106 protein-coding genes and 5 tRNA genes (2 of these 111 cut by a window edge) are annotated in these 115,343 nt (G+C 34.2%); 61 read left to right on the top strand and 50 right to left on the bottom strand.

Annotation, left to right across the window (positions count from 1 at the left end; translation table 11 throughout):
* A protein-coding gene (gene folK / locus AC061E_RS07945; protein ID WP_478285745.1) for a 2-amino-4-hydroxy-6-hydroxymethyldihydropteridine diphosphokinase crosses the window boundary here: on the top strand, positions 1–725 show its 3' portion. Its footprint begins 421 nt before the window's first position; 725 of the gene's 1,146 nt are visible here — the last part of the coding sequence; its start codon lies off the left edge, out of view; it ends in the stop codon at positions 723–725.
* Here folK and AC061E_RS07940 read toward each other — a convergent pair.
* On the bottom strand, positions 706–1,236 hold the full coding sequence (locus tag AC061E_RS07940) for an RNA methyltransferase (RefSeq protein WP_158729520.1): 531 nt from the start codon (positions 1,234–1,236) through the stop codon (positions 706–708). The two genes, folK and AC061E_RS07940, sit on opposite strands and share 20 nt — an antisense overlap.
* A gap of 70 nt (positions 1,237–1,306) precedes the next feature.
* Positions 1,307–1,756 carry a DUF1573 domain-containing protein gene (locus tag AC061E_RS07935; protein ID WP_221917786.1) on the bottom strand — a complete coding sequence of 150 codons (450 nt, stop codon included), beginning with the start codon at positions 1,754–1,756 and terminating at the stop codon, positions 1,307–1,309.
* Between the two features lie 160 nt (positions 1,757–1,916).
* On the opposite strand from AC061E_RS07935, the gene mutS reads away from it, so the two are divergent.
* The 5 genes from mutS (at position 1,917) to AC061E_RS07910 (ending at position 5,707) form a co-directional block, all read left to right on the top strand.
* Positions 1,917–4,553: a DNA mismatch repair protein MutS gene (mutS, locus tag AC061E_RS07930; protein WP_478285744.1), complete on the top strand. Its 2,637-nt coding sequence runs from the start codon at positions 1,917–1,919 to the stop codon at positions 4,551–4,553.
* Between the two features lie 143 nt (positions 4,554–4,696).
* Positions 4,697–4,769, top strand: a tRNA-Gly gene (locus tag AC061E_RS07925).
* Positions 4,770–4,784: 15 nt separating this feature from the next.
* Positions 4,785–4,870: transfer RNA gene (locus tag AC061E_RS07920), tRNA-Leu, on the top strand.
* 15 nt (positions 4,871–4,885) lie between these two features.
* Positions 4,886–5,281 (top strand): GIY-YIG nuclease family protein, encoded by a 396-nt coding sequence (locus tag AC061E_RS07915; RefSeq protein ID WP_478285743.1) that lies wholly within the window; start codon positions 4,886–4,888, stop codon positions 5,279–5,281.
* Between the two features lie 75 nt (positions 5,282–5,356).
* Positions 5,357–5,707, top strand: coding sequence for a DUF1508 domain-containing protein (locus AC061E_RS07910; RefSeq protein ID WP_221917784.1), 351 nt, complete (start codon positions 5,357–5,359; stop codon positions 5,705–5,707).
* Positions 5,708–5,839: 132 nt separating this feature from the next.
* Here the strand turns inward: AC061E_RS07910 and AC061E_RS07905 are convergent, their stop codons facing one another.
* From AC061E_RS07905 to AC061E_RS07890, 4 genes are all read right to left on the bottom strand, one after another.
* Positions 5,840–6,064: a PG1828 family lipoprotein gene (locus AC061E_RS07905; RefSeq protein WP_086455137.1), complete on the bottom strand. Its 225-nt coding sequence runs from the start codon at positions 6,062–6,064 to the stop codon at positions 5,840–5,842.
* A gap of 195 nt (positions 6,065–6,259) precedes the next feature.
* On the bottom strand, positions 6,260–8,434 hold the full coding sequence (locus AC061E_RS07900) for a S46 family peptidase (RefSeq protein ID WP_478285742.1): 2,175 nt from the start codon (positions 8,432–8,434) through the stop codon (positions 6,260–6,262).
* A 77-nt stretch (positions 8,435–8,511) separates the two neighbouring features.
* Positions 8,512–8,679: a DUF8622 domain-containing protein gene (locus AC061E_RS07895; protein ID WP_478285741.1), complete on the bottom strand. Its 168-nt coding sequence runs from the start codon at positions 8,677–8,679 to the stop codon at positions 8,512–8,514.
* Between the two features lie 115 nt (positions 8,680–8,794).
* On the bottom strand, positions 8,795–9,250 hold the full coding sequence (locus AC061E_RS07890; protein WP_478285740.1) for a GNAT family N-acetyltransferase: 456 nt from the start codon (positions 9,248–9,250) through the stop codon (positions 8,795–8,797).
* Between AC061E_RS07890 and AC061E_RS07885 the strand changes: the two genes are divergently transcribed.
* From AC061E_RS07885 to AC061E_RS07870, 4 genes are all read left to right on the top strand, one after another.
* Positions 9,242–9,520, top strand: coding sequence for a hypothetical protein (locus AC061E_RS07885; protein ID WP_478285739.1), 279 nt, complete (start codon positions 9,242–9,244; stop codon positions 9,518–9,520). The genes AC061E_RS07890 and AC061E_RS07885 overlap by 9 nt on opposite strands.
* Before the next feature lie 238 nt (positions 9,521–9,758).
* A complete protein-coding gene (locus AC061E_RS07880; protein ID WP_478285738.1) occupies positions 9,759–11,762 on the top strand; it encodes a S9 family peptidase in 2,004 nt (667 codons plus the stop codon).
* 160 nt (positions 11,763–11,922) lie between these two features.
* Positions 11,923–13,017, top strand: a complete 1,095-nt coding sequence (locus tag AC061E_RS07875) for a sensor histidine kinase (protein WP_478285737.1) — start codon at positions 11,923–11,925, stop codon at positions 13,015–13,017.
* 6 nt (positions 13,018–13,023) lie between these two features.
* Positions 13,024–13,746 (top strand): LytR/AlgR family response regulator transcription factor, encoded by a 723-nt coding sequence (locus tag AC061E_RS07870; RefSeq protein WP_086453683.1) that lies wholly within the window; start codon positions 13,024–13,026, stop codon positions 13,744–13,746.
* Positions 13,747–13,801: 55 nt separating this feature from the next.
* Here AC061E_RS07870 and AC061E_RS07865 read toward each other — a convergent pair whose 3' ends face one another.
* The gene (locus tag AC061E_RS07865; protein WP_478285736.1) at positions 13,802–15,028 is read right to left on the bottom strand and encodes a 3-deoxy-D-manno-octulosonic acid transferase; all 1,227 of its coding nucleotides are present in this window, start codon (positions 15,026–15,028) and stop codon (positions 13,802–13,804) included.
* Positions 15,029–15,249: 221 nt separating this feature from the next.
* On the opposite strand from AC061E_RS07865, the gene AC061E_RS07860 reads away from it, so the two are divergent.
* From AC061E_RS07860 to AC061E_RS07850, 3 genes are all read left to right on the top strand, one after another.
* Positions 15,250–16,380 (top strand): DegT/DnrJ/EryC1/StrS family aminotransferase, encoded by a 1,131-nt coding sequence (locus AC061E_RS07860; RefSeq protein WP_478285735.1) that lies wholly within the window; start codon positions 15,250–15,252, stop codon positions 16,378–16,380.
* Positions 16,381–16,444: 64 nt separating this feature from the next.
* On the top strand, positions 16,445–17,458 hold the full coding sequence (gene galE, locus AC061E_RS07855; protein ID WP_478285734.1) for a UDP-glucose 4-epimerase GalE: 1,014 nt from the start codon (positions 16,445–16,447) through the stop codon (positions 17,456–17,458).
* Between the two features lie 120 nt (positions 17,459–17,578).
* Entirely contained in the window at positions 17,579–17,776 is a 198-nt protein-coding gene (locus AC061E_RS07850; protein ID WP_478285733.1) for a hypothetical protein, read from the top strand.
* Positions 17,777–18,126: 350 nt separating this feature from the next.
* On the opposite strand, the gene AC061E_RS07845 is transcribed toward AC061E_RS07850, so the two are convergent.
* Positions 18,127–18,378: a hypothetical protein gene (locus tag AC061E_RS07845; RefSeq protein WP_478285732.1), complete on the bottom strand. Its 252-nt coding sequence runs from the start codon at positions 18,376–18,378 to the stop codon at positions 18,127–18,129.
* Between the two features lie 456 nt (positions 18,379–18,834).
* Here AC061E_RS07845 and AC061E_RS07840 point away from each other — a divergent pair, with 456 nt between their 5' ends.
* On the top strand, positions 18,835–19,356 hold the full coding sequence (locus AC061E_RS07840; protein ID WP_478285731.1) for a hypothetical protein: 522 nt from the start codon (positions 18,835–18,837) through the stop codon (positions 19,354–19,356).
* Between the two features lie 191 nt (positions 19,357–19,547).
* Here AC061E_RS07840 and fabD read toward each other — a convergent pair whose 3' ends face one another.
* On the bottom strand, positions 19,548–20,420 hold the full coding sequence (gene fabD, locus AC061E_RS07835; RefSeq protein ID WP_478285730.1) for an ACP S-malonyltransferase: 873 nt from the start codon (positions 20,418–20,420) through the stop codon (positions 19,548–19,550).
* 167 nt (positions 20,421–20,587) lie between these two features.
* On the opposite strand from fabD, the gene AC061E_RS07830 reads away from it, so the two are divergent.
* Positions 20,588–22,231: a hypothetical protein gene (locus tag AC061E_RS07830; RefSeq protein WP_478285729.1), complete on the top strand. Its 1,644-nt coding sequence runs from the start codon at positions 20,588–20,590 to the stop codon at positions 22,229–22,231.
* Positions 22,232–22,289: 58 nt separating this feature from the next.
* Here AC061E_RS07830 and AC061E_RS07825 read toward each other — a convergent pair whose 3' ends face one another.
* Positions 22,290–22,619, bottom strand: coding sequence for a DUF6370 family protein (locus AC061E_RS07825; RefSeq protein ID WP_478285728.1), 330 nt, complete (start codon positions 22,617–22,619; stop codon positions 22,290–22,292).
* Positions 22,620–22,655: 36 nt separating this feature from the next.
* Positions 22,656–23,018, bottom strand: coding sequence for a DUF983 domain-containing protein (locus AC061E_RS07820; protein WP_086453673.1), 363 nt, complete (start codon positions 23,016–23,018; stop codon positions 22,656–22,658).
* Positions 23,019–23,109: 91 nt separating this feature from the next.
* Here AC061E_RS07820 and AC061E_RS07815 point away from each other — a divergent pair, with 91 nt between their 5' ends.
* Entirely contained in the window at positions 23,110–23,973 is an 864-nt protein-coding gene (locus tag AC061E_RS07815; protein WP_478285727.1) for an AraC family transcriptional regulator, read from the top strand.
* Positions 23,974–24,079: 106 nt separating this feature from the next.
* On the opposite strand, the gene purT is transcribed toward AC061E_RS07815, so the two are convergent.
* The 5 genes from purT to AC061E_RS07790 all read right to left on the bottom strand — a co-directional run bounded on the left by purT (position 24,080) and on the right by AC061E_RS07790 (position 30,738).
* Positions 24,080–25,240 (bottom strand): formate-dependent phosphoribosylglycinamide formyltransferase, encoded by a 1,161-nt coding sequence (purT, locus tag AC061E_RS07810; protein ID WP_478285726.1) that lies wholly within the window; start codon positions 25,238–25,240, stop codon positions 24,080–24,082.
* A 351-nt stretch (positions 25,241–25,591) separates the two neighbouring features.
* Complete coding sequence (locus tag AC061E_RS07805) at positions 25,592–27,460, bottom strand: peptidase U32 family protein (protein WP_478285725.1); 1,869 nt, start codon at positions 27,458–27,460, stop codon at positions 25,592–25,594.
* Between the two features lie 263 nt (positions 27,461–27,723).
* A complete protein-coding gene (locus tag AC061E_RS07800; RefSeq protein ID WP_478285724.1) occupies positions 27,724–28,182 on the bottom strand; it encodes a ferritin-like domain-containing protein in 459 nt (152 codons plus the stop codon).
* Between the two features lie 221 nt (positions 28,183–28,403).
* Positions 28,404–29,588 (bottom strand): pyridoxal phosphate-dependent aminotransferase, encoded by a 1,185-nt coding sequence (locus AC061E_RS07795; RefSeq protein ID WP_478285723.1) that lies wholly within the window; start codon positions 29,586–29,588, stop codon positions 28,404–28,406.
* Positions 29,589–29,640: 52 nt separating this feature from the next.
* The gene (locus AC061E_RS07790; protein ID WP_478285773.1) at positions 29,641–30,738 is read right to left on the bottom strand and encodes a fatty acid desaturase family protein; all 1,098 of its coding nucleotides are present in this window, start codon (positions 30,736–30,738) and stop codon (positions 29,641–29,643) included.
* 105 nt (positions 30,739–30,843) lie between these two features.
* On the opposite strand from AC061E_RS07790, the gene rsmG reads away from it, so the two are divergent.
* Positions 30,844–31,473 (top strand): 16S rRNA (guanine(527)-N(7))-methyltransferase RsmG, encoded by a 630-nt coding sequence (gene rsmG / locus AC061E_RS07785; protein WP_478285722.1) that lies wholly within the window; start codon positions 30,844–30,846, stop codon positions 31,471–31,473.
* A gap of 4 nt (positions 31,474–31,477) precedes the next feature.
* Positions 31,478–32,434, top strand: coding sequence for an alpha/beta hydrolase (locus AC061E_RS07780; protein ID WP_478285721.1), 957 nt, complete (start codon positions 31,478–31,480; stop codon positions 32,432–32,434).
* A 126-nt stretch (positions 32,435–32,560) separates the two neighbouring features.
* On the opposite strand, the gene pruA is transcribed toward AC061E_RS07780, so the two are convergent.
* The 3 genes from pruA to AC061E_RS07765 all read right to left on the bottom strand — a co-directional run bounded on the left by pruA (position 32,561) and on the right by AC061E_RS07765 (position 36,197).
* Entirely contained in the window at positions 32,561–34,189 is a 1,629-nt protein-coding gene (pruA, locus tag AC061E_RS07775) for an L-glutamate gamma-semialdehyde dehydrogenase (RefSeq protein ID WP_478285720.1), read from the bottom strand.
* Between the two features lie 288 nt (positions 34,190–34,477).
* The gene (gene apaG, locus AC061E_RS07770; RefSeq protein WP_478285719.1) at positions 34,478–34,864 is read right to left on the bottom strand and encodes a Co2+/Mg2+ efflux facilitator ApaG/CorD; all 387 of its coding nucleotides are present in this window, start codon (positions 34,862–34,864) and stop codon (positions 34,478–34,480) included.
* Between the two features lie 82 nt (positions 34,865–34,946).
* Positions 34,947–36,197, bottom strand: a complete 1,251-nt coding sequence (locus AC061E_RS07765) for a type IX secretion system plug protein (RefSeq protein WP_478285718.1) — start codon at positions 36,195–36,197, stop codon at positions 34,947–34,949.
* 166 nt (positions 36,198–36,363) lie between these two features.
* Between AC061E_RS07765 and AC061E_RS07760 the strand changes: the two genes are divergently transcribed.
* Positions 36,364–39,174: a M16 family metallopeptidase gene (locus AC061E_RS07760; protein WP_478285717.1), complete on the top strand. Its 2,811-nt coding sequence runs from the start codon at positions 36,364–36,366 to the stop codon at positions 39,172–39,174.
* A gap of 53 nt (positions 39,175–39,227) precedes the next feature.
* Here AC061E_RS07760 and AC061E_RS07755 read toward each other — a convergent pair whose 3' ends face one another.
* From AC061E_RS07755 to AC061E_RS07690, 14 genes are all read right to left on the bottom strand, one after another.
* Positions 39,228–42,134 carry a DEAD/DEAH box helicase gene (locus AC061E_RS07755; protein ID WP_478285716.1) on the bottom strand — a complete coding sequence of 969 codons (2,907 nt, stop codon included), beginning with the start codon at positions 42,132–42,134 and terminating at the stop codon, positions 39,228–39,230.
* Positions 42,135–42,245: 111 nt separating this feature from the next.
* Positions 42,246–43,010 carry a methyltransferase domain-containing protein gene (locus AC061E_RS07750; RefSeq protein ID WP_478285715.1) on the bottom strand — a complete coding sequence of 255 codons (765 nt, stop codon included), beginning with the start codon at positions 43,008–43,010 and terminating at the stop codon, positions 42,246–42,248.
* Between the two features lie 88 nt (positions 43,011–43,098).
* A complete protein-coding gene (locus AC061E_RS07745; protein WP_478285714.1) occupies positions 43,099–43,473 on the bottom strand; it encodes a GxxExxY protein in 375 nt (124 codons plus the stop codon).
* 87 nt (positions 43,474–43,560) lie between these two features.
* Positions 43,561–44,379, bottom strand: a complete 819-nt coding sequence (gene map, locus AC061E_RS07740) for a type I methionyl aminopeptidase (RefSeq protein WP_478285713.1) — start codon at positions 44,377–44,379, stop codon at positions 43,561–43,563.
* Between the two features lie 43 nt (positions 44,380–44,422).
* Entirely contained in the window at positions 44,423–45,811 is a 1,389-nt protein-coding gene (locus AC061E_RS07735; protein ID WP_478285712.1) for a TolC family protein, read from the bottom strand.
* Entirely contained in the window at positions 45,811–47,157 is a 1,347-nt protein-coding gene (locus AC061E_RS07730) for an HlyD family secretion protein (protein ID WP_478285711.1), read from the bottom strand. Before AC061E_RS07730 ends, AC061E_RS07735 begins: the two co-directional genes overlap by 1 nt.
* A 6-nt stretch (positions 47,158–47,163) precedes the next feature.
* Entirely contained in the window at positions 47,164–48,828 is a 1,665-nt protein-coding gene (locus tag AC061E_RS07725; RefSeq protein WP_478285710.1) for a peptidase domain-containing ABC transporter, read from the bottom strand.
* A gap of 5 nt (positions 48,829–48,833) precedes the next feature.
* Positions 48,834–49,505: a TetR/AcrR family transcriptional regulator gene (locus tag AC061E_RS07720; RefSeq protein ID WP_478285709.1), complete on the bottom strand. Its 672-nt coding sequence runs from the start codon at positions 49,503–49,505 to the stop codon at positions 48,834–48,836.
* A gap of 52 nt (positions 49,506–49,557) precedes the next feature.
* Entirely contained in the window at positions 49,558–50,190 is a 633-nt protein-coding gene (locus tag AC061E_RS07715) for a leucine-rich repeat domain-containing protein (RefSeq protein ID WP_478285708.1), read from the bottom strand.
* A 301-nt stretch (positions 50,191–50,491) separates the two neighbouring features.
* Entirely contained in the window at positions 50,492–51,271 is a 780-nt protein-coding gene (locus tag AC061E_RS07710) for a DUF2490 domain-containing protein (protein WP_478285707.1), read from the bottom strand.
* Positions 51,272–51,276: 5 nt separating this feature from the next.
* The gene (locus AC061E_RS07705; protein ID WP_478285706.1) at positions 51,277–52,044 is read right to left on the bottom strand and encodes a carbonic anhydrase; all 768 of its coding nucleotides are present in this window, start codon (positions 52,042–52,044) and stop codon (positions 51,277–51,279) included.
* A 194-nt stretch (positions 52,045–52,238) separates the two neighbouring features.
* The gene (locus AC061E_RS07700; protein WP_478285705.1) at positions 52,239–52,394 is read right to left on the bottom strand and encodes a hypothetical protein; all 156 of its coding nucleotides are present in this window, start codon (positions 52,392–52,394) and stop codon (positions 52,239–52,241) included.
* Positions 52,391–53,908, bottom strand: a complete 1,518-nt coding sequence (gpmI, locus tag AC061E_RS07695; RefSeq protein ID WP_478285704.1) for a 2,3-bisphosphoglycerate-independent phosphoglycerate mutase — start codon at positions 53,906–53,908, stop codon at positions 52,391–52,393. The genes AC061E_RS07700 and gpmI overlap by 4 nt, the downstream gene beginning before the upstream one ends.
* A gap of 140 nt (positions 53,909–54,048) precedes the next feature.
* Complete coding sequence (locus AC061E_RS07690; RefSeq protein ID WP_478285703.1) at positions 54,049–56,469, bottom strand: DUF5916 domain-containing protein; 2,421 nt, start codon at positions 56,467–56,469, stop codon at positions 54,049–54,051.
* Between the two features lie 374 nt (positions 56,470–56,843).
* Here AC061E_RS07690 and AC061E_RS07685 point away from each other — a divergent pair, with 374 nt between their 5' ends.
* The 3 genes from AC061E_RS07685 to AC061E_RS07675 all read left to right on the top strand — a co-directional run bounded on the left by AC061E_RS07685 (position 56,844) and on the right by AC061E_RS07675 (position 57,994).
* Positions 56,844–57,554, top strand: coding sequence for a murein L,D-transpeptidase catalytic domain family protein (locus AC061E_RS07685; RefSeq protein ID WP_478285702.1), 711 nt, complete (start codon positions 56,844–56,846; stop codon positions 57,552–57,554).
* Positions 57,555–57,806: 252 nt separating this feature from the next.
* A tRNA-Gly gene (locus tag AC061E_RS07680) sits at positions 57,807–57,879 on the top strand.
* Positions 57,880–57,921: 42 nt separating this feature from the next.
* Positions 57,922–57,994: transfer RNA gene (locus AC061E_RS07675), tRNA-Gly, on the top strand.
* 163 nt (positions 57,995–58,157) lie between these two features.
* Here AC061E_RS07675 and pepE read toward each other — a convergent pair.
* The gene (gene pepE, locus AC061E_RS07670) at positions 58,158–58,865 is read right to left on the bottom strand and encodes a dipeptidase PepE (protein WP_478285701.1); all 708 of its coding nucleotides are present in this window, start codon (positions 58,863–58,865) and stop codon (positions 58,158–58,160) included.
* 180 nt (positions 58,866–59,045) lie between these two features.
* Here pepE and AC061E_RS07665 point away from each other — a divergent pair, with 180 nt between their 5' ends.
* The 9 genes from AC061E_RS07665 to AC061E_RS07625 all read left to right on the top strand — a co-directional run bounded on the left by AC061E_RS07665 (position 59,046) and on the right by AC061E_RS07625 (position 66,623).
* The gene (locus AC061E_RS07665; RefSeq protein WP_478285700.1) at positions 59,046–59,768 is read left to right on the top strand and encodes a hypothetical protein; all 723 of its coding nucleotides are present in this window, start codon (positions 59,046–59,048) and stop codon (positions 59,766–59,768) included.
* Positions 59,758–60,486 (top strand): peptidase associated/transthyretin-like domain-containing protein, encoded by a 729-nt coding sequence (locus AC061E_RS07660; RefSeq protein ID WP_478285699.1) that lies wholly within the window; start codon positions 59,758–59,760, stop codon positions 60,484–60,486. Before AC061E_RS07665 ends, AC061E_RS07660 begins: the two co-directional genes overlap by 11 nt.
* Positions 60,473–61,195, top strand: coding sequence for a BamP family beta-assembly machinery protein (locus AC061E_RS07655; RefSeq protein WP_478285698.1), 723 nt, complete (start codon positions 60,473–60,475; stop codon positions 61,193–61,195). Before AC061E_RS07660 ends, AC061E_RS07655 begins: the two co-directional genes overlap by 14 nt.
* The gene (locus AC061E_RS07650; RefSeq protein ID WP_478285697.1) at positions 61,182–61,943 is read left to right on the top strand and encodes a peptidase associated/transthyretin-like domain-containing protein; all 762 of its coding nucleotides are present in this window, start codon (positions 61,182–61,184) and stop codon (positions 61,941–61,943) included. Before AC061E_RS07655 ends, AC061E_RS07650 begins: the two co-directional genes overlap by 14 nt.
* Before the next feature lie 26 nt (positions 61,944–61,969).
* Entirely contained in the window at positions 61,970–62,719 is a 750-nt protein-coding gene (gene bamP / locus AC061E_RS07645) for a BamP family beta-barrel-assembly machinery protein (RefSeq protein ID WP_478285696.1), read from the top strand.
* Positions 62,716–63,219: a DUF6702 family protein gene (locus tag AC061E_RS07640; RefSeq protein WP_478285695.1), complete on the top strand. Its 504-nt coding sequence runs from the start codon at positions 62,716–62,718 to the stop codon at positions 63,217–63,219. Before bamP ends, AC061E_RS07640 begins: the two co-directional genes overlap by 4 nt.
* A 63-nt stretch (positions 63,220–63,282) precedes the next feature.
* Positions 63,283–65,526 carry a M1 family metallopeptidase gene (locus tag AC061E_RS07635; protein WP_478285694.1) on the top strand — a complete coding sequence of 748 codons (2,244 nt, stop codon included), beginning with the start codon at positions 63,283–63,285 and terminating at the stop codon, positions 65,524–65,526.
* Between the two features lie 123 nt (positions 65,527–65,649).
* Entirely contained in the window at positions 65,650–66,051 is a 402-nt protein-coding gene (locus tag AC061E_RS07630; protein ID WP_478285693.1) for a Sec-independent protein translocase subunit TatA/TatB, read from the top strand.
* Positions 66,051–66,623 (top strand): phosphatase PAP2 family protein, encoded by a 573-nt coding sequence (locus tag AC061E_RS07625; protein WP_478285692.1) that lies wholly within the window; start codon positions 66,051–66,053, stop codon positions 66,621–66,623. The genes AC061E_RS07630 and AC061E_RS07625 overlap by 1 nt, the downstream gene beginning before the upstream one ends.
* 142 nt (positions 66,624–66,765) lie before the next feature.
* Here AC061E_RS07625 and AC061E_RS07620 read toward each other — a convergent pair whose 3' ends face one another.
* Positions 66,766–67,407 carry an O-methyltransferase gene (locus tag AC061E_RS07620; protein WP_478285691.1) on the bottom strand — a complete coding sequence of 214 codons (642 nt, stop codon included), beginning with the start codon at positions 67,405–67,407 and terminating at the stop codon, positions 66,766–66,768.
* Positions 67,408–67,487: 80 nt separating this feature from the next.
* Between AC061E_RS07620 and rlmN the strand changes: the two genes are divergently transcribed.
* On the top strand, positions 67,488–68,531 hold the full coding sequence (gene rlmN, locus AC061E_RS07615; protein WP_478285690.1) for a dual-specificity RNA methyltransferase RlmN: 1,044 nt from the start codon (positions 67,488–67,490) through the stop codon (positions 68,529–68,531).
* Between the two features lie 52 nt (positions 68,532–68,583).
* Here rlmN and AC061E_RS07610 read toward each other — a convergent pair whose 3' ends face one another.
* From AC061E_RS07610 to AC061E_RS07600, 3 genes are read right to left on the bottom strand one after another with little or no spacing between them, the layout of a single operon-like run.
* On the bottom strand, positions 68,584–69,666 hold the full coding sequence (locus AC061E_RS07610; RefSeq protein ID WP_478285689.1) for an alkaline phosphatase family protein: 1,083 nt from the start codon (positions 69,664–69,666) through the stop codon (positions 68,584–68,586).
* 11 nt (positions 69,667–69,677) lie between these two features.
* Positions 69,678–71,087, bottom strand: coding sequence for a SusD/RagB family nutrient-binding outer membrane lipoprotein (locus AC061E_RS07605; RefSeq protein WP_478285688.1), 1,410 nt, complete (start codon positions 71,085–71,087; stop codon positions 69,678–69,680).
* Positions 71,088–71,097: 10 nt separating this feature from the next.
* Positions 71,098–74,187, bottom strand: coding sequence for a SusC/RagA family TonB-linked outer membrane protein (locus AC061E_RS07600; protein ID WP_478285687.1), 3,090 nt, complete (start codon positions 74,185–74,187; stop codon positions 71,098–71,100).
* A gap of 195 nt (positions 74,188–74,382) precedes the next feature.
* Here AC061E_RS07600 and AC061E_RS07595 point away from each other — a divergent pair, with 195 nt between their 5' ends.
* From AC061E_RS07595 to dnaG, 5 genes are all read left to right on the top strand, one after another.
* Complete coding sequence (locus AC061E_RS07595; protein ID WP_478285686.1) at positions 74,383–75,360, top strand: polyprenyl synthetase family protein; 978 nt, start codon at positions 74,383–74,385, stop codon at positions 75,358–75,360.
* Between the two features lie 190 nt (positions 75,361–75,550).
* Positions 75,551–76,120 carry an RNA polymerase sigma factor gene (locus AC061E_RS07590; protein ID WP_144889339.1) on the top strand — a complete coding sequence of 190 codons (570 nt, stop codon included), beginning with the start codon at positions 75,551–75,553 and terminating at the stop codon, positions 76,118–76,120.
* Complete coding sequence (locus AC061E_RS07585) at positions 76,107–76,832, top strand: hypothetical protein (RefSeq protein ID WP_478285685.1); 726 nt, start codon at positions 76,107–76,109, stop codon at positions 76,830–76,832. Before AC061E_RS07590 ends, AC061E_RS07585 begins: the two co-directional genes overlap by 14 nt.
* 27 nt (positions 76,833–76,859) lie before the next feature.
* On the top strand, positions 76,860–78,455 hold the full coding sequence (locus AC061E_RS07580; RefSeq protein ID WP_478285684.1) for a hypothetical protein: 1,596 nt from the start codon (positions 76,860–76,862) through the stop codon (positions 78,453–78,455).
* Between the two features lie 130 nt (positions 78,456–78,585).
* Entirely contained in the window at positions 78,586–80,562 is a 1,977-nt protein-coding gene (dnaG, locus tag AC061E_RS07575; RefSeq protein WP_478285683.1) for a DNA primase, read from the top strand.
* On the opposite strand, the gene AC061E_RS07570 is transcribed toward dnaG, so the two are convergent.
* Together AC061E_RS07570 and nadE are read right to left on the bottom strand one after the other, a co-directional pair.
* Positions 80,559–81,188, bottom strand: a complete 630-nt coding sequence (locus tag AC061E_RS07570) for a response regulator transcription factor (protein WP_086453011.1) — start codon at positions 81,186–81,188, stop codon at positions 80,559–80,561. The genes dnaG and AC061E_RS07570 overlap by 4 nt on opposite strands.
* A gap of 98 nt (positions 81,189–81,286) precedes the next feature.
* Complete coding sequence (nadE, locus tag AC061E_RS07565) at positions 81,287–82,084, bottom strand: NAD(+) synthase (RefSeq protein WP_478285682.1); 798 nt, start codon at positions 82,082–82,084, stop codon at positions 81,287–81,289.
* Positions 82,085–82,181: 97 nt separating this feature from the next.
* Between nadE and gldB the strand changes: the two genes are divergently transcribed.
* Positions 82,182–83,138 carry a gliding motility lipoprotein GldB gene (gldB, locus tag AC061E_RS07560; protein WP_478285681.1) on the top strand — a complete coding sequence of 319 codons (957 nt, stop codon included), beginning with the start codon at positions 82,182–82,184 and terminating at the stop codon, positions 83,136–83,138.
* A complete protein-coding gene (gldC, locus tag AC061E_RS07555) occupies positions 83,138–83,476 on the top strand; it encodes a gliding motility protein GldC (RefSeq protein WP_086453014.1) in 339 nt (112 codons plus the stop codon). The genes gldB and gldC overlap by 1 nt, the downstream gene beginning before the upstream one ends.
* Positions 83,477–83,503: 27 nt before the next feature.
* On the opposite strand, the gene AC061E_RS07550 is transcribed toward gldC, so the two are convergent.
* Genes AC061E_RS07550 through AC061E_RS07540 form a run of 3 tightly spaced genes read right to left on the bottom strand, consistent with a single transcriptional unit; the run spans position 83,504 to position 85,589 of the window.
* A complete protein-coding gene (locus AC061E_RS07550) occupies positions 83,504–84,151 on the bottom strand; it encodes a hypothetical protein (protein WP_478285680.1) in 648 nt (215 codons plus the stop codon).
* Positions 84,152–84,164: 13 nt separating this feature from the next.
* Positions 84,165–84,785 carry a ribosome biogenesis GTP-binding protein YihA/YsxC gene (gene yihA, locus AC061E_RS07545; protein WP_478285679.1) on the bottom strand — a complete coding sequence of 207 codons (621 nt, stop codon included), beginning with the start codon at positions 84,783–84,785 and terminating at the stop codon, positions 84,165–84,167.
* Between the two features lie 30 nt (positions 84,786–84,815).
* Complete coding sequence (locus AC061E_RS07540) at positions 84,816–85,589, bottom strand: alpha/beta fold hydrolase (RefSeq protein ID WP_086453017.1); 774 nt, start codon at positions 85,587–85,589, stop codon at positions 84,816–84,818.
* Between the two features lie 372 nt (positions 85,590–85,961).
* Here AC061E_RS07540 and AC061E_RS07535 point away from each other — a divergent pair, with 372 nt between their 5' ends.
* From AC061E_RS07535 to AC061E_RS07460, 16 genes are all read left to right on the top strand, one after another.
* A complete protein-coding gene (locus tag AC061E_RS07535) occupies positions 85,962–86,435 on the top strand; it encodes a division/cell wall cluster transcriptional repressor MraZ (RefSeq protein WP_086453018.1) in 474 nt (157 codons plus the stop codon).
* Positions 86,410–87,318: a 16S rRNA (cytosine(1402)-N(4))-methyltransferase RsmH gene (gene rsmH, locus AC061E_RS07530; protein WP_176330677.1), complete on the top strand. Its 909-nt coding sequence runs from the start codon at positions 86,410–86,412 to the stop codon at positions 87,316–87,318. The genes AC061E_RS07535 and rsmH overlap by 26 nt, the downstream gene beginning before the upstream one ends.
* Positions 87,319–87,321: 3 nt before the next feature.
* Entirely contained in the window at positions 87,322–87,669 is a 348-nt protein-coding gene (locus AC061E_RS07525; protein WP_230157533.1) for an FtsL-like putative cell division protein, read from the top strand.
* Positions 87,660–89,663 carry a penicillin-binding transpeptidase domain-containing protein gene (locus tag AC061E_RS07520; protein ID WP_478285678.1) on the top strand — a complete coding sequence of 668 codons (2,004 nt, stop codon included), beginning with the start codon at positions 87,660–87,662 and terminating at the stop codon, positions 89,661–89,663. Before AC061E_RS07525 ends, AC061E_RS07520 begins: the two co-directional genes overlap by 10 nt.
* A complete protein-coding gene (locus AC061E_RS07515) occupies positions 89,660–91,123 on the top strand; it encodes a UDP-N-acetylmuramoyl-L-alanyl-D-glutamate--2,6-diaminopimelate ligase (protein ID WP_478285677.1) in 1,464 nt (487 codons plus the stop codon). The genes AC061E_RS07520 and AC061E_RS07515 overlap by 4 nt, the downstream gene beginning before the upstream one ends.
* Positions 91,124–91,197: 74 nt before the next feature.
* A complete protein-coding gene (gene mraY / locus AC061E_RS07510) occupies positions 91,198–92,427 on the top strand; it encodes a phospho-N-acetylmuramoyl-pentapeptide-transferase (protein WP_478285676.1) in 1,230 nt (409 codons plus the stop codon).
* Between the two features lies 1 nt (position 92,428).
* A complete protein-coding gene (gene murD, locus AC061E_RS07505) occupies positions 92,429–93,760 on the top strand; it encodes a UDP-N-acetylmuramoyl-L-alanine--D-glutamate ligase (protein ID WP_478285675.1) in 1,332 nt (443 codons plus the stop codon).
* A gap of 70 nt (positions 93,761–93,830) precedes the next feature.
* The gene (locus tag AC061E_RS07500) at positions 93,831–95,117 is read left to right on the top strand and encodes an FtsW/RodA/SpoVE family cell cycle protein (RefSeq protein WP_478285674.1); all 1,287 of its coding nucleotides are present in this window, start codon (positions 93,831–93,833) and stop codon (positions 95,115–95,117) included.
* A 25-nt stretch (positions 95,118–95,142) separates the two neighbouring features.
* On the top strand, positions 95,143–96,234 hold the full coding sequence (gene murG, locus AC061E_RS07495) for an undecaprenyldiphospho-muramoylpentapeptide beta-N-acetylglucosaminyltransferase (RefSeq protein ID WP_478285673.1): 1,092 nt from the start codon (positions 95,143–95,145) through the stop codon (positions 96,232–96,234).
* A gap of 42 nt (positions 96,235–96,276) precedes the next feature.
* Complete coding sequence (gene murC / locus AC061E_RS07490; protein WP_478285672.1) at positions 96,277–97,626, top strand: UDP-N-acetylmuramate--L-alanine ligase; 1,350 nt, start codon at positions 96,277–96,279, stop codon at positions 97,624–97,626.
* The gene (locus AC061E_RS07485; protein WP_478285671.1) at positions 97,613–98,335 is read left to right on the top strand and encodes a cell division protein FtsQ/DivIB; all 723 of its coding nucleotides are present in this window, start codon (positions 97,613–97,615) and stop codon (positions 98,333–98,335) included. Before murC ends, AC061E_RS07485 begins: the two co-directional genes overlap by 14 nt.
* A 6-nt stretch (positions 98,336–98,341) precedes the next feature.
* Positions 98,342–99,730: a cell division protein FtsA gene (gene ftsA / locus AC061E_RS07480; RefSeq protein ID WP_144889300.1), complete on the top strand. Its 1,389-nt coding sequence runs from the start codon at positions 98,342–98,344 to the stop codon at positions 99,728–99,730.
* 53 nt (positions 99,731–99,783) lie between these two features.
* Positions 99,784–101,721, top strand: a complete 1,938-nt coding sequence (gene ftsZ / locus AC061E_RS07475; RefSeq protein WP_478285670.1) for a cell division protein FtsZ — start codon at positions 99,784–99,786, stop codon at positions 101,719–101,721.
* 318 nt (positions 101,722–102,039) lie between these two features.
* Positions 102,040–102,489 carry a GatB/YqeY domain-containing protein gene (locus AC061E_RS07470; RefSeq protein ID WP_314838180.1) on the top strand — a complete coding sequence of 150 codons (450 nt, stop codon included), beginning with the start codon at positions 102,040–102,042 and terminating at the stop codon, positions 102,487–102,489.
* A 56-nt stretch (positions 102,490–102,545) separates the two neighbouring features.
* A tRNA-Arg gene (locus AC061E_RS07465) sits at positions 102,546–102,619 on the top strand.
* 313 nt (positions 102,620–102,932) lie between these two features.
* Positions 102,933–103,502: a zinc-dependent peptidase gene (locus AC061E_RS07460; protein ID WP_478285669.1), complete on the top strand. Its 570-nt coding sequence runs from the start codon at positions 102,933–102,935 to the stop codon at positions 103,500–103,502.
* A gap of 27 nt (positions 103,503–103,529) precedes the next feature.
* On the opposite strand, the gene rpe is transcribed toward AC061E_RS07460, so the two are convergent.
* The 6 genes from rpe to AC061E_RS07430 form a co-directional block, all read right to left on the bottom strand.
* Complete coding sequence (rpe, locus tag AC061E_RS07455; protein WP_478285668.1) at positions 103,530–104,192, bottom strand: ribulose-phosphate 3-epimerase; 663 nt, start codon at positions 104,190–104,192, stop codon at positions 103,530–103,532.
* Between the two features lie 493 nt (positions 104,193–104,685).
* Positions 104,686–105,549, bottom strand: a complete 864-nt coding sequence (locus tag AC061E_RS07450; protein ID WP_026707723.1) for a sigma-70 family RNA polymerase sigma factor — start codon at positions 105,547–105,549, stop codon at positions 104,686–104,688.
* A gap of 294 nt (positions 105,550–105,843) precedes the next feature.
* Positions 105,844–107,979 (bottom strand): polyribonucleotide nucleotidyltransferase, encoded by a 2,136-nt coding sequence (locus AC061E_RS07445; RefSeq protein ID WP_144889281.1) that lies wholly within the window; start codon positions 107,977–107,979, stop codon positions 105,844–105,846.
* A gap of 234 nt (positions 107,980–108,213) precedes the next feature.
* Positions 108,214–108,480: a 30S ribosomal protein S15 gene (gene rpsO, locus AC061E_RS07440; RefSeq protein WP_086453034.1), complete on the bottom strand. Its 267-nt coding sequence runs from the start codon at positions 108,478–108,480 to the stop codon at positions 108,214–108,216.
* A gap of 132 nt (positions 108,481–108,612) precedes the next feature.
* Positions 108,613–109,581 carry an energy transducer TonB gene (locus tag AC061E_RS07435; protein WP_478285667.1) on the bottom strand — a complete coding sequence of 323 codons (969 nt, stop codon included), beginning with the start codon at positions 109,579–109,581 and terminating at the stop codon, positions 108,613–108,615.
* Positions 109,582–109,617: 36 nt separating this feature from the next.
* Positions 109,618–110,073 (bottom strand): XrtF-associated fRMsr-like GAF protein, encoded by a 456-nt coding sequence (locus AC061E_RS07430; RefSeq protein WP_182649947.1) that lies wholly within the window; start codon positions 110,071–110,073, stop codon positions 109,618–109,620.
* A gap of 77 nt (positions 110,074–110,150) precedes the next feature.
* Here AC061E_RS07430 and xrtF point away from each other — a divergent pair, with 77 nt between their 5' ends.
* The 6 genes from xrtF (at position 110,151) to AC061E_RS07400 (ending at position 114,970) form a co-directional block, all read left to right on the top strand.
* Positions 110,151–110,699 (top strand): exosortase family protein XrtF, encoded by a 549-nt coding sequence (gene xrtF, locus AC061E_RS07425; protein ID WP_478285666.1) that lies wholly within the window; start codon positions 110,151–110,153, stop codon positions 110,697–110,699.
* Positions 110,677–111,117 carry an exosortase F system-associated membrane protein gene (locus tag AC061E_RS07420; RefSeq protein WP_158634566.1) on the top strand — a complete coding sequence of 147 codons (441 nt, stop codon included), beginning with the start codon at positions 110,677–110,679 and terminating at the stop codon, positions 111,115–111,117. Before xrtF ends, AC061E_RS07420 begins: the two co-directional genes overlap by 23 nt.
* Positions 111,118–111,176: 59 nt before the next feature.
* On the top strand, positions 111,177–111,578 hold the full coding sequence (locus AC061E_RS07415; RefSeq protein ID WP_478285665.1) for an HYC_CC_PP family protein: 402 nt from the start codon (positions 111,177–111,179) through the stop codon (positions 111,576–111,578).
* Positions 111,579–111,650: 72 nt separating this feature from the next.
* A complete protein-coding gene (locus tag AC061E_RS07410; RefSeq protein ID WP_478285664.1) occupies positions 111,651–113,663 on the top strand; it encodes a TonB-dependent receptor plug domain-containing protein in 2,013 nt (670 codons plus the stop codon).
* 17 nt (positions 113,664–113,680) lie between these two features.
* Complete coding sequence (locus AC061E_RS07405; protein WP_478285663.1) at positions 113,681–114,022, top strand: heavy-metal-associated domain-containing protein; 342 nt, start codon at positions 113,681–113,683, stop codon at positions 114,020–114,022.
* Positions 114,023–114,289: 267 nt separating this feature from the next.
* Entirely contained in the window at positions 114,290–114,970 is a 681-nt protein-coding gene (locus AC061E_RS07400; protein ID WP_478285662.1) for a DedA family protein, read from the top strand.
* A gap of 270 nt (positions 114,971–115,240) precedes the next feature.
* On the opposite strand, the gene groL is transcribed toward AC061E_RS07400, so the two are convergent.
* Positions 115,241–115,343: the 3' portion of a chaperonin GroEL gene (gene groL / locus AC061E_RS07395; RefSeq protein WP_086454307.1), read on the bottom strand. The gene runs 1,529 nt beyond the window's last position; the window shows 103 of its 1,632 coding nt (coding positions 1,530–1,632); its start codon lies beyond the right edge, outside the window — the gene reads right to left on this strand; the stop codon is at positions 115,241–115,243.

Raw genomic sequence — 115,343 nt, 5'->3', positions numbered from 1 at the left:
CGGTTTTACATAAAAATATTTCGGAGTTGCTGGAGTGTACTCCAGACACAAGCGCTTGCGTGTACGTACAAGATCTTGATGAACCGTTGCGTAACATTCCGCTAGAGCGTTATAATTACGTAGCTTTTGAAGGGAATATTGGGGCTGGAAAAACAACCTTAGCATCAAAAATAGCGGAGGATTTTAATGCTAAAACAGTTTTAGAACGATTTGCCGATAATCCTTTTTTACCCAAATTTTATAAAGATCAAAACCGTTATGCCTTTCCACTAGAGATGTCTTTCCTTGCCGATAGGTATCAACAATTATCAGATGACTTGGCTCAATTTGATTTGTTTAAAGATTTTTTAGTAGCGGATTATCATATTTTTAAATCGTTGATTTTTGCCAAGATTACCCTTGCTGAAGATGAATACCGTTTGTATCGCAACTTGTTTGATATCATTTACAAAGAAATGCCTAAGCCAGATTTATACGTTTATTTATATCAAAATTCAGAGCGCCTGCTGCAAAACATCAAGAAAAGAGGACGCAGTTATGAGCAAAAAATCCCAGCCGATTATCTAGATAAAATAAATAGTGGTTATTTAGATTACATTAAATCTCAAACAGATCTCAATGTTTTGATCATTGATGTATCTGATAGAGATTTTGTTAAAAATCAAGATGACTACTTGTTTATCTTGAGCGAAATTCAAAAGAAGATCAATACTGGAATTGTTTAAATAAATCCCAAACTACAATTCCAGCACTCACAGATATGTTTAAGGAATGCTTGGTCCCAAGTTGAGGAATTTCAATACAACCAGTACATAATGCCACTGCTTCTTGTGAGACACCATGGACTTCATTGCCAAAGACTAAAGCGTATTTTTTTTCTTTTTCAACTTCAAAATTTTGAAGAAAAACAGCATGCTCTACTTGTTCAATAGCTAGAGTAATCACATTTTCATTGTTTAATTTCTCTATAACTTCTAAGACACTATCATAATGTTCCCACGCAACAGTGTCTGTAGCGCCAAGTGCTGTTTTATGAATTTCTTTGTTAGGAGGAGTGGCTGTAATGCCGCACAAATAAATTTTTTCAATTAAAAAAGCATCTGCGGTACGAAACACAGATCCTATATTGTGCAAACTTCTAATATCATCTAACACCAATATCAGGGGTGTTTTTGTAGATTTTTTAAAGGTTTCAATTGATTTACGTTCGAGTTCACTGTTTTCTAACTTTCTCATGGTGTGGAATTATTCAAAAAAAAAGCTTCCAATTTTAAAGGAAGCTTTAGAGTATTTGTTGTAAAAAGAATTAGCTTTTTGATGTTTCAGCTGCTAAAACGTTTCCTTTGATAGTAAGTGTTTTAGTAGGAACAACTGCGTTTGATGTTAACGTAATTGTTTTTGTAAACGGCTGTCCTCCTCTTGAAGTGTCATATTTCACTCCAATAACTCCTTTTGCTCCAGGAGCAATAGGCTCTTTAGGGTAAGTAGGAACCGTACAACCACATGATCCTTGTGCATTTGTAATGATCAATGGTTTGTTTCCGTTATTTGTAAATACAAATTCTCTTCTTCCATCAGAGTTGTGAGCAACAGTACCATAATCAATGGTTTCACTTGCAAAAAGCATTCCTGCTCCATTTACTTTCGTAGTAGCAATTTTAGCTTTTACAGCTTTCAATTTTTTTGTAGTTTCTTGTGCGTTCATACCTGTTATCCCAAAGGTAACTAGCATAGCTAAAGCAATTATTTTTTTCATGTCAGTATAATGTTTAATTGTAAGTACAAATTTAAATAAAAAATTATATGTTACATCTAAAAATTATATTAAAATGAATACTTTAGTTTGAATTGCGTTCAATTTTGTTTAAAAATCTATAAATTCGCCTAAATTTTAATTACCAAATACCTCAAGAAAAGTGGCATCTAAAGATAAAGTAGTTAAGGAAACACCGTTGATGAAACAGTACAACGAAATAAAAAGAAAGTACCCAGATGCTTGCTTATTGTTTCGTGTGGGTGATTTTTATGAAACCTTTGGTGAAGATGCAGTGCGGGCTTCAAAAATCCTTGGAATTGTTTTGACCAAGCGTGGCGCAGGATCCGAAACTGAAACAGCTCTTGCTGGTTTTCCACATCATTCTTTGAATACTTATTTGCCTAAGCTTGTCAAAGCAGGTTTGCGAGTAGCAATTTGCGATCAGCTTGAGGATCCCAAAATGACCAAAACTATTGTAAAACGTGGAGTTACGGAACTTGTTACGCCAGGAGTTTCAATGAACGATGAGGTTTTGCAATCTAAAACAAACAATTTTCTTGCGGCAATTTATTTTGCCAATAAAATCATAGGAATCTCTTTTCTGGATGTTTCAACAGGAGAGTTTTTAACCGCTCAAGGCAACGCCGAATATATCGATAAGCTGCTTCAAAATTTTAGCCCCAGTGAGGTTTTGATTCCAAAAAATAAGAAAGGGGAATTTAAAGAAGCTTTTGGCGAAGACTTTCATAATTTTTATCTGGAAGATTGGGTTTTCAAGGAAGATTATGCCTTTGAAACGCTCACAAAACATTTTCAAACCGTTTCTTTAAAAGGTTTTGGTATTGAAGATTTGAACGAAGGTATCATTGCATCTGGAGCCATATTGTATTATTTGTCCGAAACGCAACATAATAAGGTGCAACACATAACTTCCATACAGCGTATTGCTGAGGATGCTTATGTATGGATGGATCGCTTTACCATTCGCAACTTAGAGCTGTACCAAAGTTACAATCCAAATGCGGTGACCTTACTTGATGTGATTGATAAAACGCTTTCGCCAATGGGTGGAAGGCTACTCAAACGATGGCTAGCTTTACCTCTAAAAGACGGTCATAAAATAAAAGGCAGGCATCAAGTGGTTTCTTATCTAAAAGAGAATCAGAGTGTTTTGAAGAACATTCAAAATCAAATCAAACAAATATCCGACTTAGAGCGGTTAATTTCTAAAATTGCTGCTGGCAAAGTGTCGCCACGCGAAGTGATTTACTTGAAAGAATCTCTGGATGCCATAATTCCCATAAAAACACTTGCTTTACAAAGTCAGCAAGAAGCAGTAAAAGTAATAGGGGATAGCTTGCATAGTTGCGATTTGCTTCGCGAAAAAATTAAATCGGTTTTAAATCAAGATGCTCCTGTGGCTATTGCCAAAGGAAATGCTATTGCGCCAGGAGTTCACGCTGAGCTAGACGAGTTGAGAGCCATTTCAACTTCAGGGAAGGAATTTTTAGAGGGCATTGAAAAACGCGAATCACAAGCAACGGGGATTTCGTCATTAAAGATCTCATTCAATAACGTTTTTGGCTACTATATTGAAGTGCGTAATATGCACAAAGACAAAGTGCCTGTAGAATGGATCAGGAAACAAACACTAGTCAATGCAGAAAGGTATATTACGGAAGAACTAAAAGAATACGAAACGAAAATCCTAGGCGCCGAGGAAAAAATTCATAAAATAGAAGTCGAATTGTTTGAGCAATTGGTGAGTTGGATTGCAACGTACATCAAACCAGTTCAAATGAACGCTAATTTAATTGCACAACTAGATTGCTTGTGCTCTTTTACTCAGTTAGCTGTTGAGAATAAGTATGTTTGCCCTGAACTTGATGATAGTTTTGAATTGGATATCAAAAACGGAAGACATCCAGTGATAGAAAAACAATTGCCTGTAGGAACGCCTTATATTGCAAATGATGTTTTTCTGGATCGAGAGACACAACAGTTAATTATGATTACAGGACCTAACATGTCTGGTAAATCAGCAATATTAAGACAAACTGCCTTAATTGTACTTTTGGCTCAAATGGGAAGTTTTGTCCCTGCCGAAAGTTTACGAATGGGAATTGTAGATAAAATATTTACAAGAGTAGGGGCAAGTGATAACATCTCTATGGGTGAGTCTACTTTTATGGTTGAAATGAATGAAACGGCATCTATCTTGAATAATATTTCAGATCGAAGTTTAGTTCTATTAGATGAAATTGGTCGAGGAACCAGCACCTATGACGGAATTTCGATTGCTTGGGCTATAGCCGAATTTTTACACGAACACCCATCTCAGCCCAAAACTTTATTTGCTACGCATTACCATGAATTGAATGAAATGAGTGAGTCATTAACACGCATACAAAATTACAATGTGGCTGTCAAAGAATTAAAAGACAATGTTCTTTTTATTCGAAAATTAGTAAAAGGAGGAAGTGCACACAGTTTTGGGATTCATGTAGCCAAAATGGCTGGAATGCCTCAAATAGTGATTTTAAAAGCCCAAAAACTACTCAAGAAATTAGAGCGTAACCATTCTAGTGATGCTTTAAATGGTACTAAAACCTCAAAGCAGGGATCAATACTAAAAGGAGAACCGGAGGAGCCAATGCAAATGAGTTTCTTTAATCTTGACGATCCTTTACTCGAAGAAATAAAAGAAGAGATCATTAGTCTTGATATTAATACCATAACGCCTATGGAGGCATTAATGAAACTCAATGAAATTAAAAGAATGTTGACTAGAAAATAATTTATGTTTTTTAGTGGCACGTTATCAGATTGTTATCTTTTTTGTTTGATTTTTTTGCAAAAAAGGCTTGTGTAATCCAATAAATGTCTTAAATTTGCATCCGCAATACAGAACAAGTTTTGCGGTTCTTTTAAATACAAAATGCGAAAATAGCTCAGTTGGTAGAGCGCGACCTTGCCAAGGTCGAGGTCGCGGGTTCGAGCCCCGTTTTTCGCTCAAACACCTCTTAATGCTCGGATGGTGAAATTGGTAGACACGCTGGACTTAAAATCCAGTGAACAGCAATGTTCGTGCGGGTTCAAGTCCCGCTCTGAGTACAAAAGCTCCAAACTATGTTTGGAGCTTTTTTTATTATATATTTTAAATCAATGTATTTCATTTATATACTTTATTCTCAAAAATTAGATAGGTATTATGTTGGAACGACCGATGATGTTGATAAAAGATTAGTTGAACATAATTCTGGATTGTACAGTAATTCATTTACTAGCAAGGGAATTCCTTGGAATTTAAGATTATGTTTTGAATGTGACTCAAGTACAACAGCATATGATTTGGAGCGTTTTTTGAAAAGAATGAAATCGAGGGTTTTTTTGGAGAAAGTGATTGTTGATCCAGGTATTTTATCAGATATTCAAAATAAATTACAAGATCTGCGGGTTCAACTCCGAAGCTTCGGAGCCGCTCTGAGTACAAAGCTCCTTCGTTTGAAGGGGCTTTTTTTATGACCTTTTTTTATTGCTGATTATCTGTGGTTTTAGTTGTTAGTGGGTTAATTGTTTTTTATCTTTTTAATAATATGTATGGGTGCTTTTGTAATTAGTAAGCGGTATAATGAGGAGTATAAATTTGTTTTTACTTCTAGAAAAGGGAAGGTAGTTTTTACAAGTTTGAGTTATGAGTTGAAGTTTGAATGTGAGGAAGCCATTGAGCAATTTAAACTTAAAAGTGACACTGCTGATTTTTTAAAGTTCAAATCTACGTCAGGGAAATTTTATTTTAAGCTTATGCTTGAGGGGAGTCATTTTGCAACAAGCAGAAAGTATACCACGTCCTTGCGTCTTCAAAAAGGAATTGATGAAATTGTACGCTATGCATCGGTGTCAGAAACGTTAGATTTTACGTCGAATGATTTGATATTTTTAGAAGATTAAACTAAATATTGTAAACTAAAAAAGAGCGCTTGGAATCAAATCCAAGCGCTCTTTTTAATTGTGACTGTACTCCATTAAAAAAGCCATCTCGCAAGGCGGATGGCTCTTAAAATTTTTAGAACTGGGTTCTAATTATTTTTTTGCAGCTTCAGTAGCAACTTCAGCAGCTTCAGTAGCAGTAGCAGCAGCAGAATCAACAACAGTTGCAGCAGAATCAACTACAGCAGCAGCAGAATCAACAACAGCAGCAGCAGAATCAACTACAGCAGCAGCATCCTCAGCAGGAGCATCAGCTTTTTTACAAGAAACAACAGTTAATACAGCAACAGCAGCTAAACTTAAAAATACTTTTTTCATCTTAATTTAATATAAAGGTTAATTATTAATTCGTGGCAAAGATATAAATTTTTTAATATGTAAAATATTTTTTTATTTTTTTTTTGAAAAATAATATACTTTTTACCAACACTGTATTAGATTACAATTTTTGTGCCAATTTTAATAAAACAAACGGTGTTTTTCTTGTTATTAATTTTTGAGCAAAATCTGACTTTATTTTGTGTTTAACTTTTTTGTTGTCAATCTTTTACTTTTTTTTGGGTGTACCAGTTTCAACTCATTGATTAGATTTTTCGCCCCAGCGTATTTATCCATAATGAAGAGCACATAGCGGATGTCTACCATGATGTTTCTACAGATACTTGGATCGTAATAGATATCACTCATTGTACCTTCCCAAACACGGTCAAAGTTCAAACCTATCAAGTTACCACTAGCGTCTAGAGCAGGGCTTCCTGAGTTGCCTCCAGTAGTGTGGTTTGTACCTATGAAACATACGGGCATTTTTCCGTTTTCAGCATACTCACCATAGTCTTTCTTTTGATACAAATCGATCAGTTTTTTTGGAACATCAAACTCGTAGTCACCTGGAATGTATTTTTCCATTACACCATCTAAATACGTTATTGGGGTGTACAGTGTAGCATCTTTGGGTTCGTACCCTTTCACTTTTCCATAGGTAACACGCAAGGTACTGTTTGCATCTGGAAAAATTCTACTATCGGTATTGAGTTCTACTTGCGCCTTCATATACGTGCGTTGCAATGCCGTAATCGTTTGGTTGATTTCGTCATATTTAGGAGCTACAAGTGTGTTGTAACTATCTGCAAGTTCTTTTGCTAAAAGATATCCAGGATCTTTATTTAAATTCGCTAGAACGGTCGGCACGTCTCCAGTTAATACTTCTTTTAAGGCGCTGAAACTAGTTAATCTTGAATTGGTGTATATTGTTGTAGCTAAATTTTTGGCGTCAATATTTTCTAAACTTTTCGGTAAAAATTGTTTTGGAGATTTTGTAGCGTACAATGCTATCAATTGTTCAAAAACTTTTTCGTCAACGGTAGCATTGAAGTTTTTATAAAAATCAGTTAAGCCGCTAACTAAATTATTTTTTCGATCCGTAAAGGCTTGTTCCCCTTTGGATTTGTATACTTGTTCTAATTGATACAATCTGAAGGCGGTACTCAATAGTTCAGTATTGCGTTGTACGGTTTCCATAAAGTAATCTCTAGCTAAAGCGTAAGGAGCAATTGCTGTGTAGTTTTTATCAAAATCAGCAAGTAGGGTTCCGTATTCTTTTTCTTTACCAGCTTTAGTGATTTTTTGCTGAAAAGCTTTTTCAGCCTCTCTTTTTACTGCTACAGCATTCGATTTTTGAAGTCCTTGTGTCTCACCAATCCATTTTTTCCAATAATTTGCAATGCTGGCATATTTAGAAGCATATTGAATTTTAATAGCATTGTCTTTACGCATGAATCCGTCGGCTACTTTTAAGGCTTTATCGCGTATTTCAATCTTTGCAGGATTGAGTTCGTTGACAATTTGTTCGATGGCTACAGAAGGTAGGTATTCATTGGTTTTTCCTGGATAACCAAAAACAAGGGTAAAATCATCTTCGGCAACACCGTCAAGCGAAATAGGTAAGAAGTGTTTTGGAGTGTAAGGGACATTGTCTTTGGAGTATTTTGCGGGACGATTATTTTTATCGGCATAAATACGGAATAGCGAAAAATCTCCTGTATGACGTGGCCAAACCCAATTGTCGGTGTCAGACCCAAATTTCCCTATTGATGTAGGCGGCGCACCAACCAAACGCACATCAGAAAAAGTTTCTGTTACAAAAAGTAGGTATTGATTGCCTTCGTAAAACGTACGGATTTTATTTTCCTGCCAAGACTCTTTCGGGAACGAAGCGCTCAATAGAGTGATGTTTTCTTGAATCTTTTTTTGTTTGTCGGTTTCGTTTGCTAGTGTCGCTGTACCTTCAAGTATCTGTGTAGTTACGTCTTCAATTTTCACCATAAAAGTAACAGTCAAATTTTCGTTTGGCAATTCGTCTTCCATTTTATAGGCCCAAAATCCATCAGCTAAATAATCTTTTTCAACTGATGAGTGCGATTGAATTTGAGAATAACCGCAGTGGTGATTGGTAAGTAATAAGCCTTTTGGGGAAATCACTTCAGAAGTACAGCCACCGTTAAAATGCGGCACTGCGTCTTTCATACTAGACTGATTTACATCATAAATGTCTTTGATTGACATTTTCATGCCAAGATTCTTCATTTCGGTTTCATTCATTCCTTTCAATAAAGAGGGAATCCACATGCCGCCTTGTTGTGCTTGTGTTTGAATGACAAATAGTAATAAGAATAATTTTAAAAATTTCATTAGTATATAATTTAGTTTGAAAAAAGTGTGATACAAATTGATTATTAATAGGAACGATAATGTAATTAAAAAGTGTTTTAGTGGCGTTTTCCTTTCCACGTGCCACCATATCTGTAAGTGGGCAATAATTTTGATTTTTCGCAGCAAGATTGATAAACGAAAATCCAATTTTTTCCTGCTTTAATTTGAACCCGAAACATAGTATCGGCTGCTATAGAGCAAATTTCACATATTTTGGTTTTCATTTTATTAGCTCAATAGATTCGCTTCATTTTTAAAAGTAAAACTAACTTTGAAAAGGTTTCTACAAAACGAATCGGTTTAGTAAAAGTTTTAAAAAGTCCGTGTTTGATTATTTTATTAGCAATTACAATCGGTTTTAAGACGCATTAATTTTCGATTATGCATTTCAAAACCGCTGGCAAGATACAATTTTTGTGCTTTTGTATTGTGTGGTTCTACCTCAAGATAGATCAGTTTTAACGATAATTTATGGCTTTCGGCTTTTACAAAATCCATGGCTTTGCTGCCAATGCCTTTGCCTCGAGCTGTTTCTGTGACGAATAATTCATCTAAAAAAGCAATTTTTCCTTGGTATTCAAAACTAAACACAAAGGTTAGAATAAGGTAACCTACCACTTGCTCTTGCCTATAGATCAACCAAGCTTTTCCAAAGGACGGATTGTCTATAAATTGATCTAATAATTCTTTTGTCTTTTCAATAGCAATAGGGTAGTTGTCAATTGCATAAAAATCTATCATTAGCTTACCAATGGTAGCAATGTCCTGTTTTTCTATCGGTTTAAAGTGAATCATAGTATTGTTTTTGGTGGTGTAAAGGTAGCTGATATAGTATTTGGTAGGGCAATAACCGTTCGTCATTTCGATACAACCGTTCGTCATTTTTCGATAAAACAACAGCAGAAGCCGTTCTATATTTGTCTCATCAAAACAAACAAAAACAATTTAAAACAAATAAAAATGAGAACAGAAATTTTAAAAAAAGGGTTAGTCGTAGTAAAAGCGGTATTAGGTTTTTTAGTAGGCTTTGCGCTATATTATCTAGTTAAAATGTTAATTGCCTAAATTGAAATTGGCGTAAGCAGTTCTATCATCAATCAATCAATCAATCAATCAATCAATCAATCAGGAATAAAAAAGTATGAAAACAGAAATTTCAAAAAAAGGGTTAATTATAATAAAAGCAGTTTTTGGTTTTATAATAAGTGTTTTGCTGGTTTATTTAATGAAATTAATAATAGCCTAAAAAATAGATTATCAATCAAAATCAATCAAAATCAATCAAATCAAATCAATCAAAATCATGAAAAAAAATATCATAGTACTTGCGTTAGCAATAATGGGACTGTCAAATGCCAATGCACAAACAGCTCAGCCAGAAACAAAGAAACCCGGCGATGTATCGCTACCTTCGTCAAAAGAAGAGCTGGAAAAGTTAGCCGCTTTTGAAAAAGGAACGTATAAATATAGCGTAGAAGATTTCTTCAAAAAAGCGAAAGCATCTAGTTTTCAACTTTCGCCAGATGGTAAATTTCTTTCTTACAAAGAAAAAGATGCGTCAGGAAAAAATCATGTGTATGTTAAAAACACTAATACAGGCGAAGTACTTTTAGCTATCAAAGAAAAGGAGGAATTAATTAAATGGTATTCTTGGATTAACAACGAACGCTTGGTGTATGCCATGGATAAAGGTGGGAACGAAAACTACCAAATCTTTGCCACAAGTCTTGATGGATCCAATACCATCAACTTAACGCCTTATGAGGGTGTCAAGGCAGCTCCTTTAAAAACGGTTGAAGGACAAAAAGATTATTTAATCATCACGATGAATAAAGATAATCCGCAAGTCAATGAACCATTCAAAGTAAATGTGAAAACAGGACAATTGGAAAAATTATTTACAAACGATGATGCGAGTATTCCAATTATAAATTACGATTTTGATGAAAACGGGAACTTAAAAGGATTTCATCGTATGGTAAATGGTGTTGAGAAACATTATTTCTATAAAAGTAATGGCTCTAAAACATTCGAATTTTTCAATAAAACAGATTGGGACGAAAATTTTAGTGTGTTGTCTTTTAATTACGCAACACCAAATCCAGATGACGCGTACTTGTTGACTAGCTTAGATTCTGACAAGGCTAGACTTGTTTTGTATGACTTTAAGGAAAAGAAAATTTTGAAGGAAATATATTCAAACGAAACCTATGATGCTACTATCTTGAGTTTGTCTAAAAAACGAAACTACGAAATTGATTATGTGGGTTTCAATGGTGAAAAAACGGAATTAATGCCGGTAAGTAAAACTTTTAAAAAGTATTATGAAAAATTCAGAAAAGAATTTGGAGACAAACAAATTTATATTGTAGGCCAAACGGAGGCTGAGGACAAGTATTTGATACTAGTAACCAGTGATAAGGTACAAGGAAAATATTATCAGTTTGATGTTCGCGAAGATAAAATAAAATTCCTATTCGATTTGGTACCGCAATTACAAGAAGAGGATATGGCTAGTATGAAGCCTATTACTTTTAAAAGTAGAGATGGTTTGACTATTCATGGGTACATTACCTTACCTAAAGAAGCATTAAATGGTAACAAAGTTCCCTTAATCGTGGTGCCGCATGGTGGACCTGCTGGAGTGAGGGATTCTTGGGGATATTTGGCCGAAGACCAATTGTTTGCTAGTAGAGGCTATGCTACCTTACGCGTTAATTTTAGAATTTCGGGAGGATACGGAAAAGAATTCATGAGAGCTGGATTTAAACAAATTGGAAGAAAAGTAATGGACGATATTGAGGATGGCGTGCAATATGTAATGAAACAAGGCTGGATAGACAAAGACAGGATAGCTAGTTACGGAGCGAGTCATGGTGGATACGCAACGCTTATGGGACTTGTAAAAACTCCTGATTTATATGCTTGTGGAGTAGATTATGTTGGTGTATCTAACCTTGAAACGATGATTGCTTCTTTTCCTGTACACTGGAAACCGATGATGAAAACGATTACTGAATCATGGTATGATGTAGATAATCCAGCTGAAGCTGAAATAGCTCGTTCAGTATCGCCTATTTACCATGTTGATAAAATTAAAAAACCATTGTTTGTGGTTCAAGGAGCAAATGATGTGAGAGTTACTATCAAAGAGGCAGATCAAATTGTAGCAGCACTACGAGCAAAAAACTTCTACGTTCCTTATATGGTAAAATACAATGAAGGTCATGGTTTTGTTAGAGAAGGCAACAGAATTGAGTTGTACAGATCAATGATGGGCTTTTTTGCACAATACCTAAAAAAATAAAAATTAATTTAAAAAGTTTACTTTTGGCGGAGTAGTTTTACTTCGCCAAAAGTTTTAAAGGAGTAGTTTAATTTAAAACCTAAAATGATGGTAAAGCTAATTTTGATTACAGTTATAAAGATTGCTGAGTACTGTGCGGCACTAATTTCATAATAAAACAATGAAAACGAATTCAATAGAAAAAATATCAAAAAGAAAAAATACGTTTTGGATCATTCAAATTGTGATCTGGACCATTGTACTAGGCTTTATATTTATACCTCCAATGTTAGACCCTAAAAGAAATGTTTTAAGATATGAAAAATGGCAATTGGTTTTGGATTATGTATCTTATACTGTTGCTATCCTTGTTGTGACCTATTCTGTACGGTTCTTTTTTAATAAATATATTGATTTTGAAAGTTTTACGAGAAGAGATCTTTTTAAAATAATTGTAGTGTTTGTGATCTCAATCGCTATCTATTATTCATTCGTAATTGGGTATAACTATTTGATGCTTACATATGTGTATAAAAGGCCAGAAGTTTTAGATCACCCTAGCCAAAGTTTATTGGCAAATATTGTATTTATCATTTTGTTTTCTATTTTGTTTTTTTTGTGGATAATTTCATATACTGTTGTTAAAACAATTTTATTACTAAAAGACAATAAAATGAATCGGTTAGAATTAGAGTCTACGCTCAAAGAGTCACAGATTAATGCTTTAAAAGGACAAATTAATCCGCATTTTATGTTTAATAGTTTAAACAATATCCGCGGTTTGATTCTGGAAAACCCAATGAAATCAAGGGAAATGATCACGAGATTGTCTGAAATGCTGCGGTATTCTTTGACAAAAAGTGAAATCAACACCATTGCACTTGAAGAAGAAATTGAAATGGTTGAAAATTTTATTGCCATTTCAAAAATTCAACTGGAAGATCGATTGCAATTTATTTCAGAAATAGAAGAGGAGACTTTAAAATTGCCTATTCCGCCCATGATCATTCAAATGTTGATTGAAAATGCCATAAAACATGGAATTTCGCAACTAAAAAACGGCGGTATTTTATTGTTGAAAATCAAAAAAGAAAATACCAATTTACATATTCAAGTTAAGAATACAGGGAATTTGTCTCAACAAACAGGAACTACACAATTAGGTCTTAAAAATATTCAAAGAAGATTACACTTAATTTACGGCGAAAACGCCACTTTTTCACTTAATGAAATTGAAAATGAAGTCATTGCTAAAATAACATTACCTATTTCTTAGTAACCGATGAAAAAAATAAAAGCTGTCATAGTCGAAGATTCTCGTTTGGCTCGCAATGAGCTAAAGGAATTAATTAAAAACCACCCTGAAATTCAAATTATTGGTGAAGCCGAAAATGTAGATTTGGGTTTTGAACTCATCAACAACACGCAGCCTGATTTGCTTTTTCTGGACATCAACATGCCTGAAAAAGATGGTTTTGCCTTGCTTGAAATGCTCGATAATGTACCTATTACGGTTTTTACAACCGCCTTTGATGAGTATGCCATCAAGTCATTTGAATACAATGCGCTCGATTATTTATTAAAACCAATCAATCCAAAAAGGTTTGCACAAGCGATAGAAAAAGTAAATACCAACTTGATCGAAAGAGCCGAAAAAAATGAGAAGAAACTAGCTTTAGACAATCAGATTTTCATCAGAGATGGTGAAAAATGTTGGTTGGTAAAAATCTCAGATATTTATTTGTTTGAAGTTGATGGCAATTACACCAAAGTATTTTTTCAAAATGAAAAAGCCACAATCAATAAATCATTAAACCAAATTGAGGAAAAACTTCCCGAGAAATATTTTTTTAGAGCCAATAGAAACCAAATTGTAAATGTGCAATACATTGGTAAAATTGAAACCTGGTTTAGTGGAAATCTTTTAGCAGAACTTCCAAAAGATATCAAAGTGGAAATTTCCCGAAGACAAGCCAGCAATTTCAAAGACAAGCTTAGTTTGTAGCTGCAAAAAGTTTAGCAAAATTAAAAAAACGATTTTTTTTGGTTTAAATTCGGTCTTAAATTCGACTCACAATCATCTGCGTTGCGCCTTTGTTCATTTGTACAAAAGTGCTGCACATATGTCCTTTTTCGTGACGGATGTCTTCATTTCGAATTAAATTTTCAAAAGCTTCGTTCAGTTCTTGTTGATTGTTAATGGCAGTAGATGCTTCCATGTTTACCAATGCGATTGCTTCTGCAAAATGCGAATAGTTGGAACCAATAACGATTGGAACACCAAAAGTAGCTGGTTCTAAAACATTGTGCACTCCAGGATTTCCAAAGCCTCCACCCACATAAGCAATATCAGCATAACTGTAAATTTTGGTTAAAATCCCAATGGTGTCAATGATAAAAACGTCAAAATCTGCTAGGTTTTTATTTTCTTTTTCAGAGAACAAAATAGTTTTTCGGCTGATGCTGTTTTTGAGTTTTTGAATTTGCTCGTCTTTAATATTGTGAGGAGCAATTATAAATTTCACATTCAAGGCAGTCGAATTAATGAAGTTTACAATGAAATCTTCATCCTTTGGCCACGAACTTCCCACAACAATTGTAGCGGTGTTGTCTTTAAATTGAGCAATAAAACCCAGACTATTGTCTTTTTCTAAAATAGTTGCCACCCGATCAAAACGCGTGTCACCAGACACAATAACATTGGTTTTACCTAATTGCTGCAGTAGTTTTTTAGAACTTTCATTTTGTACAAAAAAGTAAGTAAAAGCATCGAGCGCTTTTCTGTAAAAGCCGCCGTACCATTTAAAAAAGGCTTGATTTTCTCTTAAAATTCCAGAAATCAAATACGTTTTTATGTCGCGTTTTTTAAGTTCGTTTAAGTAATTCGGCCAATATTCGTACTTGATAAAAAACACCATTTCAGGATGAACGAGGTCAAGAAATTGTTGTGCATTATCTTGTGTATCCATTGGTAAATAAACAGTAACATCAGTTACAGTATTGTTTTTTCGGACTTCGTAACCCGATGGCGAAAAAAAAGTAAGCACTATTTTATGACCAGGAAACTGTTGCTTGATTTTTTCAATCACAGGCAATCCTTGTTCGTATTCGCCAAGGGATGCGGCATGAAACCAAATGGTTTTATCGGTTGGATTTAGATGCTGTTCAAGTTGCGGAAAAACACCTTTTCTGCCGTCTACAAAAAGTTTCATTTTTGGACTAAAAAGCGCCACAATTTTTAAAAGAAAACTCGCAACTAAAACTAATAAATTGTAGATAAAAAGCATGGCTAAAAATTTTGGGCTAAAATACGTTTTCTTTAAATGAATTTCTAACGCATCATTTTTTTAAATTTCAAGATTGCGTAGTTTATTTTATTGTATTCCCCGCTTTTTAAGAAACGTTGTATTGGTATCAAGACATAAATAACTATTTTTGTTCTTCGTTTTAAGAAAGAAACCAGAATGTTATCGCGGCTTCTCTTTCGAACATTAAACTGAAAATCGAAATGAAAAAAATCCAAATGGTTGACTTGAAAAGTCAATATGAAAAAATAAAAGATGTTGTAGATGCTTCTATTCAAGAAGTATTAGACACCAATACGTATATCAACGGACCAAAAGTGCACGAATTTCAAAAATCACTAGAGGAATATTTAGATGTAAAACACGTAATTCCTTGTGCCAATGGTACTGATGCCTTGCAAATTGCAATGATGGGATTGGATTTAAAGCCTGGTGATGAGGTGATCACTGCCGATTTTACTTTTGCAGCCACTGTTGAAGTAATTGCATTGTTGCAACTAACTCCGGTTTTGGTTGATGTAGACATGCACAACATGAACATCTCTATTGACGGGATTCGTAAAGCCATAACTCCAAAAACAAAAGCGATTGTACCGGTTCATTTATTTGGACGTGCGGCCAATATGGAAGCGATTATGGCTATTGCCAAAGAACATAATTTATATGTGATTGAGGATAATGCACAAGCTATTGGAGCTAATTGCAAGTTCTCTGACGGTACTAAAAGGAAAGCAGGAACAATTGGTCACGTAGGGGCTACTTCATTTTTTCCTTCCAAAAATTTAGGTTGTTATGGTGATGGTGGTGCAATTTTCACCAATGATGATGCTTTGGCTCACAAATTACGCGGAATAGTAAATCACGGTATGTACGAGCGTTACCACCACGATGTTGTGGGTGTAAACTCAAGATTGGATAGCATACAAGCAGCAGTTTTGAATGCTAAATTACCTTTATTAGATCAATACGGAAAAGCCAGACAAGATGCAGCGCGAAAATATTCAGCGGCTTTTGAAGGACACAAAAATATAATTGCACCAAGTATTTGTGATATTTGCGATTGTCACGTTTTTCATCAATATACTTTAAGAATTCTTGATGCAGATAGAAATGGCTTGATGCAACATTTGTTAGACAAAGGGATTCCTTGTGCCATTTATTATCCTATTCCGTTGCATTCGCAAAAAGCATACGCTGATAATAGGTATAATGAAGAAGATTTTCCCGTAACCAATCAATTGGTTAAAGAAGTGCTTTCTTTACCAATGCACACAGAATTGGACGATGAGCAAATAGAATTCATTACATCGAGTGTTTTAGAATTTTTAGGATAATTGTAGAGACGCGATTTATCTCGTCTTTTTTATGAAATAAAATTTAATAATATATCAATAAAGTATGAAGATACTAGTAACAGGAGGTTTAGGATTTATAGGATCACATACCGTTGTTGAATTGCAAAACGAAGGATTCGAAGTTGTGGTCGTTGATGACTTATCTAACACTTCTTTGAATGTCTTAGATGGTATTCAAAACATTACGGGCGTAAAGCCCACATTTGAAAAAATTGATTTAAGAGAGAAAGATAAAGTTCAAGATTTTTTTAAAAGACATCAGGATATTGCAGGAGTAATACATTTTGCGGCCTCAAAAGCGGTGGGCGAAAGTGTTGAAAATCCGTTGTTGTATTATGAAAACAACATCAGTGCTTTGATTTATTTGTTGCAAGAATTACAGAAAAAACCAGAAGCCAATTTTATTTTTAGTTCCTCTTGCACGGTTTACGGTCAAGCCGAAACGATGCCGATTACTGAGAATGCGACTATTCAAACTGCCATGTCTCCATATGGAAATACCAAACAAATCGGTGAAGAAATTATCACTGATACAGCCAAAGTAACCAATATCAACGCTATTTTGTTGCGTTATTTCAATCCTATTGGGTCACATTCGTCAGCTGAAATTGGAGAATTACCATTGGGAGTACCGCAAAACTTAGTGCCTTTTATTACGCAAACAGGAATGGGTTTGCGTGCAGAATTATCGGTTTACGGGAACGATTATCCTACGCCTGATGGTACTGCCATTCGCGATTATATTCACGTAGTCGATTTGGCGAAAGCCCATGTTATTGCATTACAGCGCTTATTGAATAAGAAAAATGAAACCAAAGTGGAGACGTTTAATTTAGGTACCGGTACCGGAAGCTCTGTTCTAGAAGTTATTGAAACTTTCGAGAAAGTAAGCGGGAATAAGTTGCCTTATAAAATTGTAGGTCGGCGAGAAGGAGACATCACATCAGCTTATGCCAGTACTGAAAGAGCTAATCAGGTTTTAGGTTGGAAAGCACAATCAACACTAGAAGAAGCTATGGCAAGTGCCTGGAAATGGGAACAGAAAGTTCGTTTATAGCGTTAGATTTTAGAGACGCTCTTGCTAAATAGAATGAAAATCCTGAATTATCGCGATGATAATTCAGGATTTTTTCTTTTCAGTAATTTGTTGTAAATTCGTGAAACTAAGAAATGAGTCATGGATGTTGAAAAAAACAAATCTGAAAATAGTAAAGCCGAAGAGCCTTCAGTAGGTTATGAAACTTCAAAAATTAGGTTTAAGGGAATTGATAGAGCCAATTTTAATTTTGATGAAGAAGTGCAAAAAGGTTTGACTCCCGAGGAATTTAAAGTTGAGATGTATAAAAGAATAAAAGCCTATCCTTGGAAAAAGTAATTTTTAAGGAAGAAATTCTACTATATTTTGATGAATTGATTTCTATACTCTTCGATCAAGAATATTTTAGTTACGAAAAGAATGCAATACTTTATGTTGATAAGATTGTAGATTTTATTATCCTAGAAATTAATAGTTTTCCGCATAAATCAACTCCACAAAAACTCCGTCATTTAGGATCAAACTATATTTTTTACAAAGCGAATAATCGAACTACTTGGTACATATTCTTTGAAAAGACAAGATTCTATATTTTTAATAACAGGGATTAGTAATAATCATTGTAAGGAAGCTAAGAAACTGTGAGAAAAAGTAAAGCCAAATCGGGACAGATTTGGCTTTTTTATGATTTATTTTTTTGCTGCGTCTTTCATTTTAGCAGCTGCTTCATCTAATTTTGCGGCACCTTTTTCAAGCGCTTTGCCAGTTTTTGATTGTAAGGTATCTACAGCCTTGTCCATTTTTACAGTGGCAGTATCTATTTTTGCTTCTAATTCAGTACCTACGGCATCTTTTGCCTCGTCTAATTTAGCTTTCGTTTCTTCTTTACAAGAAACCATTAATGCAGCAATGCATACTAGGCTTAAAAGTGTTTTCTTCATGTTTTGTTATTTTTAAATTTTTATAAATTTAGTTATGGAGATATAAAGATAAAAAAAAGTCTTTATAAATTTTTTTTGAGACGACTATTTTGTTGATATGAATTAGTTTATTACTTTCAATGAGATTGCTTTAATTCTAAAAGAGATTTAGAAAATTTGAATAATGATTTGAAAATAATTCAATTATATTTGTTTTGATAATCTATTATAGATTGCTATACTAATGAAACTAGAATTCTATTAAATAAAAAAATATCATTTAAAAAAAACAATATTTTAACAGATATATATTACGATTGTGACAAAGATGAAGTTAGCAAAATTGTTTGGTTTTTAAAAAATAATTTATCAAAAAAGCCAACACAATTAAATTATCAGCTAACACATTTTTACTTTAATGCATAATATAATATTTCTATTGATATAGAAAAAAAACTTCAAACCATTGCGGATTTGATGAGAATTCACCTTTTTATTACTGAACCTATTAAAGTGATATTACTAAACAATATTGATGCTGGAAAATTTCAAACGATAGATGGACTAAACTGTATTTTTATAAATGCTAGTACTGTCAATCAGACGTTTAAACAGAAGGTAGCCATTTTGGCTCACGAAATGTCTCACTATCATTTGATTAGAAAATATGGTATAGAGAAGAAAAGCGAAAAAGAAAATGAATTATTAACAGAAATTAATGCGATTTATTGTGGTTTTGGGTTTTTATTATTAGAAGGTTATAAAGTAAATGAAGTTAAAAAAGGTAATGAAATTTTTAAATCAAAGGTTGGGTACATAGACACTAAAGTTGTTAAAGAAGCAATTGTACAAACGGCCTATATTAGAAAGCAAAAACCTCAATGGATTATTGACAACGTACAATTTAATTATAAACTTTATTTTTATTTTAGGTTGTTTAAATTATTTATAGTTTACAAAAAGGCAGTAAAAAAAAGCATCGATAGAAATAAAATGTAAAGAGAAGTTAAAACTTTCTGTTGTATGTTTTTAGAAAAAATTGTTTTGTTTTTTTATCAAATAATCAAGATTATTTGATTTCGTAATTGTAAATAGTCATATTGAAGAAGTTAAATAGTTATTTAAAACAAAAAATCCTCACATACTTTACGTTTATGAGGATTCGATTCTAAGAATTGTGATCTAAATTTCTAAGCATTCGCAGTAACTGCTTCTTTATTGATTTTTCCAATTAATCCAGCAAGTACTTTTCCAGGACCAACTTCGGTAAATAAGGTTGCTCCGTCCGCAATCATTTGCTGTACAGATTGCGTCCATTTTACAGGAGCGGTTAATTGAATGATTAAATTTTTCTTGATTTCATTCGGGTCCGAAACGGCACTTGCAGTTACGTTTTGGTACACCGGACATATTGGTGTTGAAAAAGTTGTAGCTTCAATAGCTGCTGCTAATTCTTCACGAGCTGGCTCCATCATCGGGGAGTGGAACGCACCACCTACTGGTAAAATCAAAGCTCTTTTGGCACCCGCTTCTTTCATTTTTTCGCACGCTAATTCAACAGCTTTGTATTCACCAGAAATCACCAATTGACCCGGACAGTTGTAATTGGCAGCTACCACAACACCATCGATAGAAGCGCAAATATCTTCAACAATTTTGTCGTCTAAGTTTAAAACAGCGGCCATAGTTGATGGAGTAATTTCGCAAGCTTTTTGCATTGCCAAAGCTCTTTGAGAAACTAGCTTTAAACCGTCTTCAAAAGACAAAGCGCCATTAGCAACAAGTGCTGAGAATTCGCCAAGAGAATGTCCCGCTACCATTTCTGGAGCAAAATTTTCTAGAGTTTTAGCTAATATTACAGAGTGTAAAAAAACTGCTGGTTGGGTTACTTTGGTTTCTTTTAATTCTTCGGCAGTTCCTTCAAACATGATATCGGTGATGCGGAATCCTAAAATTTCATTGGCTTTTTCAAATAATTCTTTTGCAAGTGGATTACTCTCGTATAAGTCTTTACCCATACCTGTAAATTGTGCGCCTTGACCGGGAAATACGTATGCTTTCATGTGTTTATTTTAAAGATTGAAAATTACTAGGGATTGAAAATGTATTTCAATCAGCTTGCAAAAATACTATTTTTTTACAAGCAACAATAGTTTCCTTTTTTTCGGAATAGTACTGTAACGCTTTTTGATGTACGAAGACTAATTCGGTACACAAATAACTTTTCAAAATGAAAAAGACATTTACTTTTATTTTTTTATTGATTTTAGGGTTTTTATTATTTTATAATAATTTACCTGTTCTCAATTACGGTTTTCCGGGTTTTGCTTTTATTTTGTTGATTCTAGCCGTTTTCGCCTTGCTGTTTTCGACGGGATTTGCTGTTTCAGGTTCCAATAATCAGTTGAAAGTGGTCTCGAGACCCCCTCGTTTTTTGGTGTATGCTTTTGTGGTTGTTTTAGGTTATTGTACGGTTTTGCCATTTGTAACTAGTTTGAAAATGTTTCGCTCTGACTCGTACCAAAAGTTACTTGGTAGGGTCAAAAACGGCGACAAAATAACCACTCACATCGCTCCAATTGCAATTGACAAAATTCGTGTTGTTGATGAACAATTGGCACACCTGCTGGGAGAAAAAATATTAGGTTCGCAACCAGCTCTAGGTAGCCAGGTAGAATTAGGTGATTTTTGTATTCAAAAAGTAAATAATAGTTTGTATTGGGTTGCGCCTTTGTTACACTCTGGTTTTTTTAAATGGTTCAATAATCAAGAAGGAACAGCAGGATATGTTATGGTTTCAGCAACCAATGAGCGTGATGTAAAACTGGTACAAAACGTAGCGGGTAAAGCAATTAAAATTAAGTACCAGCAAGGAGCTTTTTTTCAAAGTAATATTCACAGGCATATTTATTTTAACGGAAATGCCACAGTAGGTTTGACTGATTTTAGTTTTGAAATTGATGATGCTGGAAATCCGTTTTGGATTGTAACTAAATATGCTAAAAAAATAGGTTTTTCAGGTAAAGAAGCCATTGGTGTAGCTGTTGTCAATGCACAAACTGGAGCTATTGTAGAATACTCTATTGATAAAACACCAAAATGGGTAGATAGAATTCAGCCTTTAGAATTTATCGAAGATCAATTGAATGATTGGGGCGAATACGTGCATGGATATTGGAATTTTTCGAACGCGAATAAACTTCAAATTACCGAAGGTTTGACATTAGTTTACGGAAACGATAACAAATCATACTGGTATACGGGTTTGACATCAGTAGGTAAGGACGAATCTGCTGTGGGTTTTGTATTGGTGGATACCAGAACCAAAGAAACTACTTTTTACAAACAAGGAGGCGCAACTGAATTTGCTGCCCAAAGTTCGGCTCAGGGTAAAGTTCAAGAAAAAGGATATGTAGCATCTTTGCCTATTCCGTATAACATTAATAACATTCCAACGTATGTGATGACTTTGAAAGATAAAGGGGGATTAGTTAAAATGTTTGCTATGGTGGCCATTTCAGATTATACGATTGTAGGTGTTGGAAATACCATGCGTGAAACGCTGACTTCGTTTAAAAATGTCTACAATATGGCAGACAATAAAATTAATCCCAACAGTGCTGCGACTCAAAAATCAGTACAATCTATTGTGACGCGCATTCAAAATGATGTAAAAAACGGAAATAGCTTTTACTATTTCAAAGTTAAAGATTATCCTAATATTTTTGTAGGCTCATCGCAAATATCCAATCAACTGCCTGTGACCATGGTGGGCGATAGTGTGATGATTTCTTTTGATGTCGATTTAGAAGAAGTGATTGATGTGGCAACATTCGCCAATAAAACTTTGAAGACAAGTTCAAAAGCAAAATAGATAGAATAGTTTAAGATAAAAACACCCCAAAAAGTTCACGACTCTTTGGGGTATTTTTTTAGGATTTCTTTTTTTCTTTTGGCAAAAGGGTAAAGGAAGTTGCCTTGAAACGATTGTTGACGACTTCGCCTTGTACAGATGCCTTTCTAATGGCAGAACAAAAGCCATCTTTGGCATGCGCATCACCGTGAGAATCAATGGAACTGCCGTCAACAAAATAGGATTTTCCGTCTATGCGAACGGCTAAATCACATCCGTGACCCGTCATTCCAAATTGGCATTGACCACAAGAAGCTTCCACAATTTTAGCTTTTTGGTTTTCTTTTTTATCCTGAGCACTGGCTAGCGTAGCTATAATTAGAAGTGCTAAACAAAGCATTTTTTTCATGAAAATAAGTTTATAAAAAACAAAGATACCTATTTTTTACATCGAATAGTTTTTGAACATGTAAATCCATAACAGTCGCGACAAACGAATATTGAACGAAGCTAAGGCGATTATCACAAAGGCAATAATGGGTATGATTCTCAAATCAAATCTTTCCTGAAAGAAAAACTGAGCAATTCCATAAGTGGCTATACTTTGCGCCACTGTTAGACCATAATTGACATACATAGCTCCAAAAAAATAGCCAGGTTCTTTCTCGAACTTGTAATGACAATGCGAACAGTATTCGTTCATTTTAGGGAAACCAAAAGTAAAAAAGATACTTTTTTCATTAAAAACCTTACCTTTTTGACACTGAGGACAATCATTATTTAGGATATGAGCGATAGCGTGTGACATGATATTTATTTTTATCAAAGGTATTTCTTATTGCTATGCGTAGTGTTTTCTATCTTCGCTACTTCTAGGACAATAAAGACATTTATAAATTATGGCTAAGTATCCCATTTACAATATTCAGCGGTTTAATTGCAATGCAGTCAATAGTAGTTTGTATATCAATACCTTTAAAAATCATTTAATTACGCACAGTTTTGTTGAGGAGCCCCACCGTCATAACTCTTATGTTTTAGTGTTTTTTACACAAGGCTCGGGGACGCATGAGATTGATTTTGATGTTTTTGATATTCAGCCAGGAAGCATGTTTTTTATGCAACCTGGACAAATTCACCATTGGCATTTATCCGAAGATGTTGAAGGATATGTTGTTTTTTACTCGCAGGAATTTTACAATCTTTACTTTGGACAAAAGGACATTTCGGACTATCCTTTTTATTCTGCTGTGGATAATAAACCCGAGCTTGTTTTGCAAACTACCGAAACACTTGCTGTTGTGCCCTATTTTGAAAGACTTATCGAGGAGTCACAGTCTCATCAGCCTTGGCAAAAGGATTTCATTTTGAATCTTTTGGACTGCATTCATATTCAAATTGCGCGTAAGTATGAAAGATCGAATTTGCATCAAGCAAATGCTTATAATGTGAAAATTAAAGCTTTTGAAACCGAATTAGAAAAGCATTACAAAACAGAAAAAGCGGCCTCTTTTTATGCAGCCCAGCTTCACATAACGCTGAAACATTTAAATAGAATTTGCAACGAAAGACTCCAAAAAACCACCACCGAAGTGATCACGGACAGAGTTATACTTGAAGCCAAACGCATGTTGTTTGACAAAGATTTTACGGTAAACGAAATCGCTTTACGTTTAGGATATGAAGATTATTCGTATTTTACCCGATTGTTCAAGAAACAGACTGGATTGACACCAACGAACTTCCGCAATTTTAAAAAGTAATGAGAAATTAGTTTTGGTTTTATAAGATGCTTTTAAAGTCGGGCGCACCCGAGATCAACTGTTGCTTCTCGAAAGCGCCCGATTTGAAAATATTACCGAAAGTAAATTACGGATGAACGGTAATTAAACTAGCCGCTTTTTTCGCTTTTTCTACAACAATATCAACTGGGATTTCAAGACTATCATTTACTAAAGCTACTCCCATACGTCTATAAGGTCTTGAAGTGGGTTTGCCAAAAATTCTAAAATCAGTTTTGGGTAAAGCAGCAATCTTTTCTATTCCTGTAAAACTAGGGCTTTCAGAGTTTTCAGATGCCAAAATAACGGCACTAGCACCCACTTTTTCTAGAGTGATTTCAAAAATAGGCAAACTCAAAATGGCACGTAAATGCAATTCGAATTCGTTAAAGTTTTGCGTTCCCGCCAAAGTTACCATTCCTGTATCATGTGGTCTTGGCGATAATTCTGAGAAATAAACACCATCATCAGCCAAGAAAAATTCGACTCCAAAAAGTCCTGCGCCTCCCAAAGCTTCGGTAACTTTCTCGGCCATATCTTGGGCTTCGTACAAGTCTTTGTCGGATATCAGGGCAGGTTGCCAGCTTTCTTGATAATCGCCACGTTCTTGTCTATGACCAATTGGAGCACAAAAAAGCGTAGGATTATTATTTTGCGTGACGGTCAATAATGTAATCTCCGAATTGAATTTGACAAAAGCTTCAACTATTACTTCTATCACATCGCCTCTTGAACCTTCAACAGCGTATTGCCAAGCTTTTTCGATGTCAGATTCCGTTTTGATGGTCGATTGTCCTTTTCCAGACGAAGACATCAATGGTTTTACCACGCATGGCATTCCAACTTCCGCTACTGCTTTTGTTAATTCTTCGGCGGTGGTGGCGTATCGATAGTTGGCAGTTTTTAATCCAAGATCTTTGGCGGCCAAATCACGAATGGCTTTACGGTTCATCGTAAAGTTGGCTGCTTTTGCGGATGGCACTACAGTTATACCTTGTTTTTCGTAATCATAAAAACGTTCGGTGCGAATGGCTTCTATTTCGGGAACGATAAAATCGGGTTGGTGTTTGGCAACGATACGGTCTAATGCCTCTCCGTCAAGCATATTAATGACTTCAAAACCGTGCGCAACTTGCATAGCAGGGGCATTTTCATAACTGTCTACTGCAATTACAATTTGCCCAATGCGTTGTGCAGCGATTACAAATTCTTTACCTAATTCACCTGAGCCGAGGAGTAGTATTTTCATTTTGAAGTTTTGTGTTGTTGGGAAATAATGAAGTAGTAAAGTAACTAAAAATGTTTTTAACCGCAAAGTTCGCGAGGATTTACGCGAAGATCGCAAAGCTTTGTGTTGAATTAAAAAGGGTCAATAAAGGCTTCAGTGTGAAAGCTCTTTGAGCTTTGTGTCAGTTTAGATTCCTTTTGGGTTAAGTTTTAATCGCGAGTTAAGTAACTAAAAATGTTTTTAACCGCAAAGTCCGCGAGGATTTACGAGAAGATCGCAAAGCTTTGTGTTGAATTAAAAAAGGTTCGCAAAGACTTTATGAAAAAATCTTTGCGAACCTTGCGTAAGCTTTGTACCCTTTGCGGTTAAGATCTAATGAAAGTGATCTTCTTCAATTTCGAATTCAGCATCTTTTTCCCAAATCTCCATTTCGCAGGGTTTACAATTGAATTTGAGTTTGTATTCTAATTCGCCTTGTTTTAATACCAAAGGTTCTTTTACCTTCTTGTCCATATTTTCACGATGGTATTTTGGGCAACGTTCTAATTCGTATTTGATGCAATATTTGGTGGTCATTACACGTGATTTTCCAGGATCCCATTGCAATTCAAAGGCTTTTTCGATTTCGGTAACGCCGTGACGCTCGTAGAATTTACGGGCTAGTTTGTTTGAAACATTGTACATAAAATCCAATTTGGTCTCTGGATAAGGATGCGATGTTTTAACCAATTGGTGTTCCTCAACTTTGTAATTAGCCAAACGAATTTCCGATAGCTGTTCGAAAACCGTTCTTCGCATTTCGTTGATTTTTGATATTGGTAGGAACCAATTTTCAGAAAATGTAATTGTAATTTCATCAGCCGTGTATGGCGTGAAACCTGTTTTGGCCAAGTTGATTTTGAAGTTTTCTTCAATCGACTCATTGTTTTTGGTTCTTTCTTTTGGATGCGCCAATTGAACCGTGCTCACATTACCATCTTCGTCAGTAGCAGCTAGCTCAAACCCATTTTCAGTTTCGGTTAGGTGCAAAGTGGTACTTATTTTACGAACCGCACTGTCTTCTCGTTCTACAATTTTGATAAAAGCTGCGTCGTTGTTACGGTATATAAAAGTGCCTTCTTTTAGTTCTTTTAATACATTTGGGTAAGCCAAGCCGTTTTCGACTTTATTTACATAAATTCCGTCAGCCTCGTTGTTCTCATTGATGTAACACAAACCATCGCCGTTGTGGAGTAATTCGCCGTTTTCTATTTCGTAAGCGTTACCCACAGTACGAATTAGTTTCCCGATGTATTGCCCTTTTGATTTTGGACTTTCCCATGAACCGATAGATTGGTGTCTTTCGTTTACAAAATAATCGGTGTATCCACGATTGAAACTTTTGTTCAAAGCAGAGTCAAAAGTAAAAGTACATTTTCCAGAAGAAGCTTTGGTGTAGTTTTCATTCCCTTCCAAGAAAGCATCTAATTTTTGACGTAAATAAGAAACATTATTTTTTACATAAACGATATCTTTTAAACGCCCTTCGATTTTAAAGGACATCACGCCGGCTTCTACAAGATTTGGAATTTGATCCGAAACATCAAAATCTTTAATCGAAAGTAAGTGACTGTTTTTGATTAAGGTCTCGCCATTCCCATCGATTAAGTTGTACGGCAAACGGCAGTTTTGTGCGCAGGAACCACGATTGGCAGAGCGTTCGCCATTGGCCACACTCATATAACAGTTTCCGCTGAACGCTACACAAAGCGCACCAGTTACAAAAAATTCTAATTCAACATCAGCCGTATCTGCGATTTCTTTGATTTGGTGTAGGTTCAATTCACGAGCCAAAACGATGCGTTTCATTCCAGCATCTTTCAAGAATTTAATCTTATGAGGATCACGGTTGTTGGCTTGAGTACTCGCGTGTAGCACAATAGGAGGCAAGTCCATTTCCATGATGGCCATATCTTGCACAATTAAAGCATCAACTTTAATATCATACAATTGCCAAATCATCTGACGGCAAGTTTCTAGCTCGTTATCATACAAGATCGTATTGATTACCACAAAAACTTGTGCATTAAAAAGGTGCGCATACTCTACCAAAGCAGCCACATCTTCGATAGAGTTGGTGGCATTAGAACGGGCTCCAAATTGTGGTGCACCAATATAAACGGCATCAGCCCCACTATTGATAGCTGCCATACCATGAATTAAATCTTTGGCAGGTGCTAGAATTTCTATTTTTTTCTTCATCGATTTGATGATAAATTAGTTGTTTTTTAACACTTTAGTCTTTTTGGTGGTTCCAAAAAAAAAGTGAGCAAAGGTCTAATAAATTATTCAAGATTTCTAATGAATAGATGATTTTTTAGAAATAAAAGAAGTGGTCCATTCGGATTTAAATTGTCCTACTACAAAAGAGCTATTTTAGAATAGCATATGAAATTTTTGATACTAAATAAAAAACCACTTTGCGATAGAACAAAGTGGTTTTAACATCGAAATGTGAATGGTGCCTAGTGCACTTTTTTGGCTTTAATTTCAGTCAAGGTGTGTTGAATGCTTTTTAATTGCTTAACAATTATGTCAATTTGTGTAGCTTCAAGATTATTTTCTTCTAACACTTTTTGGTATCTCATAACTGCAGCTTCATCTCCTGTGATGCAAGCATTTAATATTGCCTCTGAGTCACCTGCTGTTAGAGATGATTTAATATCAATCCAAGTACGATGTAAGGTTCCTAAAAGTCCACCGCCAGCTGTATCAGTAGATTTTCCAAGTTTGTTGATTTCATCTTGCATGGCTACAATAAAGAGGTCGCGTTCTCGTGCATAGCCTAGTAAATCGGTTTTTACATCATGATTATCTACATGTTCTGCTGCATTTGTGTAGCCTAGCTTTCCGTCTTCTAGAATCGAAATAAGTCCTTCAAATGTATCGATGGCTTCTTTTCTGGTTTCATCTGTGTGTGTCATAGCAAATATTTTTTGTTAATAATTGCTTCAAAGTTGGCGCTATTGACTTGGTAAATTGTTACAGAATTAAAGCTAATGTTTGTGACTTTTTTGTTATCGAAATCGACTCTATTACTTTTGATTTACAGTGGTTTAAGATTGCTTCATTGCTTCGAAGTATAAAAAAATGCCCCAAGAAATAAATCTTGAGGCATTGTATTTTAAATATTTCAATACTAGTTTTAGGCGACTGCTTCTTTAATGCGACGCAATGCTTCTTTTAATAATTCTTCGCTAGTAGCGTAAGAGAAACGAATGCAGTTTGGATTCCCAAAGGCGTCACCAGTTACAGTAGCTACATTAGCTTCGCTTAAAAGGTACATAGAAAAATCATTGGCATCTTTGATGAAAGTTCCTTTAAGTGTTTTTCCAAAGAACGATGAAACGTCTGGGAATACATAAAAAGCACCATCAGGAACGTTGATTTTGATTCCTGGAATGTCTCTTAGTAATCCTACAACTAAATCTCTACGGCTGTGGAATGCATCTACCATGTGTTTTAAAACACTCGGGTCAGCATCAACAGCAGTAATTGTAGCGCGTTGTGCTATAGAATTGGCTCCTGAGGTTACTTGTCCTTGGATTTTTGTACACGCTTTTGCAATGAATTCTGGAGCACCAATGTATCCAATTCTCCAACCTGTCATGGCAAAAGCTTTGGCTACACCATTTACAGTGATTGTTCTTTCTAGCATTCCTGGGATGGATGCAATGCTGCAAAAAGTCCCTGAAAAATTGATGTGTTCGTAAATTTCATCTGCAACTACATATACGTGAGGGTATTTTTCTAATACGGCAGCAAGCGCTGTTAATTCTTCACGGCTGTAAACCGATCCTGATGGGTTACATGGTGAGGAGAACCACATCATTTTAGTTTTTGGTGTAATAGCTGCTTCTAGTTGTGCCGGTGTTATTTTGAAATCTGTTTCTACAGATGTTGGAACTTCAACAGGAACACCTCCTGATAATTTTACAATTTCGAAATACGATACCCAATACGGTGCTGGCAAAATTACTTCGTCACCATCATTCAGCATTACTTGAGCAATGTTGTATAACGATTGTTTCGCTCCGGTAGAAACCACAATTTGTGTGGGTTTATAGTCTAAATTATTATCTCTTTTAAACTTTCGGCAAATGGCTTCTTTCAGTTCAAGGTAACCTTCAACAGGAGAATAGGTGCTGTAATTTTCATCAATAGCGCGTTTTGCTGCTTCTTTGATAAAATCAGGCGTATTAAAATCAGGTTCGCCTAGGCTTAAACTGATGATGTCTTTGCCTTGTGCTTTTAATTCTCTGGCTAAAGCTGCCATGGCTAAGGTTTGTGAAGTAGATAAATTATTTATTCTATCGGATAATGGATTCATTGGTATGAAGTTGTAGTTAGTTTAATATATTGTTAGCCAATAAAGGCTTTTTTTAGGCGGTTAAAGCTGGATTTTGTCCTAAATCTTTTAAATGTTTGAAATGAGCAATCACGGCACTTCTCATTGTTTTGTACTCGTAATAAGGTAGGTTGCATTCTGCAGCAGTTTCTTTTACAATTTTTGCAATTTTACCATAATGTACGTGGCTTATATTTGGGAAAATATGGTGCTCAATTTGGTGGTTTAATCCTCCAGTGTACCAGTTTACAATTGCGTTTTTGGGTGCAAAATTAGTAGTGGTAAACAATTGATGAATAGCCCAAGTATTGTCCATTTCGCCTAATTCGTTTGGTGTAGGGTTTGTAGTTTCTTCCACCACATGAGCTAGTTGGAATACAACACTTAATATCAAACCAGCAGTGTAATGCATCACAAAAAATCCTATCAGTACTTTCCACCAAGTGATTCCAATTACGATTGGTAATGCAATCCAAATAGCAACATAAATAACTTTAGTAATTATTAGCGTTGTCCAAAGTATTTTTGGACTTTTAGCTTCTCCGTAAGATAATTTTCTTTTCAAGTAATTACGCATTTGCTTAAAATCGGTTGTAATTGCCCAATTGAAAGTCAATAAACCATACAAGAAAATAGAGTAATATTGTTGAAAACGGTGAAAGTTGTACCACTTGGCTTCTTTGGTAAAACGAATAACACGACCAGCATCTAAATCTTCATCATGTCCCGGAATATTGGTGTAGGTATGGTGCAAAACATTGTGTTGAACTTGCCAGTTGTACACATTACCGGCTAGTACGTATATTGTTCCGCCCATGAATTTGTTAACCCATGATTTGTTTGAATACGACCCGTGATTTCCATCATGCATCACATTCATTCCAACACCTGCCATACCAATTCCCATGACGATTGTCAATAATAAGTGTGCCCAAAATGGCATGCCAAGGGTTAGAATTAAAAAGTAAGGTGCTAGAAAAACAGAAAATAAAATAATCGTTTTCAGGTATAATTGCCAGTTGCCTGTTTTTTGAATGTTGTTCTCTTTGAAGTAGTTGTTAACCCGAGAGTTAAGTGTTCTAAAAAATTTTAGGCTATCTTGCTTAGCAAAAGTAGGGGCATTGTTATTCATATAATGAGGATAAGGTTCAAAGGTAATTATTAAAAATTTTTTGGTATACAAATTTGAGATAAATATTTTAACCATAAAGTATTACTTTTGTTAAAAAAATAATAGATGGACGAGATTCTAAAGTATTTTCCTAATTTAAGTGATCTTCAGAAGGAACAGTTCGAAAAGCTCGATTTTTTATACCACGAATGGAACGAAAAAATCAATGTGATTTCGAGAAAAGATATTGATTCTTTATATACCAAACATATTTTACATTCACTTGGAATTGCTAAAATAATGAAATTTGAACCTGGAACGTACGTTTTAGATGTGGGAACGGGTGGTGGATTTCCAGGAATTCCATTGGCGATTCTTTTTCCGGAAACTAGATTTTATTTGATTGATGTTATTGCCAAGAAAATAAAAGTGGTTCAGGCTGTTGCCGAAGGTTTGGAATTGAAAAATGTAAAAGCAGAGCAAATGCGCGCTGAGAATGTAAAAGGTGATTTTGATTTTATCGTGAGTCGCGCGGTAACCAATATGCCTGATTTTGTGTCTTGGGTAAAAACCAAAATCAAAAAGAACAACAAACACGAATTGAAAAACGGAATCCTCTACCTAAAAGGAGGCGACTTAACCGAAGAATTAAAAGATTTCCCTAAAGCTACTGAGTACAACTTAGCAGATTATTTTGAAGATGAATTTTTTGAAACTAAAAAAGTGGTGCACTTGCCGTTGAAGTTTCAATCATAGTCGTTTGGTTGAAATTTTAAAATATAGATTTCCTTTTAAAATTATGAGGCAAATATTATTGATTTTATTTTTTACGGTTGTAAATTCAATAAGTGCGCAGAATATTTATATGCAACATTTCGGTGATTCTAAAAATCCGCCAGTAATATTTATTCACGGAGGTCCTAGTGGGAATTCTAATTTATTTGAAGCTACAACTGCACAAAAATTAGCAGAAAAAGGTTTTTACGTTATTGTTTATGACAGGCGAGGAGAGGGTCGTTCAAAAGATGTGAATGCGACTATGACATTCAATGAAAGTTTTGAAGATTTACAAGAAATTTACAAAATTTATCGAATCGATAAAGCAAATCTTCTTGCTCATAGTTTCGGGGGTATTGTTGCAACATTGTTTGCCAACAAATTCCCAGAAAAGGTGAAAAGCTTAATTTTAGTTGATGGTTTATTTTCTCAACAAAAAACCTATGATCATATACTGAGAGAAGCAAAAAAGCAGTTTAAAAATGATTCTTTAAAAATAAATCAAATTAGTAGTACCAAAAAACTTAGAAAAAATTCAGCTTTTTATAGAAAACAATGTTTTGAAATTGCAGATAAATTGCATTTTTTCAATATGCCAAGTCCAACTTTTGAAAGTGAGAAGTTAAGATCTGATTATGCAGAAACATATATTTACAAAACAAGTCATAGGAATTTAGAATCACCTATAAAGTTTTACAAAAATGAAATGAAAAACAATTTAAATACAATACCAATTTTAAAAAACATAATTAAGATTGGTATTCCTATAAAAGCATTTTATGGCAAGAATGATGGAATTTTTTCAGATAAACAATTGTCAACTTTGAAAACGGTTGTTGGTAAGGATAATTTTGAAATTATAGATAATTGTTCTCATTATTCTTTTGTAGACCAGCAAATAGCTTTTCTAAATTTTGCAAATCAAGTATTGTCTAAATAGATTTTTGCCGCTACATATTTAATATAAAATATTCAAAAAAGCCGAATCTAAAACTTTAGATTCGGCTTTTTGGTATTTGCTAAAGTACTTTAAGGACTTTTGACTTTTTCACTTTAGGACTAAAAATTACTCTCCTAAAAATGGGTATCTGTAATCAACCGGAGTTACAAAAGTTTCTTTGATGGTTCTTGCAGAAGTCCAACGCAATAAGTTTTGCATAGATCCTGCTTTATCATTCGTTCCTGATCCTCTTGCTCCACCAAACGGTTGCATTCCTACAATAGCTCCTGTTGGTTTATCATTGATGTAGAAATTTCCAGCTGCGTTCTGTAATTTCACAGTAGCTTCTTCAATAGCATAACGATCTTGACTGAAAACAGCTCCTGTCAAAGCGTACTCTGATGTAGTGTCTACCAATTCCAATGTTTCTGCCCATTTAGCATCTTCGTAAACGTAAATAGTTACGACTGGTCCGAATAATTCGGTTTCCATTGTAGCGTATTTTGGATTAGTAGTTAAGATAACCGTTGGCTCTATAAAGTACCCTTTTGATTTGTCATAATTTCCACCGATAATTACTTCTGCATCAGCATCAGCTTTAGCTTGGTCAATAGCTTTCGCCAATTTATCAAATGAACCTTCAGAGATTACCGCAGTGATAAAGTTGCTCATATCTTGTGGCGATCCCATTTTCATTGATTTTAAATCAGCTTCTAGTTCAGCTTGTACAGCTGGCCATAAACTTTGCGGAATGTACACGCGTGATGCAGCGCTACATTTTTGACCTTGGTACTCAAAAGCACCACGAGAAATTCCTGTGCTAACTTGTTTAGAATGCGCAGAAGGGTGTGCAATAATAAAATCTTTACCGCCAGTTTCACCTACAATACGTGGATATGTTTTGTATTTGCTAATATTAGTTCCAATTTTTGCCCAAATATCATTGAACACTCCTGTAGATCCTGTAAAGTGAACTCCAGCTAAATCGCGGCTAGCCAATAAGGTTTCGGTGATCATTCCTGAGTCTCCCATTACCATGTTGATAACACCATTTGGTAAACCAGCTTCTTTGAAAATTTGCATCAATAAGTTAGCAGAGTACACTTGAGTAGCTGCAGGTTTCCAAACCACAACGTTACCCATTAAGGCAGCACTTGTAGGTAAGTTTCCAGCAATTGCTGTAAAGTTAAAAGGAGTAATGGCATATACAAATCCCTCAAGAGGTCTGTATTCAACTCGGTTCCACATGTCTGAGGTTGACTTTGGTTGCTCGTTGTATATTTGTGTCATATACTGTACGTTGAAACGTAAAAAGTCAATAAGTTCGCAAGCGGCATCAATTTCTGCTTGATAAATTGTTTTAGATTGCGCAATCATTGTAGCTGCGTTGATCTTGGCTCTGTACGGTCCTGCTAGTAACTCCGCTGCTTTTAAGAAAATTCCAGCGCGTTGCTCCCAAGCCATTTTTGCCCATTCTTCTTTAGCTTCAAGTGCTGTTGAAATTGCAGCTTCTATATGTTTTTTTTCTGCTTGGTGATATACCCCTACAATATGCTGGTGGTCGTGAGGTGCAGACATTTTTTTAGTGTCTCCAGTTCTAACTTCTTCGTTTCCTATATAAAGAGGAACGTCTACTGTAGCGTTCCACATTTCGGCGTATGCTGCTGAAACTGCTGCTCTCTCAGGTGAGTTTGGTGCGTAACTTTTTACAGGTTCGTTAACTGCGTTGGGTACGTGAAAAAATCCTTTTAACATGTTGATGTGCTTATTGGGTTAAAAATAGTGTTGTCTTGTTTTTTTAAACTTTAAACAAAAGTACGAAGGTTTCTTTAAAGATTCGATATTTTTTAAAGTAAACTATATCCTCATGGTGTTACTTTGAAAGGTATAGCCCTGATAGTAATGGAAAGCTTTTTGAAGTGGAAAGCCTATTTTTGCAGTGCTAAAAAAGCGACCGAAAGAAGCTCTTTTTAGCGCTAGCAAAATTTGCTTGACACAAAAAAACTTGTAATGAATAGCAGGATTAGCTCCTTTTAAAAAGTATTAATTAAGTGCAAATGGAGCACATAGCCTGAAAGTAGGCACGATTACTTTGAAATTTCTAGTTGAGGTAAAATTAATCATGTTGAAGTTTCCTTTCATGGCGCCGTACGGTGACGATAACAAGCAACCTGAGCTATAAGTATGCTGCTCGCCGGGTTTTAGTACTGGTTTTTTTCCAATAACGCCTTCGCCATCCACAATTTCGTTGTCATTCAAAGAATCAAAAATTTCCCAATGACGCGTGATTAATTGTACGGAATCTTTACTGTGATTTTCTATGGTAATTACGTAACTAAAGGCAAAATGAATCTTGTAGTTCTTGAAGTAAGTGCCTTCAAAACTAGTTAAAACTGATATTTTTATGCCTCTTGTTATTTGAGAAACCATATATAATGGATAAATACGTAATTATTATTGACAAATTTACAAAAAAATGATCTATATGCTGCTATATGATAAAAAGATTTTTCTAGTTAATTATATTTAGTGAGTTAGCTATTCCTTTGCCAACCACGCGCTCATACCTATAAATACCCTCTCTGTAGTAAACTAATATGGTGTACTCATTTTCAGTTTGATAGAAATTACCATCTACGTTATTTTCTTGATCAATTATGCCTGCGTCATTTGCAATTGTGTATTGAAAATTAGTGAATCCTTGCTTGATTAAAATTGCTTTTTCGTATCGACCATTTTTTGAGTTGTATTCCATTTTATACTCGGGAGTTAGTGCATAGTTGTTGAACATTCCTGTTACGTAAATACTTTTTTTTAATTGAAAAGCAGGCGCAGAAAGGTTAAAGTATACCCAAGCATAATCAGCCCCTATTTCGCTTTTTTGGGTATTAATGTTTTTTACTACAAAGGTACCATTGGCATCTTGAGTAAAAAGGTAAGGAAAGTTGCCACGAGCAGGACTTGTGTGTAAAAGGGTGCCGTATATAGGAGTGCTAGAATCTATTCTGGCAACGTTATTACTGGCTGATCGAATGTCTTTGTTTTCAAAAAATAAGAATTCATTTCCAGCCCAAAACTGCGTTTCGGTATCGTATTTATAAACTAAATCATTGCCTATTGTAAACTGCGGTGGAATATTTTTTAAGGCTGTTTTGAACTGAGCATTTTGTAAAATAAGCACTTTTACGTTTTTTATAGGGTTTTGAAAGGTGATTGCACTGGATTTAATGCTAAAATCAAGATTGTGTTTTGCATCATTGCTTTGTACAGTTCTTGCTCTTTTTATTTGCAAGGGAACCGTAACAAGGTCTTCATATAGAATGAGTTTTCTAGAAAAAACCACCTCTTTACTATCATCGGTAATTTTAAGGATGTAGTTCCCACTTATTTTAAGGCGTTGTGTAAACTGATTGGGAATGGCTAGTTTGTAATGGGAATAAATTTGTAAGGCATTGAATGAGTTGGTGTAATCTTGTATTCTTTGATTGTCAAAACCTTCTAGGTATTCAATTTTAGGGATAGGAGTGGGATTCCAGTTGTAATCACAGTGGATGATTTCATAGTAATAATTAGCCTCATTCCCATAAAGATCATCAAACTCTAATTGAAATCCTTCGCCAAGTTTTATGAACGGAACGATATTTTGATCGTTTTGGATGAATGAAACGGTTTTTATGTGGTATGGCGGATCAATTTCTTTTTCGGGTTGTGCTTGTACAATAGTTCCCAATAGTAGAGCAATAAAAACAAAAAATTTATTCATTTTATGGTTTTTTTTATTTTGGTAAAGATAAGAATAACCTTTGTGTTATGACATTATTAGCAACTGTTTTAGCAATTTGTTTCGTGTGTAATTTCTGTTAAATAAATTATAAGTTAGTAATAAATTAATGAGATTGTATTATTTTTACCCTAAACTAACAAAACTTATGAAAAAAATCACAAATTTGGTTCTGGGTATTATGTTGTTTCCAGCGGCTGTTTTTGCGCAGCAAATGGATTTTTCAACAGCAATTCCCTTAGACCCTTCGGTCAAAACAGGAAAATTACCTAACGGGTTAACGTATTACATCAAGAAAAATGCCAAACCAGAAAAGAAAGTAGATCTTAGACTGGTAGTTAATGCAGGTTCTATTCTTGAGGAAAATGATCAGCAAGGTTTAGCGCACTTCATGGAGCACATGTGTTTTAATGGAACAAAGCGTTTCCCTAAAAATCAATTGGTAGATTATTTACAAAGCATTGGGGTGAAATTTGGTCAACATTTAAATGCCTACACTAGTTTTGATGAAACGGTATATTTTTTACCAATTCCATCTGATGATCCTGAAAAATTAGAAAAAGGATTCCAAATTATTGAGGACTGGGCGTTCAACACTGTTTTGACACCAGAAGAAATTGATAAGGAAAGAGGTGTAGTATTAGAAGAATATCGTTTAGGTCTAGGCGCTGGAAAAAGAATGATGGGGCGTTATATTTCTAAAATGATGCACGATTCTAAATACGCTACTCGTTTGCCAATTGGTCAAAAAGAGGTGTTAGAAAAGTTCAAGCATCAGTCTTTAATTAATTTTTACAAAGATTGGTATCGTCCTAACTTGATGAGTGTTATTGTAGTAGGTGATATTGATGTAGCCGAAATGGAGAAAAAAATTATTTCTCATTTCTCTACGTATAAAAACCCTGCAAACGAAAAACCAAGAAAGGTATTTGATGTTCCTAATCACAAAGAAACTTTTGTAGCTGTAGAAAGTGACAAAGAAGCCTCAAGTGCTCAAGTGCAATTGTTGTATAAAGATTATGCTGCACCAAAGAAAATGGTAAATCTAGGTGATTTTAAAAATTACATGATCGAGAATTTATTTGCTACGCTTTTAAATACGCGTCTTGATGAGTTAACAAATTCTGCAACACCACCATTCACCTATGGGTATTCTTATTATGGTGGGACTTTTGCAAGAACTAAAAAAGGATATCAATCTGTGGCAATGTCATCAGAAGACAAGCAACTAAGTGCCTTGAAAACATTGGTAACAGAAAATGAACGTGCTAAGAAATTTGGATTCACACAAGGAGAATTAGACCGTGCTAAGTCTGAATTTATGGCTTCTATTGAAAAAGCATACAATGATAGAAGCAAAACCAATTCAGAGAACTTTGTTGGGGAGTTTCAAGCAAATTTCCTAGAAAATGAACCCGCTCCTGGAATTGAATGGACTTTTCAAACCTTCAAGCAAATCTTACCTATGATTGAGCTTAAAGATGTTAATGGGTTAATAAAAGAGTATGTTAAAGAGGATAACCGAGTTATCATTTTAACGGGTCCTGAAAAAGAAGGTTTGAAAAAAGTAACAGAGCAAGAAGTATTAGCTGCAATAAAAGTGAATACTGACGAATTAAAACCGTATGAGGATGCTGCCGTTGCTACTAGTTTACTAAGAAACGAAGTAAAACCAGGAACTATTGTAAGCAGAGAAAGCAATGCAAAATTAGGTACAAAAACACTTGTTTTGTCTAATGGCGCCAAGGTAACTTACAAGAATACCGATTTTAAAAATGATGAGGTTCTTTTTGAGGCAGTAAGTTTAGGTGGTTCTAATTTGTATTCAAATGAAGAAATGAAAAAAGTTCAGTTTGCCAATGGAGCCCTTTCTGAGGCAGGTTTCTCAGGATTAAAATTGAACGATATCAATAAATTCATGACGGGTAAAATAGCAAGAGTAAATCCTTATATTAGTGGGACTACTGAAGGTTTACGTGGTTCTTCAACACCAAAGGATTTAGAATATCTTTTCCAAATGACTTATGCTTATTTTACAGATTTAAATTTTGATCAAGAAGCTTTTGAAGGCTTTAAGCAAAAGCAGTCTAGTTTTTTCAAAAACATGGCTTCTACACCTCAAAACTATTTTCAACAAGAGTTTTATACTTACTTGAATAAGGAGAATCCAAGATTCAACGGAGTGATGCCTACTGATAAATCTTGGGCAGATACGGATTATAAAGTAGCGTATGAAAAATACAAAGAGCGTTTTGCAAATGCTGCTGATTTCGAATTTTATTTTGTTGGAAACGTTGATGATGCAACAATCGAAGCATTCGCAGCAAAATACATAGCTTCATTACCAGCTAATGATAAAAAAGAGAAAATAGTTGACTTAGGATATAGAATGTTAAAAGGCGACTTGAAAAAAGTAGTAAATAAAGGAGCAGATCCAAAGAGTAACGTGACCATAATGTTTTATGGTGATGCTAAATATTCTGCTAAAGATGCTATGAGTATGCAAGCTTTAGGAGAAGTACTTACTATTAAACTGGTAGAGCAATTACGTGAAAATGAAAGTGGTGTGTATGGTGTAAATGCCAGAGGGAGCATCAGCAAAATGCCTTACGGATCGTATAATTTTTCGATAGGTTTCCCTTGCGGACCAGAGAATGCTGAGAAGTTGACTGCATCTGCATTGAAAGAACTTCAAAACATTATTGACAAAGGACCAGATGAGAAAGATATTGCTAAATTCAAGGAAGGTGAACTTGCTGATTTTAGAAAAGACAGTAAAGAAAACAGATACTGGTTGTCTAATCTAACAAGATCTTATATCAATGGATACAGCCCAGAGGATGTTTTCAAATTTGAAGAAATGGTAAATGCAGTTACTGCTAAAGACATTCAAAACATAGCAAAACAATATCTTACTAAGGATAAAGTGATAGGTATATTGATGCCAGAGAAAAAATAATTTTTTTAGTCTTAAAACTAAAACCTGCTATTTCACTGAAGTAGCAGGTTTTTTTATGCTAATAAAAAATCTAAATTTTCTTCAATTTCTGGGCTGATGTGGTTTTCATCAAGCAATGCATCCGAAAGCAGTTTTTTGTTTTCCTGTAATCGAATGATTTTTTCCTCAACGGTATTCTTGGTAATGAATCGAATTACATTCACTTTGTTCAGCTGTCCAATACGATGGGCACGACCAATACCTTGTTTTTCGGCAAAAGGATTCCACCAAGGGTCTAAAAACAAAACATAAGAAGCTTTGGTAATATTTAGTCCCACGCCACCCGCTTTTAAGGAAATGAAAAACAATTTTGAGCGCTCTTGTTCTTGAAATTTCTGAACTTGATACGCGCGTTCATTTTGTGGGGTTGCGCCAGTCAATTCACAAAAATCAATTTTGTTTTCGATGCTCCATTTTTTATAAAATTCCAAATTCGATACAAACGAACTGAATACGATCGTTTTTTGATTAGATTGCACCAAGGATTCCAAATATCGTGTTACCGCAATATATTTCCCCGAATCTAGTTCTGATTTTTTATCAATCATTTTCGGATGATTGCTCAATTGTCTTAAGCGCATCAACGTATTGATAATATTGATTTTGTCAATTCCAGAACCATCGGTTTTTAAAAGAGCATTTCTCGCTTTCGACTTTTCTTCTTCGTATAATTTCTCTTGTTCGGGTTCCATCTCGCAATAAAAGACTTGCTCCGAGAGTTCTGGTAAGTCTTTTAAAACTTGCTCTTTGGTGCGTCTTAAAATAAAGGGACTGACTAAATTTCTTAATTCTGACAGACTGTTTTCGTCCTGTTTTTTCTCAATCGGAAATTTGTAATGCTCGGCAAAGAAAGTATAACTCCCCAAAATATTCGGATTGATAAATTGCATTTGTGACCACAAATCGTCTAACGAGTTTTCTATTGGCGTACCACTCAACGAGATTTTATGGCTTGTTTTTATTTGATTAATGGCTTGAAAAATTTTCGAGTTTTTATTTTTGATGTATTGACTTTCGTCTAAAATCAAATACCGAAATTGGTACTTTTCTAAAATGGAAAGATCTCTCGCCACTACCGCATAACTCGTAAAGATCAAGTCGTATTTTTCTAGTTTTTTAGAAATTAGTTTTCGATCTTGTCCAACATATTGAATTCTCCTGAAATGAGGCGTAAACTTTCTAGCCTCGTTGTACCAGTTGAACACCAAAGAGGAGGGAAGCACAATCAAGGCTTTTAGGTACTCTTTGGTAACAGGAATTTCATTGCCAAACAAATCGAGTTGTATGTTTTCGGCTTTTTCAAAATCTAATTTCTCTTGGACGGCGACTAGTGTTGATAGGGTTTGCAATGTTTTTCCCAATCCCATATCATCGGCTAAGCAAGCGCCTAAACCGTTGTTGTAATGTTCTAGAAGCCATTGTACGCCTTCTATTTGGTACGTTCGCAACGTTGCTTTAACCAAAGCCGAAGGTTGGTATTGAACAGTTTCTTTTACGTGTAAAGTCTGTTTTAATTGCGGAATATCTTCAAAAACGGCAAAATTACTTTTGAGAACTGTCATAGTTCCGTTGTTGATTTTAGCCAGTTTAGCCATGGCTGCATAGTGCGTCATCCATTCAATTGGAATCAAAAAATAATTCCCATTGGGTAAGAGAAACAAGCGATTTTGGCTTTTTATATTCGGAATCAACTCGCTGAAATTGAATTCAAAATCATCAAAAACCACAGTCATTTTAACATCGAACCAATCGTTCTGTATGGTGTTGGAGAATATAATGGTGACTGTATTATTATCAATATTTTTTCCGTCGATTTTAAGATTTTCTAATGAAAAACCTAATGATTCTAATTTTTCTCGATGTTCTAATGCCCATTGTACACAAGCGTAAGTGTCTTTTTGTTCTGGTTTTTGTAAAAGTCCAAAAAGTTGATTTTCTTGTTTGCTAAGTCCAAGCTTTTGCATCGATTCATAAAATGCATCTTCAGCTTGACTGCGCTTGTATTGGATTAGTTTTATGTTTTCCAAGTCTTTTAAATCAATTTCTGTATGGGTATTTTTGGTTTTAGTGGCATCAAAAAGGTATCCGTTATAATCAAAAGAAAGACTGATGAAATAGGTGTTTTTAAAAAAATCATGCACCAATTGTAGGTTGCAAGAACGAATAGCGGTTTGGGTGATTACTTCAAAACCCGTGGCGCTTATGTCTACTTTTTGGGCAATGTCTTTAATGAATTTTTCAAAATAGTCGGGTACTAATTTCGAAGGAATTTCGACCGTTTTTTTATTTAAAAAAGGGGTTACTTTTTTGGAATTGATGCTTTTTAACGCATACAATTTATGATGCGCAATCAACCATCCCGGTTCGTCTAACAACAATGTTACTGTTGTGTCCGAGGGATAAAAAGCAAGGTCATTTTCCTTTAGTTTTAAAGTATATGAAATTCCGTTTTCGTGTTTGTCAAAATGCAGTTCAGTTTCCAAAGCTTGATTTTGAGTGCTAATACGACTGATGCGAAAATCTTTTTCCTTGCCAAGATTTAATGAAAGTGGGAAATCATGCACCTTGATAAGGCTGTAAAATTTGGCTAAGTTTATTTTCATGAATTGATCAATACCCAGTTTTATTTTATCGTCCTTGAGGATGTCTTCAATTTTTTTTGCCGATTTGCTTTTGGTTCGGAACTTTTTAAATAAGGCCTCAGGTTGGAGTACCTCACAAAGCGAAAGAATTTTTTGTGTATTACTATCCAAATTCCCGATTGTTATCCCCATGCTTTGAAGGACTTCGGGACTTGCTTTTTTTTCTAAATACGTGATGGTTTCCGTATGCCCAACCACATACGAAGTAGGAATATAGCAATTGAATTTTGCTTCAAAACTAAGATCAAAGCAAAACTGGAAATGATTTTCGGGTTCCAAAAGTATAACGTTATTTGATTGTTAGGTTATATAGACACAGATTCCACAAATTCACACAGATTAATTTGCGCAAATTTGTGGAATCTGTGTTGGATTTTAATCTACTAAATATTATTTAAAACAAACGGGTATGATTTCTCCTTTGGCCAAACAGTATTTTTCGACTAGTTCAGGAGCAATTTTATTAGTGTAATCCTCTTCAACAACCGTAAAACCAATACCTCTTAGTTTGTCAAAATAATCACGCCCGTAAATACGTACGTGGTCGTATTGTCCAAATATTTTGGCACGTTCTTTCTGGTCGGTAATTGAGTCATCAGCAAAAGTTACGTCTCTTTTTAAATCTTGCGGAATTTGTAAAATGGCCATTCCGCCGGGTTTCAAAACACGATACAATTCCTGCATGGCTTTGGTATCGTCTGGAATGTGTTCCAAAACGTGGTTGCACAAAATCACATCGTATTGATTGTCTTCAAAAGGCAAATTGCAAATATCTGCTTTCACATCTGCTAATGGAGAAAACAAATCGGTGGTGGTATAATCTAAGTTTTTTTGCTTGCGAAACAATTTATAAAAAGCTTGTTCAGGAGCAAAATGCAATACTTTTTTGGGCGCAGTAAAAAAATCAGTTTGCTCGTTGAGGTACAACCACAACAAACGGTGTCTCTCTAAAGAAAGTGTACTTGGCGATAGCACGTTGTTACGCTGTGTTTCGTATCCATACGGCAACATTGATTTGAAGCTTTTACCGTCAATAGGATCAGAAAATTTGTCTCCTTTTAAGGTAAAAGCAATGATTGGGCGTGCCACATAACTCAAACGAATTAAAAGCGGACGCGGAATGGTATTGAGGATAAGTTTAAAAGCAGATTTCATTTAAATATTAATTAAAACACGAATTTCACGAATTTGCACTAATTTCAAAAGTTAATTTTGTTTTGAAATCCAAAAAAATTTGTGTTTGTTACAGGATTATTCTTTTATATTTTAGGCTGTCTTCTCCAAAGTTTACCAAAATTCCGAGTTTGTTTTTTGAGGCTGCCAAGTAGTTAAGTGTTTGTTTAATTTCACTTTTACTCAATTCTTGTATTGCTTTAATTTCGAGTATGATTTCGTCGAAGACCAAAAAATCAGCAAAATAATAAGTTGGTAAAAATATTTCTTTGTACTCAATATTGAATTTGGATTCTCTGGAATAAGGGATATTATTTTTCTTAAATTCATATTCTAAAGCATCACCATAAACCTTTTCACTGTGTCCTTTTCCCAGAATTTTGTGAACTTCCATACAAATTCCGATAATTGAATAAGCTTCTTCTTTCAAATAAAGTTCATGCATTTTGTATGTTATTGGTTAAATAATCAAGGGCATTATTTCTGAAATTTTCATAAGTTTTAGATTCGTGGTAATTCGTGCAATTCGTGTTTAAATAACCAATGACACTTTTCTAAACTCATCTTCCTCATTGCTCACAATTCCCAGTGCTTTATAGACGTAGGCAAAAGTGGATAAAATTTCAGGTTTTCCATCAATAATGGCCACATCGTGTTCAAAGTGGGCGCTTGGTTTTCCATCGGCAGTAGTAATTGTCCAGCCGTCTTTGTGTTGTTTGATGTTGCGTGTTCCCATATTGATCATCGGTTCTATCGCAACCACCATACCTTCTATAAAAAGTTTACCACGACCTTTTTTACCGTAATTTGGCATTTCTGGATCTTCATGCATTTTTTGGCCTAAGCCGTGACCTACAAGTTCACGCACTACACCATATCCATGTGCTTCGGTATATTTTTGAATAGCATTACCCACATCTTCCACACGATTTCCTAGACGGAGTTCGCGAATTCCTACATATAAGGATTCCTTTGTAACTTGTAATAATTTTTTTGTTTCTGGTGCTACTTCGCCAATTTCGAACGAGTACGCATGATCACCATGATATCCGTTTTTGAAAGCACCGCAATCCACCGAAATTACATCACCACTTTCTAATGGTTTGTTGTTTGGGATTCCATGAACTACTTGTGAGTTAGGACTCATGCATAGTGAATTTGGGAAACCGTACAATCCTAAGAAACTTGGTACTGCGCCGTGATCACGAATAAAGGCTTCGGCAAGTTTGTCTAAGTATAATGTTGTTACTCCTTCTTTGATCTCGGAGGCAATCATTCCTAATGTTTTGGATACGATTAAGGCACTTTCGCGCATTAATTCTATTTCTTCACGTGACTTTGCTATAATCATAATTTCGAATTTTCAGTTGGCAAAAGTACGATATTATAATTATTTAATCTGGATTGGCCATAATTTTAAAAAGCTCCGAATTTGAAATGTAAAAGCGGTTTTCCAATGCTATTTTTGAAAGTTGCGCACTCACTAAATTGTTCTCTCTAGTATTGATTAAAAATAGAGAGCTTTCGCCAAATGAAAACAAGCGCTCCTCAGAATTCAGCATGGTTTGATTGTCTTTTACCAAACCTTTTATTAATTCTTTTTGTTTTAATAAAGATTCGATTTCTGTTTTTTGAGCATTAATCTTGTTCGTTAATTGTACTTTTTCAAGATTTAAAGCAAATTCTGTTTCTTGTACTTTGAATTTAGCTAATTTAAGGCTTCCTCTTTCTTTTCTTAAAAATAATGGAAAGTAAAAATTTAGGCCAATCTTGTAATCTTCAAAGCGGTAATTATCAATGTAGCTAGGTTCAGATAAATAGGAATATCCTACATCTATCTTGGGTAAAAGCATATTGGCTTTCAGTTTTTGTTCCACTGTAAGCATGTCAATCTTGCTTTCGAGTGCGTTAATTTTTGGATGATTGGTAATCGAAAAGTCTTGATTAACCAGATCATTTGTTCTTAAACTTTCTTGAATGGTAAATTCCAATTGAATTTCCGGAATTAAATCCTCAGCTAATTCTAGCGGAACGTTGTTCTCCAGCCATAAATAATTAGACAGCTCTAATTTGGATTTGGTAAGTTTTAGTTTAGAATCTTCTAGACTTAAAGCCCTGTTTTTTACAATGATTCCGGCTTCGACACTATCTATAGCAGGTTTGTCTCCTTGATTGATTAGAGATTGAATTCCTTTGAAACGAATTTGAGCATTTTGATTGTATTCTTCATAAAGTTCTACCTCATTAAAGTTTTTTTTCCAGTTAAAATACGCCACTGATGCGTCATAAAGCACAGCAATGGCTTGCAGTTTTCGCTCTGCTTCGCTTAGTTTTATTTGCATTTTTGCTTTTCGAACATCAGCCATTCTTTGATTAATTAACAAGCCTTGTCCAAGCGGAACAGTAACTCCCAGAGAAGTTAGCCCTTGATTAGGTAATGTATTTTCGGGATTCAGGTATATGCCTTCATTGTTATCAAATCCAGCTTTAATTTCGATACCATACCAAGTAGGTATTTTAAAACTGCTGTTTAAAATAGAATAATACTCTTTGTCTTTGAATTGTTTTTTGCTAAAATCGACTTCAATTTTCGGATCAAAACCACCTCTAGCCATCATCAAGTTGGCTTGCGCTTTGTTTATTTCAAGATTAGCATTTTTTACTAAAGGATGGTATTTTTTTACGTAACCTAAAAATTCAGTGTATGTGAATTCCTTTGAAACCGTAGTTTGTGCGGATAATGTGATGCCAAAAAATAAAAACGCTACTAGTATTTGTTTCATTACTTCTTGTCTTTTGTAGGTTGAGCAGCAGGTTTGTAATAGTTAGGGGGAAAGCCGTTTAATGTTCTCCAAAGTTCAAACCACACGGGTACATTGTTTAGTAGGGCAATAGTTTGTGCTCCTGCACCTATGCTTAATTGTTTTGGCCACTTGTCCTCGTTTTCATCAGGAGCTATCAATACACGGTATTTGCCGTTTACGCTAATAAAATTTTCAATGGCAACAATTTTTCCACCAAAGGTTCCGTAAGACATATTAGGCCAACCCGAAAATACAATGGTAGGCCATCCATCAAACCAAACGCGTACTTTTTCACCTTTACTTAAAAGGGGTAAATCAATAGGATTCACAAATGTTTCAACAGCAATGTCATATTCTGAGGGCATAATCGTGGCTATTGGAGTTCCCTCCTTTATGGTTTCGCCAATACCAGATTGTAAGGCTCTATTGACATATCCGTTTTGCGATGCTTTGATATAATACATGCCGTTTCTAATGCTGTAATTAGCATATTGATTTTCTAGTTTGTTGACTTGTGCATCTGTATCAAACTGGCTGCTCAATGCGGTATACTTATCACTAGTAGCTTTGGATGCTTTTTCAGCATATTCTGCACTTATTCTATTTATTTCAACTTTGGCATTTATAAATTCGTTTTTACTAGTCAAATATTTATTTTCCTGAGTGATTATTTTAGCTTCAACCTCTTGTAATTTTAGCCTTTTTTCTTCAATATCTGTAAGTGGTTTCAAGCCCTCTTTGTTTAAGGCAACAGAACGGTTGAATTGTGTTGTAGCAATTTTTAGTTGGGTTTTAACCGCTACTAAATCAATACTATCGCTTTTAATTTTTAAAACAGATTGTTTGATTTTATTTTGAGCTTGCTCTAGTTTTAAATCCTTTTCTCTTTCTATAGCCTCAATTTGTCCTGATAAAGTGGTCACTTTAGAACTGTAAGATTCTAAGGATTGTTTCTTAGCATTGATTTGGTTCCTAGTATTTTGTACTAAATTTGGATCCATGTAATCTTCCTTAATCTCGGATATAAAAACAATTGTATCCCCTTTTTTTACATAATCCCCTTCTTGTACATACCATTTTTCAAGTCTACCTGATATCACACTTTGTATGGATTGCGGTCTTTGGTTTGGTTTTAATGTTGTTACGCTACCGCTTCCAGAAATGTTTTGTGTCCAAGGTAAAAATAAAGCGATGACTCCTACAATTGAAACCGCAGCAATAATCTTATTTAAAATTTTGTAATGAGGTCTATTAACCAAGTTATGTACCGTTGTGAAACGGTCAAAAGAGGGTAGTTTTGTTTTGTTTTCGGATATGTTTAGCATGGCTAATTATTTTTTTAAATCTTGTTCTATTAAGCTGTTATTCATAATGATTACGCGGGAGCTTTTGGTTTTCCAGTATGGATTTTTTGATGAAACTATGATGGTCCATTTGTGTTTCTCAGAAGTTATAAAATCTATAATTTCATTAGCAACAGTGGTATCCATCTTATCTGTTGGATCTTCATAAAACAAAATTTTAGGCTTATGAATGATGCTTCGGGCTAATAAAATCTTTTGGCAATTCGATGAAGAGAGTTGTTTTCCTTCAGGTAACATATTAGTATCAAGTCCTTTTGGTAATGATTTTACAAATGAAGTGAGTTGAACGCCATCAATAGCCCATCTTAAATCCTCAGTACTTATGAATTTATCATTAAAGGTTATGTTTTCAAGCAAGGTACCTTCAAATGGGGTTTCTCCAGTAATGATAGATCCTATTTGGGATCGGTATTGTTTTATATTTATTTTTTTGAAAGTATCATCGTTAATATATAAAGCACCTGATGTAGGCTCTAGTAAACCCGATAAAATTCTGATTAATGTTGATTTTCCAGATCCGTTTTCACCCTCAATTGCAATGTGCTCTCCTTGTTCAATTTTTAATGAGATGCCATTTAAAATTTCCTTTGGTGAGTCTGGGAATTTAAAACTCATTTCCTCCATCTCCAGTGAAATTTTATTATAACAGCTATCACTAGTAAAGGCCATCTCTTCTTCAAGTTCTAAATCTGTTACTTGTCCTATTTTTTCAACGGATGTTAATACGTCATAAAACGTCTCAAGGCCCAAAATAATTTTTTCAACAGAGTTGATGACCAATAGTATAATAATTTCTGCAGCCACAAATTGACCAATGTTCATTTGTTGTGATAGCACTAAAAAACCACCAATGGAGAGTAAACTAGCTGTAATTATTATTTTAAAAATAATCAATTGACTGAATTGTCTTTGAATAATTTTAAAATGCTTTTCTCTGTAAGACAAGTAATCGCTCACGAGAGTATCGTTTTTTTGCAATCCAAAATTGTAATTTAAATCGTTTTTAAAACTATAGCTATTTCTTGCCATTTCTTGGATCCAACTCGCTACTTTATATTTGAATTTAGATTCTTTTAAACTTGTTTCAAGTCCAGCTTTGTATGAAAACTTGAATATAAAATAGAGTAATAAAAACAGTAATGCCCCAAATACTATAAAATAAGGGTGGTACAAAGACAACAATATAATACCAAAAATAATTTGAAGTAAGGCTGCCGAAAAGTCTATCAGCAATTTAGAAGTTCCTTTTTGTATTGCTAAAGTATCAAAAAACCTATTGGCAAGCTCTGGTGGGTAAGTATTGTAGAGTTCCTCAATTTTTATTTTTGGTAAACGGGCACCAAATTCAAATGAGGAACGTACAAATATTTTTTGTTGTAAGTTCTCTGTAATTCGTAGTTGCATTAATGATAATAATCCAACTAAAGCTACACCAAAAACAACCAATACAATTAACACAATCCATGAAGCGCTTACACGGCCTGATTGTATAAAATTTGTAATTGCTTGAATACCTAATGGGAGTGACAAGCTTATTAATCCAGCAAAAATCGCATAGAAGAAAATTTGGTAAACATCTTTTCTATCTAAGGTAAGTAAATTATAAAATCGTTTTAAAGGTGTGTTTTTCATAGTATTTATTTTGCAATTTTCTCTACCAGATCTATGTAAAAATCTGTTGGCGAAATATTTTCATTACAGTTTGTGATGGTTTTTAGATGGTCTTTTAAAAAATGTTGATGTAAGGCTCCTTCAACAATTGATGAGGCTAAACTTTTTGCAAAAGGGTATTCCGGGTTTATTGCGCTAATCATTTCAATTAATCGGTTTATCACTCTTTTGTAAACCAAGAAAAAACCTACTTTATTTTCCTCGTCAACTTCTTTAGTGAGTAGTGTTTTAGTAAACTCTGCAATGATAATTTTATTTAGTATACTTTCATCAATATGGGTTGTAGTATAATCATCCTCAATTTTTTCGGTTACTATTGTGATTGCTTTTTTTAATCTATCAATGGGTACAAGAATATTATTTGTGGCAAATACTAGTTTGTATTCAATCCAACCCCAGTACCAAGAAGATAGGTATAAAAGAAGTTTGTGTTTGCTTTCAAAATAGCGGTATATAGAACTCTCATTAGAACCTATTCGTTCTCCTAATTTTTTGAAAGTAAAATTCTCAAAGCCAATTTCATCAATAAGTAAGATACTGTTTTCTATTATTTTCTTGCCTAGATTGGAAGTTTCGGGATTTTTAACGTACAACTTTTCGTTAATAGCAATACTAATATTTGATAAAATAGCGTCCATAATGTTTGTTTAAGCTCAATTTTGTATTAATAATCTGTTTAATTTTATCTAATTAGAAATTCACTTTAATTCCAAAATTCAAATTTTTCATCTCTTGCAAGTCAGTTTTAATTTTGTTGTCTTTTAAGTCTAAATATTTAAGATGATCTAATTTTTTTAAGGCTGGAACCTTCTCAATTTCATTGTTACCAAGAAATAAATTTTCAAGGTTTTTTATTTTTAATAATTCATTTGGTAATGTTTTGAGCTGATCATTTTCGAGGTACAAAGATTTAAGCATTGGTAATTTAGCTAAAACATCAAGTGTTTTGGGTAGGTTCATTTTACTCTCATCGTTTAAACGTACTTCTTCAAGTAATTTTAGATTTGAGAAATCACTAGGAAGCACATCAAAGTCGTTCCCGCTTAAGTCAATTGATTTTAAAGTTTTTATTTTTGTAATACCACTTGGAATTTCTTTCAAATGGTCATTTTTCAAGCTTAAGTATTCTAAATTTATAAATTTAGACCAGTCTACACCATCAAGTTTTATGATTTGATTGCTTAAATCTAATCGATAGATAAGTTCCGGAGTTTTTAAAGCGTCATTAAGATCATTGAACTCTCTATTTTTGTCATACTTAATTTGACTCCATAGACTAGTTGTAAGCAAAAGAACAAGGATATAAAAAAAGTATGTTTTCATGATTTCGATTTTTAATTCAAACAAAAGTACATTATAATTAATAGTAATACTATCATTAATTGTTATTTAACTTTAATTTAAGATGCAAATTATGTTTATGTAGCATGATGTGATTTAGATACAAAAGCATACCGTTAAGTATGCTTTTGTATCTAAAATAAAAAATATGAATATTAATTTTTTTGATAGTTTACCTTTGAGCTATATAAATCATTTAATAGCTGTATTTCATTTGTTTACATTTGTCTTTAGTGCTTCATTATATATCAAACTAATCAGGATTTTAAATGGGATAACACATTTAAGATTTATTTTTAGAAGTTAAATCAAATCCTATTATGGTATTAACTATAAAGCCATTGTTGTTTTGAAAAACATTTCGTTGGTCAATTTCTCTACCTAGTTGCAAGGTTTGATTAATGTACCCTGCCTCAATTTTAAAGTTAGCATTGTGTTTGTATCCTATTAAAAGCCCTATTCTGTTTTGATCAAAAATATTTTCATTTACATTTTTCCCAAAACCAATTATAATTTCATTGTAAGCAGCAAGATAAGGTGTTTTGTCTTTTATTTCATTACCTGTTAATGGCATTTGTGCCCTAAACATATATCTCAATCTATTTAAGAATATATAGTCATCTTCTATTGTAAGTGCGGGGTTAGTATATCTCCCTATAAAACGTTGCTCTAGCATAAACCGATGTGAGAATTCAAGTTTTGATATTTTATCAGTAAACGTTACCATTTGGTACGTTCTATGCTCTGTGAAATCTTTGCCCTGAGCATTAATGGCATAACCGCCGTAAGGATAAGTCTCAATCCAAGCATATCCTAGTCTTAACTGAATTTTAGGGTTTGCTAGGTAATTTAGACCAACACGCAAGAGTCCTTGTTGTTTGTCTGCAATATAGTTATCTCGTCGCCATTGATACTCTGAATGAATACTGTACTTTTTTGCAATCTTAAAGGTTCCAAAATATCCAAGCCACCCAATCTGGTTGTTGTCTTGAAGCCTGGTGTTTTGAGCAAATACACTGCTGAAGACAAGCAGCAGCAGTGTTGATAAAACAATTTTCTTCATTTAGATTATTTTTTTAACTGAGGCAAGTTATGCAAAGTTTCTGGTAAAAACTCTACTTTTCCGGTGTGTATGTCATAAACGGCACCTACAATTAATATTTCGCCTTTCAAATATTTTTTATGTAATATAGGATCTAGATCACGTAGGTTGTTCACCTGATCAACAACATTTTGTCGTACCGCATTATTGACAGGGTTTCCAGGTAAATGTGCGCATTTTGCCACTGCTGGTTTAATTTCATTAATTAAGGTTACAATATGACCAGGTACATCCTCAGGACGCTCTACCGCTGCAGCAACGGCTCCACATTCTGTGTGTCCGAGTACTACAATTAATTTTGTTTTCAATTTTAAAGTTGCAAATTCCATGCTCCCGTAAGATGCAGCCGCTGATACTTGGCCTGCAGTTCTTATGATAAATAAATCACCCAAACCTTGGTCAAAAATCATTTCGTTTGGAACCCTTGAATCTGAGCATCCTACTATTGTTGCAAAAGGCTCTTGACCGTTTTCAAGGCTTTTAATAGTGTTCATGTCCTGCCTTGGTTTGATTGTTTTTCCTTCAATAAAGCGCTTGTTTCCACCCATTAGTTTTTTTAACCCTATTCTTGGATCTGCATAAGCGGAGTCTCTATTGACTACATAATGCTCTTTTTTCCATTTGATTGAATCAATTTCTACTTTTTTTACACTTACTTTTTTACCCTTTTTTTCTTGAGCATAAGTCGAAGTTGTTAATGCCAAACACATTAAAAATAACAATACTTTTTTCATTTTAATAAAATATTAGTTTTACAATTAAATTTGAAACAAATGTAATCAATAATAATAGTATTACTATCGTTTTTGTAATTTTAACTTTTATTTATGTAAAAACAGCTTTTACTTGTGAGAGTCTAATTCATAAAAAAAGAGCTGTTCAAAAATACTTTTTGACAGCTCTTTAGTTTTTAATTATCTTTTATTTTTTAAGAATCACCATTTTTTCCAGGTGCTCCATTTTTACCATTTTCGGTTTCTGTTGCAGTTGTTCCATCTTCACCAGGGCTGCCATTTTTGTCCGCTCCTAATGTTGAACAACCTGATAATACAACGGCAAGGAGAACAATTAGGTGTTTTTTCATAGTAAAGAATTACAAGTCATGACACTTGGTTTTTCTACTCCCATCAATTCGAGTATTGTTGGGGCTATATCACCTAGTACGCCATTTTTAATTGTTTTAAGTTCTTTGTCTACTAAAATTAGCGGAACTGGATTTGTGGTGTGGGCTGTGTTTGGACTGCCGTCTGGGTTTATCATTGTTTCGCAATTGCCATGGTCAGCAATTACAAGCGTAGTGTAATTGTGATCGAGCGCAGTGGTTATTACTTTCTCAACACATTGGTCAACAGCTTCGCAGGCTTGTATGGCGGCGCTCATGATACCTGTATGTCCTACCATATCTCCATTGGCAAAATTCAAACATACAAAATCTACATCTTCTTTTTCGAGTTCAGGAATAAGTGCTGCGGTCAACTCAAAAGCACTCATCTCTGGTTGCAAGTCATACGTAGCCACTTTTGGAGAGTTTTTTAAAATTCGGCTTTCGCCAATAAATGGCAGCTCTCTACCTCCCGAAAAGAAGAATGTTACATGTGGATATTTCTCTGTTTCAGCAATACGGATTTGTTTTTTATGTGCTTTTTCGAGTACTTCACCTAGTGTTTCGGTAATGTTGTCTTTATTGTAAACTACTTTCACGTTTTGATACGTTTCGTCGTAATTTGTTAAAGTTACATAGTACAGGTTAAGCTTGTGCATGTTTTGTTCATGGCAATCCGTTTGGGATAACACTTCGGTTAATTCTCTACCTCTGTCTGTTCTAAAGTTAAAGAAGATCACTACATCATCTTCCTGAATTGTAGCAAGCGGTTGCTGCTGTGCGTCTACAATAACCACAGGTTCTATAAATTCATCCGTAATATTGGCGTCATAGCTTTTTTGTATTGCCTCTACAGCATTAGTAGCAGGAGTTCCTATTGCATTTACTAATACATCATAAGCAAGTTTTACTCTCTCCCAGCGTTTATCGCGATCCATAGCGTAATACCTACCAATAATAGATGCTATTTTTACAGTAGTTTGACTGGTGTATTCTTGTAAATCTTGAATGTATTTTTTTCCTGATTTTGGATCTACATCTCGACCATCAGTAAAAGCATGAACGTACACTTTTTCTAATCCATACTGTTGTGAAGCGTCAATTAATCCACGTAAATGGGAGGTATGTGAGTGAACGCCACCATCTGATACTAAGCCCAAAAAGTGTACTTTTTTATTGTGGGTTTTTGCATAAGTAAAGGCATCGACTAGCACCTGTTCTTGTGCTAAAGTGCCGTGTGCAACGGCCAAGTTAATTTTGGCTAAATCTTGGTAAACAATTCGTCCGGCACCTAGATTCATGTGACCTACTTCGCTATTTCCCATCTGTCCTTCAGGCAAACCTACATTTAGGCCGTCTGTTCTTAGTTGAGCACTAGGATAATTTTGATACAAACTATTTATAAAAGGGACATTTGCATTATCAATAGCTGATACTTTTGGATCTGGTGATTTTCCCCAGCCGTCCAAAATCATTAAGATTACTTTTTTATTCATTATCGTGTCTTTTAAACAAAGATAAAGCATTTCTAAAAAGGTTCAAATCTCAAGAAATAACTATTATACATTAAAAGGGTAACGCATGTAAAAAATGACTATTTAATTATGAGAGGTAGCTATTTTTAAAATTAATGCATTCAAAAAGAGTTCTTCACCTGATTGTAATCTATAAAATAGCGCAAGCTGATCGAAAATACATGGCTCAAAGCATCATTATTGAGCAATCGTGTGATATTACTGTTGAATTCTTTATTGATATTTCGTTCAAAGGCACCAGCATTATTTCGGTACAAAACGGTCACTTGACTTCCTGGCGCAAACCACCATGTGTAAGATAGATCAGCATTCCAAGAGTAAAAGCTTGAATTTTTGTTTGCGGTATAACCTGTAAAGTCTGTAAGTCTGCCATTTTGTTCTAAGGATAAGGTGTTTTTATTTTCGGCATAAGACCAGTAATGGCGCATTGCAACATTAAAAGTCATTTGACTGTTCAAGGCATACTTTCCTGACAAGGTGTTTGAATAGGTTACTACATTTCTATTAGCAAATACAATAGTTGGAACAGAGTTGCTGCCTGGAGTTGGATCAATATATCGGTCTATATATCCTTTATTGTTGTTTTGTCTAAAAAAATTGAAGTTGTAATTCAAGGATAGTTTATCACTGAAACGGTATCTTGGTCCTACGGCAAAACCATAAGTTACTCTTCCTTTTTCATTAAAGACAGCATATGATGGATTCAAATCAATAGCAAAACGGTTGTTGTAATTAGTAGATACATATATGAATCCACCTATGCGCTCCGGTATGATTACAAATCTGTTTTCAGCTCTTGGCTCATAATAATCGTACGATTCTAGTGGGTTGCTATTAAGACCAAAACCGATGTAATGGTTTTGTTTAGTATTAGAGTTGATTTGAAAATTAAGATTGTTAGCTTGAATTTTTCCAGTTTCTTTTTGAAATTGTGTATACCCGTTTAACCTAGCATTGAAGGAGTTAAATGTTTTTGTTGGGTTTAAAATTCTATAACTTGCATTCCCGTATACACTGTAGTAATTGGTTTCAAAATTGATTCCTAAGTCATTGTTGTCAAAATTCTTAGACATGATTTCAGCCCCAATTCCGTAGCGGTATTTACCACTTGTCTCCGCAAAATTAAGTTGGGAATAGATTCCTTTTTTATCTTCTGTAGCATTAATAACGCTGTATTTGAAATCTCCAGCTAAATTATAGGTGTTCTTTTTTGTGTTTAAATCCCAAACAAGAGCAGTAACATTTCCATCCCTAAAACTGCCGTTTCGAGTTACGTTTGTATTAACAAATGATAGCGATGAATTTTTTCGAAAGCGTTGATCTAAAACCAATACATTATAATTTGCGAGTGGTTCGACGACTTCTTTTCGGATTTCTTGCGTGTTGTTATTGCGTATCGTTACCATTGTTTTTTCGGTAACGGCGTTCAAAATACCTACTCCAAGACCTCCCTTAGTTCTCCCTGAGACTTTAAATGCATTTATTAGGTTTACACTGGAAGGATTGTCAATTATAACTTCATCTGTTGCAGGAGAAGGCGAATTTGTGGGAGCGCCTCCAATTCTTCGCGAATACACGAGATTCCCTTTGCTAAACAAATCTGTTCCTTCTGTGAAAAAAGGTCTATTTTCATTGAATTGTTGTTCAAACGGGCCTAAATTCAAGATCTGATCGTCATATTTAGTTTGGCCAAAATCAGGAATCAAAATCATATCTAGGGTAAAGGCATCATTTATTCCGTATTTTAAATCTAAACCACCTTTAAGGGTGCCGTATGTTTTTTGTTTAGCATTGGCATTTACATAAAAGGAAGAATAAGGCAAAAGAAAAAGTCGAGTAGGGGGTTTAATATTTTCAATACCCTGCAAAATTCCTGTTTGTTGCGTAAAAGTCCCTAGTTTTGAATCAATGAAATTCCAAGTGTATTTAAAACGATCTCGTCTTACTTCTCTAAAAAAATTAAGTCCCCAAGTTTGTTTGGTTTCTGCTGAAAATCGCAGTGCAGCATAAGGAATTCGCATTTCTACAACCCATCCTTTATCAGTTATTACGGCTTTGCTCTTCCATACGGCATCCCAGGAATAATCCTCCCCGTTTGTATCTGTTGTAATGCAATCCGCTTGACCATCAGCCGCATTTACAAAAAATTGAAAATCTTGCTGACCGTCATTAAAACCATTTATAAAAACTCCAAAAAGATCACAAGTCCCAAAATCATCTCGCTGCGTGATCTCTCTAAGGATTTTTTCGGGACTTTCATCATTTAGTAGCGCACCTATATATATGGCATCATTGTCATACAATACTCTAACTTCTGTTTTCTTAGATTCTGGAATGGGTTTGCCGTTATCAGGTTCAAATGTAATGAAATCACCAGCTACAGCTGCTGAGCTCCAAATGGCTTCATTTAGTTTGCCATCAATTTCTATTTTTTCAGAAATGAATTTGGTTTGTAATGTTTTCTTTTGGCTGTGGCCAAAAATTGAAAAGAGAAGAAAACAAAGTACGAACAGATTTTTCATGGGGTCAATTGATTGATTGATTGATGCTCAAACGTGCAAATGGCAGAGAGTCTAGGACAAAAGCGATCAGCATTTTAGAGTTTGCATTAATAGACTTACTTTTCAATCGATTGTTACAGTTTTGGTAATAAAAAATTGTTAATTGTAAGATACCGTACTGAGCTATAAATGTCAGGAAATTGGAAAACATTTTAAACAATAAGATTGCAAGTCAGTAAAAAGTGATGGTGAATTAAATGCAATTCATTTAACATATTCATTATCAAGTATTTTTTTAAATAAAATTATGTTAAACCCGTTCAAAGACATATTATTATTTGTAATTTTGCAAACCCAAAACAAATTATAACCCATAGACTCGAATGATATATACGATGCTACCTACTATTTTATTGCTTATATTTTCTTTATCAACACAAAAACCACGTTTTGTTGATAATATTAAAAGCAATCACAGCGTGTTTGCAAATAATGCAATACCCACCGAAAATTCTAAAATGGAACAAGTGTACCGAACATTACATTCGGACAAATTTTCATTGCCTAAACTAGAAAGCTTTACGGAGGCTCTCAAAGGTTACTATTCTTTCAAAGAGAAAGGAATTGTTCAAAAAGATATTCTTACTATCATTGATTTTAGTTTGTCATCTAATGTGAAAAGACTTTGGGTGATAAACATTGAGACCGGTGAAATTTTATATCATTCACTGGTAGCACATGGTCGCAACACCGGAGAAGAATATGCTTCTCAATTTTCTAATGCTTCAGAATCGTATAAAAGTAGTTTGGGTTTTTATGCCACGGGCGAAATTTATACCGGAAAACATGGTATGTCACTGCGTTTAGACGGTCTAGAAAAAGGAGTAAATGATAATGCTAGAGCACGTGGCGTTGTTATGCACGCTGCAGATTATGTATCGGATTCTTTTATAAAAAATAATCAACGCTTAGGCCGTAGCCAAGGATGTCCGGCTGTTCCCGCAGAAATGTCAAAGGAGATCATCAATACGATTCAAAATAAATCTTGTTTTTTTATTTATCATCCGTCAAGAGCAACAGTTTTTGGAAGTAAAAGCATTTCGTAATGCTTCATAAAAATAGGTAGGAACACTTATTGAGTAGTGTTTTTTATCTTATTGGTGCTTAAAACAGGTGTTTTTAAAATATTTTTTATAATTTTTTTTAAAGCTTTCAAGTGTTATAATAAATTCATATTAAATTATTTAGGGTTGTATTTTCTCTTTTATATAAAGGCTGAACGGTTGATAGCTTTGACTTTTTTTTAAAAAAACTTGCATTAAAGGAAACTTATTAAGTATATTTGCACCGTTGTTAATGCGAAAGTAGCTCAGTTGGTAGAGCTCCAGCCTTCCAAGCTGGTTGTCGCGAGTTCGAGCCTCGTCTTTCGCTCTAAGTTTCAAGTTTTACTTAGAAATTTTTTACTGTTATAATGCGAAAGTAGCTCAGTTGGTAGAGCTCCAGCCTTCCAAGCTGGTTGTCGCGAGTTCGAGCCTCGTCTTTCGCTCTAAAACCTCAAGCTTTTGTTTGAGGTTTTTTGTTTTAAGGTTGTGCTAGTCCCGAAGCTTCGGGATGTACCGTGAACGAAGAAATACGAGAAGCCCCGTCTTTCGCTCTTTGAAGCCGAAACTTTATGTTTCGGCTTTTTTTGTTTAAAAAATTTCTTTAAATTATTTAATGTAACTCAAGTCGGTTTCTGATTCAAGTTCTGTGGGAGTTTGATTTTGACCAAACAATCTTGCGGTTAAATTACCTTTCAAGGTTATTTTATCTCCTTTTACTTCTAGCCAGCTGCCTTCTCTCAATCCTAATACGGGAACCGAATTGTATGCGTGAAATTCCTTAATTCGAGTTTCGCGCGTTTCACCCATGTGAGTAGATGTTGTATCTGGATCAAGGTAATGCGGATTTAAATTAAACGGAATCATTCCTAAAGTTTTAAAACTAGGCGGATATACAATAGGCATGTCATTTGTAGTTTGCATGCTAAGTCCGCATATATTACTTCCTGCACTTGTGCCTAGATATGGTGTTCCTTTCTTAATAGCATCAGCAAGTGGTTGCATGATATTGTTCTTATATAATTGAGATACTAGAACAAATGTGTTTCCGCCGCCAGTAAAAATTCCTTGGGCGTCATTTATGGCTTTAAAAGGGTTTTCAAATTCTTCAATTCCTTTTACAGCAATATTAATTTTGGCGAAAGCCAATCTAACAATTGCTGTGTATTCCTCGTGAGTAATACCGCCAGGTCTAGCATATGAAATAAAAAGGATGCTATTACAATCCTTAAAATGTTTGGTTAAGGTAGGCAATAGATATTCTAAGTAACTTTGATGAGCAAGTGTTGAGGTACTTGCTATAATCATATTTTTCATTGTTCAGGTATTATTTTTTTATAAAGATATTAAAATCGTCTTTTTTAACTGTGATTTTTAATTAACATTTTTTTACCATCCTATTAGTAATTAATTTGCAAAGCATTACGATACTTTTACGGCGAATCAATACTTCTTTTTTAACGAATGTTTAAAGTGCTGTGCTTGCTTATAATTTTGATGACTACACAAATGGAGTCGCAAGAGATGCCTAGAATTGTTCTAAAGGGTTCGGTAATGGTGCAAGATGATGTTTTAGAGGGTGTTGATGTTGTGAACAAAAAGACTAAAGAAACCACTCGTACTAATGCTCAAGGAAATTTTTCGATACTTGCAGCGGTTGGAGATACTTTGGTTTTTAATGGATTGCAAATGAAAGATATTTATTTTCCAATATCGGCACAGCAATTTCTTCAAGGATTTATATCGGTACAAGCAAACTTACGCTCGTATCAATTAAAGGAAGTTGTAGTTCAAAATGGAATCAATGCTAGAGCACTCGGAATTATCCCAAAAGGACAAAAGACGTACACTCCCGCAGAAAGAAAATTATATACTGCAACTGACTTGAACACTTCTCTAAATGCAGGATCAATGGCTGGTGGTTCAGTATCAGTAGATCCATTGCTCAACTGGATTTCCGGTAGAACAAAAATGCTGAAAAAGCAGTTGAATGCAGAGAAGAAGGAATTGTATATAATTCAAATAGAAAATTGGTTTACCAAGGAATATTTTATGACTAAGTTTCAAATACCAGCTTTGTACGTAAAAGGATTTGAATATTATTGCATAGAAAGCGATAGTTTTGTTGCGGCTTTAATCTCAAAAAATGTTGCATTAACTACTTTTTTGATGGGAGATTTAGCATTACAATATAAAGAAATTATAGCCCGTGAAAATTAAGAATACACTACTAATAGCGCTTGTAATCATTGTTCAATCAATGTATGGACAAGGAGTTACTATAAAAGAGATTAAGGGGAAAATCACAGCTGATTCTGTCGCTGTAGACCGCATTAATATTGTTAACCTTACTACCGAGAAAGCAACAACATCTGATGGCAACGGTTTTTTTACAATTCCTGCAAAAGAGGGTGACGTACTTGTTTTTACCGCTGTAAATCTAGAAGGACTCCGAAAGAAAATAGAGAAACAAGATCTTGAGCAAACGCTTTTGTTGGTAAAAATGAATCCCAAAAGTATTGTTTTAAGGGAGGTTATTGTCAATGATAATAGTATTTCGGCAGAAAGTTTGCGTATTATTCCTTACGGTCAAAAAAAGTACACTCCCGCAGAGCGAAAGATGTATACGGCAACCTCTGGTGGAGGAATAGATGGGTTACTTAACACCATTTCTGGACGCAAGGCTATGCTGAAAAAAGAAATGATTGTGGAGAAAAAGGAACAACTATTGGCCAGGTTTGCCAACTTTTTTGAAGATAAATATTATATAGAGACTTTGAAAATTCCTCAGGAACATATTTTAGGATTCCAGTATTATTGTGTTGATGATGTTGACTTTGCAGCTGCACTTGCTGCTAAAAATAAATGGAAGGCCATGTTTTTAATATCCAAATTAGCTCAAAATTACAACGAAATCATAGCTCTTGAAACAAAATAATAGCATAGCACTAATAGCAACATTACTTAGTATTTGTACTCAGGGACAGGTTATAAATGAAAAACTCCTAACAGGTAAAATTATAGCAAATGCAAAGCCTGCAGCTGGTGTTCATATCTTGAATATTGTTAATGAAAAAGAAACGGTAAGTGACAGTTTGGGAATTTTTAATATAATGGCAAAACCAGATGATCTTTTGGTTTTTACAGCGCCAAATTTAGAAATCCATAGACAAAGCATTGATGAAGAGGATATGCATCAAAAACGTTTAGATATTGAGATGTTTATAAAAGCAATTGAATTGCAAGTGGTTTATGTTAATGCTCACCCAGAAATTAATGCAAGGGCAATAGGTATAATTCCTAAAAATCAAAAAGTGGTAACGGCAGCGGAACGCGGTAGGTATTCCCAGCCCAATGGACCTCTCCAAGCAATAAAAATAATGATAACTGGTAAAAATCCTGCGCTTGATAATGCTCTTAAAGTAGAACGGAATATCGCAGCATTAAATAGGCTTGATGGGATTTTTCAGGATAACTATTATGTTGAAACCTTAAAAATCGACAAAGATTACATCAAAGGGTTTCAGTATTATTGTATAGAAGATGCAGAATTTAGTGCGTCTCTAAAAAGCAAAAACAAGTGGAAATTAATGTTCAGAATTGTAAAGCTCGCCGAAATTTATAATGAAATGAATGCGTCACAATAAGTTTAAAATAGTCTTTTGTGTTCTTTTTTTATTCCAAATGGTATTTGGTCAATCTACTGTTGAGAAGTTTTATGCTGGAAAAGTAATTGTAAGCAATCAGTTTACAGCAGGTGTAACCATTATCAATAAAAAATCAGGTTTGCAAGTAAGTACCAACCAAGATGGCTTATTTTCTATAACAGTTCATGTCAAAGATACTTTAGTTTTTGAAGCCGTTCATTTGCAAAAGAAGCAAAAAATAATCATAGATTCCGATTTAGAAAAAGCAGATGCTGTAATAGAGTTGCAACTTAAGAACACGGTGTTGAAAGAAGTTGTTGTCAATGGTAAAAAGATAGATGCTTACAGTTTAGGAATAGCGTCAAAAAATACTAAAAAGTTCACTCCTGCAGAACGAAAGTTACAAACAGCGGGCGATTGGAAACCCATCATGCTGTTGGGCCTATTAGGCGGTTCAATGGAATTAGATCCCTTGATCAATAAAATAAACGGAAGAACCAAACGCTTAAAAAAATTGATTGTTCTCGAAAAAAAAGAACTGAATATCAAATGGATTTCCGAGGAGTTTCAAGATGCCTTTTTTACAAATCAATTAGGAGTTAAACAGGAATATATCAGTGGGTTTAAATATTATTTAGTTGAAAATGATAACTTTACAAAAACACTACTCACTCGGGACAAAGATCAAATTATTTTTAGCATGATACCCTTGGCACAAGAATATAAAGATAAATTACAAGGCAACTGAAATAGCAATTTTGAAAAATCAATAATATGAAGCAGCTCTTACTTATTTGTATCCTTTTTGGTAACGTTTTGTGGGCTCAAAATAATGATAGAAAGCCATTGCATGCCCGGTTGATCAATGATTTTACCCTAGTAGATAATGGGTATGTTTTTAATTTGAATGCCAAGACTAAAACGTTTATCAGCAAGCAGGGTTTTTTTGATATTTTGGCTCAAGCCAAAGATACGCTGCTCATTTCCAGCTTAAATTTTAAGTCGAGAAAAATCATTGTTTCTGAAAATGATTTTTTAAAGCCGCTCGCTTTATTTGATTTGGAATCGCAGTTGACGGCCTTAAAAGAAGTTGTGGTCAAAGGAAAGTTAGACCCAAAGCCTTCTTTGCCTAACACCCAAAAAATAGTTGACATGAAATTCATAAGCGATGAAAAATCAGCTGTCAAGAATAGCGCCATGCCATCGGATAGATCCATTGAAAACGGATTAGATTTTGTACGCGTTTTTAAAATGCTTAAAAAAGCATTCTCAAAGAAAAACGGAGAGGTGGCTGAGAGCAACAATACAGATACATTTCCTGAACTAGTTTTGTCTAGAATTGATGGTTATTTTTTTTCGAATACTTTAAAATTAGCACCAGATGAAGTCAATTTATTTTTGGATTATTGTAAAAACGATGCTGCTTCAAGTAAGTATTTAAAGGATACAGATACCTTTTTACTAATGGATTTTTTGGTTAACAAGAACAAAGAATTTAAAAGATTCACTACTTTTGAAAAATGAAAAAAATAATTACAAGAGTTCTTTTTGTAGTACTCATTCTCTCTATGTCATCTTTTGCGGCGCACAAATTTTATGTTGCCCTGTTTCAAGTAAATTATGTTTCTGAGAAAAAAATGATTCAAATCACGGCTCGTATTTTTGTAGACGATTTGAATAATGCCTTGGAAAAAAAGCACAATAGAAAAGTAAATTTAGGTTCAGAGCTTGAGACAGTTGATGATGTCTTGCTTTTAAAAAAATATCTTAATGAAAAGTGTATTATTAAAGTAGATGGACAAACCAAAGTTATAAATTTTGTTAGCAAAGAGATGGAAGGGGATGTGCTTATTTGTTATTTGAGTATCAAAGAAATCAAAAAAATGAAGGCACTAGATATATATAATGCAGTATTGACACAAAATAATGCTGAGCAACAAAATATTATGCATTTTAATGTTTTAGGAGTCAAAAACACTCTTTTATTTACCGCATCAATATCAAAAGGAGTGTTAAAATATTAATTTGTACCTTTTTAAATAAAAAAAATATTATTTTCACACATTGAAATAACCAGATTTCCAACTATGAAGAAATTATCCTTATTCTTGCTGCTTCCTGCAATGCTATTTGCTCAAGAGAAAACGGCACCTGTAACTCCTAAGCAAACAGGGAGATATGACAACAACAAATTTAGCCAGATGTATGATGTATTGGCAACGCCAAACATGTTTCGTACTGCATCTGGAGCGCCCGGACCTGCTTACTATCAGCAACAAGCCGATTATAAAATTAACATTGAACTAGACGATAAAAAATCACGATTGACAGGTTCAGAAACCGTGACTTATTCAAACAACTCACCAGATACTTTAGAGTATTTATGGGTTCAATTAGATCAAAATCAAGCTGCTAAAAACTCGCAAACACCATTGGCTGATAGCCAAAGAATGGAGCAAGTTTTTCCAGCGGGAAGTTTTGCTACTAAGTTTTTAAAAGAACCAGCAGAACGAGGTTTTAATATTGAGCAGGTAAAAGATGCAAAAGGAAATCCTTTATCATACACGATCAATCAAACCATGATGCGTATTAACTTGGCATCACCATTAAAACCGGGAGAAAAATTTTCTTTTTCTATCAACTGGTGGTACAACATTAATAATTACAGACTAGAAGGAGGTCGTTCGGGATATGAATTATTTGAAAAAGAAGGCAACAAACTATATGTAATTGCTCAGTTTTATCCAAGAATGGCGGTATACAATGATGTTGAAGGATGGCAAAACATGCAGTTTTGGGGTACAGGAGAGTTTACATTGCCATTTGGTAATTTTGATGTAAATATAACAGTTCCAGCTGATCACGTAATGGAAGCAACAGGAGAGTTAACCAATAGAAGCGAAGTCTTTACTGCGGAGCAAGTGAAAAGATACGAATTGGCAACAAAATCATATGATAAGCCAGTGGTTATTGTAACGCAGGCAGAAGCTGAGGCGGCTGAAAAAGGTTTCTCAGACAAAAAGAAAACATGGAAATTCAGTGCTAAAAACGTTAGAGATTTTGGTATTGCAACTTCTAGAAAATTCATTTATGATGCCATGGCGGTTAAACTAAATGATAAAACCGTATTGGCTGTTTCGGTTTACCCAAAAGAAGCCAATCCATTGTGGGGAGAAACTTCAACTAGAACAGTAGCGCATACTTTAAAGAGCTATTCAGCACATACTTTTGATTATCCTTACCCAAAAGCAGTTTCAGTTTCAGCAGAAGATCAAGGGATGGAATACCCAATGATTTGCTGGAATTACGGGCGTCCTGATGAAAAAGGTGTTACAAGTGATCGTATTAAAAACGGAATGATAGGTGTTGTAATTCATGAAGTAGGACACAACTTTTTCCCAATGATCGTAAACTCTGATGAGCGTCAATGGTCTTGGATGGATGAAGGATTGAATACTTTTATGCAATATATGGCTGAGCAAGAAATGAATGTTAATTTCCCTTCAAGCCGCGGACCAGCAAGTAAAATAGTTCCTTACATGAGTGGTGATCAAAAATTCTTAGAGCCAATCATGTCAAATTCTGAAACCATAGTTCAATTTGGAGCTAATGCCTATGGAAAACCTGCTACAGGATTAAACATTCTTAGAGAAACCATTATGGGTAGAGAATTGTTTGACCATGCGTTTAAGGTGTATGCAAACAGATGGAAATTCAAGCACCCAACTCCTGAGGACTTTTTTAGAACGATGGAAGATGCTTCGGCAGTTGATTTAGACTGGTTTTTCAGAGGTTGGTTTTATTCCGCTGATTTTGTAGATATCGGTGTAAAAGAGGTAAAACAATATTATGTATCAGAAACGGCAACAAAAGAGTTGAAAGATGCCGTAGTTCGTAGAGGGCGTTTTGGTCAAGAAAAAGGACCATTCGTATACTTAGTTCCAGCAACAAGTGAGGAATTGGCTGCGAAAGACAAAAAAGCATTGGCTATTAACGAGGTAAGTTTATTATCTGAGTACGTAGAAAAAAACTTTACTACCGAGGAAAAATCAGCATTAAAAGCACCAAAATATTTTTACGAAGTAGAGTTTAATAAGCCAGGAGGAATGTTAATGCCAATCATTGTGGAGTTAACGTATGAGGATGACTCAAAAGAAACGTTTAAATACCCAGCTCAAATTTGGAGAAAAAACAATGACACTGCTAAGAAAGTATACGCAACAGATAAAGCGATCAAAAAAATTGTTGTAGATCCAAAATTAGAAACAGCTGATATTGATGTGACTAATAATACTTGGCCAAAAGAAGAAGTGAAATCAAAATTTGATTAATTACTTTTAAAATAAAATACAATACCCCCAAAAGCAACTGCTCTTTGGGGGTATTTTTATGAAATAATTAAAAGTCAACCATTCAAAAAGTAATATCTTTGTAACCATAAAAAATATAAAATTATGTTTGGTATAGGAGGAGGCGAATTAATTTTTATCATGTTTATTGTACTTATGCTTTTTGGTTCAGATAAGATACCAGAAATTGCTAGAACCATGGGTAAAGCAATGGCGCAGCTAAAAAATGCTACAAATGATATAAAAAGTGAAATTCAAAAGGGAGCAGAAACAAATGGTTTTGATGCCAAATCAATTTCTAACATAACAGGATCGATCAATAGCGAAATTAATAAAGCAAAAGAATCTATCTTGGGAGACACCTCTCCATTTGATTCTATTACATCAGGTGTAACGGATGAGATTACAAAAGTAAAAGACAGTTTTCTTGCCGAAACAAAGCCTGTTGAAGAGGCAACTTCTTCACTTGAAGATGAAATTACAGGACCTATAAAACGACAAAATTAATGCTAGAAAAACTACGTACACTTGATGTAGAACTTTTTGTTTATCTCAACAGCCTTGGCAATGAAACATTTGATTCTACATGGTTATTTTTGACCAAACAAATCAATTGGCTTCCCTTTTTTTTATTGTTATTGTTTTTGGTTTATAAAAAATTAGGAGGCAAACAAACCTTGTATTTGCTGCTATTTGTAGCGCTATTAATCACCTTTACAGATCAAACTACAAACGCTTTCAAAAATGGTTTTCAGCGTTTGCGACCTTGTAACAATCCAGATATTAATACGTTTATCAGGGTGGTTCAATCCAGAAGTTCGTACAGCTTTTTTTCAGGGCATGCCGCAAATTCTATGGCTGTTGCTAGCTTTTTATACTTTGTATTCAAAAGTAGAATCAAGTATCTTGGATTCTTGTTTCTTTGGCCTTTAGTTTTTGCGTACAGTAGGATTTATCTAGGCTTGCATTATCCATTAGACATACTCACGGGCTATTTCTTCGGCTTTGTTTTTGGATATCTAATACACCTTTTATACAAAAAAGTACAAAAGAAATATTTCCCTCAGGAGCTTTCATAACTCTTTGTATTTAGGAACTTTTTCCTGCTATCCGCTGTATTCCCGATCAAAAAAACTACGGCAAAAAGAGCCTTGTTTTTTAAGATCGGGAGATGCCGCTTCTATCAGGGCTAGGGTATTTGTTTTCAGTAGAATTTTTAAACTAAAGAACTCTGCTTACCGTTAAACCATCACGAATAGGCAGTAAAACGGTCTCTACTCTTGGATCTGTTGCTAATAAACGATTGAATTCTAGTAATATTTTTGTACTTAAATCTTTAGGATTCAGGGGTTCTAAAACCTTTCCGCTCCATAAAACATTATCAGATAGAATAATCCCTCCTTTATTCATTTTGGGTAAGATCAATTCAAAATAGTTCAAGTAGTTTTCTTTATCAGCATCAATAAAAACCAAATCAAATTTTAAGTCAATCGTTGGGATAATGTCAACTGCTTCGCCGAGATGTTGAACAATTTGTTCTCCCCAAGGCGATTTGTCAAAATGTTTCCGTTGAAAATCAACTAGTTCTTCTTTGATGTCAATCGTGTGCAATTGTCCGTTTTCTTGCATGCCTTCGCACAAACACAATGCTGAATAACCAGTATAGGTTCCAATTTCCAGAATATTCAAAGGTCGAATCAATTTTGACAACATGCTCAAAACCCTGCCTTGAAAATGCCCGCTTAACATTCGCGGAAGCAAAATCTTTTGGTAGGTTTCTTTATTTAATGCTGCTAGTAAAGCAGGCTCTTTTTCAGAATGTTGCTCAATGTAATCTTCTAATTCTGGAGAAATGAAATGCATTATTTTAAATTTTTCACAAAATTACAAATAACCAAATTCACAAATAACGAAAACCTCAAAATACTTATTAACTTTGCAGCATGGAAATCGAAAAAAAAGATATAAGATCCCTTTCAAAAGAACAATTACGTGATTTTTTTGTTGCCAATAATGACAAAGCCTTTAGAGGAAATCAGGTATATGAATGGTTGTGGAGCAAAGGAGCGCACAGTTTTGAGGACATGACAAATGTTTCTAAGCAGACAAGAACTATGCTGGAAACACATTTTGTTATCAATCACATCAAAGTAGATACCATGCAACGCTCAGAAGACGGTACTGTAAAAAATGCGGTTCGGTTACACGATGGTTTAGTAGTAGAGTCGGTTTTGATACCTACAAATACACGAACAACCGCTTGTGTTTCGAGTCAAGTAGGGTGTAGTTTAGATTGTAATTTTTGCGCCACAGCGCGATTAAAAAGAATGCGTAACCTGGAACCTGCAGAAATTTATGATCAAGTAATTGCCATTGATAAAGAAAGTCGTCTGTATTACAATCATCCGTTGTCTAATATTGTTTTCATGGGAATGGGAGAGCCGTTAATGAATTACAACAATGTTTTGAAGGCCATTGAAATGATTACTTCCTCTGAAGGATTAGGGATGTCTCCAAAAAGAATTATGGTCTCAACTTCTGGAGTGCCTAAAATGATTAAAAAACTAGCCGATGACGATGTGAAATTCAAACTAGCTGTGTCATTACACTCGGCAATAGATGAAGTTCGTGCACGTATTATGCCTTTTAGTGCTAATTTTCCTTTAGCTGAATTACGGGAATCATTAGAATATTGGTACCGAAAAACCAAAAGCAAAATTTCCTATGAATATGTAGTTTGGAAAGGTATCAACGACAATAAAGAAGCGGTAGATGCATTGGTCAAATTTTGCAAATATGTTCCTTGCAAAGTGAATCTTATCGAATACAACCCAATTGATGATGGGGAGTTTCAACAAGCATCTGAAGAATCTATAAATGCCTATATAAAAGCACTTGAAGCATCCGGAATTGTGGTTAAAGTGCGTAGAAGTAGAGGTAAAGATATTGATGCTGCGTGCGGGCAATTGGCCAATAAAGAAGCATAAAAAAAGCTGTCCGAAAAGTAAATTTGGACAGCTTTTTTTTTGAGCAATTAATTTATTTTATTACTGAAGAGATTTCTTTCGCAATAGGATGATTGGCTTCAAATGTATATCCCATAATCTTAGCTATGGTTTGTGCAAATTGATCTTGATACAATTGATTTTCCTCTTTCATTTCCCCTTTTGCTTCAATTTTAGGTCCCATAGCAGCAAACCAAATTTCTGAAGCGTCTTTTATTTGTGGTCCATGACTTGTCCATTCTGCTTTTATAAGATCGCCTCTGCCATGATCTGTTGTAAATACTAAAGCCGTTTTGTCTTTGTATTGAGGATCGTTTTGTACAAATTCCCAAATCTCTTTGATCCAAGCATCCACTTGATGTGCTGCATCTAAATAGGAACGATAAAATCCAGCATGAGCCCACTCATCCGTTTCGCCATAAGAGATGTATAATACTTTTGGTTTGTTTGTTTTCAATTCTTCAAGAGCGCCATAATGTGTAAATACATCCAGACATTCCTCCTCGTGAAAAGGTTTAAATGAATCTGCTAGCATAGCATTAATTAATTTTTGTCTCTCTGTTGGTGTTTTTCCTCCTACCTTATCAAAAGCAGATACCACTGGAAAACCTGCTCTTTTTTCATTTAGGATATTATCAAAAGCATCCCAAGCCCCAAAAGCAGCAACTTTACCTTTTATCTTAGCTTGTTTGCTTAAGAATTCTAAAATAGTAATATTTGGATTTGCAGGATACTTATTTGAATTGATTAAAGTATCAGCGTAGCCTGTCATGATTTCGTTATAACCAGGATAACTAAACCAATAGGGATTGGCGTTATTTACTTTGTTACCAAGGGTTCTGTTACCATAAATTTGTCCTTTTTTAGCCAGAACAGACCACATAAAAGGCATTAATTTTTCTCTTCGTTCGTTTATATTTTCAGCCCAATATTTTTTATAAATATAAGCACTGTCGTTCTGATTGAATTTTTTGTCCTTAGCTAGACTTTCGTCCATTCCCTTGAAAGCCTCTTGCCATCTAAATCCATCAGTGGTGATGATAATGATGTTCTCTGCTTTTTGGGCTTGGGAATTCACCGCAACAAGAAGGATCAGAATTAATAATATTTTTTTCATCTTTATTTCTATTAAAAATTATCCCACCATACTTTCGCGTTAATATTGTCGCTTCCTCCTATTTTTTGTATCGCCTCGCTGTAATTTTCTTTGTTTACAGATTGCTCTAAACTTGGATATAAGATTCTTCTAGGTACTTTACCATTGTTTTTAGCTCCTGGACCTGCTTGAATAAAACTTGGTTTTCCAGTTCTTTTCCAGTCCAACCAAGATTCAATTCCTGTGTGGTATAAAGCTAACCATTTTTGGGTATATAGCACTTCATTTGTAGCGTTATATGGTGCTGTAACTGTCAAGTAATTATTTGGCATCGTTACATTCCATTGCCCGAAAGAAGCTGTTACTGCGGTATCATAGTACATTTTGGCTGATCCAGTTGTAATAAGATTGCGCTGGCTCGCTTCGGCTAACAAGAAGTTCAATTCACTATAGGTCATGAATAGAGAAGATATTTTTGTTTTCCCATAAAAATAATCTTCTGCTCTTCTAGAATATTTTGTTGGTTCCCCAATTTGATCTAGCGGTAATCCAGGTTTTAATCCTAAATGATTCGTTGTTCCTGCAATAGGATCAATCCATTCGTCTAGTCTAGGGTCATTATTTGCAATTAATGTATTCACTAAATTTGTGGAAGGAATCACAATATTGTAACCGTACAATCTATTCACTCCATCACTCATTGGTGAAATATTAGGATAGCTTCCTGAGTAAACATAATTCGCATTGTCAATATTCGATTGGAATAAAGGATATAGTGCTGGTTTAGTAATAATCTCATTTAATTTAGCGCTAACATTGACCTTGTTGGAAATTCGCATCAAGAGACGAACATGTAGTGAGTTACAGAATTTTTTCCATTTTAACATTTCTCCACCATATAATAAGTCTCCTTCTACTTTTGATTTAACATTTATCAAATCGTTTGCATTGTCTAAATTTAAAAGCAGTTGTTTATAGATAGCTTCTTGAGAATCATACTTAGGTTTTAATATTCCAGATTCTCCTTTTGAAGCTTCAGAATAGGGAGCGTAACCATAAGTGTCTGTAATAAGACTCATGGTATAGGTTTCAAGAACAAGACTAATGGCTTCGTAATTTTTGTCATTTAATGCGATGGCTTGTTTTTTGATATCATAGATATCGTTAAGCCATTTGTATAATCCCCAAAAACGGTTGTCAGCTCCCCAATCATAAACGTCTAGTTGGTTGTACTCATAGAAACCACCATATTGAGCGACGATGTCTCCAAAGTCATAGGAGTTGGTCACGTTACTATTGGCCAAGTTAAAAATAACGTTGGGTAGCATTTGCTTAGGTTGTGAAGCAGTGGGTTGATTTTTATTAGTGTTGATTTCTTCAAACCCGTCGGTGCAAGAAATACTAAGAGTTAATAGTACTATAAAGGCTAAGATTTTTTTCATGATAATTTTTTTAGAATGAAGCATTTAATTTGATTCCATAATTTCTGGATGATGGCAGTTGTAATACTTCGAATCCAGGTAGTAATGTACCGCCACTTATTGCTTGAGTTTCTGGGTCAATATTTGGAACTTTTGTCCAAAGTGCTAGATTGTTTCCAACTAATCCAATACTTAAATTTTGCATTTTTACCGCTTTGGTCCATTTGTCAGATATTCTGTAATTCAAACTTACCTCTCTCAGTTTTACATAAGAAGCGTCAAATGAATTGGCCTCAATGTTATCTCTACGATAAGCATTGTAGTAATACCAGTTTTCTGCACTCACAGAAGTTGTGTTTGGTCTGTATGATCCGTCTGTGTTTTGAACTACTCCGTTACCAATAATTCCTGTTTCTCTTCCTGGTAATGAAACGGCAAGGATTCCACTTTCCATTCCAATTGAATTGGTCATTGAATATATTTTACCACCTTGGCGTACATCTAATAATGCATTAAGATTGAAGTTTTTGTATTTAAGATTAGTGCTGAGGCCCAACATCCAATCTGGATTGTAGTTTCCTATTTTTTTGATTTTTGTATCTAAAATTGGGGAACCATTAGTATCGAAAACAATTTGATTGTCAGGACTTCTTAAATAACCACGACCGTACATGTCTCCCATTCTCTCGCCAACACGTGCTTCAATTGTGCCACCATTTGGACCTTGAGCAATGATGTAATTGTTAATTCCTGGAGTCAATTCTTTTACAGTACCACGGTTCTGAGTAAAATTAGCGTTAAGTGACCATTCAAAATTTTCTGTTCGAACAGGCGTGATTCCTAATCCTATCTCGATTCCTTTATTTTGTATTTTCCCTGCGTTGATTACATTCGAATTAAATCCAGAAGCTTGTGACACATCTAAACCTACGATTTGATTTTTAGAATCGGTGATGTAATAACTAGCATCTAACGTAATTCTTTTTTTGAAAAGCTGAGCTTCAACACCTACTTCATAGGATGTGGCAATTTCAGGCTTCAAATTACTGTTTAAAATAGTGCTAGGATTAGTCAATGTACCCGCTAAAGTTCCATTGTTGTATGTTTTTACTAATTTATAAGGATCAGTGTCGTTTCCTACAGAAGCTGCGTTTACTCTCAGTTTTAAGAAATCAATATTCTCATTCATTTCAAATAATGAAGTTGGAATAAAGCTTAATGAAGCAGAAGGATAGAAGTAAGAATTATTGTCTGCTGGAAGGGTAGAAGACCAGTCATTTCTAGCCGTTAGATCTAAATATAGAAAATCTTTGTATCCAATATTTGCGAAACTATACATGCTGTTAATGCGTTTTTTGTAAATATCTCTTGATGAAATAGGCATAACATTAATGTTTTGTAAATTGTAAATTCCAGGAATACTGATTCCTTGTCCTTCAATTTTACTTTCAGATGTGTATTGATTCATGCTGTTTGCTCCGTAGGATATTTTAACCGAAAAATCCCCAAAATTACGATCGTAACTCAACAACATATCAGCATTGTATTCTGTAAAACTAATCGTTTGTTCGCGGTACATTCCAGAAACATATCTTGAAGATCCAATTGGTCGTCTTGACCATCTAAAATCATTAGAATTGTCCATTCCTATTCTAGCCATGAACGAAAAGTTTTCATCGATTTGATAAGTAGAAGAAATGTTCCCAAAAAGACGCCCTTTTTTAAATGCATTAATATTTTCATACGCAATTTTAAAAGGATTATCTCCCCAACCAAACATGCTGTTTTGTCTCACATCTTTAACAATCCAGTAATCTTTAAGCCAATCTAAGTCTACATTGGTATGATTCCAAAGTAAATTATACATAATTCCTTGACTTCCGTAGCCTGTTACAGGAGTATTATCACTGGCGCTTTTTGTATAAGTAGCTACTGTGCTAATTTTCCATTTATCTGAAATAGAGTAATTCAGGTTAAGATTTATGTTTTCTCTTTTCAAATTAGAATTTGGTACGATATCCTCGCTGGAAGTTTTTCCATAGCTTAGCCTGAAATTAGTTTTTTCATCTGAACCAGAAATTGATACTGAGTTTGAAATCGAGTTTCCTTTTCTAAAAAAGTCATTTAAGTTGTATCTGAATTCAAATGGTAAAACTTGTCCTTGTCCTATTGAATATCCTGGACTTCCATTCTGTAATAAAGAAACTCCTGAGTCAAAACGGGGACCTAAGTTTGTATCTGCTCCAGGATCGTATACTTGTTTTGATCCCGCACCATAAACACCTTGAATTTCAGGTAAGCGCAATGCTTCGCTTGTCATGAAAGAAGAAGCGATTGAAACACCAAATCCTTTGCCTTTTTTACCAGATTTAGTAGTAATAACAATAACACCATTTGCTGCTCTAGAACCATAAAGTGCTGATGCGGCTGCACCTTTTAGTACGTTTACACTTTCAATGTTCTCTTGATTAATTTCTGAAGCACCATTGCCATAATCAGTTGGTAGGTTAGTCTGAGTAGTGGGACCGCCTCCTACACCATATACATTATTATTGATTGGAATACCATCAACTATAAATAAAGGTCCGTTATTATTGATGTTCAAAGATTTGTCTCCACGGATAGTAATTCTTGAAGAACTTGTGATTCCGTTTCCAGAGCCTGTAATTTGAACTCCAGATATTTTACCTGTTAAGTTGGATACAAAATTTGCCGAGTTTACTTTATTGATATCCTCTGATTTCAACTCTTGGGAAGCATATCCTAAAGCACGTTTATCTCTTTTAATTCCTAAAGCAGTTACAACAACTTCCCCTAGTGATATAGAATCGTCTTGTAATGTAACATTGAGATTTTGTTGGTTGTTTACTACTACTTCTTTAGAAATAAAACCCATATAGCTAAAAACTAATGTCTTGCCTTGTTCGGTTTTAATGGTGTACTTTCCATTTTCATCTGCAATGGCTGCAGTTTTAGTTCCTTTAACTAAAACAGTTGCCCCAGTAAGCGGGAATCCGGATAAATCGGTTACTTTTCCTGATATTGCATTAGTTTGCGCAGTAGTTATATGTACGCAAAATAGAAGTAAAAGAAAGAGCAGATTTTTTCTTAAAATTTTCATTGGTTTGTTGTTTTATTTTGTTTTGCAAACTTAGAAGGGAGGAATCTTCAAGTGATTAAGGGAACTTTAACAAAAACCGTAATAGGATTAAGGATAGGTTAGCAATGTTAGGAGTACGTTTTTTTTAGAATTGGAATACTAAAATTAGTTTTTAGCGTATTTATATTTACTAAAAGACGTAACTTTGATTTCTTAATGAATGTCACCTCTCAAATAAAACAGCCCATCTTAAAAGAAATGGAACTTTTTGAAAAAAAGTTCTATGAATCTATGACTTCGCAAGTGGCTTTACTCAATAGAATTACCTATTATATAGTAAACCGAAAGGGGAAACAAATGCGTCCTATGTTTGTTTTTCTTACTGCAAAAATGGTTGCAAATGGCTTGGTAAATGAGCGCACTTATCGTGGTGCTTGTGTGATAGAGCTTATACATACTGCTACACTGGTTCACGATGATGTAGTGGATGATAGTAATCGCCGAAGAGGTTTTTTCTCTTTAAACGCATTATGGAAAAATAAAATTGCTGTTTTAGTAGGTGATTATTTGTTGTCAAAAGGCTTGTTGCTTTCTATTGATAACGGTGATTTTGATTTACTTAGAATCATTTCTGTCGCTGTACGCGAAATGAGCGAAGGGGAATTACTTCAAATTGAAAAAGCCCGTAGACTGGATATCACTGAAGATATTTATTACGAAATTATTCGAAAAAAGACAGCTACTCTTATAGCTGCTTGTTGTGCTCTTGGAGCAAAATCTGTTATTGAAGATGAGCTGCAAGTCGAGAAAATGCGAAAGTTTGGAGAACTTATAGGTATGGCTTTTCAAATCAAAGATGATTTATTTGATTACACTGATGAAGCCATTGGTAAACCAACCGGAATTGATATCAAAGAGCAAAAAATGACTTTGCCTCTTATCAATGTTTTAAATACTTGTACCCCAAAAGAGAAAAGTTGGCTTATCAATTCGATAAAAAATCACAACAAAGACAAAAAACGCGTTAAAGAGGTTATTGCATTTGTGAAAAACAACAATGGTTTGGTTTATGCTGAAGCAAAAATGGTTGCTTTTCAACATGAAGCACTTTTATTACTTCAAGATTTCCCTGAATCCGATTATAAAAGCGCCCTAATTTTAATGGTCAACTACGTTATCGAAAGAAAGAAATAATTTTTTAAAATATTTTATCTTCTTAACTATTGATTTTGCTGTTTTTTTTGATTTATAAAATTTCAAATTAAAAAAAAATTAGATGCCATGCAACCTTTTTATATCGAAAAGCGTCTATGTAAATAGAGAGTCTTCATTATTCAATAAGATATTTTGAAATGCTATTGAAATTTATTTTACTCTTTAATTTATGAAAGTAATCAACTTACATCACGAGGAAAAGGAATTAATTCGGTTGGCTGTCGATAATAATCGACAAGCGCAACAGCAAATTTATACCCAGTTTTCTCCAAAAATGCTAAGTGTTTGCCGTCAATACATAAAAGATATGCATCAGGCCGAAGACGTTATGATTACCGCTTTTATGAAGGTTTTTACCAATCTTAAAAATTACGAACACAAAGGAAGTTTTGAAGGCTGGATAAGGCGGATTATGGTCAATGAATGTATTTCTTTTATCAGAGTAAATAAAAAAATTAAATACATCGAAGATGATTTCGTAATCGGTCGCGATGAGGAAAGTTTTAATGCTATTGAAAGTCAATTATCTGTAGACGACATTCAATCTTTGATAGATAATTTGCCAGATGGTTATAAAATGGTTTTTAATTTATTTGCGATAGAAGGATTTAAACACCATGAAATTGCAACCCTGTTGGGAATTAATGAAGGAACATCAAAGTCGCAATTATCTCATGCTAGAAAAATGCTGCAAGTACAAATTAGTACAATAAAAAATTATGAGTATGGAACCGAATAAATTTGAAATACAAATAAAAGAGCTGTTGAATGCTAGAGAAATCAAACCTTCGGCGATGGCTTGGGATAAACTCGACACAATGCTTTCTGAGACAGAAAAACAAAAAACTAAATTCCCATGGTTGTATGTGGCGGCAAGTTTTGTTGGTTTTCTACTTATTGGAACCCTATTTTTTGATCAAAAAGAAAGTGTGAATTTAAATCAAGACAATGGAGTTGTATTTCAAGATTCGAAAAAACAAGAAAATAACTTTACTACAGCCGATTCGTTACAAAATACAAATACACTGTCAAATGCTTTAAAACCTAACGTTCAAAAAGTCATTGTTACTCCTCAATACCAAGCTTCAACGCAGCAAAAATCATTGAAATTAGAAAAGAATGAACTGGCTGCAGCCCAAATTAAGAATTCTAAAAATGATAGTTTAACCATTTTAGTAGAAAATAATAATCTAAAAAAGGGTACTAAAAACAGGTATGTTTCAGCATCTGGATTGTTAGCAGAAGTGAGTAATACACAACTGGAGTCATCAACTAGTTTGCAAGTCAATCAAAAACCGATAAAAAGCACCACGGTTAATCCTCAGAATTTATTGTCGGATGTAGAAACAGAGATGAATCAAACCTTTAGAGAGTCGGCCATAAGCAAGTTTAATAAAAATTACAACGCCATAAAAACAGTTTTGGCCAATAGAAATTACGAAAAAGAATAATCAATCATCAATCAAAAATCGAACATTATGCAAAAAATTATTTTAATCACAGTACTACTGTTATCGGCCTTTTTAACAAAAGTTAATGCGCAAGAAAAAGGAGTTTATAAAAATATTCTAGACTGGACATATTGGCAACCGGTGTCGCCAAATTATGAAATGAGTCTTGAAAAGAATTCCGAATTTAAAGAAGAAAATATCTTAACTATTAAGTCGGTTAAAAGTAAAATCAATGGTTTTGGAACAATCATGAAATCAATTAAGCCAGACTTGTATTTAGGAAAAACAGTAAAAATGTCGGGATATGTTAAATGTGATAATATTAAATCTTGGGCTGGCTTATGGATGCGAGTAGATTACTATGATGTGGCTGTTTTAGCGTTTGATAACATGCGAAGAAATCCCATAAAAGGCACAAAAGACTGGACAAAATATGAAATTGTGTTGCACGTACCAGCAGATGCAACTTCAATTTCTTACGGAGTTTTATTAGATGATACAGGTCAGGTATGGTTTAAAGACATAGCACTGGAAATAGTTGATGATACTACACCCGAAACTGGACTTACTAAGGGAAGAGACCACCAATCCATTGCATTTGAGACCAGAGCCAAAGCCATTGGTAACGAAATTAAATCAATAACAAGTTCAGAAAAAAATGCGTTAAAAAAAGAGATCGAACAAATTGATAAAGATCTCGATAATAAAGTAATTACGAAGGAACAAGCGGATGATTTAAAGTTAAAGAAAGCAGCCGTTCACGCCGCAAATATTGATTCTAAAGTTAGTGTTCAAGAAGAGAAACTCAACCAGTTGGTACAAGATAAAGTGGATGGAAAAGTGCAGGACGCTAAAGACACTAGAAGTGGTGGCAGAATGGTTATTTTTGGGACTAATTCTGAAGAGCTTGGACCAAATCAAACCGAATTTAATATTTCCTCTTTAAAAGTGTACAACGGACAATCTGATAAGGATGAACGCCAATCCAAAAGGACAACTTCACAATTTGTTTTTGCTGCAGGATTGAACAATGTTGTTACTGATGGCGAAGTTGAAAAATCAGATTTCAGGTATTTAGGATCTCATTTTTATGAAATTGGCGTTTCTTATAATTCTAGACTTTTAAACAATTCTAACCTATTGCATGCCAAGTACGGTTTATCAGTTATGTACAATAACCTTCGCCCTACAAACAACCGTAGTTTTGAGGTGAATGGCAATCAAACCAATTTGACAGTGAATCCTATTGAATTAAAAGATTCTAGATTTAGAAATGTGAGCTTGGTATTTCCGTTACATTTAGAATTTGATTTTACAAAGCCAGAGGTTAAGAACGATAAGACCTATTTTAAATCTCATCAGAGTGTTAGAGTAGGACTAGGCGGGTACGCAGGAGTAAACGTGAAAACAAAACAAATTTTACAATATGAAAATTCAGATTTAAAATCAACCGAAAAAACAAAAGGAGATTTTAACACTAGTGATTTTGTCTATGGATTGAGCACTTATGTAGGATATAAAGCTACAAGTTTATACTTGAAATACGATTTAAACCCATTGTTTAAAGACAATGCTGTCAAGCAAAACAATGTTTCATTAGGTTTGCGTTTTGATTTTAATTAATTGCTGATGGCATTTTAGCAGCATAAAAAAGCACTTTGTAAAGAAGTGTTTTTTTGTTTTTTAGATTGTGAATTATCCAATTTGATTTGTGTAATTTTACATTTTTCAATCCCTAAATATTTTATTCAACTTGATTTCAAAAGCTACAATTGATATTGTTTATGAAACTGCTCGTGTAGAGGAGGTTATTGGTGAATTTGTTCATTTAAAAAGAGCAGGAAGTAATTATAAAGGTTTAAGTCCATTCTCTGAAGAGCGTTCGCCATCATTTATGGTTTCTCCGGCCAAAGGAATCTGGAAGGATTTTAGTTCTGGAAAAGGCGGAAATGCTGTTGCTTTCTTGATGGAGCACTCTCATTTTACGTATCCAGAAGCCATTCGATACTTAGCCAAAAAATACAATATTGAAATTGAAGAAACAGAGCAAACAGATCAAGAAAAAGCACTCACAGATACCAGAGAAAGTATGTACTTGGTCTCGGAATTTGCCAAAACGTATTTCCACAATACACTTTTAAATTCCGAAGAGGGAAAAGCTATTGGATACTCTTACTTTAAGGAAAGAGGTTTTACAAATGAAACCATCAAAAAATTCAGCCTTGGATATTCACCTGAAAGTTGGGATGCGTTTACAAAAGAAGCTCTTGGTAAAGGGTATAAATTAGAATTTCTGGAAAGTACAGGACTTACAATTCCGAAAGAGGACAGACCTTTTGATCGCTTCAAGGGGCGTGTGATGTTTCCTATTGAGAGCATGTCCGGACGTGTCTTGGGTTTTGGAGGACGTATTTTAACCAATGATAAAAAAGCAGCAAAATACCTAAACTCACCTGAAAGTGAAATTTACCACAAGAGTAAAGTGCTATATGGTATTTATCAAGCCAAACAATCCATAGCAAAATTAAACAATTGCTACCTGGTTGAAGGATATACGGATGTGATACAATTCAATCAATCTGGTATTGAGAATGTCGTAGCATCATCAGGAACTGCCTTGACACCAGATCAAATTAGACTGATAAATAGATTGACAAAAAACATTACCGTTTTATTTGATGGTGATGCTGCGGGATTGCGCGCCTCTGTGCGTGGGATTGATTTGATACTTGAGGAAGGTATGAATGTCAAAGTATGTACTTTTCCCGATGGGGAAGATCCGGATAGTTTTGCAAAAAAAACGTTGTATGATGATTTAGTCTATTATCTTGAAAATAATTCTAAAGATTTCATCCAGTTCAAAGCATCGCTCTTAATGAATGAAGCCAAAAACGATCCAGTAAAAAAAGCCGACCTGATTCGGGATATGGTAGGGAGTATATCTAAAATTCCAGATCGAATTCAACGCGAAATTTACATTCAGGAATGTTCCCGAATTATGGATATTTCAGAGCAAGTATTACAAAGTACTCTGGCACAATTATCTCAAAAAGAAGTTGCCGAGGTTGGAAAAAAACAAAAACAAGAGCAACAAGCTTTTGAAATTGTTAAAAACGAAAATCCAATTGCTGCCGTTAAAGTTGATGTGTTAAATCGATTGGAACGTAAAATAATTGAAATTTTACTGTTGTATGGCAATCTAGAAGAAGAATTTGAAGATGTTTTTTTGCGTACAAATGCAGAAGGAGAAATTGAAACTGTTTCAGAAAAAAGAAATTATAAGGTTTACCAACGTATTTACCTCAGTTTGCAAGAGGATGAGGTGCAACTTGCTAATCCATTATTTAGAGCAATTTACAATGATCTTATAGCGTTTTATAATGAGAATGAATCCTTTAGTATGGAACAGTATTTAATGCGATTGGATGTTGACTTTGCCCAAGAAGTAACAGATATTTTAATGGAAGATGAGCAACTCGTTCTTCATGATTGGGTAGGTCAAAATATTTTTCCAAAAACTAAAAATGAAACAATAGGTCAAGAGGTTTCAGAGACCATTTTAACGCTTCGTTGGTATCTTGTGGGAAGTATTATTGAAGAATTAAAAAGCTCCATATCATCTGAACCAAATTCAGATAATACAGAGCCTTTATCATTAGTTATGGATTATAATATTTTAATCCATTCTTTTTCAAAAAAATTAGGTCGTGTAATGTCAAGATATTACTAAACGATTTCTAATTTTTTTGCTTTGTCTACTAAATCAACCAGATTGGTTACATTTAGTTTAGTTAATAAACGTAACTTGTAAGTACTGATTGTTTTTTCATTCAGGTTTAAGATATCAGCAATTTCGTGATTCTTTTTCCCTCCACTCAAGTAGCGTAATACTTCAACTTCACGGTTAGAAAGTTTGCGATACAAACGCTCACTTTTAGTTTGTTTTGCAATCAAGGCTAAGTTTTTCTTCACGGTTTCATTCATGATGATCTTACCTTGCGATACTTTTACAATAGCAATTCCTAGTGTTTCTAACTTTTCGGATTTGTGCACAAAGCCAGATGCTCCGGCTTTAATGGCATTTGGTGCATAAATCTGTTCAGATAGACCACTGTATAAAATCACTTTTGTTTTTGGGAAATCTTTCAAGATTGTTTTGATCTCGAAGATGCTGGAAAGTCCTTCCAGGTCCAAATCTAGTACTAATACATCAATGTCTTTGGTTTGAAGTATATCTCGTACCATCAAGAAATTGCCCACATTGGCTACAATGGAGATGTCAGCATTATCTTTAAAGTAAGATTTTACTCCAAAATGCACAACAGGATAATTATCGGCTATACATACTTTAATCATAATTTTAAATTTTTTTGAATTGTTTGTTATTGGAAATGTAAAATTAATAAATAAATTCTGTAATTAATTGTAAATCAACATAAAAATTTAATTTTTTATTAAATTTTTATTTCACAAACTGGAATAGGCTCCATTTTATGGCGGTTTGCAGTGTTTAAACGTTTGTAAATTTCGAAAACAATTTTTTGTCGTCCTTCAAAATCAGATGCTTTTTTTCCAGATTCATTAGCTAACATTGCCCATTCTAATTCGTCATAACTAGCACCTAGTTGGTCTTCATCTGTTCTGTCATCGCCAAAAAGGCCATCTGTAGGGGATGCTTTTTGAATCGAAGTTGGAATTTTTAAATACTGCCCCAATTCGTACACTTCAGATTTCATTAAATCAGCAATTGGACTTAAGTCAACACCCCCATCGCCGTATTTTGTATAAAATCCTACACCAAAATCTTCAACTTTGTTTCCAGTTCCAGCAACTAGCAATCCATGTATGCCTGCAAGGTAATACAATGTAGTCATTCGTATACGGGCTCGCGTGTTTGCTAGAGAAAGGTTGAACTTTGCCTCATCAATACTGTGAGGGACACTTTGTTTAAAAGTTTCAAATACAGCAGTCAAATCAGTTTGCACGCTTTGTACGTTTGAAAATCTAGATTTTAATTGCTCAATATGCTCTTGGGCTCTCTTAACATGGCTTTCGGCTTGATGAATAGGCATTTCTACGCACAAAACCTGTAAACCTGTTTGGGCACATAAGGTTGAGGTTACTGCAGAGTCTACACCACCCGAAATTCCTATGACAAAACCATTAACATTTGCATTTTCGGCATAGGCTTTTAACCAGTTTACAATATGCATATTCACTTTTTCGGCTTCAAAAATACTTTTTTTAGTCATAATAATTCACGTTTTAAAAAGGAGGGATGTATATTTGCAAAAGCAATTTGTAGTGCACTAATTCCCAAGTTTACATACACAAATTTAATTAATTTATATGAAAAAATGCCTTTTAACTGCTGTCTTTTGTCTAGTTTTAATCTCCTGTGAGAAAAAATCAAAAATAGAGCAAGAAGTTACAGAGATTCCTGTGGATTTAAAGATTGAAAGATTTGATAAACTTTTTTTTGAAACCAAGCCAGAAAATTTGGACAAGGTTAAAAAACAGTATCCTTATTTTTTTCCAGCTGGCAATGATAATACCGTGTGGATAGAGAAAATGCAAAATCCTCTTTGGAGAGAACTTTACACAGAGGTTCAAAAAAAGTATGCCAACATAGAACCAGTAAAGAAAGAGTTAGATGATTTATTTAAGCAAATAAAATATCATTTTCCAAAAACAAGAACCCCAAAAGTGATCACTGTTATATCTGAAATGGATTACAATACCAAAGCAATTTATGCAGACTCTTTGGTAATCATTTCTCTCGAATTGTACTTAGGAAAGGATCATAAATTTTATCAATTTCCCAATTACCTAAAACAAAATTTTGAAGAAAGACAAATTGCACCTGATGTAGTGTCCAGTTTTGCCATGCGTAAAATTCCTCCGGGAACTCAAAAGGAGTTGTTGTCTCAAATGGTTTATTGGGGTAAACAGCTTTATTTGAAAGATGTACTGCTGCCTACTTACACTGATGCTGAGAAAATAGGGTACACTCCTGAACAAATAAAATGGTGTGAAGAAAACGAAAGCTACATGTGGCGCTATTTCTTAGAGAAGGAAATGCTCTATAGTAGTGAGCAAAAATTAGCACTTAGGTTTATCAATCCAGCACCGTTCTCAAAATTTTATTTAGAAATTGATAACGATTCTCCTGGTCAAGTAGGGGTATGGGTAGGATGGCAAATTGTTAGAGCTTACATGGAAAACAGTGGCGCTTCACTAGAAGAATTGTTAAAAACAGACGCAAAAGAAATCTTTGTTAAATCAAAATACAAACCCAAAAAATAATGTCAAATACCAATACATCAGAAATAAAATTTTTAGTTGAGCTTGATGAAAATCGCGTTCCAGAAAAACTAATGTGGACTGCCAAAGATGGTGGTGTAGAGCACGAAGAAGCTAAAGCTATAATGCTTTCAATATGGGATAGCAAAGCTAAAGAAAGTATGAGAATTGATTTGTGGACAAAGGACATGCCTGTAGATGAAATGAAAATTTTCTTCCATCAAACTTTAGTAGCCATGTCTGAGACGTTTCACAGAGCTACCAATGATGAAAAAATGTCGGCTACGATGAAAGATTTTTGTGATTATTTTGCAGAAAAACTGGACTTAACCAAAAAATAAAAAAAATAAGAGCTGTTCCTGCAGCTCTTATTTTTTTTGGATAGATTTCTTTTTAAGATCTTTTAAGATCTTTTTTAGACTCCCTAATACTAATTTATTGGAGCTTTTATGAAAATTGATGTTATCAATTAGTTTGTTTGATTTTTTGGTTTCCCAGATTGACTTTTGTTTTTCTGCACGATCGCTGCCAATCGCCTTTTGAGTATATATAATTTGATGTAAATTCAAATCGTATATTTCTAGAGTTACTTCAGCATTGTTTTCCTCTCTTGATTGTTCATCGTCAAATAAAGAGATTGTCCCTAATTCATCTTTATTTTTTTTGGATGATACATTTATGAAGTAATCAAATCCTGTACCTGCTTGTAGGGATTTGATTTGTTCTTTATTGGGATTAAGGGGTATGTTTTCAGGAAGGAGCAAGCCCTTTGCATCAGCCCGAAAATGATAACGGTTACTTATGTTTTCAGCAAAAAACGATGTTGCTTCCTCAGTGAGTTTTTCTCGGTTTTCCTTAGCGCTGTAGACCGTGTTTAAGAGCCATTTTCCTTGGGTAAAATCGACACCTGTTTTGTAATCATGATTTGTAAGTAGGTAGGTGCTGGATTTACAGGAAGTCAGAGCTATAAAAAGGATTCCAACTTTAAAAAAGATGCTCCTACTGTTTGAATTCATTGAAAAATTAGTTCTAAAATTGACTGTTGTTTTTAAAAACTTCTTGATTTACTTCATCTATATAGGTCAATAACTCTTCCTTCCCAGTAGATTCTGTGGCTGATGTAACAAAATATTGAGGCATTTCGGCCCAGTTATTTGCAAACATTTTCTTTTTATAGGCAGCAATGTGGGAGTCAATTTTTACTTTACTAATCTTATCGGCTTTGGTGAAAATAATACAAAACGGAATTTCACTTTCGCCCATGTATGACATGAATTCAACATCTATCGTTTGTGCTTCATGCCTAATATCAATCAATACAAAAGCGCAAACAAGTTGTTCTCTTGTTTCAAAATAATCAGTAATAAATTCTTGAAATATAGACTTCGTTTTTTTAGATACTTTAGCATAACCATAGCCAGGTAAATCCACTAAAAACCAGTTGTTGTTAATCAAAAAATGATTGATTAGTTGTGTTTTCCCTGGGCGTCCCGATGTTTTGGCTAATTTTTTGTGGTTGGTAATCATGTTAATCAAGGATGATTTTCCCACATTAGATCGGCCAATAAAAGCATACTCCGGTAAAGAGTCTTTGGGACATTTTGATACATCGGAGTTACTGATAACAAATTCGGCGGTATTAATTTTCATGTTCTAAAGGTGTAAAATGCAAACTGTGCCTTAATGTATGGCAAGATGCGTATTGGTAAGCCATTCTTCTAGCAGGCGGTTGAATTCTTCTGGATGCTCCATCATTGCAGCATGACCGCATTTATCAATCCAGTACAAAGTAGAGTTTGGTAATAATTTATGAAATTCTTCGGCAACATCTGGAGGCGTTACTTTGTCATTTTTTCCCCAAATAATACAAGTTTGTACGTGCATTTTTGGTAAATCTTTGGCCATATTGTGGCGTATAGCGCTTTTTGCAATCGTAAGCGTTTTTATTAATTTGATACGGTCGTTTACAGATTCGTATACTTCATCGATAAGTTCTTTTGTTGCAACTTTTGGATCATAGAATACGTCTTCGGCTTTCTTTTTTATGTATTCGTAATCACCTCTTTTTGGGTAACTATCACCCATGGCGCTTTCGTAAAGACCAGAGCTACCAGTAATTACAAGTCCAGCTACTTTTTCAGGATACATTTTGGTGTGATACAATGCAATATGTCCTCCTAGGGAATTTCCAAGTAAAATAACACGCTCCAATCCTTTGAAAGTGATGAAATCTTTAACGTATTTTGCAAAACTTTTTACATTAGTCTTTAAAATGTTTTGTGTGTAAATGGGTAAGTCTGGAATGATAATTTTGTAACCCTTTGAAGAAAAGTGATCGGCAACAGCATCAAAATTACTAAGTCCGCCCATAAGTCCGTGTAAAATGACAATTGGAGTCCCTTCACCTGCTTCATAATAGCTGTATCTTCCCTCTTTTTTATAGTGTTTTTCCATTTTTTTTTAATCCCTATTTTCAATTTTGACAAATATAGGATTTAATAAATAAAAATGAATTTTTAAGACAATTTTTAATTGTAAAATTATCACTAGCGTACCATAAATAATTCTTTTTATGTAGTAAAATACTAGTGTTTTTTTACGTGAAAATATCTTTTTAATTGCTTGATATTTCCATATTTTGAACAATCCTGCTACGGTTTTTATTCTTGAAGAGGGAATTAACAAAAATGAGGCTAACCTGTTGACAGTATATAAATTAAGGATTTTGGCTAGAAAGTGGTTAAACTTATTAACAAAGTGGTAGTAAGTGGTAAATTGTGGTAGATTTTTTTATATTTTTGCTCTACATCATTTAATACTTTTTGTTTGGACACAATTGTAGGAACATATGAATGCAAAGTTGATGCAAAAGGCAGGATGCTACTACCAGCACCACTTAAAAAGCAATTGGCTTCATCACTTCAAGACGGGTTTGTTTTGAAGCGTTCTGTGTTTCAACCATGTCTTGAGTTGTATCCTATGCAAGAGTGGAATGTAATGATGGCAAAAATTAACAAGCTCAATCGCTTTGTGAAAAAAAATAATGATTTTATCCGCAGGTTTACTGCTGGTGTAAAAGTGGTAGAGATTGATGCGCTAGGTAGATTGCTGGCTCCAAAGGATTTAGCAGTTTTTGCAAGTATTACTAAAGATGTTGTTTTCTCGTCATCTATTAATATGGTAGAGATTTGGGATAAAGATTTGTATGAGAAATCAATAAGTGGAGATGATCTGGATTTTGCAGATTTAGCAGAAGAAGTAATGGGGAATTTAAATGACGACAACAATGGAATATCATAATCCTGTTTTGCTTCAGGAATCAGTAGATGGTTTAAATATTCATCCTGATGGAGTATATGTAGATGTAACTTTTGGAGGAGGAGGTCATTCAAAAGAAATTTTGAAACGGCTGGGGCCAAATGGGAAGTTGTTTGCCTTTGATCAAGATGAAGACGCATTAGCCAACGCATTAGCTGATGATAGATTTACCCTGATAAATGAAAACTTCCGTTTTATAAAACGGTTTTTGCGTTTTTATGGAGTAAAGAGTGTTGACGGTATTTTAGGAGACCTTGGAGTTTCTTCTCATCAGTTTGATGTTCCTGAAAGAGGGTTTTCTACTCGTTTTGATGCGGACTTAGATATGAGAATGAGCCAGAAAAATGACTTGAGTGCTTACAAGGTGGTAAACGAATATGATGAAGCTAACTTAAAAAGAGTTTTTCTGGATTATGGAGAGTTGAAAAATGCTCCTGTACTAGCAAGGACTATAGTAGAAGCCAGAACGCAATATCCAATAAAAACTACTGATGAGTTAAAAGAGGTTTTGTCAAGGTATTTGCCAGAAAGAGTTAAGAATAAAATATTGGCTCAGATTTATCAAGCTATACGTATAGAGGTGAATCAAGAAATGGATGTTTTAAAGGAATTCTTAGAGCAATCTTTAGAAATCTTAAAACCAGAAGGACGTTTGAGTGTTATTTCATATCATTCTCTTGAAGACCGATTGGTAAAAAGATTTGTAAAAAACGGAATGTTTGATGGAGAGCCTGAACGTGATTTTTTTGGAAATTTTTCGGTTCCATTTAAAACCATCGGAAAATTAATTGTTCCCAATGCTAACGAGATTAAAGAGAATAATAGAGCAAGAAGTGCCAAATTAAGAATTGCTGAAAAAAGATAAAAAATGAAAAACGGGGTTTACAGTTTATTGAAAGCAAAGTTTCTTGTAAACGATGATGCTGTAAAAAACTGGCGATTCATTGTTTTTGGAATTGCACTAGCTATTATTATGATTGCAAATACACAAAGATTTGAACAAAAAGTATTTGAAATAGCGGCACTCTCTAATCAAGTGAAAGAATTGCGATCAGAGTTTGTAGATAGAAGATCAGAGTTAATGAAATTAAAAATGGAGTCCACTATATCTGAGAAAATGTTGCAAAAACAAATTTTTCCATCCACAGTGCCACCAGTAAAAATAAAAGTAGTTAAAGAAGAAGAAAAAAGCTTTTTCAAAAAAATATGGGAGTAGACGATAAAAATATATCCTACAGAATTTATCTGGTTGCTGCATTCATCTTTGTGATTGCAGTGGCTATTACTATTAAATTAACCAATATTCAATGGGTTGAGGGAGATTATTATCGAAAATTAGCCAAAGAAAGAACGGTAAGAAACTTTGTAATACCAGCCAATAAAGGAAATATTTACTCGGCTGATGGCAGTCTATTGGCTACATCAATTCCTAATTACGAAATACGTTTTGATGCCGTTGCACCCAAAACCGAAGTCTTTGAAAAGAATGTAAAATCACTTTCAGATTCTTTAGCAACAGTGTTGGGTAAAACATCTAGCTATTTTGAGAATGAGTTAAGAAAAGCACGTGCTAACAAGAATAGATATTATTTAATAGGTCGTAAACTAGGTTATACTTCTTATTTTAAAATTAAAGGTTTTCCATTATTTAATTTGGGAGCTTTTAAAGGCGGGATAATTGTAGAGCAAGAAACAGTTAGGGAGCATCCCATTGGTAAAATTGCCGAAAGAACAGTAGGGTACGAACGTACTCATAATGGTCAATCTGTTGATGGAAAAGGAATAGAATGGGCTTTTAGAAAATATTTGAATGGTAAAGACGGCAAGATTTTAAAACAAAAAATTGCAAAAGGACAGTGGAAACCTATTCGTGATGTAAATGAAGTTGATCCTCAAGACGGGTATGATGTGATTTCTACTATTGATGTTTATATTCAAGATATAGCACATCACGCTTTATTGAAACAGCTGGAGTCTTACGAGGCAGATCATGGATCAGTGGTAGTGATGGAGACTAAAACCGGTCATATTAAAGCAATTTCTAATTTAGGAAGAGCTAATGACGGAACCTATTATGAAACTACAAATTACGCCGTAGCAGAGTCTCATGAGCCAGGTTCTACTTATAAATTAGCAGGATTAATGGCATTGTTAGATGATAAAAAAGTAGATACAAGTGCAGTTTATGATAGCAAAAACGGAGTAATAACTTATTTTGGTAAAAAAGTAGAAGATTCTCATGAAGGTGGATACGGTAAAATTTCTTTGGCTAGAGGTTTTGAGGTTTCATCTAATACAATATTAGTTCAAGCGGTTTATAATGCATACAAAGAGAATCCGTCACAGTTTGTAAATCATCTTAATAATTATGGACTTAATAAAACACTAGGACTTTCTATCAAAGGGGAAGGAATACCTTATGTGCCTCAACCTACAGATAGAAGTTGGTCTAAAATATCATTGCCTTGGATGGCTTTTGGATACGGTGTGCATATTACACCGATGCAAACTTTAGCTTTTTATAATGCCGTTGCAAATGATGGAGAAATGGTAAAACCACAATTTGTATCTGAAATAAAAGAATGGAATAGAACCATAAAAAAATACGAGAAAGAAGTTTTGAACCCTAAAATTTGTTCTAAGGAAACCATTGTTAAACTCAAAGCAGTCTTGGCTAATGTGGTGAAAAAAGGAACGGGATCTAAATTGTTTTCTAAAGATTTTTCAATGGCAGGAAAAACCGGTACGGCGCAGGTGAACTATGGTAAAGCAGGTAGAACAGGAATGTATTACGCTTCTTCTTTTGTGGGCTATTTTCCAGCCGAGAACCCAAAGTATTCTTGTATAGTTGTTGTGCATAAGCCCAATACTGCGCTTAATAATTATTACGGTGCTGATGTGGCTGGGCCAGTTTTTAAAAGAATTGCACAAAAAATATTTACCGATGCTCCTTCAACCAATACCATAAAAAATCTTGACAGGAAAATTGATAAGCAAGAACAAAGCTATGAGGCTTACTATTTAAAAGTTCAGAAAAAGCAGAAAGTAGTTCCTAATCTTAAAGGAATGTCAGGCATGGATGCTGTAGCGCTTCTTGGAAATTTAGGGATGAAAGTAAAAGTTGTAGGTGTAGGAAAAGTGAAAAAACAGTCGTTGCAAGCAGGTGAAAATGTAGTAAAAAATGCAACAATATTATTAGAGTTATCATGAAAGTATTAAAAGACATATTATACAAAGTAGCTATAGATTCGGTATCGGGTCTTGCAGATATTCCTGTGAATAAAATAGAATTCGATTCTAGAAAAATTCTCAACGGAGATGTATTTGTTGCTATTCACGGTACAGTTTCAAACGGTCATGATTTTATAGACAAAGTTATCCAACAGGGTGCTGCAGCAATAGTATGTCAAATTTTGCCAGCTGAACTTGCACTAGGAGTAACGTATATTAAGGTTCAAGATACCAATGCGGCATTGGCTTGCATGGCTGCTAATTTTTATGAGTCGCCTTCGCAAAAACTAAAATTAGTTGGTATTACAGGTACTAATGGTAAAACCACTATTGCCTCTTTGTTATACCAATTGTTTAAAAATGCTGGGTATAAAGTTGGCTTGCTTTCTACGGTGAAAATCATGGTGAATGAGAAAGAGTATAAAGCTACTCATACCACTCCAGATTCGTTAACAATAAACCACTACCTAAATGAAATGATAGAAAGTGGTGTTGAATATTGTTTTATGGAAGTGAGTTCGCATGGGATTCATCAAAAGAGAACAGAAGGATTGCATTTTACAGGTGGGGTTTTTACCAATTTGTCTCATGATCATTTAGATTATCACCCCACATTTGCTGAGTACAGAGATGTTAAAAAAGCTTTTTTTGATGGTTTGCCAAAAACTGGTTTTGCCCTTACCAATGCGGACGATAAAAACGGATCTGTGATGTTACAAAACACCGTTGCTAATAAAAAAACGTACGCCTTAAAAACCTATGCCGATTATAAAGCACAAATTTTAGAAAATCAATTATCAGGATTGTTATTAAAAATAAACGGTCATGAAGTTTGGGTTAAATTGATTGGAGATTTCAATGCGTATAATTTGCTTGCAATTTACGGTACCGCTATAGAATTAGGACTTGATAGTTTAGAAGTTCTTAGGTTATTATCTAATTTGGAAAGTGTTTCAGGCAGGTTTCAATATATAGTATCGAATTCTAATGTAACTGCTATTGTTGATTATGCTCATACACCAGATGCTCTTGAAAATGTTTTGAAAACAATAAACACCATTCGTACTCAAAACGAGCAGCTGATTACGGTTGTGGGTTGTGGGGGTGACAGAGATAAGGCAAAAAGACCAGTAATGGCTGATATTGCTGCAAGTTTAAGTGACAAAGCTATTTTCACTTCGGATAATCCAAGGAGTGAAGATCCTTTAGAAATTATTTCTGAAATGGAAAAAGGAGTAGCTCCACATCATTTTAAGAAAACAATTTCTATTACAGATAGAATGCAAGCTATTAAAACAGCGTGTCAGTTAGCACAGCCAAATGACATCTTGTTGGTTGCAGGTAAAGGTCATGAAACGTATCAAGAAATTAATGGTGTTCGTCATCATTTTGACGATATGAAAATAGTAAAAGAACTATTAGAACAATTAGGGAAATAATTTCACATCGTTTAGTATTTAAAACGATCCATAAGAAAAAAGAAAATAAAGATTAACCAGATAAACAAAGATATATGCTGTATTATTTATTTGAATATTTAGACAAAATGATGGATGTTCCTGGAACAGGAGTTTTTCAGTACATTACTTTTAGATCAGCATTAGCCTTAATGTTATCGCTATTATTGTCTACTATTTATGGGAAACGAATCATTCGTTTTTTACAAAAACAGCAAGTAGGAGAAACGGTTAGAGAGCTTGGTTTAGCGGGTCAAAATGAAAAGGCGGGTACTCCTACCATGGGTGGTTTGATTATCATATTTGCAACGCTTGTTCCTGTTTTACTTTTTGCAAAACTGCACAACATTTATATTGTATTACTTATTGTTACCACGCTTTGGATGGGAACAATAGGATTTATTGATGATTACATTAAGATTTTTAAAAAGGACAAGCAAGGTTTAAAAGGAATTTTTAAAGTAATAGGACAAGTAGGTTTAGGATTAATTGTAGGGACAGTTCTTTATTTTCATGCGGGCGTTACCGTTCGTACAGATACGTCTACATCAGATATTTTTAGAGCACCTAGTAGCACTGTTGTGTTGCCAGCACCTATTGAAGAAAAATCAACAGCAACTACAATTCCGTTTTTTAAAAATAATGAGTTTGATTACGCCGAAGTTTTAGCTTGGACTGGAGAAGGATATGAAAAATGGGCCTGGTTAATCTTTATCCCTGTGGTAATTTTTATTATCACAGCTGTTTCAAATGGTGCGAATTTAACAGATGGTATAGATGGTCTGGCTGCAGGAACATCGGCTATTTCAGTGCTGGCGTTGGGTATTTTTACATTTGTTTCGGGAAACATTATTTTTTCCAATTACTTGAATATTATGTACATCCCTAATTCGGGAGAAATGACGGTTTTTATAGCGGCATTTGTAGGGTCTTTAATAGGGTTTCTTTGGTATAACTCGTATCCAGCATCGGTATTTATGGGAGATACGGGAAGTTTGACTATTGGGGGTATCATTGCTGTACTAGCAATTGCAGTTCGTAAAGAAATGCTAATCCCATTGTTATGCGGAATTTTTCTAGTTGAAAATTTTTCGGTAGTACTTCAGGTGAGTTATTTTAAGTACACCAAGAAACGTTTTGGCGAAGGCCGAAGAATATTTTTGATGTCCCCATTACATCATCATTATCAAAAAAAGGGATATCATGAGAGTAAAATTGTTACCCGTTTTTGGATTGTAGCCATCATGTTAGCCATACTGTCCATAGTTACATTAAAATTGAGATAATATGAGACTAGTTATTCTTGGTGGAGGAGAAAGCGGTATTGGAACTGCAATTTTAGGAAAAAAGAAAGGGTACGATGTTTTTGTATCTGACTTTGGAAAAATAAAAGGGAATTATAAAGAGGTTTTATCTCTCAATTCAATTCCGTGGGAAGAAGAAAAGCATACTGAGGATTTAATATTAAATGCTGATGTAGTCATGAAAAGCCCTGGTATTCCTGATAAATCTCCTATTGTTAAAAAACTTTTAGAGAAAGGTGTTTCGGTAATATCAGAGATTGAGTTTGCTGCTCCTTTTACAAATGCTACCATAATAGGAATTACGGGAAGTAATGGAAAGACAACGACAACCATGCTTACGTATCATTTATTGAAATCAGCTGGAGTAAATGTAGGTTTAGGAGGAAATATAGGTAAAAGTTTTGCTTGGCAGGTGGCCGATAATAAGTTTGATTATTATGTGCTTGAATTGAGCAGCTTTCAATTAGACGGTGTATTTAATTTTAAGCCACACATTGCAATTATTACCAATATAAGTCCAGATCATTTAGATCGATACGAATACAAATATGAAAATTATATCGATTCAAAGTTTAGAATAACAATGAATCAAACAGAGGAGGATTATCTAATTTATGACGCAGATGACGAAGCGATCAATAATTGGTTGACAACTCATCAAACTAAAGCAAAATTAATTCCTTTTTCATTGACAAAAACGTTCAACGAAGGGGCTTACACAATACAAAATAAAATGGAAATTAAAATTAACCGAGAGGATTTTTCAATGGATACAGATCATATCGCCTTAGAGGGAAAACATAATATGAAAAACGCAATGGCAGCCACTTCAGTAGCAAAATTAATGCAAATCAGAAAAGCTACTATCCGTGAAAGTTTGTCAAATTTCCAAGGGGTTGAGCACCGTTTAGAAAAAGTCTTAAAAATTCAAAACATTCAGTACATAAATGATTCTAAGGCTACAAATGTAAATGCTACTTTTTTTGCTTTAGATAGTATGAATGCGCCTACAGTATGGATTGTAGGTGGTGTTGATAAAGGAAATGATTACAACGAGTTAATGCCTTTAGTACGTGAAAAGGTAAAGGCAATTGTGTGTCTTGGAGTTGATAATAAAAAAATTATAGATGCATTTGGCAATGTTGTAGACATGATGGTTGAGGTAAATTCAATGAGTGATGCTGTTAAAATGGCGCAGCGCTTATCAGAGAAAGGAGATACGGTATTATTATCTCCTGCTTGTGCTAGTTTTGATTTATTTGAAAGCTATGAGGATCGTGGTAAACAATTCAAACAAGCAGTTAAAAGTTTGTAATCAATTAAATGAGTTAAAATAGTTTGATCTACTACTTTATAAAGATCAAAATTAGTAACAAAGAACGAAAATGAAAAAACTAATAAACAATTTAAAAGGGGATAAAGGAATTTGGTCATTTGTGGCCTTGTTAGCCTTGTTGTCTTTTATGCCTGTTTTTAGTGCAAGTAGCAATTTGGCTTACATAGGAAAAGGAGATGGGAATACGCTTGGATATCTTGTAAAACATATTGTTCATATAGCTATTGGTTTTACAATAATTTTTATGGTTCACAAAGTGCCTTATCATTATTTCAAAGCTATTGCAAGGGGGTCCTTATACTTTGTTTGGTTGCTTTTGGCGTTTACATTATTCAAAGGCACAGTAATTGCAGGTGCTAATGCTAGTAGATGGATTCAAATTCCTTTTATTGGTGTTACTTTTCAGCCCTCGACTCTAGCCTCCATGGTGTTGTTTATATTTGTAGCTCGTTTTTTATCAAAAAAAAGAACTGAACCCTTAATATTTAAAGCGTCTGTGTGGGAGTTATGGTTGCCTGTTTTTGTAACATTAATTTTTATTTTACCTGCAAATTTTAGTACAACAGCACTGATTTTTTCTATGGTGTTGATGTTAGTTTTTATAGGTAAATATCCATTGAAATACATGGGTATTGTTATTGGTTCCGGAGTTGTGATGTTGGCTTTTTTCATGATTATTGCAAAAACTTTTCCTGACGCATTTCCCAACCGTGTGGATACGTGGATAAGTAGAGTTGAAAATTTTACAAGTGATAAACCAGGAGAAGATGATTATCAAATAGAGAAAGCAAAAATTGCAATCGCATCAGGAAAACTGTATGGTTTAGGGCCAGGTAAGAGTGTGCAAAAAAACTTTCTGCCGCAATCTTCCTCCGATTTTATATATGCAATTATAATAGAGGAATATGGTCTTGTGGGCGGAGTTGCAGTAATTGTACTGTACTTGTTGTTGCTATTTCGATTTGTTGTTGCTTCCCACAAAGCAAATACTCTTTTTGGGAAATTACTGGTTGTAGGTTTAGGTTTTCCAATGGTTTTTCAGGCCATGGTAAATATGGCAGTTGCTGTTGAATTATTGCCTGTTACAGGGCAAACGTTGCCGCTTATAAGTAGCGGAGGTAGCTCCATTTGGATGACTTGTTTTGCATTAGGGATTATTATTAGTGTGACCAAAAAGGAAGAAGAAATAGCAGAAGAAAAAAAGGAAGCTGCAAAAAGAGAAGAAGCGTTGCAAAAGCTCATCGATAGAGAGCTTGATGAGGAGTATGAAGTGGTGCAAGATTATTCTATAGAGGATAAAGCTACAAATCCTATGAAAGCAGTTTTTAATAAATAGTGTTCTAATTTTTTTTATAAATAAAATGAAAAAGTACAAATTCATACTTAGCGGCGGAGGAACTGGCGGACATATTTATCCGGCAATTGCTATTGCTAATGAATTAAAATTGCGTTTTCCAGATGCTGAATTTTTATTTGTTGGAGCTCAGGACAAGATGGAAATGCAAAAAGTGCCTCAAGCGGGTTATGTTATAAAAGGATTATGGATTGCAGGATTACAACGTAAATTAACTCTTGATAATGTTTTGTTTCCTGTAAAAGTACTTTCTAGCTTGTGGCGCTCTAGATCAATTATAAAAGAGTTTAAGCCAGATGTTGTCATCGGTACTGGTGGATTTGCAAGTGGGCCGTTATTACAAGCTGCGGGTCAAAGAGGAATTCCTACCTTGATTCAAGAACAAAATTCCTTTCCAGGAATTACAAATAAATTATTGAGTAAAAAGGCTAGTAAAATTTGCGTAGCATACGAAAATCTGGAACGGTTTTTTCCACAAGACAAAATCATTCTAACAGGAAATCCGGTACGTCAAGATCTTTTGGATATTGATTCAAAAAGAAGTGAAGCTATATCGTATTTTAATTTAGACGATAATAAAAAAACACTTCTCGTTTTAGGAGGAAGTTTAGGTTCAAGACGTATTAATCAGCTTATTGAAAAAGAGCTTGATTTCTTAATTGCCTCAGGAATACAAGTATTTTGGCAATGTGGTAATTTTTACATGGCAGAGTACAAACACTTTTCTGATAGAGAAAATGTTCAAGTAGTTTCGTTTATTGACAGAATGGATTTAATTTATGCTGCTGCTGATTTTGTGATTTCGCGTGCAGGTGCATCATCAGTATCTGAATTGTGTTTGGTAGCTAAACCCACAATTTTTATACCATCGCCAAATGTAGCCGAAGATCATCAAACCAAAAATGGTAAAGCAATTGTAGATAATGGTGGAGCTTTGCTCATTAAGGAAAGCGAGTTGGATTTGAAGTTTGAATCTGTTTTCAATAAACTTATTCATGATCATCAACTTCAAATAAATTTGAGTAATAACATGAAAAAATTGGCTAAACCTAATGCAACAAAAGACATTGTGGATGCCATTGAATCATTGTTAAAATAAAATAGAGATAAAGTAGTTTAATACTATCAGAATACAACAAAAATGAATTTAAATAACATACATAACGTTTATTTTATAGGCATCGGAGGAATCGGTATGAGCAATCTTGCTCGTTATTTTAAAACATTAGGAAAGCAAGTTTCCGGATATGATAAAACTCCTTCAAGTCTTACAAATGAATTAATAGCGTCTGGAATTTCAATTCATTTTGAAGATGATGTTCAATTGATTCCAAAAGATTTCTTGATCAGTAATACACTTGTAGTAGTAACTCCAGCTGTTCCAAAAACACATTTAGAGTGGAATTTTTTCTTAGAACAAGGATATGAGATAAAAAAGAGAGCAGAGGTTTTAGGTTTGATTACCGAAAATACGTTTTGTTTTGCAGTAGCAGGAACACATGGCAAGACAACTACATCGGGAATTTTGGGACATATTTTGAATGAAAGCGGTGCTGATGTGACAGCTTTCATAGGTGGAATTGTTGAGAATTACAATTCAAATTTAATAGGCAACGGTAAAACAATTACTGTAGTAGAAGCAGATGAATTTGATCGTTCTTTTTTACATTTGCACCCCAATATTGCTTGCATCACCTCTATGGATGCGGATCATCTAGATATTTATGGGACAAGTGCAGCAATTGAAGAGTCGTTTGTAGAGTTTGCCTCTAAAATTGAAGACAAGAGTAATCTTTTTATAACAAAGGATTTACCATTAAAGGGAATTACCTGCGCCGTAAATGAGGATGCTGTTTATAAAGCATTTAATGTGCGTGTAGGAAACGGAAGTTATGTTTTTGATGTTCAAACGCCATCTGGTGAGATGCAGGATTTGCACTTTGGACTTCCCGGAAAACATAATCTCATGAATGCCTTGATGGCAATTGGTATGGCTAATTTATATGGAACTCCTCAAGATGCTATTGCAAAAGCTATTGCATCATTTCAGGGTATAAAAAGAAGATTTTCATATCAAATAAAAACGGATCATAAAGTTTATATTGATGATTATGCACACCATCCTACTGAGATTAATGCAGTGCATCAAGCTGTAAGAGAGTTGTATCCTAACCAAAAAGTATTGGCAATTTTTCAGCCACACTTATTTAGTAGAACTCATGATTTTGGGGATGATTTTGCAAAAAGTTTATCGGCTTTTGATGAGATTTTGCTTTTGGATATTTATCCTGCAAGAGAATTGCCTATGCCGGGAATAACATCAGAGTGGTTGTTGCAAAAAATGACTAATGAGCATAAAGAATTAGTTGAAAAGAAAGATTTAGTTCAAAAGATTGTAAGTAGTGATGCAGCAATTATTGTAACAATTGGTGCGGGAGATATAGGGGAATGGGTGCCAACAATTAAAAAAGCATTAAATGAAACTCTTTAATTGGACAAATATTCGATTAGTACTCATGTTTGTACTTGTGATTTTTTTATTTTCTTTCACATCAAAACGAAATGAAAATAGAAAACTGAAGCAATCTACAGTAATATTTGTGGGAGTTAATTCGCCATTTGTTAAACAAGAAATAGTTAATAAATTGTTGATAGAAAATAGTGACAACGTAAGAAGTATTCAAAAAGTTGATTTAGATTTGAACAAACTGGAAACAACTATTGATTCACATGCTATGATAAAAAAATCAGAAGTATATGTGACAATTGATGGTGTGTTAAAAGCAGTGGTAGAACAAAAGACTCCAGTTGCTAGAGTGTTTGATGATAATAGTTCTTTTTACATTGACTTTCAAGGAGGTAGGATGCCTTTGTCAAATAACTTTACAGCTAGAGTTCCGCTTGTTTCAGGGGCGATAAATAAAAAAAATAGTGAAGAATTAATAAAATTATTTCGAGTTATTTACGATGATGAATTTTTGAAAAAGAACATCATTGGAATACAAATAATGCCAAATGGTAGCTTAATTATGCACAATAGAAATTTTGATTATCAAATAGATTTTGGTAGTCTAAATTTTGCTGTGTTAAAATTTAGGAATTATAAAGCTTTTTTTCAAAAGGCTGTTTTGGATGGTTCTTTGTATAAATATAAAAAAATTGACCTCCGATTTACGGATCAAGTAGTTTGCACTAAATAATTGATAATGGAAAAAGAGAAGATTGCAGTAGGACTAGATATTGGGACAACTAAGATAGTTGCCATGATAGGCAAAAAAAATGAGTATGGTAAACTGGAAATTTTAGGTTTAGGTAAATCTAAAAGTCTTGGTGTGGCTAGAGGCGTGGTTAATAATATTACGCAAACTATACAGTCAATACAACAAGCAATCCAAGATGCCGAAAATAATTCAGGTTTTAAAATTAAAGATGTAGTAGTAGGTATTGCTGGTCAGCACATACGTAGTATTCAACATACAGATTACATAAGCAGGCATAATCCAGAAGAGGTAATAGGAGAGAGTGACATACAATTGCTTATAGATCAAGTGAATAAATTAGCCATGTTACCTGGCGAAGAAATTATACATGTTTTGCCTCAGGAGTTCAAGATTGATGGTCAATCAGAGATTAAAGAACCGATAGGAATGTATGGTGGAAGACTTGAAGCTAGCTTTCACGTGGTTGTAGGGCAAGCGGCATCTATAAGAAACGTTGGGCGTTGCATTCAAAGTTCGGGTATTGAGCTTTCTGGACTTACACTCGAGCCATTAGCGTCTGCTGATGCGGTTTTAAGTCAAGAAGAAAAAGAGGCTGGTGTTGCCTTAATTGATATAGGTGGAGGAACCACTGATTTAGCCATTTTTAAGGATGGAATCATTCGTCATACAGCTGTTATTCCTTTTGGGGGTAATGTCATTACTGATGATATTAAGGAAGGATGTTCTATTATTGAAAAGCAAGCTGAGCTTTTGAAAGTAAAGTTTGGATCTGCTTGGCCTGGAGAAAACCGTGACAATGAAATTGTTTCTATACCAGGATTAAGAGGAAGAGAGCCTAAAGAGATCTCGTTAAAAAATCTATCTAAAATTATAAACGCACGTGTAGTTGAAATAATTGAACAGGTTTTTACCGAAGTTAAAGCATACGGTCATGAAGACCCTCGAAAGAAATTAATTGCTGGAATTGTTTTAACTGGTGGTGGGGCCCAGTTAAAACATATAAAACAATTAGTAGAATATATTACAGGAATGGATACCAGAATAGGATATCCAAATGAGCACCTAGCAGGGAATTCAGATGAGGAAATTTCAAGTCCTTTATATGCAACCGCTGTGGGACTAGTAATGAAAAGTATAGAAAATAAAACACATAGTGCAATACGATTGGATCTTGCTGCTCCAGTAAAAGAGCAGCCTGTTTATAGAGCGCCCGTGGCTACGGCGCAAATTTTTGTAAATGAAGTTCCTGAAATTGCAGTAGAAGAAGAATATAATATTAAAGAGAAGCAGGATTCTACCGCAACTAGAATTCAAAAAAACTTCTTTGATCGTTATGTGGATAGGATCAAAGAATTTCTTGATAATGCAGAATAAAACTCAAAAAAAAGAAACTAAGAATTAATAACAATTTCAAAAAACCCAAAATTATGCCAAGCAACACAGAATTTGGAAGTATTTCATTTGATTTACCTAAAAACCAATCAAATGTAATAAAAGTTATAGGGGTCGGTGGAGGCGGAAGTAACGCTATCAACCACATGTTTAAGCAAGGAATAAAAGGCGTTGACTTCATAGTGTGTAATACAGATTCTCAAGCTTTACATAGCAGTTCAGTGCCAAATAAAATACAGTTGGGTGTTCATCTTACCGAGGGGTTAGGCGCAGGTGCTAATCCTGATGTAGGACAGCAGTCAGCTATAGAGAGCATCTCCGAAATTGAAAAAATGTTGGATCAAAATACCAAGATGGTTTTTATTACCGCTGGTATGGGTGGTGGTACAGGTACCGGTGCAGCTCCAGTAATTGCTCAACTAGCTAAGGAAAGAGATATTTTAACAGTAGGTATAGTTACGCTACCGTTTCTTTTTGAAGGTAAAGTGCGTCAAGAGCAAGCTTTAATTGGAATTGAAAAATTACGTAAACAAGTAGATTCCTTAATTGTTATAAACAATAACAAACTAAGAGAAGTTTATGGAAACCTTGGTTTTAAAGCAGGATTTTCTAAAGCAGATGAAGTCTTGGCAACTGCTTCACGCGGAATTGCCGAAGTAATTACGCATCACTATACTCAAAATATCGATTTAAGAGATGCTAAAACGGTTTTGTATAATAGTGGAACCGCAATTATGGGTTCGTCAGTTTCATCAGGTGAGAACAGAGCAAAAGAGGCTATTATTGCAGCTCTAGATTCGCCATTATTAAACGATAACAAAATTACTGGTGCCAAAAACGTATTGTTGCTTATCGTTTCTGGTACTAATGAAATTACTATCGATGAAATTGGGGAAATCAATGATCACATTCAAAACGAAGCGGGACATAATGCCAATATCATCATGGGTGTAGGTGAGGATGAGTCTCTTGGAGATGCTATTGCAGTAACTATTATTGCAACAGGATTTGACATAGAACAACAAAATGAGATTGTAAACACAGAGCCTAAAAAGATAATCCATACTCTAGGGGATGAGCAAAAAAGTGTGTACAATTTAATAAACAATTCTGTGACTGCATTTGACTTAAATATGGAGACTCCAAAAGCGTCTTCTGCAAATGATAGAATTGTATTTGATTTAATGGAGGACGAAGTAGTTGTAAAAACTCCAGTTGTAAACACACCAACGATTAATAATGAGGACTTGGTTGAAATGTCTGATTTTATAAACAATTTAGACGTAACATTCGAAATTGTTTCACCTATTACTGATATCGATTTTATAGTTTCTACTCCAGCAGTAGAGCCACAATTGGTACAAACAAAAACAACAGAAAAACAAGAGCAAACATCATTTTCATTTGATTTACCTCTTTTTAAATCAGAAGTGTCAGAACAAAAACAAGACAATAACGTAATTTTTGAATTGACAAATGAGACTAAAGAAATTAAAGTAAATGAAGCAGTTCAATTTGTGCCAGTAACAGAGCTTTCAGACAATGGAATTATCAAATATTCGTTAGAGGAGTATATGGATGAAGAACCAGAGTTTATGCCAAAAGCTGCAGTAAAAGCAACTGAAGTAGTTACACCAGCTGAATTGAATATCACTTTGAAACAAGTAGATACAACAACAGCTGAGCATATGGATTTTGAAAGCATTGCTCCTACAGAAATGACTATTGAAGAGTCTTTAAGAATGAGAGCTGATGAGCGTAGAAAGAAATTAAAAGATTTCAATTATAAGTTTCATAATAATGTTTCTAAAATTGATGAGTATGAGAAAGAACCTGCTTACAAACGATTGGGTATAAATATCTCAAATAATCAAATGAATACTGCAAATTCAAGGATATCTGTTGGTACAGATAGTAACAATGATTTGCAATTGCGTTCTAATAATTCGTATTTACACGATAACGTAGATTAAGGTATTAATTAATTCTAGGAAACCCGAAAATTAATATGATTTTCGGGTTTCTTTTTTTACTACAATCCTTAAGATAGCAGTTGCTATTCCCGTTAAAATACTGTAATTTTGTTGGGCCTAAATCCAGCTGTTGTTGCAAGCTTTTTGTGCAAAACGCTTTTTTCTATGGTCTTAAAAGAGCTTCTTTCAGTCGCTTTTTAAGCCCAAGAAAAAATTCCTTTTTGCCCTAAAAAGGCTTTTCACGACCATCTGGGGCAGTAAACAACAGTGCGCCGTAACTGCTGTTTCATTATAATTGAAAAAAAAAAGACATAAGATATGAGTTTATCAACATTAATCATGGATGAAATGAAAACCGCCATGAGAGCTAAAGATACCGTTGCGCTTGAAGCATTAAGAGCAATAAAATCAGAACTATTACTAGCACAAACGGCAACAGGATCTAAAGAAGAAATTTCAGAAGACGATGAAGTTAAGTTGTTACAAAAACTTGTAAAAACACGTAAAGAAAGCGCCCGAATCTTCACAGAGCAAAACCGTTTAGATCTTGCTGAACCAGAATTGGCACAAATAGCAGTTATTGAGAAATTTTTACCAGCTCAATTGAGTGAGGCAGAAGTAGAAAAAGTTATTGCAGCAATTATTGCCGAAACCGGAGCATCAGGTATTGCATCTATGGGGAAAGTTATGGGATTAGCAGCAGCAAAACTTGGTGGAACTGCTGAGGGGAAAACCATTTCTACAATAGTTAAAAAACTACTTACATAAAAAACGATTGAACGATTCGTGTTATTGCATTAATCGATCAATTCTGTATCAAAAATGGCTGTGTAGTTCAACTGGATAGAATATCAGATTTCGACTCTGAGGGTTGCAGGTTCGAACCCTGTCGCGGCCACTTTTTAACTTTTAAATGCCTTAAAAAATTACAAGTTATCTTGAGTTTTTTGAGGCATTTTTTTAATGAATTACTTTAATATGGTTATCCAAGTAGTTTTGACAGTTTTTATAGGTCTCTTTTTTCTTTTGTTTATACTGTTTAAAGTTATTGAGCCCTCTTATATGATGTTCTTTAATAAGCCATTGTTCATACATTGGTATCCTTTCTCTAAAAGACTGAAGCCACATAAGCGTAAAATTTTATCAGACGATTTTCCTTATTACAGTACCTTATCAACTAAAAGAAAAGAGTATTTTGAACATAGAATACTATGTTCACAAAACAATATCAATTTATAGGTAAAGATCTTGTAGTTACAGAGCAAATGCGATTGCTAATAGCAGCTACTTATGTCATGCTTACCTTTGGGATGCGTAATTATCTTGTTCCGTTGTTCAAGCGAATTGTAATTTATCCTACGGCATACTTCTCAACCGAAAATGAAGTTTTTCACAAAGGCGAGTTTAATCCCATGATGAAAGCAGTGGTTTTTTCTTGGGAGGATTTTATCTTAGGTCATTTAAGTTCAAATGATAATTTGAATCTAGGATTACATGAATTTACGCATGTACTGCATTTTCATTGTATGAAAAATAACGATCCCAGTTCTATTATCTTTTTTGATGCCTTTAATGAAGTAGTCAAGTATTTTTCTGATTCGGTTTTAAGCTCTTCATTAATCGATACTCAATATTTTAGACCGTATGCGTATGAAAATCAATTTGAATTCTTGGCAGTAGTTTTAAAAAATTTCTTTGAAACACCAGCTCAATTTAAAACCGTAAATCCAGATTTGTATGATCATGTTGTCACCATGATAAACTATAAAGAAAATCAATAAAAATGGCGCACTAGGCGCCATTTTGTATTAAAAAGTAGTAAGCTTTTTTAGATCTTGAATTGTTTGTACTGGGTCTGTTGCTTTAAAAACAAAACTTCCTGCAACAAGAACATTCGCTCCTGCTTCAACAAGTTGTTTTGCATTAGCACTAGTTACACCTCCATCAACTTCAATTAGGGTGTTGGCACCTTTTCTTGTAATTAAGGCTTTTAGTTTTTCAACTTTAGAATAGGTGTTTTCAATGAAAGATTGTCCGCCAAAACCAGGATTTACACTCATGATACAAACCAAATCAATGTCATTAATCACATCTTCTAACAAATCAATTGATGTATGCGGGTTAATGGCAACTCCCGCTTTCATTCCCTCTGCTTTTATGGCTTGTAGCGTTCTGTGCAAATGTGTGCAAGCTTCATAATGTACGCTAAGGATATTGGCTCCAAGTCCAGCAAATGTTTTGATGTAGCGATCTGGATCTACAATCATTAAATGGACATCAATAGTTTTTGTGGCGTGTTTAGCAATGGCTTCAAGTACTGGCATTCCGTATGAAATGTTAGGTACAAAAACGCCGTCCATGATGTCTATATGAAACCAATCGGCTTCACTGTTGTTAATCATTTCAATGTCGCGCTGTAGGTTTCCAAAGTCAGCTGCTAATACTGATGGAGCAATAAGTGTATTTTTCATTGTGTAGTTGTTTAATCTGAATTTGTTTCAGATTCTTTAGTTGTTGTTTGTGCAAAAATAGTTTTTTTAGACCAATTGCAGTAATTTTTCATTAAGAAGAAACAACGACTTTTAGTAAATAAGATTGCGTAAGGGATAGCAGCGGCATCCTCGTAGTGCAACGAAGAGATATAGCGAATAGCTCGACCCGAAGTTTTTACGGAGGGTTACGCAGTGGGAGTTATCAGTATTCAGTGAACAGTAATCAGTAAATAGTGATTTAAGATTTGTGGTTTTATTGAAAAAATAAAACCTCGGACACCCGATCCGCCGCGGCGGAGAACAGACTGAGGTTTTATTGAAAAAAATAAAACCTCGGTAATCAGCCGAGGTTTCAATCATCAATCAAAAAACGAACAGTTAATCAGACTGTTGTTTGCTTTAAAAAAGTTTCAAGTTTAAGGTTTCAAGATGTTTTGAGCAACCTGAAACTTTAAACTTGAAACAAATATAGTTATCCTAAATAGGTTTTTAAAATTTTACTTCTAGAAGTATGTTTTAATCTACGGATTGCTTTTTCCTTGATTTGACGTACACGCTCACGAGTTAGGTCGAAAGTTTCTCCAATCTCTTCTAAAGTCATTGGGTGTTGGTCTCCAAGACCAAAATACAAACGAACTACATCAGCCTCACGAGGTGTAAGAGTTTCAAGAGAACGCTCAATTTCGGTGCGTAATGACTCGTGAATTAACTCTCTATCTGGGTTTGGAGACTCTCCAGAACGCAATACATCGTACAGGTTAGAATCTTCACCTTCTACAAGTGGAGCATCCATGGATAAGTGACGACCAGAGTTTTTCATAGACTCTTTTACATCATTTACGGTCATGTCTAGTTCTTTTGCAATTTCCTCAGCAGATGGCGGACGCTCGTTAGATTGCTCTAATAACGCGTACATCTTGTTGATTTTGTTGATAGAACCAATTTTGTTTAATGGCAAACGCACAATACGAGACTGCTCAGCCAAAGCTTGCAAAATCGATTGACGAATCCACCATACAGCATACGAAATGAATTTGAAACCACGAGTTTCATCAAAACGTTGTGCTGCTTTTATAAGTCCAAGATTTCCTTCGTTAATTAAATCGGGAAGGGTTAAACCCTGGTTTTGATATTGTTTTGCCACCGATACTACGAAACGTAAGTTGGCTTTTGTTAATTTCTCTAAGGCGCGCTGGTCACCAGCTTTAATCTTTTGTGCTAACTCTACCTCTTCATCAGCCGTGATAAGATCAACTTTTCCAATTTCTTGTAAGTATTTGTCTAATGATGCAGTTTCACGATTCGTTACCTGCTTGGTAATTTTAAGTTGTCTCATGGTGTTGTCTCCTCAATTTTAAAGTGTACAAATAGTTATACGTAAGGAGTTGCAAAAAAGTTACATTTATTTTTAAATTTTATTTTAAAAAGATTTTTAGTGCATTCCCTGCGGTCCGGGCTATTCGTTACAATCTTTTTATTCGCCGCGGCGCATAAAAAGGATTTCCACTGCTATCCCTAATGCGGAGTCTTTCTTTTTTAGAACGTTATGTGCTTTTAGAAAAACAAAAATCCCGTTCGTGAATGCGAACGGGATTTTCTATAAATAAACCTTTAGTAAACTAAGATCTGATTACTCTTTTTTCTCCTCGCGTGGAGGTCTAGCGATAAGTGCTTTACGAGACACTTTTTCTTTTCTAGTTTTTGGATCAAGTCCTAGGTATTTAACTTGAAACACATCGCCCATGTTTACCACATCAGTTACGTTTTCAGTTCTTTCCCAAGCTAGTTCGGATACGTGTAACAATACTTCGTTTCCTGGAGCTGCTGTATATTCTACAACGGCACCAAAATCAAGCATTTTAATTACTTTCACTTCATACGCTTCACCCATTTGTGGTTTGAAGGTAATAGATTGAATTTTAGCCAATACTGCTTCAATTCCAGCAGGATCAGTACCTAAAATTTCAATTACACCTTGCTCATCTACCTCGTTGATTACAATAGTAGTTCCTGTAGCTTTTTGTAATTCTTGAATCACTTTTCCACCAGGTCCAATCAAAGCACCAATAAAGTTACCAGGAATAGTTCTGGTGATAATTTTTGGAGCGTATGGTTTTACATCTTCTTTTGGAGCAGCAAGCGTTTCAATTAATTTACCAAGAATATGCAAACGACCGTCACGAGCTTGAGCTAATGCAGCTTCCATAATCTCGTATTTCAAACCGTCAATCTTGATGTCCATTTGACAAGCGGTAATTCCTTCAGAAGTTCCAGTTACTTTAAAGTCCATGTCTCCTAAATGATCTTCATCACCAAGAATATCAGACAATACAGCAAAACGTTCTCCGTCAGTAATCAATCCCATTGCAATTCCAGAAACTGGACGAATCATTTGGATACCAGCGTCCATTAATGATAATGTACCAGCACAAACGGTAGCCATAGAAGACGAACCATTCGATTCTAACACTTCAGAAACTACACGAATTGTATAAGGACAATCAGCAGGAATCATGTTTTTCAAGGCTCTTTGTGCCAAGTTTCCGTGACCTACTTCTCTTCTTGAAGTTCCTCTTAAAGGACGAGCTTCACCAGTTGAGAAAGGAGGGAAGTTGTAATGCAAGTAGAATTTTTCTTCACCTTGTTCAGATGGAGAGTCAATTTGGTTAGCTTCTCTAGAAGTTCCTAAAGTAGCTGTAGCCAAAGCTTGAGTCTCTCCACGTGTAAACAATGCAGATCCATGTACTGATGGTAAATAATCTACCTCACACCAGATTGGTCTAATTTCAGTTGTTTTTCTTCCGTCAAGACGAGTTCCTAAATCTAGGGTTACGTTACGAACTGCTTCTTTATTGGTTTTGTAGAAATATTTGGAAACTAAATCTCCATTTTCAGCCAATTCTTCTTCAGTAAATAAAGCTTTTACTTCTTCTTTTACTTCTGCAAATGCAGCAGTACGTTCTTGTTTAGAAGAACCTTTGCTTGCAATAGCATATATTTTATCGTAAGACGCAGCTTTTACTTTAGCGTAAATAGCTTCATCAGATTTTTCAGTTTCGTAAGTGCGCACTTCTTTTTTTCCAAAAGCGGCAGCTAATCTTTCTTGTGCAGCAATTTGTACTTTAATGTGCTCGTGAGCAAATTTAATTGCTTCTAACATTTCTGCTTCTGAAATCTCTTTCATTTCACCTTCTACCATCGCGATAGAATCGGTTGAAGCTCCAATCATCATGTCAATGTCTGACAATGCTAATTGAGCACGAGAAGGGTTGATGATGAATTTACCATCAATACGACCAACTCTAGCTTCAGAAATTAAAGTTTCAAATGGAATGTCAGACAATGCAAGTGCTGCCGAAGCTGCTAATCCTGCTAATGCATCTGGCATTACATCCTCATCATGAGACATCAATTGAATCATAACTTGAACTTCAGCATGGTAATCATCTGGGAAAAGCGGACGTAAAACACGGTCTACCAATCTCATGGTTAATACTTCGTTGTCACTAGGGCGTGCTTCTCTTTTGAAGAAACCACCTGGGAAACGACCTGCTGCAGCAAATTTTTCACGGTAATCTACCGTTAATGGTAAAAAATCAATACCTGGACTTGCTTTTCTTGCGGATACAACTGTTCCTAAAATAACAGTTTTTCCAATTCTTACTACTACAGATCCATCAGCTTGTTTGGCTAAACGACCTGTCTCGATTGTGATGCTTCTGCCATCACCTAAATCGATACTTTCTACAAATAATTGTGGAATCATAAATTTAATTTTTTAGTTAAACATGGGTTCTAGTTGTGTTGTAGTTGTTGTTTTGCGTAGTTAATGCCTAAAACCCAATGAAAAACCAAACTTTTTTTAATGATCAATTCAAATGAATTGATTTTGTGATTTTGTCTTAGCTCTAATCCCTTTTGTGTCAGGACTTCTGTAGTGATTTAAGACAATAATATATAAAATAAAAAAAGAGGCACTTTCGCACCTCTTTTCTATTGATTATTTTCTGATATTCAATACTTTGATAATTTCACGGTATCTGTTGATTTCTTTCTTTTTCAAGTAATCTAACAACGATCTTCTTTTACCTACTAGTAATACTAATGAGCGCTCTGTGTTATAATCATGACGATTTTTTTTCAAGTGCTCAGTTAAGTGGCTAATTCTGTAAGTAAACAAAGCGATTTGCGCTTCAGCTTTTCCAGTATTCGTTTTTTCCCCGTGTTGTGCGAAGATTTCTTCTTTAATCTCTTTAGTTAAATACATTCCAATATTATTTAATGATTCTTATGTATGTCAAACATCTATTGTAAGACGGTGCAAAGATAGATTTTATTTTTAAAAACTAAAATTAAACTTTCAAAATTTTTTAAAAAGTTCAATATCAATTATTTAGCTTTATTGCGATTGCACTGTGATAGGTAATGAATATAAAATTCGAACTGGAATCCCTCTTATTTTTCCGGGAATCCAATTTTTAGCTTCATTTATTAAACGTAATGCTTCAGTACCTGTTTCAAATCCTATATCGCGCAACACTTTAGGTTCTACTAACTTTCCATCAGTATTCACAACAAAAGACAAGTAGATTTTACCACTTAATCCAGCAATTTTTGGTGTTCTGAAGTTTCTACCTATATATTGGTAGAAATAATTTATTCCTTTTTTAGGAATTGCTTTTTGCATTATTTCGGTATAGCTAAATTGTATGTTGTCTTCATTGGTACTAGTTCCTAGAATTAATTTGCCATTATTATATTCTTCTTTAAAAGTTATTTTTGGATGTAATGAATTCCCTGTCCAAAATCCATCTTTCAAACCGTTTTTGTATGCTCCTTTCTCAAAAATTAAATCTTTATTTTCACGTCCTTCACTAAAATTTTCAAGTAATGCTTCGAAGTTTCCATTGCCATCAATGATTTGTTGCACATTATTTTGATCCCAATACTGATTTAATTTTTCAATGCTCTCTTTTTTTATTTCGTCAAAACTATATTCTTTTTCAAACTGTATTACGCCATTTTCGTGCCATTGATACTGTTTTCCGATTAAGTGTGAATCAACATAATTTGAAATTTGTTTTTTATTACCATTTTCATAGTATGAAATACGAGTGCCATCAAATCTTAATACATCTCTGTCCTTTGTCTTTCCCTTTACCGCTATTTTCCCAGATTTATAATAGTCTGAAAAATCATATATTTTTTGATTTAAATAGTAATCTTTTACTACTCTAACATATTTATAATTCATTTCAGTACTTACAGCTCCTAAAGAGTCTATATAAAAAGCTCCATCCCTATTTTCTTGAGCTATCGATCGAGAAATAGTTAAAATAAGTATAAGGCTAAAAAAATTAAATTTCATATTGAGGAAATTGGATTGCTGTAATCGGTTAAAACTTTAATACAATTTTGATATTTGTTCACAAACAAACTCTAAAAAACGCTCGTCTTCTTCAGTAAAGGGATCTATAACATGGCTGTCAATATCAATTTGACCTATATTTTGTCCGTTTACAAAAAGAGGTACAACGATTTCAGATTTTACAGTAAAGCTACAGGCGATGTAATTATCTTGGGCACTTACATCGGGTACTACAAAATTAGCATTTGACTCGGCAACTTGTCCGCAAATTCCTTTTCCAAACGGGATAACGGTATGGTCTGTTTCTGCGCCTACATATGGACCTAAATGTAAAGTTTTGGCTTCGTGATTAGCAAAATAAAATCCTACCCAATTATAATAGGAAATAGAGCTGCTTAATAATTGGCAAATTTCTAATAATTTTTCATCTCTTGTTTGTTCAGGACGTGCTATGATTTCGGATACTTTTGGTTTTAAATCTTGAAATGTCATTTTTCTTAAATTTTAGTTAGTACAAAAGTATTTAAAGAGATTTCTTTATTTTACATAAATTTGTTAAAAATTTTATTTTGAAAAAATATTTAGAACGCTACAAACCCTTTTTACAATTCTTAGGTTTGTTTTTTATAAGTTATTTGATTTTTACATTGTGTTATCAATATTATCTTGGAACTTATGGTGATAATGATATTGATGGATTTACTAGAGTTGTAAGTATAAATACGGCACAAGTACTTCAAGTTTTCACAGATGGATCTTATGTGATGAAAGATGTCTCTCAAGATTATATTAAATTAATTTATTGTGGAAAATATGTAGCTAAAATTGTGGAGGGTTGCAACGCTATGAGTGTTATTATTTTATTTGCCTCGTTTATAATTGCTTTTTCAGGAAGATTCAAACCAACGTTTTTATATATTGTCTTGGGTAGTTTGTTTATTTATGTACTCAATGTGATACGAATAGCCTTGTTAAGTTCGTTGATTTTTCATTATCCTGAACAAGAACCTTTATTGCATGGTGTAATTTTTCCGCTGTACATTTATGGTGTTGTTTTTATTTTATGGATTTATTGGGTTCAAAAACATTCAAAGTATGCGTCAAAAAAAACAAAATAAAATATTTAGAATCTTAGCCATTGTAATATTGCTTTTTCTAATAATTCTAGTAAGAGCCTACGAAAATCAATTGTTTAATGACCCTTTGTTGGAGTTTTTTAAAAAAGATTTTTCTAGTTTGAGTCTACCCGATGTTTCAAATTATGCTTATTTTATAGTGTTGTTTTTTCGATATGCCATAAATACTGTGTTGTCATTAGGTATTATTTATTTTGTATTTAATGAAATTGAATTGGTAAAATTATCTTTGGTTTTGTATTTGTTGTTTTTTGCGGTTTTGATCATTGGTTTTTTTACTGTTGCCAACATTTCGTACGAGAATCAAAAATGGCATCTGTTTTACATTCGGAGATTTATCATACAACCGATTTTTTTGTTGCTGTTTGTTGCTGGTTTTTACTATCAAAAGAGAAGGTAAGATTCTTTTTTTTACAATAATTTGATTTTTTGGTATGATAAAATCACTAATTTTGCAAGGTGAAATTTAACAGACACATAAGTATACTTCTTGCTTTTTTCGTATTGGTTTCCAATATTGGATTCGCATTTAATGTTCGTTATTGTGGTAATGATATTACTTCGGTTACTCTTAAGACACCTATTCAGGATAAAGAATTAGAGAAAGATTGTTGTGGTTTTGTTGAAAAAGAATCACATTGTTGCAAAGACAAAGAGGTTAAATTTGAAAAGAAAACGGATGATTTAATCCAAAAAACAGTCTCTTTTCATTCGGATTTTATCTTGCAATCAAATGAATGGAATCCTTCCGTGTTTTCATTCGTTTCAAATTTTAAAAAAAATGCATTTACTTCGTATTACTGTGATGCAAATGCGCCTCCTTTTTTTAAATTATACCACCAATATATTTTCTACGCTTAGTTTTAATGTTTTTACAAAAGTTAAATCATATTTTTTGTGGTTTTTTATTTTTTAAAACATTAAAAATCAATAATGAAAAAACAAATTTCAATACTTTTATTGTTCTTATTTTCTGGGTATAATTCGTTTTCGCAAGATACTTTGCAGGAGATTAAAGTGCAGAATGAACGTAAAAGTTTAAAAAAATCATACAGTCTTACGGCAAATACTACAACAATGACAAGCAAAGAATTACTCAAAGCTGCATGTTGTAATTTGGCAGAAAGTTTCGAAACAAATCCTTCAATCGATGTCAATTTTTCGGATGCTTTGACGGGAACGAAACAAATAAAAATGCTAGGATTGACAAGTCCTTATTTAATGATTACGGAGGAGAATATTCCTTCGGTTCGTGGAGCTTCTCAAGCCTACGTATTGTCATTTACGCCTGGAACTTGGGTAGAAAGCATCCAAATTACCAAAGGCGCCGGAAGTGTTGTCAATGGCTTCGAAAGTATTTCAGGGCAAATTAATACCGAATTGATAAAGCCAATCAGTGATGTTCCATTTTTTCTGAATTTCTATGGTTCAACAGATTCCCGATTTGAATTAAATACCCATTTCAACAAGAAAATCTCTGACAAGTGGAGTAGTAGTTTGTTTGTTCATGGCAATACGAGAGTTTCAAAAAACGATATGAATGAGGATGGTTTTCTGGACAATCCATTAGCTAAACAAATTAATGTTTTGAATCGTTGGCAATACACCAACGCTGCAAAAGGGTGGGTGAGTTTCATCAATTTCCGGTATATGAATGATCAAAAACAAACGGGAGAATTAAATTTTGATCCTGAGATGGATAAGGGAACAACTAATTCTTGGGGTTCCGAAATTAATACAGAACGTTTTGATGTTTCCACTAAATTAGGATATGTTTTTCCGGAGATGCCCTACCAGAGCATAGGTTTTCAAAATGCTTTCAATAGCCATGATCAAAAGTCTTATTTTGGGTTAAACCAATATAATATTAAACAAAAAAGTTATTACTCGAATCTGATTTTTAATTCGATTATCAATAATACGAAACATAAATTCTCAACAGGTTTGAACTTTACGTATGATAAATACGGTGAGTTTGTCAATGTGAACGATTACAGCAGAATTGATAATTCGGTGGGTGCTTTTTTCGAATATACTTATGATAATACGGATAATTTTAGCGTAGTAGTTGGAGGTAGAATAGACAATCACAATCGATTGGGGACTTTTGCTACGCCAAGATTGCATGTGCGATACAATCCTTGGGAGAAAGGAGTTCTTCGATTTTCGGCAGGAAGAGGGAAACGAAGCGCAAATGTTTTTGCCGAAAATCAGCAGCTTTTAGCAAGTTCAAGAACCTTTGATTTTTTGAATGCCAATGGGAAAATATACGGTTTGAATCCTGAAATTGCATGGAATTACGGAGTTAGTTTTATGCAGGGCTTTTTGCTTTTTGGTAAAAGTGCTGATGTTGGTTTTGATTTTTACAGAACCGATTTTCAAAATCAAGCTGTTGTTGATGTGTTACAAAGTCCGCAACAGGTTTTGTTTTATAACTTAAAAGGGAATTCGTATGCGAATAGTTTACAAGTAGAGTTTAATTATGAACTGAAAAAGCATTTTAATTTGAGAACAGCCTACAAATTCTATGATATTCAAATAGATTATTTATCAGGAGCTTATCAAAGACCATTGCAGGCAAAACATCGTTTCTTTGGGAATTTAGGATATGAAACTGATGTTCTTGATAAGGGAAAACAATGGAAGTTTGATTATACTTTTAATTGGCTCGGGAAACAACAATTGCCGACTACTTCAACAAATCCAGAAGGTGACAGGCTACCTGAATTTTCGCCGTCATTTTCTGTGATGAATATTCAAGTGACTAGAACTTTTTCTTCTACTTTTGAAATGTACGTTGGCGGAGAAAATATTGGAAATTACAAACAGGAAAATGTTATTTTGGGTAATGAAAACCCATTTGGACCTACTTTTGACGCATCAATAGTTTATGGTCCAGTTTTTGGACAAATGTATTATGTGGGTTTACGTTTTAAAATTAAATAATCTTAAAAAAATAAATGATGAAAAAAATAATAGTAGTATTGATACTGGTATTTACTGGATTTACAGTTCAAGCTCAGGAGATAAAAAATAAAAATGCTAAGGTTGAATTTCACGTAAGTGGGAATTGTGAAATGTGTAAAAAGAGAATCGAGAAAGCGGCTTTGAGTGTTTCAGGAGTGAAATCTGCCGATTGGCATATGGATTGCGGCACATTATACTTGATAGTGAACGAGCAGAAAACCGATCTTCTTACTATTCAAAATGCGATTGCAAAAGTAGGTCATGATACAAATGAGGTCAAAGCGCTACAAGAAGATTATGAAAAGCTTCATACTTGTTGCCAATACGAACGAAAATAATTTTATAAAAAACCAAAGTGAAAGCTTTGGTTTTTTTAATGCCGAAATATATTGGGGAATGAAATTAGATTTGTTAAATGTTAAATAGGATGTTTTTAAGTGATTATATTTTCGAAATGTAAAACAAAATTTAATAGCTGATAAAAGAAAGTAAATTTAGATAATTTAAATAGTTAATAAAACTTTAAAATAAAGTATTATATTGCTCCAGAAACTTATTATGCTTACTTTCACGCACTATAAATTTAGGTTTAAAATATTTTTAGAATGAACGAATTTGATTGGAAAAATTTAATTGACCCGCTTTTTTACATCCATTTTGACATAAACGGAATCAAGTTGGGAATTTATATAGTTTTATTTATTGTTTTTGCCGAAACCGGTCTTTTTGCAGGTTTCTTTCTGCCAGGTGATAGTTTGCTGTTTTTGGCTGGTATCTACAGCCGAGAATTAATTGAAAATATATTTATAATTGACAATGATTTTTTGAATGTAGTTTTGTTATCTACATTGGTTGCGTTGTCAGGAATTTTAGGAAATGTGGTTGGATATTGGTTTGGTTCAAAAAGCGGCTATTATTTGTATAACAAAGAAGATAGCTTTTGGTTCAAACGCAAATACTTGGTTCAGTCTAAAGATTTTTTCGAAAAATATGGTGGTAAGGCTATTATTTTTGCTCGTTTTTTACCAATTTTCAGAACATTTGCACCTATAGTTGCAGGAATCGTATCCATGGATAAAAACAAGTTTATGTTTTATAACATCCTGAGTTCTTTTATCTGGTCATTCACTTTAATTTTCGCAGGACATTATTTATATGGTTTCTTATTGGAGAATTATCAAATTGATTTAAAAGAGCATATAGAGTTGATTGTATTAGCTTTAGTGGGAATTACAGTTCTACCTGTGATTTATAAGTTTAGTAAAAAATCAAAGGTTCAAGAGTAATTTAATAGGTACTTTAACAACAATTGATTAACATGAAAAAGGATGTAGTTTTCTATAAACTACATCCTTTTTTTATGTTGAAATTTTAGGAGTTTAAGAGTTTTATATTTTCAAGAAAAAGTCTTTAGAATTTCCACAGATAAAAATAATCTGAAATTGTATGATCTAATCAGGATGTACTATATTTTATATTTCTCTATGGACTAAAAAAAACCCGAAGCAATTTGCTTCGGGTTTAGTTGTTTTTTAATGATAACTCTTAAATAAAGATTACATCATCCCTGGCATTCCACCACCCATTGGCATTCCACCACCAGCGTTTTCTTCTTTAATGTCAATTAGAGCACACTCTGTAGTTAAGATCATACCAGCT

Source organism: Flavobacterium sp. GNP011, from assembly GCF_056428925.1.
Note: the sequence above shows the minus strand (reverse complement) of the source record. Positions and strands in the feature narration are given on the sequence as shown.

Excerpts from the sequence above, each read along its gene's own strand:
- AC061E_RS07940 (WP_158729520.1), bottom strand. The coding sequence starts at position 1,236 with ATGAGAAAGTTAGAAAACAGTGAACTCGAACGTAAATCAATTGAAACC.
- AC061E_RS07935 (WP_221917786.1), bottom strand. The coding sequence starts at position 1,756 with ATGAAAAAAATAATTGCTTTAGCTATGCTAGTTACCTTTGGGATAACA.
- AC061E_RS07915 (WP_478285743.1), top strand. The coding sequence starts at position 4,886 with ATGTTTGGAGCTTTTTTTATTATATATTTTAAATCAATGTATTTCATT.
- AC061E_RS07910 (WP_221917784.1), top strand. The coding sequence starts at position 5,357 with ATGGGTGCTTTTGTAATTAGTAAGCGGTATAATGAGGAGTATAAATTT.
- AC061E_RS07905 (WP_086455137.1), bottom strand. The coding sequence starts at position 6,064 with ATGAAAAAAGTATTTTTAAGTTTAGCTGCTGTTGCTGTATTAACTGTT.
- AC061E_RS07900 (WP_478285742.1), bottom strand. The coding sequence starts at position 8,434 with ATGAAATTTTTAAAATTATTCTTATTACTATTTGTCATTCAAACACAA.
- AC061E_RS07895 (WP_478285741.1), bottom strand. The coding sequence starts at position 8,679 with ATGAAAACCAAAATATGTGAAATTTGCTCTATAGCAGCCGATACTATG.
- AC061E_RS07890 (WP_478285740.1), bottom strand. The coding sequence starts at position 9,250 with ATGATTCACTTTAAACCGATAGAAAAACAGGACATTGCTACCATTGGT.
- AC061E_RS07880 (WP_478285738.1), top strand. The coding sequence starts at position 9,759 with ATGAAAAAAAATATCATAGTACTTGCGTTAGCAATAATGGGACTGTCA.
- AC061E_RS07875 (WP_478285737.1), top strand. The coding sequence starts at position 11,923 with ATGAAAACGAATTCAATAGAAAAAATATCAAAAAGAAAAAATACGTTT.
- AC061E_RS07870 (WP_086453683.1), top strand. The coding sequence starts at position 13,024 with ATGAAAAAAATAAAAGCTGTCATAGTCGAAGATTCTCGTTTGGCTCGC.
- AC061E_RS07865 (WP_478285736.1), bottom strand. The coding sequence starts at position 15,028 with ATGCTTTTTATCTACAATTTATTAGTTTTAGTTGCGAGTTTTCTTTTA.
- AC061E_RS07860 (WP_478285735.1), top strand. The coding sequence starts at position 15,250 with ATGAAAAAAATCCAAATGGTTGACTTGAAAAGTCAATATGAAAAAATA.
- galE (WP_478285734.1), top strand. The coding sequence starts at position 16,445 with ATGAAGATACTAGTAACAGGAGGTTTAGGATTTATAGGATCACATACC.
- AC061E_RS07850 (WP_478285733.1), top strand. The coding sequence starts at position 17,579 with ATGGATGTTGAAAAAAACAAATCTGAAAATAGTAAAGCCGAAGAGCCT.
- AC061E_RS07845 (WP_478285732.1), bottom strand. The coding sequence starts at position 18,378 with ATGAAGAAAACACTTTTAAGCCTAGTATGCATTGCTGCATTAATGGTT.
- AC061E_RS07840 (WP_478285731.1), top strand. The coding sequence starts at position 18,835 with ATGAGAATTCACCTTTTTATTACTGAACCTATTAAAGTGATATTACTA.
- fabD (WP_478285730.1), bottom strand. The coding sequence starts at position 20,420 with ATGAAAGCATACGTATTTCCCGGTCAAGGCGCACAATTTACAGGTATG.
- AC061E_RS07830 (WP_478285729.1), top strand. The coding sequence starts at position 20,588 with ATGAAAAAGACATTTACTTTTATTTTTTTATTGATTTTAGGGTTTTTA.
- AC061E_RS07825 (WP_478285728.1), bottom strand. The coding sequence starts at position 22,619 with ATGAAAAAAATGCTTTGTTTAGCACTTCTAATTATAGCTACGCTAGCC.
- AC061E_RS07820 (WP_086453673.1), bottom strand. The coding sequence starts at position 23,018 with ATGTCACACGCTATCGCTCATATCCTAAATAATGATTGTCCTCAGTGT.
- AC061E_RS07815 (WP_478285727.1), top strand. The coding sequence starts at position 23,110 with ATGGCTAAGTATCCCATTTACAATATTCAGCGGTTTAATTGCAATGCA.
- purT (WP_478285726.1), bottom strand. The coding sequence starts at position 25,240 with ATGAAAATACTACTCCTCGGCTCAGGTGAATTAGGTAAAGAATTTGTA.
- AC061E_RS07805 (WP_478285725.1), bottom strand. The coding sequence starts at position 27,460 with ATGAAGAAAAAAATAGAAATTCTAGCACCTGCCAAAGATTTAATTCAT.
- AC061E_RS07800 (WP_478285724.1), bottom strand. The coding sequence starts at position 28,182 with ATGACACACACAGATGAAACCAGAAAAGAAGCCATCGATACATTTGAA.
- AC061E_RS07795 (WP_478285723.1), bottom strand. The coding sequence starts at position 29,588 with ATGAATCCATTATCCGATAGAATAAATAATTTATCTACTTCACAAACC.
- AC061E_RS07790 (WP_478285773.1), bottom strand. The coding sequence starts at position 30,738 with ATGAATAACAATGCCCCTACTTTTGCTAAGCAAGATAGCCTAAAATTT.
- rsmG (WP_478285722.1), top strand. The coding sequence starts at position 30,844 with ATGGACGAGATTCTAAAGTATTTTCCTAATTTAAGTGATCTTCAGAAG.
- pruA (WP_478285720.1), bottom strand. The coding sequence starts at position 34,189 with ATGTTAAAAGGATTTTTTCACGTACCCAACGCAGTTAACGAACCTGTA.
- apaG (WP_478285719.1), bottom strand. The coding sequence starts at position 34,864 with ATGGTTTCTCAAATAACAAGAGGCATAAAAATATCAGTTTTAACTAGT.
- AC061E_RS07765 (WP_478285718.1), bottom strand. The coding sequence starts at position 36,197 with ATGAATAAATTTTTTGTTTTTATTGCTCTACTATTGGGAACTATTGTA.
- AC061E_RS07760 (WP_478285717.1), top strand. The coding sequence starts at position 36,364 with ATGAAAAAAATCACAAATTTGGTTCTGGGTATTATGTTGTTTCCAGCG.
- AC061E_RS07750 (WP_478285715.1), bottom strand. The coding sequence starts at position 43,010 with ATGAAATCTGCTTTTAAACTTATCCTCAATACCATTCCGCGTCCGCTT.
- AC061E_RS07745 (WP_478285714.1), bottom strand. The coding sequence starts at position 43,473 with ATGCATGAACTTTATTTGAAAGAAGAAGCTTATTCAATTATCGGAATT.
- map (WP_478285713.1), bottom strand. The coding sequence starts at position 44,379 with ATGATTATAGCAAAGTCACGTGAAGAAATAGAATTAATGCGCGAAAGT.
- AC061E_RS07735 (WP_478285712.1), bottom strand. The coding sequence starts at position 45,811 with ATGAAACAAATACTAGTAGCGTTTTTATTTTTTGGCATCACATTATCC.
- AC061E_RS07730 (WP_478285711.1), bottom strand. The coding sequence starts at position 47,157 with ATGCTAAACATATCCGAAAACAAAACAAAACTACCCTCTTTTGACCGT.
- AC061E_RS07725 (WP_478285710.1), bottom strand. The coding sequence starts at position 48,828 with ATGAAAAACACACCTTTAAAACGATTTTATAATTTACTTACCTTAGAT.
- AC061E_RS07720 (WP_478285709.1), bottom strand. The coding sequence starts at position 49,505 with ATGGACGCTATTTTATCAAATATTAGTATTGCTATTAACGAAAAGTTG.
- AC061E_RS07715 (WP_478285708.1), bottom strand. The coding sequence starts at position 50,190 with ATGAAAACATACTTTTTTTATATCCTTGTTCTTTTGCTTACAACTAGT.
- AC061E_RS07710 (WP_478285707.1), bottom strand. The coding sequence starts at position 51,271 with ATGAAGAAAATTGTTTTATCAACACTGCTGCTGCTTGTCTTCAGCAGT.
- AC061E_RS07705 (WP_478285706.1), bottom strand. The coding sequence starts at position 52,044 with ATGAAAAAAGTATTGTTATTTTTAATGTGTTTGGCATTAACAACTTCG.
- AC061E_RS07700 (WP_478285705.1), bottom strand. The coding sequence starts at position 52,394 with ATGAAAAAACACCTAATTGTTCTCCTTGCCGTTGTATTATCAGGTTGT.
- gpmI (WP_478285704.1), bottom strand. The coding sequence starts at position 53,908 with ATGAATAAAAAAGTAATCTTAATGATTTTGGACGGCTGGGGAAAATCA.
- AC061E_RS07690 (WP_478285703.1), bottom strand. The coding sequence starts at position 56,469 with ATGAAAAATCTGTTCGTACTTTGTTTTCTTCTCTTTTCAATTTTTGGC.
- AC061E_RS07685 (WP_478285702.1), top strand. The coding sequence starts at position 56,844 with ATGCTACCTACTATTTTATTGCTTATATTTTCTTTATCAACACAAAAA.
- pepE (WP_478285701.1), bottom strand. The coding sequence starts at position 58,865 with ATGAAAAATATGATTATAGCAAGTACCTCAACACTTGCTCATCAAAGT.
- AC061E_RS07665 (WP_478285700.1), top strand. The coding sequence starts at position 59,046 with ATGACTACACAAATGGAGTCGCAAGAGATGCCTAGAATTGTTCTAAAG.
- AC061E_RS07650 (WP_478285697.1), top strand. The coding sequence starts at position 61,182 with ATGCGTCACAATAAGTTTAAAATAGTCTTTTGTGTTCTTTTTTTATTC.
- bamP (WP_478285696.1), top strand. The coding sequence starts at position 61,970 with ATGAAGCAGCTCTTACTTATTTGTATCCTTTTTGGTAACGTTTTGTGG.
- AC061E_RS07640 (WP_478285695.1), top strand. The coding sequence starts at position 62,716 with ATGAAAAAAATAATTACAAGAGTTCTTTTTGTAGTACTCATTCTCTCT.
- AC061E_RS07635 (WP_478285694.1), top strand. The coding sequence starts at position 63,283 with ATGAAGAAATTATCCTTATTCTTGCTGCTTCCTGCAATGCTATTTGCT.
- AC061E_RS07630 (WP_478285693.1), top strand. The coding sequence starts at position 65,650 with ATGTTTGGTATAGGAGGAGGCGAATTAATTTTTATCATGTTTATTGTA.
- AC061E_RS07625 (WP_478285692.1), top strand. The coding sequence starts at position 66,051 with ATGCTAGAAAAACTACGTACACTTGATGTAGAACTTTTTGTTTATCTC.
- AC061E_RS07620 (WP_478285691.1), bottom strand. The coding sequence starts at position 67,407 with ATGCATTTCATTTCTCCAGAATTAGAAGATTACATTGAGCAACATTCT.
- rlmN (WP_478285690.1), top strand. The coding sequence starts at position 67,488 with ATGGAAATCGAAAAAAAAGATATAAGATCCCTTTCAAAAGAACAATTA.
- AC061E_RS07610 (WP_478285689.1), bottom strand. The coding sequence starts at position 69,666 with ATGAAAAAAATATTATTAATTCTGATCCTTCTTGTTGCGGTGAATTCC.
- AC061E_RS07605 (WP_478285688.1), bottom strand. The coding sequence starts at position 71,087 with ATGAAAAAAATCTTAGCCTTTATAGTACTATTAACTCTTAGTATTTCT.
- AC061E_RS07600 (WP_478285687.1), bottom strand. The coding sequence starts at position 74,187 with ATGAAAATTTTAAGAAAAAATCTGCTCTTTCTTTTACTTCTATTTTGC.
- AC061E_RS07595 (WP_478285686.1), top strand. The coding sequence starts at position 74,383 with ATGAATGTCACCTCTCAAATAAAACAGCCCATCTTAAAAGAAATGGAA.
- AC061E_RS07590 (WP_144889339.1), top strand. The coding sequence starts at position 75,551 with ATGAAAGTAATCAACTTACATCACGAGGAAAAGGAATTAATTCGGTTG.
- AC061E_RS07585 (WP_478285685.1), top strand. The coding sequence starts at position 76,107 with ATGGAACCGAATAAATTTGAAATACAAATAAAAGAGCTGTTGAATGCT.
- AC061E_RS07580 (WP_478285684.1), top strand. The coding sequence starts at position 76,860 with ATGCAAAAAATTATTTTAATCACAGTACTACTGTTATCGGCCTTTTTA.
- AC061E_RS07570 (WP_086453011.1), bottom strand. The coding sequence starts at position 81,188 with ATGATTAAAGTATGTATAGCCGATAATTATCCTGTTGTGCATTTTGGA.
- nadE (WP_478285682.1), bottom strand. The coding sequence starts at position 82,084 with ATGACTAAAAAAAGTATTTTTGAAGCCGAAAAAGTGAATATGCATATT.
- gldB (WP_478285681.1), top strand. The coding sequence starts at position 82,182 with ATGAAAAAATGCCTTTTAACTGCTGTCTTTTGTCTAGTTTTAATCTCC.
- gldC (WP_086453014.1), top strand. The coding sequence starts at position 83,138 with ATGTCAAATACCAATACATCAGAAATAAAATTTTTAGTTGAGCTTGAT.
- AC061E_RS07550 (WP_478285680.1), bottom strand. The coding sequence starts at position 84,151 with ATGAATTCAAACAGTAGGAGCATCTTTTTTAAAGTTGGAATCCTTTTT.
- yihA (WP_478285679.1), bottom strand. The coding sequence starts at position 84,785 with ATGAAAATTAATACCGCCGAATTTGTTATCAGTAACTCCGATGTATCA.
- AC061E_RS07540 (WP_086453017.1), bottom strand. The coding sequence starts at position 85,589 with ATGGAAAAACACTATAAAAAAGAGGGAAGATACAGCTATTATGAAGCA.
- rsmH (WP_176330677.1), top strand. The coding sequence starts at position 86,410 with ATGACGACAACAATGGAATATCATAATCCTGTTTTGCTTCAGGAATCA.
- AC061E_RS07525 (WP_230157533.1), top strand. The coding sequence starts at position 87,322 with ATGAAAAACGGGGTTTACAGTTTATTGAAAGCAAAGTTTCTTGTAAAC.
- AC061E_RS07520 (WP_478285678.1), top strand. The coding sequence starts at position 87,660 with ATGGGAGTAGACGATAAAAATATATCCTACAGAATTTATCTGGTTGCT.
- AC061E_RS07515 (WP_478285677.1), top strand. The coding sequence starts at position 89,660 with ATGAAAGTATTAAAAGACATATTATACAAAGTAGCTATAGATTCGGTA.
- mraY (WP_478285676.1), top strand. The coding sequence starts at position 91,198 with ATGCTGTATTATTTATTTGAATATTTAGACAAAATGATGGATGTTCCT.
- murD (WP_478285675.1), top strand. The coding sequence starts at position 92,429 with ATGAGACTAGTTATTCTTGGTGGAGGAGAAAGCGGTATTGGAACTGCA.
- AC061E_RS07500 (WP_478285674.1), top strand. The coding sequence starts at position 93,831 with ATGAAAAAACTAATAAACAATTTAAAAGGGGATAAAGGAATTTGGTCA.
- murG (WP_478285673.1), top strand. The coding sequence starts at position 95,143 with ATGAAAAAGTACAAATTCATACTTAGCGGCGGAGGAACTGGCGGACAT.
- murC (WP_478285672.1), top strand. The coding sequence starts at position 96,277 with ATGAATTTAAATAACATACATAACGTTTATTTTATAGGCATCGGAGGA.
- AC061E_RS07485 (WP_478285671.1), top strand. The coding sequence starts at position 97,613 with ATGAAACTCTTTAATTGGACAAATATTCGATTAGTACTCATGTTTGTA.
- ftsA (WP_144889300.1), top strand. The coding sequence starts at position 98,342 with ATGGAAAAAGAGAAGATTGCAGTAGGACTAGATATTGGGACAACTAAG.
- ftsZ (WP_478285670.1), top strand. The coding sequence starts at position 99,784 with ATGCCAAGCAACACAGAATTTGGAAGTATTTCATTTGATTTACCTAAA.
- AC061E_RS07470 (WP_314838180.1), top strand. The coding sequence starts at position 102,040 with ATGAGTTTATCAACATTAATCATGGATGAAATGAAAACCGCCATGAGA.
- AC061E_RS07460 (WP_478285669.1), top strand. The coding sequence starts at position 102,933 with ATGTTCACAAAACAATATCAATTTATAGGTAAAGATCTTGTAGTTACA.
- rpe (WP_478285668.1), bottom strand. The coding sequence starts at position 104,192 with ATGAAAAATACACTTATTGCTCCATCAGTATTAGCAGCTGACTTTGGA.
- AC061E_RS07450 (WP_026707723.1), bottom strand. The coding sequence starts at position 105,549 with ATGAGACAACTTAAAATTACCAAGCAGGTAACGAATCGTGAAACTGCA.
- AC061E_RS07445 (WP_144889281.1), bottom strand. The coding sequence starts at position 107,979 with ATGATTCCACAATTATTTGTAGAAAGTATCGATTTAGGTGATGGCAGA.
- rpsO (WP_086453034.1), bottom strand. The coding sequence starts at position 108,480 with ATGTATTTAACTAAAGAGATTAAAGAAGAAATCTTCGCACAACACGGG.
- AC061E_RS07435 (WP_478285667.1), bottom strand. The coding sequence starts at position 109,581 with ATGAAATTTAATTTTTTTAGCCTTATACTTATTTTAACTATTTCTCGA.
- AC061E_RS07430 (WP_182649947.1), bottom strand. The coding sequence starts at position 110,073 with ATGACATTTCAAGATTTAAAACCAAAAGTATCCGAAATCATAGCACGT.
- AC061E_RS07420 (WP_158634566.1), top strand. The coding sequence starts at position 110,677 with ATGCGTCAAAAAAAACAAAATAAAATATTTAGAATCTTAGCCATTGTA.
- AC061E_RS07410 (WP_478285664.1), top strand. The coding sequence starts at position 111,651 with ATGAAAAAACAAATTTCAATACTTTTATTGTTCTTATTTTCTGGGTAT.
- AC061E_RS07405 (WP_478285663.1), top strand. The coding sequence starts at position 113,681 with ATGAAAAAAATAATAGTAGTATTGATACTGGTATTTACTGGATTTACA.
- AC061E_RS07400 (WP_478285662.1), top strand. The coding sequence starts at position 114,290 with ATGAACGAATTTGATTGGAAAAATTTAATTGACCCGCTTTTTTACATC.